Below are 114,913 nucleotides of genomic sequence, written 5' to 3' on the forward strand. Positions count from 1 at the left end.
GTCTTCATCTACGAGCAGTGGTGCACGACCTATCCGGAACTCACCGCCGTACGCGTCTCCGAGACGCCCAAGACCTGGGCCGAGTACCGGCCCTGACCCGCTGCGACGGGCAGCGGGCACGTCCACGACCATGCGATTCAACCTCTGAAGGAGGTGGTGCCCTGTGGAACCGGAGCTTGTCGTCAACGAGATCTTCGGCCCCACCTAGCGCCTTCCAGGGCGAAGGCCGCTCACTCGGCCGCCGGTGCGCGTTCGTGCGGCTGGGCGGGTGCAATCTCTCGTGCCGGTGGTGCGACACCCCGTACACCTGGGACTGGACCGGGGCCAGTGACACGGGGATCAGGTTCGACCCCGGGAAGGAACTGCACCGCATGCCGGTCGGGAGCGTCGCGGAGCGGCTGCTCGACTACGGCGTCGACCTGGTCGTCGTCTCCGGCGGGGAGCCGCTCAACCAGCAGGCCCGGCTCGTGCCGCTGGTGGACCGGCTCGTGCGGCACGGCATCGAGCTGGAGGTCGAGACGAACGGCACGCGGGTGCCGGACCGGCGCCTGGCGGAGGCGGGCGTGCGCTTCAACGTCTCCCCGAAGCTCTCGCACGCCGGCGACCCCGCCGCGCGGCGCATCGTGCCGGCCGCCCTGCGGGCCCTGGCCGGGCTTCCCTCGAGCACCTTCAAGTTCGTCTGCCGCACGGTGGCCGACCTGGACGAGGTGGCCGGGATCACGGCCTCGTACGGCATCACCTCCGTCTGGATCATGCCGGAGGGGCAGAGCCGGGAAGAGGTGGACGACCACATGCGGACTCTCGTGGCCGAGGTCATCGACCGCGGCTGGAACGTGACGACCAGGCTGCACACCCTGGTCTGGGGACAGAAGAGGGGTGTTTGAGGAATGCTCGACAACAGGACCGAGAGCGGGCTGCTGACCGCCGACGCCGGGGCCACCGCCGTACCCGATCCGATCGAGGACCTCGCCAGGCGGCTCCTCACCGAGATCGGCGAGGACCCGGACCGCGAGGGCCTGCGGGACACGCCGGCCCGCTACGCGCGGTGGTGGCGGGAGTTCACCGGCTACGACCCCGGCACCGTCGGCACGCTCTTCGAGACCACGTCGTCAGGGCAGACGGTGACCGTGTCGGACCTGAGGGTGTGGTCGCTGTGCGAGCACCACCTGCTGCCCTTCAACTGCTCGCTGACGATCGCCTACCGGCCCGCCAAGCAGCTGCTCGGGCTCTCCAAGTTCGCCCGCATCGCCCATCAGCACGCCCACCGGCTCCAGGTCCAGGAGCGTCTGGTGGCGGGCATCGCGGAGGACGTCCTGCGCATCACCGAGTCGCCGGACGTCGCCGTCATCGGCCGGGGCGAGCACCTCTGCATGACCATGCGCGGCGTCAGGACCGTCGGTCTGATGACCTCCACCTCGTACCACGGGGTGTTCGCCGAGGAGGGCCCCGCCCGTTCCGAGCTGCTCTCCCTGGTGCGCTGATCCCCGCGCGGCCGGCAACCGGCCCGCGTCACGCCAGTCAGTCCCCGCGACAAGAGAGGGGTACACCTCCGTGTCAGACACCTTTCCCGTGATCGATCTCCGGGACGCCGAACGGGGTCCCGCGGCCCGGGCCGACTTCCTGCACCGTCTGCGACGGGCCGTCCACGACATCGGCTTCTTCCAGCTGGTCGGGCACCGGGTGACCGGTGCGGCCGAGCTGTTGGAGCTGTCCCGGAAGTTCTTCGCGCTGCCCGACGAGGAGCGCCGCGCGCTCGACATCCTCGACTCGCCCCACTTCCGCGGCTACTCGGAGCTCGGCCGGGAGCGCACCCGGGGGATACCGGACCAGCGGCAGCAGCTCGACATCGGCCCCGAGCGGCCCTCCTCCGCCCCGGGGCCGGGCGAGCCCGCCTACCGCTGGCTGGTCGGCCCCAACCAGTGGCCGGCGGGCCTGCCGGCCCTGCGGCCCGCCGTCGTGGACTGGATGGACCGGCTGACCGGGCTCTCCCACCGGCTGCTCCGGCTCATCCTCGAGTCGCTGGAGGCTCCGGCCGACTTCCTGGACGCCGTGGTGGACCCCGACCCGCAGGTCCACTTCAAGCTGCTGCACTACCCCGGTCCCGACCCGTCCGCGGACCCCGGTCCAGCGGACCAGGGCGCGGGCGTCCACAAGGACCTGGGACTGCTCACCCTGCTCGTGCAGGACCGGGTGGGCGGGCTCCAGGTGGCCGTGGAGGACGACCGCTTCGTGGACGTGCCCGTGGTGCCGGACGCGTTCGTGGTGAACCTCGGCGAGCTGCTGGAGGTGGCCACCCGCGGGTACCTGAGGGCCACCGTGCACCGGGTGGTCCGGCCCGCGCCCGGCGTGGACCGGTACTCCATGCCGTTCTTCTACAGCCCCCGCCTCGAAGCGGCGATGCGGCCGCTCCCGACGAGGTACGTCAGCGAGGCGGGCGGCGTGGTCGCCGACCCGGACAACCCGCTGTTCGCCTGTTACGGGGAGAACGTGATGAAGGGGCTGACCCGTGCCTTCCCGGAGCTGATCGCCCGCCACCACCCCGGCCTCCTGGCCGCCGCCGACCGGTGAGGCCCCGGCGTGACCCCGACCGGAAGCACCCCCACCCCCAAGGAGCCGAGCAGTTGAGCAACCGCAGGCCGGCCGTCCTCCTCGTCGACCCCCTGTGGGCCGGGACGGGCTGCAAGAAGGCGGTCCGGGACATGGGCATGGACATCGTGTCCCTCTTCACCCTCGAACCGGACGAGCTCAGGACGGCGTGGCCCGACCACGCCGAGGACGACGACGTCTCCCTGTACGCCACCGGGGCCGCCGAGGCCCTGTCCGCGCTCGCCGGAGTCGACCACGAGATCAGGGCCGTCGTGCCGGCCTCGGAGACCGCGGGGCACGTCGCGGGGGTCGTCGCCCGGGAACTGGGCCTGCCCCACGACGACGTCGGGCCGGCCCGGGCCCGGCACGACAAGTTCCTGATGCGGGAGCACGCGGCGGCGGCGGGCCTGCGCATCCCGGCCTACCGCCTGGTCCGCCACCCCTCCGAGGTCCGTGGGGCCGCCGACGACATCGGCTACCCGGCCATCGTCAAGCAGCGCGTGGGCGCCGGCTCCATCGGCGCGACGCTGCTGCCGGACGCCGCGAGCGCCGCGGACTTCCGGGTCGTGGACAGGAACAACATCTTCGGCCGGACGGTCGACGCGTGGCTGGTCGAGGAGTACGTCCGGGGCCGCGAGTTCGCGGTCAACGCCTTCAGCAGCGGCGGCGACCACCGGGTGATCGACATGTGGGAGTACCGCAGGCCCGACGACCGGGACTACGACTTCCCGCTGTGGGACAACGTCCAGGCGACGCCGGAGGACCCCGACTGGGCGCGGGTCGAGGAGTACGTCCTGCGGGTGCTCACCGCCTTCGGCGTGCGCCACGGACCGAGCCACACCGAGGTGAAGGCCAACGCGGACGGCGTCCACCTGATGGAGGTGGCGGCCCGCCTGCCCGGCGGCCCGGCCACCGACCAGTGGGAGAAGTTCACCGACTTCCGTCCCTTCCACGACACCGTCCGGGCCTACCTGGGGCAGCGCCCCGACGTCATGGACCGGCCCGTCGGGGGACGCGCCGTGTTCGGTGCCGTCGCCCTGCACAACGAGACCGGTCCCGGAACGCTGGTGGCCGTCCACGGCCTCGACGAGCTGAGGAACCACCCGGGGGTCGACAAGGTCCTGGTCTCCTACCGGCCGGGCGACCACGTGCCGTCCACCCGGGACGTCAGGTCCATCCCCGTGGGCGCCTGGATCTCCGGGCCCGACCAGGAGGCGGTCGTGCGCGTGATCAAGGAGGTCAGGGCCATGGTCCGGTTGGAGATCAGGCCCGACCGGTGAGCCGGCGGGCGCGGACCGTCCCTTCCCGGCCGGCCCGCCGGACGCCTCCCCTCCCACGGCACGCCTCCGGTGCGTGCCCGGCGCGTCCCTCCCGCACGAACGCGCCCCTTCCACCCGAACACGTCTCGACCCGTACGAACGCATCTCGACAGCAGCACAGGGAGCAGAACGCAGCATGGACGTGAACAAGATCGACGAGACCATCGGCGAGTTCCTCGCCGAGAACTACTCCCCCGAGCGCGTGGAGCAGTTGGCGGACCGGTTCTCCCGCAAGGGGGTGGTGAAGTTCGACGCGGACGCCCGCATCGTCCCCGAGCAGATCGTGGCCGCCGTCCAGGCCGAGGCCGACCGGCTGATCGAGGCGCACAAGGAGCGCCGCAGCCTGGTGCTGGGCACCACGGGCAACTCCCCCCGCAAGATGAGCGTGGTCAGGAGCGAGGAGATCGAGAAGAGCGAGCTCATCCGGACGATCGCCACGTCCAGGCCGCTCCTCGACTTCCTCGGCCGCATCGCCCGCGAGCCCGTCGTCCCCCAGGTCTCCGGGGACGAGCGGTACCTGATCACGCACCAGGAGTTCAAGGCGGACACGCACGGGTGGCACTGGGACGACTACAGCTTCGGTCTGATCTGGGCCCTGCGGATGCCGCCCGTCTCCTGCGGCGGCATGGTCCAGACCGTGCCGCACACGCACTGGGACAAGGCCAACCCCCGCATCAACGAGATCCTGTGCGAGCGGCAGATCGACACGCACGGCCTGAGGACCGGGGACCTCTACCTGCAGCGCACCGACACCACCATGCACCGGACCGTCCCGCTCACCGAGGACGGCGCGGCCCGCACCATCCTCAACATGACCTGGGCGGGGGAGCGGGATCTCGGCAAGCCGCTCGTCGGCGACGACCGCTGGTGGGAGGACCCGGCGGCGCAGGCCGCCCAGTCGATCGCCTGAGGCCGGCCGTCGGCCCCGGCGGTCGCGGTACGGACCGGGACGCCGGGGCCCCGTTCCCCCGCACACCGGGCACGGCACCCCGTGCACGTGCCCGGCCGCCCCCGGGCCGCGACGGCGACGACCGCGTCTGCTTCCGGCCCCGGACGCGACGTGCTCGCGCCGCCGGCCACCCGAGACAGCAAGGAGTCCGGATCATGTCCGCGGAGCGACGAGCACCGGTGCAGGACCCGCCGCGCGGTCCGCTGCACGGCTACCGGGAGTTGAGGAGGATCCCGGGTTTCTGGCGGATCTTCTCGGTCGGCATGGCCTCGAAGCTGCCGAACTCCATGGTGGAGCTGAGTCTGCTGCTCCTGGTGAGCCGGACGTACTCCTACGGGGTGGCCGGCCTCGCCGTGGCCTTCCTCGCGGTCGGCCAGGGCGTGACCGCCCCGCTGCGCGGCCGCCTCGCCGACCGCCACTCGCCACGGACCGTGCTGCTCTGCTGCCTCGCCGGCTACCTCGTGGCGACCGCCCTGGTGGTCCTGGCGGTCTCCCGTCAGCACTCCGTCGCCGTGGTGCTGACGGCGTCCGCGGCCCTGGGCGCCGCCTCGCCGCCCGTCGCCCCCTGATGCGGACCGTCTGGCACAACGCCGCCGAGCGCGGCATGCTCGGCACCGCGATGGCCCTGGACTCGTCCATGATGGGAGCGGCGCTGATCACCGGCCCCGTACTGGCCGGTTGGCTGAGCCTGTCGTTCTCCGGCGCCGCCCCCTTCGCCGTCATCGCGCTGCTGACCGTCCTCGTGGTGTTCCTGCTGCTCGACACCGGGGTCGCGCCGCGGCCGGCCGGGCAGCCACGGCACTGGCTGGGACCGCTGACCTCCGCGCCCCTGCGCCGCCTGCTGCTCGCGGACGGCCTGTTCGTCCTGGCGGTGACCGGTGTCGACGTGCTGCTGCCGATCTACGCCAAGGAGCACGGCGCGGAGACGTACGCGGGTCTCTACCTGGGTGCCCTGTCCGTCGGCAGCGTGCTGGGCAGCCTCGTTCTGGGCACCGCGCCCCGCTTCCTGAACCGCGCCCGCAAGCTCTCCCTGCTCCTCCTCGCGTTCGCGTTCGGAGGCGGCGTGCTCGCCCTGGCCGCCCGGTTCTCCCCGCTGGCGGTCCTCCTGCTCTGCCCGGTGGCCGGCCTCGTCCTCGGTTCCGTCTTCGGCACGCTGCGCACCCTGGGCGGCGACCTCGCCAAGGAGGGCGAGGTCACCGAGACGATGTCCTGGCTGACCACCCTCGACATGGCGGGCGGCGCGGCGGGGGCCGCGCTCTTCGCGCACCTCGCCGCCGGGGAGGGGAGCCGGACGGCTCTCGCGCTGCTGCCGGCGGTGGTGCTGCTGAGCGCGGTGGCGGCGTGGCCGGTGCGGTCGCCGCGAACGGAACCGGGCGGTCGGTCCTCCCCGTGATCGCGGAGCCCCGGAGCTCTGGCTCCGGGGCTGCCTACCGGACCCCGCGGCCGGGCCACCGCGGCGGCCTCGCCGCGCTGGGGCGGCGGCTCTCCGCGGGCAGCCGCCCGCCGGAGCCGGCGCCGGCCCTGCACCGGAGCTTCTCGTTCCGGGTGAACGATGGGGAGAAGCGCGCTCAAACCGGTTCGGAACCCGGCCGCGGATCCCGGGGAAGGTCACCCACCGGAGCGAGTTCGCCCGGTCAGACGCCGGACCGCGCCCGGACGGCAGCACGGAGCGGGCCCCTCACCCGGCGCCGGGGTACGGGACCCACCGTCTCCACGTGGTCCGCCTGCCCCGAGCCCCGAGCCCCGAGCCATGGTGGCGCGTACGCCTCCGGCGTGGTTTCCGCGTGTCGGGCCGGGGCACGGTCCAGCGCGCCCCGACACCGGTCTCCCCGTGGTCCGGGGCGCTCCGGCGGAGGACCTCGTCCCGGACCGGGCGGTCTTCGGCGGCCCGGTGGGCCCGGCGGAGCGCGGCCGGCCCCCGTCCGCGGGGCACCGGTCGGGTCACCTCTTGAAGCCGTAGTCCAGCAGCTTGGTGGCGTCCGCCGTGCGGTTGGCCTCGGAGGAGGAGGCCAGGACCGTGCCGATGACGGTCCTGCCGTTCCGGGTGGCGGCGAAGACCAGGCAGTACTTCGCCACCGGTCCGGAGCCGGTCTTCACGCCGATGGCCCCGGAGTAGCTGCTGAGCAGCTTGTTGGTGTTGGTCCACGACATGTTGCGGTAGCCGCCGTTCTTCGTCGTGACCCTCTGCGTGGTGGACTTCGTCTTCACGACGGCGCGGAAGGTGGGGTTCTTCAGCGCGTTGCCGGCGAGCTTCGTCAGGTCGCGCGGTGTCGAGTAGTTCGCCCCGTTGCCTATGCCGTCGAAGGAGTCGAAGTGGGTGTTCTTCAGGCCGAGGCGCCGGGCGGTGCCGTTCATCTCGCCGATGAACGACTTCACACGGGCCGCCCGCGTGGAGCCGCTGCCGTAGGTGTCGGCCAGGGCGTACGCGGCGTCGCAGCCGGACGGGAGCATCAGCCCGTACAGCAGCTGGCGCACGGTCACCCTGTCGCCCACGATCAGGCGGGCCGACGAGGCGTTCTTCGAGACGATGTAGTCGCTGTACGCCTTCTGGACCGTGACCTTGGCGTCCAGGTTCAGGTTCTTCTTCGCGAGCACCACCTGAGCCGTCATGATCTTGGCCGTGGAACCCGTGGAGAGCCGGGTGTCCGCAGCCTTGGTGTAGAGGGCCGCCCCGGTCCCGTTGTTCATGACGAAGCCGCCCTTGGCGGTGATCGCGGGCGGCTTCGGGGTGGCGGCCCGCGCCGGCGCGGCGAACGCCCCGCCCGCCAGGATCGTCCCCGCGGTGACACAGGCCACGGTCATGCGACGGGTGTTCTTCATGTCGGTCTTCACGTTGGGTTCTCCGACTGCAGCTGAGGTACGGCTGTCCGAGGCAGCCGCTGCATCATCAGACGCACGAGTCGACCCCATGGATGTACCGCAGGACGATTTCCGTCCCGGCGTCTTCCCAGCGCCTCCCGTCCCGGACGCGGGGACGGCCGGGGACGGCGCGGCGACCGGCCCGGCCGACGCTCCCGCCCCCTTCCCGCCCCGCTTCCGCTCTCGGGCCGACCGGTGCAGCGCGCCCCCGTCCGCCCCGGCCCCGGCCCCGGCGGGCAGTACGTCACGGCCGCGCGGCGCCCGTTCCCGCTTCCCGCCGCCCGGTGCACCACGTGTCCGGGATCGGGGTCAAGGCCCTTCCGCCGGTGGGGTTCCCGGCCGCGCTCCTTGTGGCCGTGCCGGTCTGCTCCCCGTGTTCGGCGCGGTCCGCGGCGAGCCGCGCGACCGCCGGACGCTCGGAGCCCAACTCGCCGGGCCCGCGGGCTTCGGCGTTCCGGCGGCCCCCGCCCCGATCACGAACCGCCTGCCGCGGGTCCCGGCCACGGACCGAGGCCGTGCGCCGTGCACCGTGCACCGGCGCCCTCACCGGCCCCGTAACGTGATCGGGGCACGGACGACCAGGAGGCGTTGAAGGGGATGGAGCTGGTTACCGAAGGACAGCCCGGCGGACCGGAGGCGCTGGCCGAGCAGGCGGTCGTCGCGGCGTGCGCGCTGGCCGACGCCGCGGACCCGGGCGGGTGGAGCGCGGGCGCGGTGGAGGACGCGGCCACGGCCCTGGAGGTTCTGGCCGGCGCGCTCGCCCGGCTCGATCCGCGGTGCGCGGACATCCTCGCCGTGGTCCCCGTCGCGGCGGCCGCCGTCGCCGAGCGCGCGGAGCAGACCCGCACCGGTACCGCGCCACCCGACGGTGACGGCGGTGTGGATGCCGGCGCCGGCACGGGGTTGCGCCGGGCGCTGGCCGCGCACGGCATCACACGGCACCGCGTCCACCGGCTGGGCTCCGCGCTCCTGACCCTCACCCTGGAGCCCTCCGACGCCCAGGCCCTGGCGGCGCTCCTCGCACAGCGGGACGGCGTTCCGCGGCAGGCGCCGCCGGCCGAACCCGGCTGGGGCGAGGGGCCGGCCAAGACCGCGGCCGCCGCCCTCGCCGAGGCCCTCTCACCGCACGGAACGGGCGCGTACGCACGGGTCCTCGACTCCGGTCATGTCAGCGCGGGCCTCTGCCCCCGGGCCGCGCGCAGCGTCATCACCGTACTCGCCGCCCCGGCCGCTCCCCCGGCGCGCAGGCGGCGCCGGGGGGCTCGGGGACGGATTCCGGGGCGTCGGCATGCGGTAGGCGGCACGGCCGGCGGGCTGCCCGCTCCGCGTGTCCGTCGTCGCGCGGTCCTCTCGGGGAGCGGCCGGGCTGTTTCGGTGGGGGGTGGGACCCGGGAGGGGTGAGTGGTGGTGCCGCGCCGGATGTGCGGGGGGGACGTCCGGGCGGGCGGGGTGCGGGCATCGGCGCGGACGCGGGCGACGAGGTTCCGCCCAGTGCGCGGGTGCCGCGCTGCGGCGTCGGGCCCGGTGCCCTCCGCGTCGGCCGCGAGCCGCCGGGACAGCGGTTCCCGCGCCTCGTCGCACTGGTCGGACACCCGCGATCACCGCCGCGGACACACCGCGCTGAGGGGCCGCTCACCCGCCAACCGCGTCCCCGGCCCCACACGGGTCGGTACGGCTGGGCCGGCTGACGGCTGCGGCACGGCCGTCCGCAGCCGGGAAGCCCTGGTCAGGGCGTACGGACCGGAGCGCCCATTTGGTAGCCGTCGTTGAAGGAGAACGCGGCGGTGACGGCGAAGCGGTCCGCGCGCACGAGCGTCTGCCGCCACTCGACCGGGCGCCGGTCGGTGTCGTGGCCGAGCCGGTCGATCGCGAACAGCGCGGTGGAGTCGGGGCAGTCGAGCAGGACGCGCTCCCCGCGTCCGGGGACGACGGCCCGGATGCGTTCCCAGCCGCCGCGGATACGGGTGGCGCAGTGGCGTTCGAGTTCGCCGTAGAGCGAGGTGTGGGTGAAGTCGACGTCCAAGAGCGGGCGGGCCACGGCCGCGGGGAGCCAGACGCGGTCGACGGCGAGCGGTTCCTCGTCGGCGAGGCGGAGGCGTTCGAGGTAGACGAGCGGTGTCGATTCCTCGAGTCCCAGGCGGGCGGCGACGACGCCGTCGGCCCGCTGGTCGAGCACACACGTGACGCTGCGCTGGACGGCTCCGACCTCCTCCACGGAGCGGAAGAGGCTGTACGGCTCGCCGACCTTCTGCTCCAGCGGGCGGGACCGGGTGAACCGGGAGGGCCTGCCGCGCTGCGCGGTGACCAGGCCCTGCGCGCGGAGCTGCCGGAGGGCCTCGCGGACCGTGTGCCGGCTGACGTGGTACTCGGCGACGAGGTCGTGCTCGCCGGGGAAGACTTCGCGGAACTCGCCGTCCTCAAGCCGTCGCAGCAGGTCGGCGCGGAGTTGCGCCCACAGCGGCTCGCCCGCGGACCGGGCGAGGGGGCGGGGGCCGGGGTGCGCGGTCACCGGCTCCCTCCTGGAGTCGGGGGTCGGACGGGTGATGCGGACACGAGGTGAATGTTCGTACATTCGGACGGATGGCGCAAACGGGCCCTGCGGGTTCCCGCCCCGGAGGGTGCGCCCCGGCGCGGGGGACGGCGGCTCGCCGTGACCGCCCTGCGGGCGTCAGGGGTCGGGCGCGCCGCCGCGCCACCGCCTCGGCCGCGCCCGGTCCGTACCGGACCGCCCCGCCGCCCGGGGTACGGCGGGCGGCGGGCGGCGGGCGGCGGGCGGCGGGCGGCGGGCGGCGGGCGGCGGGGAATCCTCAGACGAAGGCGTCGACCAGCATGAACGCGGCCACCGCGAGCAGCAGGGCGGCGAAGGCCCGTTGCAGGGCGACGGCGGAGAGCTTGGCCTTCAGCCGCTTGCCGTCCCAGGCCCCGAGGACGGCCGCGCCCACGAGAGGGCCGAGGACCGCGGGGTCGAGGGAGGCGCCCCCGGCCGCCGCGCGGGCGGTGAGGGAGGCCAGCGAGTTGACGAGGATGACGACGAGGCTGGTGCCCACGGCCGTCCGTATCGGCAGACGGAGCACGGACACCAGGGCGGGTACGGCGAGGAAGCCGCCGCCCACTCCCAGCAGTCCGGTCACCGCGCCCAGGCCGGCGCCGACCGCGGCGGTACGCGGGTACCCGCCCCCGCCGGCGGCCCCCCGCGGGCACCGGCGCCGCCGCCGGCGCCCTCCTCGGCGGAGGCACCGCCTCCCCCGCCCGCGGCCCCGGGCGCCCCGGCGGCCGTACCCGCGCCCCCGGGCCGGCCGGGGCGGGGCGCGGCGGCCCCCGCGGCCGTCCCGGACGCGGGGGTCCCCGCGGGCTCGGTGGCCCGGGGGGCGCGATGTGCCGCGCGGGTTCCGCGCAGCATCGCCGTGGCGGCGAGGGCCGCCAGGGCGGCGAACGCGGCGGTCAGCACGGTCTGCGGGAGGCGGTGCGCGAACGCGGAGGCTCCGACGGCGGGTGCCACGCCGGCGGCGGCGAACAGCGCGCCGGTCCGCCAGCGGACGTCCCCGGTGCCGGCGTGGCGGACCAGGGCGGCGGCGGAGGTCGCGACGACGATGATCAGGCTGGTGGTCCCGGCGTCGGCGGGCGCGACGCCCAGCAGGTACACCTGGGCCGGGACCGCGAGCACTCCCCCGCCGCCGCCGAGCGTACCGAGGGCCAGGCCGATCACGGCTCCGCAGAGCAGGGCGAGGACCAGGACGCTCATGCCGGGACGCCGCCCCGGGCCGGGCCGGCGGGGCGTGCGACCCGGCCGCGCCACGCGGAGAAGCCGCCGCGCAGGTCGGTGGCGTCGAAGCCGCGGGCGCGCAGTACGGACGCGGCCACCGACGAGCGGTTGCCGCTCGCGCAGAGCACGGTCAGCGGCCGGTCGGCCGGCAGTTCGTCCAGCCGGGCGGTCAGCTCGGGCAGCGGCACGAGGCGGGCGCCGGGGATGGTGCCGGTCTCGCGCACCTCGTTCGGGCCGCGCACGTCCACCAGTGCGAAGCCGTCGGCGTCCTCGGCGAGCCGGGCGGCGAGGTCGCCGGCCTCCACGCGGGCGGTGGTGGTCAGGTGCTCGTCGCCGACGGCGTCGACCGGGATGCCCAGGGCGCCGAGGACCTGGTCGAAGCCGATGCGGGCCAGACGGTTGCGGGCCTCGCGCGCGGTGACCGGATCACCGCACAGGACGATGCGGTCGCGGGCGTCGAGCACCTCGCCGGCGAGTTCGGCGAACCGGCCGCCGAGGGGGACGTTGACCGCGCCGGGCAGGTGGGCGGAGGCGAACGGTTCCGGGTCCCGCGTGTCCAGGACGGTGGCGCCGCCCGCCCGTGCCCCGAGGAAGGCGGCCGGAGTCAGGGAGGGGACGGGGGCCTCCTCGTCGAGGACCGGGCGGGCCTGGCGGTTGCGTGCGGACGTGAAAGCGAAGTAGGCGGGTGCGGCGGGCTGGCCCTCGGTCACGAGCGAGACGAACTCGTCCTCGGTCATGTCGGCCAGGGCCGGGTTGCTGCGGCGCTGGTCGCCGATCGTGCAGCTCAGCTCGGTCGAGAGGTTCTTGCCGCAGGCCGAGCCGGCTCCGTGCGCCGGATAGACGCGGGTTTCGTCGGGGAGCGCGAGCAGGCGCTCGCGGGTCGAGCGGTACAGGGCGCGGGCCATGTCCTCGGCGGACCGGCCGCGGGCGCTGAGCAGGTCGGGCCGGCCGACGTCGCCGATGAACAGGGTGTCGCCGGTGAGGACCGCGTGGGGGACGGCGTCGTCGGCGTGTTCGCGTACGACGACGCAGATCGACTCCGGGGTGTGGCCCGGGGTGTGGAGGATCTCCAGGTCGACCTCGCCGAGGCTCAGGTGCTCGCCGTCGTGCAGGGGGTCGGTGTCGAAGTCGAGGACGGCGGCGGAACCGTAGGAGATGCGCGCGCTGGTGCGTTCGGCCAGTTCGAGGTGGCCGGAGAGGAAGTCGGCGTGGACGTGGGTCTCGACGACCCGCTCGATCGTCAGGCCGTGGCGCTCGGCGGTGGAGACGTAGTCGTTGACGTCGCGCCGGGGGTCGACCACGACGGCCCGGCCGGTGGTGCGGTCACCGACGAGGTACGAGGCGTGGGAGAGGCAGCGGAGGTAGAACTGCACGAAGACCAGCGGTTCGGTGCGGCTCGTCATGAGGGACTCCTGGGGGTGGACGGGTATGCGCCCGGTCATCGGCCGGGCGGGGTACGGGCGGTCTGCCGGCGGGGCGGCGCGCCACGGGCACGGCGCGACGGCGGCCGGGGAGGGGCGGCGGGGAGGGCCGCGGGCGTGCCCGCTGCGGTCCGCGCCCTGCGGGTGCGGGTCAGGCGAGTCCGCGCAGCATGAGGTTCCAGTAGAGGAAGGGCAGGCCGCGCCGCTTGAGGTACCACATGTCGGTGCGCTCGCGGACGGTGTCGATCACCGGGATCGACGGGGCGGGCCGCCCGCTGTAGTCGAACTCGGCGAGCAGCACCTTGTCGCGCGCCGTGGTCAGCGGGCACGAGGAGTAGCCGTCGTAGGCGGCCGTGGGCTCCCGGCCGTTCATCGATGCCAGGAGGTTCTCGACGAGCACGGGCGCCTGCTTGCGCACGGCGGCGCCGGTCTTGGAGTTGGGGGTCGACCCGGCGTCGCCGAGGGCCCAGACGTTGGGGTACCTGACGTGCCGCATCGTGTGCTTGTCGACCTCGACGTAGCCGGCCGGGTCGTCCGCGTCGGCCAGCGGACCGCGCTTGATCCAGTCCGGGGCGCTCTGCGGTGGCACGAGGTGCGCCATGTCGTACGGCAGGGTCGTCGTGTTCCCGGAGCCGAGGTCGGTGACGGTCACCTCGCGGGCCTCGGGGCGCACTTCGGTGACCTCGCTGCCGTAGTGGACGTGGATCCCGTACCGGCGGACCACGTCCTCCAGCACGCGGGCGAACTCCGGGACGCCGAAGACGGCGGGGCCCGGGAGGACGAGGTGGACGTCGATCCTGCCGAGCACTCCCTTCTCGCGCCAGTGGTCGGCGGCGAGGTAGGCGATCTTCTGCGGAGCGCCGCCGCACTTGATGGCGCCCGACGGCATGCCGAACACCGCGCTGCCCGAGCGGGTGCTCCGGATGAAGCGCCAGGTCGCGGGGGCCGTGTGGGGCAGGTAGTTGCTGGACAGGCCGTCCTCGCCGAGTCCGGCCTCCAGGCCCGGCACGCGGTCCCAGTCCAGTTGGATCCCGGGGCAGACCACGAGGTGGTCGTAGGAGACGGAGCCGCCGTCGTCCAGGGCCACCTCCTGTGCCTCGGGGTCGACGGCGACCGCGGCGCGGCGGATCCACCGCACGCCCTTGGGGATGACGGACTCCTGCGGGCGGATGCTCTCCTCCAGCGGCGCCCGCCCACCGCCGACCAGCGTCCACAGGGGCTGGTAGTGGTGGCGGGGGCTCGGGTCGAGCACTCCGACGTCCTGTTCGCCGGCGCGGCGGAGCCGGGCCGCCACCGAGACGCCCGCGGTCCCGCCGCCGATGATCACGATCCGGTGGTGCTGCTTGGTCACCAAGGGAACTCTCCAGCTCGATCAAATGTACGTACATTTACGCTAGGCCGCGCGGTGCCGGAAGGGCAAGTCGCCTCCGCGAATCCCTCTCCGCACGTACGCGCATCGCGCCTCCCACGGGCGCGGCCGACCGGCCGGCCGCGGCGGATCCCGGCGCCCTCCGGCTCCCGCACGGGACGCGCCGTGCGCCCGCAGGGCACCCCCGCGTCCCGCGACCGCCGCCTCCGGTCAGGCCCCGCCGCGCACCGTGCCGGGGAGGCGGCCGGGCCGCGGCCCGGCGGCGGGGCCCTTCCGCCTCCGCCCTCCGCCCGGACGGCGCCCCCGGGCCGAAATCCCCTCCTCCGGCGTCCGCCGAAGCGGGTCGGGCTCGCGGGACGGCGACGGGACGTACCGTCGGCAGGCGGCCTGCGCCCTGTCGGCGTCGCGGCCGAGGGGCGTCTCCCGGCTCCTCGGGGTCGGCGCCGGGCTCCGCGGGGCCGGTTTCACCCCCGACGGTCGCGAACGGCTCCGCGGCCCTTTCCGCGTCCCGCCTCGACCCCGCGGCCCGAATGCGTATACGGATTCCTGGAAGTAGGATTCCGGTAGAGAGCCGCCCCGGCCGAATGTTCCGACAGCGGCCGACTGCATCGGACCACCGCCTCCCCCCTTGCAGTTCCCCCCGTCGTTCACGGGCTCGACGAGCGGACGGGGGAAATCCCGGGCAGGAGCCGGCGGCACTCTCGGGCCGTACGGCGAAATCCGCTGTCTCACAGGCCGGTCGGCATGTTCGTTCCGTACGGGATGGGAGGTCATCATGCGCAATCGATCGGCGATCGCGTCCGCGGCAGCGGTACTGGCTCTGACGGGGAGCGTCCCCGCGTATTCGGCGGTCACGGCCGCGCCTTCCGGCAGCATCGGATCCACCGCCGGGACGGCACCCGACCTGGCCCTCCCCGCCGCGTCGATCACCCCCGGCAGTTTCACGGCACAGCAGTCCGGGGGCAACTGGACCATCACCTTCTCACGCACCCTCAACTTCTCCTCTTTCGAGGTGAACAACCAGTTCCCGTTCCAGGCCTGGGCCGAACTGTGGGAGCAGGGCGAATCCGATGACGACTTCCTCGGCCGCACCCGTGTGTCCAACGTCTCGCCCAGTTCCTCGGGTGTGACGATGAACGCGACGTTCAGGCGGACGAGCAGTCAACTGGACACGGAGCTGGGCGGTGAGGAGATCTACGCAAAGGCGGTCCTGAAGAACCTGGAGACCGGCCAGGTCTTCCAGGCGACGACTCGCCGCATCCAGATCTCGCCCTGAGCACACCGGGGCGTCACGTTCCGCGCGCTCCGTTCGCATACGCCGCCGGCCCCCGCCGGACGGCCGGCAGGGGGCCGCCGCCCGACAGGGGCCCGGCCCCGCCGCGAGCGGCCCCGGTGTCCTCGCGGGCGGCGGCCCCGATCACGGACTCACGCTTCCGCAGGGCCCGTACCGCTCCCCCGGGACGGTACGGGCCCTGCACCGCCGACGGAGACCGTCCCGGCGGCCCGGGCCGCCGGGACGGTCTCCGGACGAGGGCGCCGGGGGGACACGCGAAGGAGCACGGCCGGCGCGGTGCGCCGATGCCGGCCGTGTGGCAGCGGGCCTCCGCCGGCCCGCGCGGCCCCCGTCCGGTCGCCTCCAGGCGGTGACGTACCGGGGGGTCCCCGCGGCGTACGCCGGGTCCGCCGGCGGGCTCGACGCCGCGCCCGTGCCGCGGAACCACCCCAGCCCGCCGGCCTCGTCACGGGCGAGCAGGGCGCCTTGCCGACGGCCGGGCCGCCGCCCGGGGCGATGATCGCCGTGTACGCGTCCCGGCCGGTGGCGACCTTGGAGCGGGGGCGTAGGGCCGCGCCGCACCGCCGGTGCCCCGGTACAGCCGCAGCATCCCGGTGACGTCGCGGGCATACGGGTCGGCGCGGCCGTCCCGGTGACGTCCACGCCGCCGGTCAGGGCGTTGCGGACCCGTCGGCCCGGACCCCCCTCCGCGTGGACGGCGAACGGCCCGCATTCGACGCCCGTGCCGCGGTGGAGCCGCGGGACGCCCGCCTTCTCCCGGGCGATCAGGCCGGCGTGGCCGTCGCCCGCGACGTCACCGGCCCCGCGCACGGACGAGGGGACGTCCCGGCCGGTGCCGACCCGCGCCCGCGGTTCGAAGACCGCTTCGGTGCCGTACCGCCTGCCGGAGACGGGGTGGTACCACGGCAGGCCGGAGGGCTCCCGGGCGACGACACCGCCGCCGCGGCCGTCCGTGGCGATCGGGGACAGCCCGGTGATCGCGTCGAAGGCGTCCCAGCCGGACCCGAGCCGCCGGCCCGCGGCCGGCGGCTCCCCTCGTCGAGGGTCTCCCTCGGGCGTCCGGGGTCAGAAGCGGTCCGGGGCGCGCTCCGGGAGCGGGGAGCCGGGAAGGGTGTTCCGCTTCTGGTTCTTCCGCGCCTCCGCGTTCGACTCGGCCGTGGCCCTGCAGGTCACGTCCCTCGCCGGGAGCCTGCCGGTGGTCAGGTAGCCGGTGACCGTGCCGTCCGTGCACGCGTCGCCGTTCGGGTAGACGCCGTGGCCCTCGCCGCCGAGGACGGTGACCATCCTCGAGCGCTTCAGGGCGGCGTGCAGGGCCTGAGCGCTGGGCAGCGGGGTCTGGGAGTCCCATTCGTTCTGGACGACCAGGGAGCCGACCCTGTTGCCGACCCCGGTCACCGGTTCCACGGACTCGTCCCAGAACGCACAGGGCTTGATGCTGGACGCGAAGTCGCCGTAGAGCGGGTAGCGGCCCCTGTCCTCGACGGCGTCCCGCCGGTAGCTCTCGGGGTCGCGGGGCCACGCGGCCGAGTTGTCGCCGCACACCACGGCCCAGAAAGCCGCCGTCATGTTGTCGGACGGGACCTCTGCGGGGTCGGCGGCGGCGTCCGCAGCCCCGGCTCCCCCCGTCCCGGTGAACGGCGCGAGCCTCTTCGCGGAGGCGGGCCCGCCGTCCGCCGCCTTCCTCAGCTCCACGATCCCCTCGCTGGCCAGCCGGGGGCTGAAGACCGCCCGGCGCATACCGCTGCGGACGTCGTCACCGGTGAGCGGGTGCCCCTCCAGCTCGATGGGCTTCTCGTCCGCTCGCGCGACCAGGTCCCAGAAGGTCCGGTCGACCTCCTTCGGGGTGTCGCCGAGGCCGTACTGCTCCGACCTCCGGGCGGCCCACTCGGTCCAGCGGTCGAACGCGGGCTCGGCGCCCTCCGCCCACCACTGGACATCATCCCCGCCAGGCGCGCGCCGGATCGACCGCGCTGTCCAGGACGAACCGGTCGGCCCGGCCGGGGAAGAGCTGGGTGTAGACGGCGCCCAGGTAGGTGCCGTACGAGTAGCCCAGGTACGAGATCCTCCTCTCGCCGAGGACCGCCCGGAGCAGATCCATGTCGCGCGCGGTGTTGCGCGTGGTGATGTGCGGGAGCGTGTCGCCCGCCTTCTCCCTGCACTTGTCGGCGAAGCCGCGCGCCCAGGCGACGTCCTTGTCGAACGTCTCCTTCCGGTACGGCCGCAGCCAGTTCTCCTCCGCCGGCTCCAGGCCGCAGGAGACCGGGCTGCTCCGTCCCACACCGCGCGGGTCGAAGCCGATGAGGTCGTACTTCCGCTGTACGGGCTCGGGGAGGCTCTCCCGCATTCCCAGCGGCATGTGGAGTCCCTGGCCCCCGGGGCCGCCGGGGTTGGAGAGGAGGACGCCGCGCCGCTCACCGGGCACGGCGCTCCTGATCCGCGACACGGCCAGATCGATCCGGTCGCCCCCGGGGGGCCCGGTAGTCCAGCGGGACCTTGATCGTGGCGCATTCGAACTCCGCCGGGAGGTCGGCGTCGCACCGCTTCCACCGCGGCTTCTGCTTCACGTACCGGTCCAGCGGGCCTCCGGCGGCGGCCGGGGCGGCCGTCGACGAGGCGGCGGCCGGGGCGGCGGTGGCCGTCGGGGGGACGAGCGTGGGAGCCAGCGTCGCCGTGACACTCACGGCCAACAGGGGCGCGAGACGTCGTCTGCGCACGATATCGATCCTTCCGGTCGCGTGTTCGGACGGGAAGGATCTTTCAGGAGCCGACCCCCCGTGCGGATCCCCCGCTGGGTCGTACCTCCTCTCCACCTCGGGGATGACACAGGGGTCTTGGGCAGTACCGGAGTGGGAGGAAGCCGACCCGGGTTCCGGCCCGGCCCCGATCCCGCCCCGACCCGGGCTCCTCCCCCGGCCCCGATCCCGTCCCGACCCGGGTTCCGGTCCCGGCCCCTCCCGCGCCGCGGGGCCGGCCGGTCCCTCCCTCCCGTGCCGGCGTCCGCCCCCGCGCCGACCGCACCGCCGCGATCAAAGCGGCGTCCCCGACCGGTGCGCGCCCCCTCCGGGGAAGCGCTGCGCGGCACGGGCCGCGTCCGCTTCGGGTGCGCTCTCCTCAGCCGGGCCGCCTGGCCGTGAGGACCACACCCGGTCCGCTCCGTTCGTCGGCGGGGAGGCGGAGTTCGGCGACCGGGCGCAGTCCGGCCCGCTCGACCAGGTCCACGAGCCGTTCCGGGCGCCACCGGTGTGTCGTCCAACGGACGGGCACCCCTCCGTAGGCCTCGGTCCGCACCACGTCCCCGTCGCCGACGTGTGTCGCGATGACGAGGTGGCCGCCCGGCTTCAGGGCGCGTGCGAACAGGGCGAGGACCTGTGGAAGGACGTCGCGGGGCAGGTTGAACAGCGACCACCACCCGAGCACGCCTCCGAGGGAGGCCTCCGCGAGGTCGAGGTCGGTGGCGGAGGCGACGCCGAAGCGGCATCCCGGATGAAGGCGGCGGGCGTTCTCGATCATGCGGGGGGAGAGGTCCACCCCGGACACGTCCAGTCCGCGTTCGGCGAGGTAGGCGGTCACCGTTCCGGGGCCGCACCCGACGTCGAGGACGGGACCGAGCCCGCCCACGGTGTCGGCGAAGGCGTCGATCGCAGCCTTGAGCCACGGATGGGCGCGGACGTCGCCGACTCCCGTCGTCAGCACCATGTGGGCGTAGTCGTCGGCCACCCGGTCGTAGGACTCGCGGACCGTGTCGAGGTCGGCCGGTCGGTCGATGTGGTGTGCGCGCATCGTCCGACGATAGGCGTGCGCGGCGGTTCCGGGGCCGCGGGCGGTCGGTGCCGAGCCGCCGCCCACGGCCCGGTCGCCCGGTGGGGCCGTGCCCGGCCGCTACCGAAAGCACGCGCCCGGCTCTTCGGGAAGCGCCCGCGGCCCGCCCCGCACGCCGCCGTACGCCGGCCGCCGTACGCGCCGCCCGGCGGGCGGCGGTGATCCGCTCGGTGAGGGCCTGCGGCACGCGGGCCCCGCCCTCGGCGCCGGGGCCCGCCGCGGGTCGGTCCGCCGGCGCCCGTGGAGCGGCCGGGACCCGTCGGGTCGCCCGAGCAGCGACGCGGCGTCACGGAGCCGACCCCGGCGGCGCTTCCGGCGGTGCGCACCGGAGGCGCTACGGTGCGTACCCTCTTCGACCGACGCTCGGCTCCCGAGACGTCGTCACGCTCGACAACCCCTCCGAAAGGCCCTTCTCATGCCGGTCGACCGCAGGTTAGGCCTGACATTCCGTCACATGAAGCCCTCCGGGATCCCCCTGGCGTCCGCAACGCGTCCCGCGCGTCGCGATGTCCTCGTCTGGCTGGTTCCGATGCTGTGGACTTTCGCGTTCGGCCTCTGGGGGCTGTCGCGGCAGGACAGCGTGTGGCGGGACGAGGCCGCCACCTGGCAGGTGGCCCAGCGCTCCGTGGCCGAGATCTGCCACATGCTGAGCAACGTCGACGTCGTGCACGGCTGTTACTACCTCCTGATGCACGTGTTGTTCGAGTGTTTCGGACCCGGCACCACGACCCTGCGACTGCCCTCGGTCCTGGCCACGGGGATCGCCGCGGCCTGCGTGGCGGTCGTCGGCCGTCGACTGGCCGGCCGGTGGGCGGGCCTGGCGGGGGGAATGGCTCTCGGGCTGCTTCCCGCCGTGCAGTTCCACCTCCAGGAGGGCCGCCCCTACGCGATGGTCGCGGCCGGGGCCGGAATGTCCACGCTGCTCCTCGTGACCGCGCTCCAGGGGCGTGCCCGAACGCCGCACTGGATCGCCTACGGCGGCACCGTCCTGCTGACGGGGTTCCTGAACTGGCTCTCGCTCCTGGTCCTCCCGGCGCACTGGGCGACGCTGCTCTGGACCCGGGCCGGGCGCGGGGTCCGGACGCACTGGACGGTGGCCTCCGCCGCCGCCGCGGCATGCGTACTGCCGCTGATCCTCTTCAGCCGAGGCCAGTCCGCGCAGGTGTCGTGGATCCCCCCGCTGACCTGGCACATGGTGATCGGCCCAGCGGTCCTGCTGGCGATCGGCGGCATCGGTGCCCTGTCGGACCGGCCCCGAACGGGCCGGCTGTCGGCGGCAGCCGTCGGGATGCCGTTGCTGGCGGTGCCGCAGATCGGTCTCATCGGCCTGTCCCTGATCCAGCCGCTGTTCCTGGACCGGTACGTCCTTTTCAGCCTGCTGGGGCTGGCGCTCCTGATCGGTGCGGCCGTCGGCTCGGCGGTACGGGCGGCCGAATCCCCCTTCCCGAAGGCGTCGAAGTGGATGCTCCCCGCCGTGGTCGTCGCGGCGGTGGCGGCGCTGCTGCCGCAGTCGCTGGCGAAGCGGTCCCCGGCGAGCAGGGTGGACGACGTCCTCGCGGTGGCGTCGGAAGTGCGACGGCTGAAGGGGCCCGGGGGCGCGGTGCTCTTCATCCCGTCAGCGCGCCGGGACACCAGGTCCGTCTCGCCGGAGGCCTTCGCCGGTCTGCGGGACATAGCCCTGGCGGAGAGCCCGGAGAGGTCCGGGACCCTGAAGGGAGTGGAGGCGGGCCCCGCCCGCATACGTGCCGCGATGCTGGCCCAGCAGCGGATACTGCTGGTGACGGACGCGGCGCGGGTGGCGAAACCGGTGGCGGCCGAGCGGGACGGGACGAAGGCCTCGGTACTGGAGGGGTACTTCACGGCGGTGGCCGACAAGCAGGTGCGGGGCCGGAGGGTGACCGTCTACGAACGGCTTGCGCCGGCCCGCTGACCGGCGGGCCGGGCCCGCCGGCCGCCGGGGTCCGGCGGTGCGGTCAGACGTCCTCGGTGATGATCCGCTCGATGTTCCGCTCGGCGAGCGCCGTGATCGTGACGAACGGGTTGACGCTCGTGTTGCCGGGGATCAGCGCACCGTCGATGACGTACAGGCCCCGGTAGCCGTGCAGCCGCCCGTAGCCGTCCGTGGCCCTGCCCAGCACGGCACCGCCGAGCGGGTGGTAGGTGAGGTGGTCGCCCCAGACCCTGTACCCGCCGAAGAGGTCGGTCCGGTAGACCGTCCCCTCCGTCGCGTTGATCCTGTCGAAGATCGTCCCGGCGGCGTCGGTCGACGGCTGCTTCCACGCCGCCTTCCAGTCGAGGTCGACCCGGCCCGCGGCCGCGTTCCAGGTGAACGCCGCTCGGTGGGGGTTCCTGGTGATCGACAGGTACAGCGAGGCGTAGGTCTCGATGCCCGTGGGAAGCGGCGCGACCTCGGCGAACGCCCCGCCGGCCGCCCAGTTGTCGATGCCGGCGGTGGGCATCGACGACTGGAGGGCGCCCGTCGCGTCCCACACGTGGTTGGCGCGGCCGCACATCACGTTGCCGTTGTCCCCCCAGCCCCTGCCGATCTCGGCGTTGAGCGCGGGCAGCGCACCGGTGGCCTTCAGTCTGGTCAGCAGCTTGCTGGTGCCGACGCTGCCGGCGGCGAAGAAGACCTTGCCGGCGGTGACGGTCTTGGTGGCGGCGACGGCCCCGGTGGTGTCGATCCGGTCGATGAGCACGGTGTAGCCGCCGCCGGCCGCCTCGGTGACCGAAGTGACCCTGTGCAGCGGCGAGATGCCGACCTGGCCGGTGGCCAGGGCCCGTGCGAGATAGGTCTTCTGCAGGCTCTTCTTGCCGTGGTGGTTGCCGAAGAGGACCTCCCCCGCCAGTGCCGACCCGGGGACGGTGCCGGCCTCCTCCCGCTCCATGTAGTCCCAGTCGTAGACGTTGGGCACGAGGACGAACCGGAAGCCGGAGCGCTCGGCGTGCCTGCGGCCGACCCTGGCGTACCGGTAGCAGTCCGCCCTCTCCCACCAGCCCCGGTCCACGTCGCCGGCCCCGAGTTCGGCGTTGGCCCGCGGGTAGTAGACGTCGTACATCTCGTCCGGGTCGACGGTGGGCAGGACGGCCGGGAAGTTCTCCCGTCGGGGGGTGACCGCCATGCCGCCGTTGACGAGCGAGCCGCCGCCGACGCCCCTGCCCTGGTAGACCGTGATGCCGGCGAACTCCTCGGCGTCGAGGATCCCGGTGTAGCGGGGGATCTTCCTGTCGAGCGGGAGGCCGAGGAAGCTGCTCACCGGCAGCCTGCTCCTGTCGCGGAGCCAGAAGGCGCGGAAGTCGGGCGCCGTGGTGCCGGAGAAGATCCTGCCGTCGGGGCCGGGCGTGTCCCACGCCATCCCCATCTCGGCCATGTGGACCTCGACCCCGGCGCGGGCCAGCCGCAGTGCGGCGACGGAGCCGCCGTAGCCGGTGCCGATCACGAGGGCCTGTACGTGCGCCCCGGTCTCGATCGGGGCGGTGGCCGAGGCGGCGACCGCCGGAGCGGGCCGTGCGCGAGCCGCTGCCGTTGGCCCCTCGGGGGGCGTACCGTCCGGGGGGACCCGGCTCCGGCGGGAAGCCGGCGGGGCGCACCCCGAACGGGTCCGTCACGTCGGGTGGGAGTGCCCATGCCGTGTTCCTCGCTTTCGCGCGCACGGGGGTGTGTTCCGTTGTTTCCCGCGCGGGACGGACGACACACCGGCCGGCAGCCCGGGTTGGGCGTGACCGTCGATCGCCGCGGCCGCCGCGCACCGCCGGACGCCCACCGGCGGTGCGCGGCGGCCCCGGGGCACCGGCTCGCCGGGCCGGCCTTCGCGCGGGCGCCTCCGGTGCGTACCGCCCCGGCCGGCCCCCTCCCTGTGCTGCTCGCGCCGCACTCCCCCGGCCGGCCGGTGGGGCCCCGCGCGCCGCGGGCGGCGTTCCGGGGCGGTGCGGCGGGCGGTCGTACGCTGGCCGGGTGCACAGTGTGGAACTGCTGCCCGACGAGACCACCGAGCGGGCCGTCCGCGACGTGTGGGGCCGCCTGCTGCGGGCGGGCCTGCCGAGCCAGGCCGCGCACCGGCATCCGACGAACCGCCCGCACCTCACCCTCGCCGCGGCGGACGCCCTGGTGCCCGGGGCGCGTATACGGCTGGACGAGGCGCTCGCGGTCCTGCCGCTCCCGCTGGTCCTCCGGGGAACCGTGCGGTTCACCGGTCGGATCCACGTACTGGCCTGGGCCGTCCGGAGGGACGACGCCCTGCTGCGCCTGCACGAGGCGGTGTGGCGCGCCCTGCACGACACGTCGGCGGGAGGGCGGCTCAATCCGCTCCACGACCCCGTGCGCTGGACCCCGCACATCACCCTCGGCCGTGGCCGCGGCGCCGTCTGGCCCGTTCCGGACGAGGAGCTGTTCGGCGGTGCGTCCGGTGGGGCACCGGGCGTTCTGACGGGCCGGTGGGTCGGTGCCCGCACCTACGACTCGGCCGCCCGTACGACCGCCCGCCTGGGGCCGCCCGGGTGAGCCCGACATGCCGTGCCTCAATCGGACCGCGCGGGGTAAACGCGGCAGAACAGGCACCTGGTCAGGAGGGATTCCGGTGAGCGGATCGTCACTACGGGCGGTGGGCTGGGCACGCTCCCTGCCGTTGGACAGCGATGTGAAGACGGCACGGGACTGGACCCGGGAGCACCTGCGGAAGCTGGAGTGGACCGCCGCCGCCCCGCAGACGGTGGACGCCGTGCTGCTGGCCGTCTCGGAGCTGGTCACCAACGCCCACGTCCACGCCCGCAGCAGCGCGCAGTTGGTGATGACCTGGGACGAGCGCTGCCTGCACATAGCCGTGCACGACGCCTCGGCGGAGCTGCCCACGCCCCGCCCGCCGAGCACCGAGCGCACCGGCGGGCGGGGCATGTTCCTCGTCGACGCCCTGGCCGACGACTGGGAGGCGCGCCCCTGCCTCGACGGCAAGACCGTCACCGCCTGCTTCCGCCCGCCCGGCGCGGCCCGGGTCGGCTCCTGACCCGCCCGCCCCGCCCGGGCGCCCCCGGGCGGGGCGGGCGGCACCGCAGGCGGGCGGGAACCGCACCGTGCGCACGGCGGTGGCGCCCGAACCCGGCCCGCGGGACCCCGCGCGCCGCCGACGTGCCCGGCCGGGTGCCGGTCGCGTACGCGGCCCGGTCCGGCGCCCCGGTTCCGCGGCGTCCTCCGCGCACCGCCCCCACGGCCACCGGCCGGTTCCCGGTGCCGTTCGGCTCGGCGGGCCGGGACCCGGTGTCCGGGGCCGGTGGGCCGGCACGGGCGCCGGCGGCAGCGGCGGCCCGCCGCATGCCCTCGGGGAGGCCCGCCCGTGCGGTGGCGGCCGACGCCGCACAACCTTCCGCGGTCCCGGTGAGTCCGGCATGGTGCGTGCGCGCCCCGTGGCGGGGCGCGGGAGAGGACACACAGATGCGCATTCCCGTGAGACGCCTCGTGGGCTCGCTGGCGGGGCTCGTGGTGGGCGGTCTGGTGGCGGCGACGCTTCCGGCGCAGACCGCGCAGGCGGCGACCGGCTCCTACCGCTGCCCGGCCGGGTACTTCTGCGGTTTCACCGGCACGTCGGGCGACGGCACCATGTTCAAGACGAACACGAGCATGGCCACCCTGGGCACGTGGGACAACAGGATCCGGTCGTACGTGAACCGCTCGCCGACCTTCGCCTGCCTGTACACCGAGCCGCACTACTCGCTGTCGGGTGACGCCTACGTCTCCTCCGAGGCCCCCGCCGGCCCCGGCGAGTACGCGTGGACGCCCGCCTTCGACCGGCGGATCAGTTCGGTGAGGCTGGTGCGGACCGAACGCGAGTGCACGCAGAGCGCCTACCCGCGCTGGTACGCCGAGACCGCGCCCGGGGCGGCCGGTTTCGGCGACCTGGACGGCGACCGCAGGTCCGACGTGCTGGTACGGGACGCCGTGGGCCGGACGTGGTTCCTGCCCGGCGACGGGACGGGCCGGCTGGTCGGGAGCGGCTGGAACGCCATGACGGCCCTGACCCGGCACGGCGACTTCTCCGGCGACGGCCGCGAGGACCTGCTGGCCCGCGACCGCGACGGGGTCCTGTGGCTGTACCCCGGCCGCGGCGACGGCGCCTTCACCACCCGCAGGTCGGTCGGCTCCGGCTGGAACGCCATGAACCACCTGGTGGGCCCCGGCGACCTGACCGGCGACGGGCGCGCGGACCTGCTGGCCCGGGACACCGGGGGGCGGTTGTGGCTGTACCCCGGCCGCGGCGACGGCGCCTTCACCACCCGCAGGTCGGTCGGCTCCGGCTGGAACGCCATGAACCACCTGGTGGGCCCCGGCGACCTGACCGGCGACGGGCGCGCGGACCTGCTGGCCCGGGACACCGGGGGGCGGTTGTGGCTGTACCCCGGCCGCGGCGACGGCGCCTTCGCGAGCCGGAGGCTGCTGGGCGGCGGGTGGAACGTCATGAAGAACCTCGTCGGGGTCGGCTCGTACGACGGCGACGGCGTCAGCGACCTGCTGACGGTGACCGACGAGGCGTACCGGGGCGGCATGCCGGGCTGGCTGCTCGGCTACCGGGGCACCGGTACGGGCGCCTTCCTGCGCGGTACGGAACTCGACGGCGACTGGTGGGGGTTGAACGGCGTCCACTGACGGTCCCGCGGCGCCCCGTCCCCGCCCCGCGGTACCGGCGCGCCCGGCGGTTCCGCGCACGCCCTGTTCTCCTCCCCGTTCCCGGCCGGGCGAGGCGAGGCGGAGCGACGGGGCCGGCGGGCCGCTCCCGGGCCCGCTCTGCGCCTCCTCATAAGAAAGTCTTCCGGACCGGCTCAGGGCTGCTTGGATTGTCCCGGGTCCCGCGTTCCTGCACCATTCCCGCATCGACGGACGACGGGAGGCGGCAGTGAGAACGATCGGGCTGATCGGGGGGATGAGCTGGGAGTCGACCGCGGAGTACTACCGGCTGCTCAACGAGTTCACGCGCCACCGGCTGGGCGGCCTGCACTCGGCCAGGTGCGTGCTGTACTCGGTGGACTTCGCGGAGATCGAGCGGTTGCAGGTCCGGGGCCGCTGGGCGGAGGCCGGGGAGATCCTGGCCGGGGCCGCTCGATCCCTGGAGAGCGCCGGGGTCGACATGGTGCTGATCTGCACCAACACCATGCACAAGGTCGCCGGCCAGGTGGAGGCGGCGGTCTCCGTCCCCCTGCTGCACCTGGCCGACGCCACCGCGGCCGCCGTACGGGCGGCGGGCGCGCGCAGGGTCGGCCTGCTCGGCACCGCGTTCACCATGGAGCAGGACTTCTACCGCGGTCGTCTCGAAGCGGCCGGACTGGAGGTGTGCGTCCCGGACGCCGAGGGGCGCGCGCTCGTGCACCGGGTGATCTACGAGGAGCTCTGCCTGGGCGTGGTGCGGGAGGAGTCGCGCAGGTCCTGTCAGGGGGTCATCGGGGACCTCGTCGCGGCGGGAGCGGAGGGGGTCGTCCTGGGCTGCACCGAGATCGAACTCCTCGTCGGCCCGGGGGACAGCGCCGTACCGCTCTTCCCCACCGCGCGGCTGCACGCGCAGGCGGCCGTGGACGCCGCCCTGGCCGGGTACCCCTCCTGAAGGCGCGCCGCACGGCTCGCCGGCGAGCCGTGCGGCGCGCGTGAAACGGCCGGGAGCGGCGGGCAGGCGGTCTCCCCGTCCCGCCCGCCTCGGGCGGGGCGGCGGGGCTTCGACGTGGTCGCCGTCCGGCGCCCGGCCTCCCGGGGCGCCGGACCGTTCCTTCGAAGTCCCGCGACGTCGCCGGCCGGGCAGCGTCCGGCGGGGCGCCGGCCGTCCCCCGTTCAGCCCCGGGCACGGTCCCGTTCAGCCCCGGCGCGGGCCTGTTCCGGTTCGCGGGCCCGCGGAAGGTCGCGTTCGCGGCGCATCGGGCCCAGGGCGAGGACGAGCCAGGAGGGTGCGACGACGCACGTCATGATCCACATGGCCAGCCGGTACCCGACGGCGTCGCCGAGTACGCCCCCGAGCAGGGAGCCGAGCGGGATGGTGCTGTGGTTGACCGCCATCACCGTCGCCACGACCCGGCCGAGCATGTGCGGCGGGCAGTACGCCTGCCGGAAGCCGCCCACCACGACGTTGGCCACCGAGACGCCGGTCCCGACGAGGAAGGCGCCCGTCGCGAACAGCAGCAGCCCCGGTCCCGCCGTGGTCATCGGCAGGAGCAGCGCGAACGGCGCGGTGGCGGCCTGCAGGAGGAGCAGCCCGCGCGCGGTGCCGAACCGCCGGCCGACCGCGGGAGCCGCCAGCGCGCCCACGATGCCGCCGGCGCTGCCGCCGGTCAGCAGCAGCCCTACCGCGGCCGGTTCCAGTCCGACGGTGCGGACCAGGAACACGACCTGGACCGCCTGGTATCCCGTCAGTGCCATGTTGACCACGGCGCCCCACACGACCATCGTCCGCAGGTACCGGTCCCGGCCCACGAAGCGCAGCCCCTCGCCGATCCGCCGCCGGAGGGGGGCCCGCTCCTCCTCGGGAGCCCGGTCCGGCTCGACCGCTCCGATCCCCCTCAGGCAGAGGGCGGAGACCAGGAACGTCAGCGCGTCGGCCGCGAGCGCGGCGACCGCGCCGAACGCCTGGGCGAGCAGCCCCGCCGTTCCCGGTCCGGCGACCCGGGCGGCGGCCTCGCCGCCCTGCAGCCTGGCGTTGCCCTCGGCGAGGTCGCGGCCGTCGAGCACGACGGGGACGTACGAGTGGTAGGCGGTGTCGAAGCAGACCGCCGCGGTGCCGCAGACCAGCGCGGCGGCGAGCAGGTGCGGGAAGGTGAGCGCACCGAGCCACGCCGTCAGCGGAACGCTCGCCAGGACCGCGGCGGACAGCGTGTCGCACGCGATCATCAGCGGCCGCTTACGCCTCCGGTCCACCCATGCGCCCACCGGCAGGCCCACCAGCAGCCAGGGCGCCCACACCGCCGCGGCGAGCAGGCCGACGGCGGTGGAGCCGGCGTCCATCTCCTCGACCGCGACCAGCGGCAGGGCCACCGCGGTGACGCCGTTCCCCAGCCCGCTCGCGGTCTCGCCCGTCCAGAGCAGGCGGAAATCCCGCCGGGCGAACACTCCCCGGCGCCTTCGGGGCCGTCCTGGCGTGCCGTTCGTCGGATCCACGCGGGGCATCATGCCGTGGTCTCCCGCGACCCGCATCGCCGTTTCGGGTGCGGGGGACACGGGTGGGGCTCCCGGTGCCGGGGCCTTCTGGAGGAGCCGGGCCGCCTCCGGTCCGGCGGGAGGAGACGCGGGACTCCTCAGCGCGGCCGCCGGGCCCGGGGCGGCGGTGCCGGTGCGCGGGGGGGACGGCCGGTGGTGGGGGTGCCCGGGGCAGGCCTTCCGGCACCCCGGCTCCCGGTCCGGCGGGTACGGGCGGCAGCGCCGGCGCAACCGCCAGCCGTCGACGGCGCGTTCAGTCCCCGAACGGCGCGGCGGCGACCAGCTTCAGGAAGCCGTCGTGCCGGACCATCCGGGCGATGTGCGAGTCCGGCTTGGCGGCCGCCTGCCGGCGCACCACGTCGGTCACGAAGGCGGTGAACCCTTGCCGGGGATGGAGTTCGAGCACGTCGGCGAGGAGCGCGGGGGGCAGTCGGTCCAGGCGCAGCCCCATGACGTCCGCCGCGGCGCCCAGGTGGACCGCGGCCACCTCCGGCCGGGGGTCTTCGGCGGTGGTGACCTCCATGTGCAGGGCGATCGCGTCCCGGACCAGTTCGACGAGGTCGGGGCGGGCTCCGCGGGCGTGGAGTTCCCGCTCGGCGAGCGAGGCCCCGTGCACCTCGAACGGGGCCCGGGGATCGTCGTGCGTCTCGGTGAGCGCCAGGTCGTGCAGGACGGAGGCGATGAACAGCGCCTCCGCGTCGAACCCGCGCCGCTGCCCCTCGAGGAAGGCGGAGCCGAAGCGGTAGGTGCGGTAGCAGTGGGCCACCAGTGCCGGGGGGCTCGCGGCGCACAGCATCCGGTCGGCTGCGCGGGCGAGCGGCGAGTCGGGGAACGGGGGCAGTGGCACGGGGTTCTCCCAGCTGGTCATGGGGTGGGCGTCCGGTCGGGTGGGGAGGCGGGGCCGCCGGGGAAGGCTCCGGCGGTGCCGGCGGCGGGCGGGAAGCGGAAGCGTCGCCGGTATTCGGTCGGAGTGGTGGCGAGCCGGCGGCGGAAGGCCCGGTGCAGGGTCTCCACGGAGCCGAGACCGCTGGCGGTCGCCACTTCGGGCAGACCGCGGTCGGTCTCCTCCAGGAGGCGGCGCGCGGCTTCCACCCGGAGGGCTTCGACGTAGGAGGCGGGCGTGGTGCCGGTGCGCTGCCGGAACAGCCGGGCGAGGTGACGCACGCTGAGGTGCGCCCGTTCGGCGAGCGCCTCGGCCGACAGTTCGTCGGTGAGGTGGTCGGCGATCCACCGGCGCAGCTCCTCGATCCGGTCCCCTCGGGGTGCGTGGATCGAGAGCGGCACGCTGAACTGGCTCTGTCCGCCGGGGCGTTTCACGTACATGACCATCGCCCGGGCGGTGGCGAGCGCCGGGGCCTGGCCGTGGTCCTCGGCGACCATGGCCAGGGCCATGTCCATCCCCGAGGTCATCCCCGCGCACGTCCACACCCGTCCGGCCCGGATGAAGATCGGGTCCGGGTCGACGGCGATCCGCGGGTGGTCGGCGGCGAGCCGCTCGGCGGTGAGCCAGTGGGTGGTGGCGGGCAGCCCGTCGAGGAGTCCCGCCGCGGCCAGCACGTGCGCGCCCGCGCAGACCGAGGCGGTGCGACGGGTCCGGGGGACCGCCGTGCGCAGCCACTCGACGACGGCGGTGTCGACCACCGGCTCGACGCCGCCGTCGGCCGGGCTGATCGCCCCCGGCACGAGCAGCGTGTCCACCCGCCCCCGAACCTCCGCGAGCGCCACGTCGGCCACCAACCGGACCCCGCTGGAGGTGGGCAGCTCGCCGGCTCGGGCCGCCGCGATCTGCACCCGGTACCCGGGGCGGCCCTCCCCGGTGATGCCCGAGGCCACCGAGAAGACCTCGGCCGGACCGGTGACGTCCAGGAGGTCCACACCGGGGAAGGCGACGATGACGACTCTGCGGGGTGCGGGCACGCCCCCATGGTTTCCCGCCCGTCACCGCGGCCGCAATGACCGGTTCCTGTCACATCCGGCCATACGGCCCGCCGCGCCCCGGCGTTCCCGGTCCGGAAGGGGGCGCCCCGGCGGACGCCTCCCGCGGCCCTGGGGGAGCGCCCGGGGAACGGCCGGTGTCCGTTCCGGCGGCCGTGGCGGACGGCGCGGGCCGTGCACCGGCACCCCGGCGGCCCTCGCCGGCGCGACCGGTGCCGCGACCGGGCGGGCCCGCCGATCCGGGGCCGCTCCCGCGCCCCTCCCCTCCCCTCCTCGGATATCCGGTGGCCACGACGGCCGGGAGCGGGAAGGATCCCCGGTCATGACGCTGCTGACCCACTGGCCGCTCGCGGGACTGCGGTTGACCACACCGCGGCTGGAGCTACGGCTGCCGGACCCGGAGGACCTCGCCGCGCTGGCCTCGCTGGCCGCCGACGGCGTGCACGACCCGGCGGTGCAGCCGTTCACCGCGGCGTGGACCGACGCGGCTCCCGAGCAGCGCGCCCGGGGCGTCCTGCAGTACCACTGGCGCTGCTGGGGCGAGTGGCGCCCGGAGGACTGGCGGCTGAACCTGGTGGTCGTGAAGGACGGTGTCGTCGTGGGCACGCAGGGCGTCAGCGCCCGGGACTTCCCGATCCGTCGCGAAGTGGGCACCGGCTCCTGGCTCGGCAGGGCGCACCAAGGCCGGGGACTGGGGACCGAGATGCGCGCGGCCGTCCTCCACCTGGCCTTCGCCGGGCTCGGTGCGCGGTACGCCGTTTCGGGGGCGTACGCGGACAACGCGGCCTCACTGGGGGTGTCGCGCAAGCTCGGCTACCGCGAGGACGGCGTCGAGCGCCATGTCGTACGCGCCGAGCCCGCCGTGCTGCACAGGCTCCGCCTCACCGCCGAGCGGTGGCGGCGGTACCGCTCGGTCCCGGTGGAGGCGGAGGGGCTGCCGGAGTGCCTGCCGTGGTTCGGCCTGACGTGACCGCCTCCCGGGGGCCGTGGAACGAGTCGTCCGGACCGCGGCGGCGCGGACCGCGGTGCGCCGGACCCCGGTGCGGGCCGCCGGCCGCTCCGCAGGTCGCCGCTCCCGCCGCAAGCGCGGACACGGGCGCGTCGGCGGCACCGGGCGGTGGGCTCGCGAACCGGCCGGCGGCGGCGGGGCGTGGGGAGGGGCACCCGTAGGGTGCCCCCATGCCTGCTTCGCTGAGTTCCGCCAAAACCGCCACCGCGCTGCGCACATCGGCGCGCGTCTCCGTCGAACTGCTGCTGGTCCTCGTGGCGGTGTCGGCCGCCCTGTGGCTCCTGGGGCGGATGTGGTCGGTCGTCTGGCCCCTCGTCGTGGGCTTGTTCCTCACCACGCTGACCTGGCCCGCGGCCCGCTTCCTGCGCCGGCACGGGTGGCCCCCGGCGCTGGCCGCCTCGGCGGTCACCGTGGTGTTCCTGCTGGTGGCCGCGGGCATCGTGGCGCTGATCGCGGTTCCGGTGGCGTCGCAGTCCGGTGAGTTGGCCGACGGCGTGACCCAGGGCATCCAGAGGATGCGCGAGTGGGCCGCCGGGCCGCCGTTGAACATCGGCGACGACCAGATCACCGGTGCCCTCGACACGGCCGTCGCCCGCCTGCAGAACAGCGTCGGCAGCATGGTCACCGCGGTGGTCGCGGGGGTGGGCACCGTGGTCGACGGCGTGGTGACCGCCGTCCTGGCGCTCTTCCTGATGTTCTTCTTCCTCAAGGACGGCCCGAGGTTCCTGCCCTGGCTGGCCCGTCAGTTCCCCGGGCGGCTGGCCACGGACGTCCCGGTCGTGGCGGCGCGCATCTGGGAGACGCTCGGCGCGTTCGTGCGCTCCCAGGCGTTCGTCGGGCTGCTCGACGCCGTCCTCATCGGCACCGGCCTGTGGTTCCTCGACGTTCCGCTGGTGCTCCCGCTGGCCGTGCTGACCTTCGTGTCCGCGTTCGTGCCGATCGTGGGCGCCCTCTTCGCCGGCCTGGTCGCGGTGCTCATCGCCCTGGTCTCCAACGGCCTGGCGGACGCGCTGATCGTACTGGCGGTCATCGTCGTGGTGCAGCAGATCGAGGGCAACGTGTTCCAGCCCATGATCCAGAGCCGCGGACTCGGCCTCCACGCCGCGGTGGTCCTCCTGGCGGTCACCCTGGGCGGCAGCCTGGCCGGCATCGTGGGCAGCCTCCTCGCGGTACCGGCGGCCGCGCTGATCGCGGTGGTCTGGAACCACCTGCGCGAGCAGCTCGGCGAGCAGCCGCGGGAGCCGGAGGCGGACGAACCGCGCTCCGGCGCGGCCGTCCCGTCCTGACACCCGCCCCGTCGCCCCGGGCGGGAACGGGCGGCGTCCTGCCGCCGGCCGCGCACCCGCGACCGGCGGCGCGCCGGAAGGCCCCGCGACCCGCCCGCCCCGTGCCCGTCCCCGCGGGGCGGTGCGTCCGGTGCGCCCGCCCGTGGGGCGACCGCCCGCCAGCGCGGGGCCGCCGGCCCTCCGCGCCCCGGCCCTGCGCGCCGATCGCCGTACCGCCGTCGGGCCGGCGTCCTCGGCGCGGCGGCACCGGTCCGCCCCCGCCCGGCGGGGGCGGGGGCGGATCCGCGGGGGTCCGGGCGATGGCGTCAGAAGGCGAAGACGGAGTCGCCGTTCAGCGTCGAGGACATGACGCACGCGTTGGAGAAGGCGTGCTTCCAGGAGACGCGCTTGCCCTCCCACACGCCGTTCACGCCGACGGTGATCGGGTCGTAGTGCATCGGGCAGACCCGGTTCGGGTCGGGGGAGGCCAGAAGCGTGGCGAAGTCGCCGTTCGTGGCGGCCAGTTCGGCGCAGGCCGCCCGGGGGTTCGGGTGCGTGCCCCCGACGGTCGGCGCGCAGTCGAGGGTGGCGCTCCGCACCACGGCCGCCGCGCCCTCGCCCTGGGAGACGGTCAGGACGACCGAGGAGGGGGCCTTCAGCACGGAGGGCTGGGCCTGTGCGACGCCGGAGGCGCCCGCCAGGGTCAGGAGGGCGGCGGCGGAGACGGCGGCGATACGGTGACGCACGATGGACGTCCTTTCGATATGAAGGATATAAGCGACAACTGCCTGCGTAATGCTGGCCGTTCGCCACTGAGTTTGTCGGATGTGAAGGAGATACGCACATTCGACACCGATTTACGGACATCCCGTTCGATTACCGGAGATCGAACGGCCGTTTAGGCAGCTCAGGCCGGGCATGCGGGTCCGCGCACACGGTCCGGCACCCCCCGGACACCCGCAGTAACCGCCTTGTGGCAGGCCGCTGACCTGCCGTCCGTCGCACCCGGTTAACCCATCGTCCACTCAAGGTGACCGAAACACGTCCCTGACGCCGTTCGCCCCGCCCTCCGGCGGGTCCGCCGGAGGACGGGGCGGCGCCGCGGCGGTGGCGCCGGGGCCGGAGGCGGTCGCCGCGCGCCCTCAGGCACCGGGCCCCGGGTCGGGACGGACCGGCTCCCTGGCGCCCGCCCTCGCGGCTTCGAGCTGGGCGGCGAAGGCCACGCCGAGGAAGAGGGCGACGCCGGTCACGTTGGCCCACAGCAGCAGCGCGACGAAGGCGGTGAGCGGGCCGTACACGGCCCCGAAGGAACCGCTCCTGCCGACGTAGAGGGCGAGCAGCCAGGTGGCCGCCACCCAGAGCAGCAGATGGACGCCCGAGCCGAAGACCAGCCACGTGTAGCCGGGCTGGTCGCGGCGGGGCGCCCAGCGGAAGATCACGGCCGACGCCAGCGCCGCGAGCAGGATCCCCACCGGGACGTGCAGCGCCTGCCACCAGTCGAGCAGCGACGGCGGCCAGTGCAGGGCCCGGACCACCGACGCGCCGACGTCCCGGCCCGCGACGACGGCCAGGAAGCCGCCGCCCAGCGGCAGCCCCGCACCCACGGCGAGCAGCGCGCCCCGGCCGTACTTGGCGAGGAGGGGGCGGTCGCGTTCGATGCCGTAGATCCGGTTGCAGCCGCGTTCGATCTGGCTCATGGCGGAGGCCAGGTTGAGGACGGCGAAACCGAGGCCCAGCCACATGGCCGCGGCCCCCGCGACGTCCGCCCCGGCACTGCGCCGGGTGTCGGCCAGCGCCTGCCGCACCAGGTCCGCGCTGGTGCCCGGAACGATCCGGGCCAGCGTCAGTTCGACGGCCTGGCCGAGCCCCTCGGTGTGCATCGTCGTCGCCACCCCGACCAGGGCGATGGCGAACGGCACGATGCCGAGCACCATCTGGTAGGCGAGGGAGCGGGCGAAGCTGAAGCCGTCGGCGTACCGGAAGCGGGCGAAGGAGTCGAGGAGGAGTTCGCGGCCCCCGTAGCGCCGCAGCGCGGTGAACGCCTCGTCCCCGGAGAGTTCCCGCCCGACCATGTCCCGCGTCTGCGGCACATGCACGACCGTGCCCATGTCTTCCCTTCCGCCCGCGCCCCGGCGGTCCCGTGCCGCGTCCCGCGCGGCGGTGCTCCACCGCGCGGACCGGCGGAAGGACGGTCCGCCCGCCCTGCCGGCCCGGTTCCTGCCGTGTGCCCGCGGCGGGGCCGTGTACGCCGCGCCCGCGCCGCGGAGGCGGAGGGCGCGGCGGACCGGTCCGGCGGCGCGGTTCCGGGGCGGGCCTCCCGCCCGGGCGCCGCGAACACCGGGACGGGGCTGTGACCTGATTCACCGTCAGCGGAAAAGCCTGTTCTCCTACCCCGTGTCCCGGGTTTCATGCGTACGGCCTCGGAGAAAGGTTCGAGAGGCTCCCCACAAGTGTGTAGCCTGCATACGCACATGGCGCGGGGCGGCACGCTGCGTACTTCGCAGGCGGCCCCCGCGTCTCACTACTTCAAGGGGTGGGGGCTGCGTGGAGCGGCGTCGGACAGTGCTGGCGGCGGCCGTCGCCGTGGCGGGTGTGACCGGTGTTCTCGTACTGCGGGGGGCGACCGGCGGCGACGCGCCGAGGGGGCCGGTCGACGGCAAGCCCCGGCCCGTCGCGGCCGAGGCGCGGACCGAGCCGATCGCGGTGAGTGCCGACGGCCGCTCGGCGTCCCTGAAGGAGGAGGGGACCAAGCCGTTCAGCATGCTGGGGGTGACCTGGACCGACCCGGCGGTCCGTGTCGCCGGCACGGTGGAGGTCCGCACGCGCGCCGCGGGGTCGGGGCGGTGGTCGCCGTGGCTGCGGCTGGACGGGGACAGCGGCCAGGGCGAGGAGGGGGCCGATCGCGGGGGTACGGAGCCGGCGTGGGTCGGCGCGTCGGACGGTGTCGAGGTGCGTCTGCGCACGGGCGGGACCACGTCCAGGACGCTCCCCTCGGGACTCCGCCTGGACATGGTGGACCCGAAGGCGGGCAGCGTGTCCCGGATGGCTCCGGCGGCGTTCGCCGTCGAGGAGACCGCGGTGCCCGCGCCGACCGGGACGGAGCCCGGCCCGGCGGAGTCGGAACCGGCGCCGGACGCGTCGGCGACCCCCACGGACCAGGCGCCGGTCACGACCCCGCCGGTGAGCGCGGAGCCGACCGCGCCGCCCGCCGCGAGCGCTCCGCCGTCCCCGACGGCCCCGGCCCCGTCCACGCCCCCGACGAGCCCCGGCCTGAGCCCGAGCCCCACGGTGAGCGGGCCCCCGCGCCCCCGTCGACCGCGCCGCGCCCGCCGATCACCTCCCGGACGGGTTGGGGCGCGGACGAGACGATCAGTCCCGAGGCCCCCGGGTACCTCCCGGGCGGAAGAGTCAAGGCCGTGGTGGTCCACCACACCGCCGAGTCCAACACGTACACGTGCGCCGAGGCGCCCGCGGTGGTGCGCGGGATCTACGCGTACCACGTGAAGCAGCTGGGCTGGAAGGACATCGGCTACAACTTCCTCGTCGACAAGTGCGGCACCGTCTACGAGGGCCGCAAGGGCGGGGTGGACCGGCCCGTCCTGGGCGCGCACGCCTACGGATTCAACGCCGAGACGACCGGCGTCTCGGTGCTGGGCACCTACACCGACACCGCTCCCCCGCAGGCCGCGCTGGTCTCGATCGCCCGCATCGCCGCGTGGAAGCTCGGCCAGTACGGCGTCGACCCGGCCGGCACGGCCGTACTCACCGCCGGCGACGGCGGGCGCAGCCACTCCGGCCAGACCTGGGCGAAGGGCGCCCAGCTGTCCTTCCCGGCGATCCACGGCCACCGCGACGGCTACAACACCCAGTGCCCCGGCACCGCCCTCTACGACACGCTGCCCACCCTGCGCTCCTGGGCCGCCGGCCCGGTGGCCGGGCTTGCGGTCAAGTCGGTCACCGGAGCGGGCGCGTCGGGCACGACGTACTACACGAAGTCCTCCGTCACCGTGAACTGGACGGCGACGACCCCGGCCGCACTGGTCGGAAGGTACGAACTGCTCGTCGACGGCAAGGTGGCCGCCACCACCGCCGGCACCGCGGCCTCCGCCACGGCGGCGCTCGCGCCCGGCACCCACAAGGTCCAGGTCCGCGCCGTCCACCGGTCGGGCCGCGCCACGGCGACCGCCGCCGCGACCGTCGTCGCCGAGACCACCGCCCCCGCCTTCACCACCAGGCCGGCGCTCGCCCTGCGCACCGGCACCGTGAACACCGCCGCCGTGCCGGTCACGCTGAGCTGGAAGGCGACCGACGGCGCCTCCCTGCGGGACGTGCGCCTCACCAGCCCGCTGGCCAGGACGTACGCGCCGACGGTGTACTCCGCCCCCCACACGGCCAAGTCCGGCGCCGCCACCACCTGGAGCATGACCGCCCACGACCGGGCCGGCAACACCTCCGCCGCCGCCGTGTCCGGCACCCCGGTGATCCTGCAGGAGACCTCCGCCGTCAGGTCCGGCACCTGGACGGCCAAGTCCTCCACCAGTTACCTGGGCGGCGGGTCCCTGACCAGCTCCGCCAAGAACGCCGGCCTGACCTGGACCTTCACCGGCCGTTCCGCGGCCTGGGTGGTCTCCCGCGCCTCCACCTCCGGCCAGGCGCACGTGTACGTCGACGGCGTCAAGGCCGCCACCGTCGACCTGAAGTCCGCCACCACCAGGTACCGCGACGCCATCTGGACCAGGACCTGGGCCACCAGCGGCAAGCACACCGTGAGGATCGTCGTCGTCGGCACCGCCGGCCGCCCGGCGATCACCACCGACGGCCTCGTCCACCTCAAGTAGCGAGCCGCTCCGGGGAGCCGACGGCGGCGCGCGCCGGGCCGGGGCGCGCCGCCGTCCTCCGGCGGGGCCGGCGGGGCCCGGCACGGTCGGGGCGGACCCCGCCGGCGGACGGGCCCGTCGATCCTCCGGCCGCTCCCGGCACCGGGCGCTCCGGCGCCCCGGCCCCTTCCCCGACCGAACCGGGCGGTGGTGAGGACACCCACGCCACCGCCCGCCCCCCGGGGTCCCGGCACCGGGAGCACCGCCGCCCGAACCTCCGGTCGGAAACCGGCCGTCGGCCGGGAGTGTTCGCCGCTGCCGGTGACCGGCACGGCCGGTACGCGCCAATACCGCCGCCGCCGTCCCGCCGTCCCTCCGGGCCGGGCCGCCCGCCCCGCCGGCGTACCGCACCGGCGTCACCGTGCGGGTATGCGCCCACGACCGTCCGCCACGTTTTCACCGCACGAACTCCACGGGGCGCACGCTTTCGGTCGTCCCCGCGCCGTCGCGCCGGCGCGGGGGCAGACGCCGCGCCCGCCCGTGCCTAGCCTCCCGGGTCATGCGATCACCCTCGATGAGGCGCCTCGGCCTCCCCACCGTCCTCGCCCTCGCCCTCGCCCTGTTCGGCCTGGCCCCGTCCGCGAGCGCGGCCGAACCCGGCCCCGCCGAGCTGACCTTCAGCAGCGACGCCGCCACCACCACGCCGGGCGGCACGGTGAACCTGTCGATGACGCTCACGAACAACAAGACCTACGACCTCTGGTTCGTCTACCAGACCCTCAGCCCCACGTGGCTGACCACGCAGCGCCCGGACCTGAAGTACGCCGTCACCGGTTGCAGCCTCGCCACGGCCAACGGCAGCACCCCCTGCTCCGGCACCGGCCCGAACGACCTCGGCACCAACTACGGCACCCCGATCCCGCCCGGCCAGAGCCGGACCGTGACGCTGACGATGCAGGTCGCCCCCGACTCCGGCTGCAACGGCAACATCGGCTTCTACTCGTACTTCTACGCCGAATTCAGCGACAAGACCAATGTCAGCGGCGGCCCGGTCTACACACCCGAGACCCGCGTCCTGTGCTCCTGACGGCACCGCCGGACGAACAGATGTCCTGAAACCAGCCTACGGCGCCCGGCGAACCGGGCTCCGTCGACGGCAGTCCCACCGGCGGACCCCAGCGGCCCGCCGGTGCGCCGCATCACCGTCTGACCTGGTGTTACCTCTCCACGGCGGACTGCCGACCAGTCCTTGCAGGGACTCTCGGCCCCATGGCCGACCCCCGGAGGTCACCCGCGGTACACCAAATGTTTTCCGCCAGCTTCCCCAACGGGACCATAGAAGCTACACGGGGGCCTCACCATATGATGCGACGGATGCGACGGCCGCCCCGAGGGGAAACCGGCGTCGCGCGAGGGGTGCTTCCGCTCCGCGGAGCAGTGCCCACCGCTGCTCTGGGAGGAAAACCACCGCATGAAGCGGACCATACGCACCGCCCTGCTCACGACGGGCGCCCTCATAGCCACCCTCGGCGTGCCCAACACGGCGGCCCACGCCGGCACCCCGTCTCCCCGCATCGACCTGCGGGTGCTCATAGTGAGCGACGGCGGCCCCGCCACCGACGCCATCGCGGCCGAACTGGACGCCATGGGCACGCCATACACGGAGATCGACCTCACCCGGTCCGACCGGTCCGTCATCGACGCCGCCTACCTCGCGGACACCGCGGACGGCCGGAACCGCGCCAAGTTCCAGGCCGTCGTCCTGCCCAACGACAACCCCTTCCCCGCGAACTCACCCGAGATGGCGGCGCTCGCGGCCTACGAGCGGACCTACGGCATCCCGCAGGTCGACGCGTACACCTACGCCCGCCCCGAAGCCGGCCTCCAGTACCCGGTCCACGGCGGCTACTCCGGCAGCGTCGACGGCGTGCGGGCCGAGGTGACCGCCGCCGGCCGCTCGGGGCCGTTCGGCTACCTCGACGGACCGGTTCCGTTCGAGGACAACTCGCCGAGCGTGAGCGAGAGCTACGCGTACCTGTCCACCCCGGCCGCCGGCGCCGACTTCACCCCGTACGTCGAGGCCTCGATCCCGGGGACGACCAGGCGGGGTTCGCTGGTGGGCGAGTACCGGCACGACGGGCGGCGCGAACTCGTCGTCACCTTCGTCTACAACCGGTACCAGCAGCAGTTCCGGCTGCTGGCCCGCGGCATCGTGCAGTGGATGACCGGCGGTGTGCACCTGGGCGCCTCGCGCAACTACTTCGCCGTACACGTCGACGACGTCCTCGCCGCCGACGACCGCTGGAACTCCGAGCTCAACTGCACGCCCGGCGATGTCGACTGCACGGACCCGAACGCCACCCCCGACCCGATCCGCATGACGCCCGGGGACGTCGACCACGCCACCGCCTGGCAGCGCAGGCACGGCTTCACCCTCGACTTCGCCTACAACGGCGCCGGCAGCGTCGACCACCGCCAGGACAACGGCGGCGCCGACCCGCTCGCCGACAAGCTCATCGCCGACCGCAACGCGTTCCGCTGGATCAACCACACCTACACGCACGCCTTCCTCGGGTGCGAGCAGGACATCACGGTGGTGCCCTGGCGGTGCGCCACCCGCGCGGACGGAAGCACCAAGTGGGTCAGCCGGGAGGACGTCTCCGACGAGATCGCCCACAACCGCGTCTGGGGCCGGCTGGCCGGACTGCCCCTGGAGGACGACGAGCTGGTCACCGGCGAGCACTCCGGGCTGCGGGTGCTGCCCCAGCAGCCGACCGACAACCCCAACCTGGCGCTCGCCCTCGCCGACAACCGCACCGGCTGGCTGGCCTCGGACAACTCCCGCGAGCCCGACCAGCGCAAGGTCGGTCCGGCCCTGACGGTCCCCCGCTACCCGATGAACATCTTCTACAACGCCGGGCGGGCGGCCGAGCAGGTCGACGAGTACAACTGGATCTACACCAGCCGCGCGCAGGGCGGCAGCGGGATCTGCGAGGACAACCCGGCCACCACCACCTGCCTGCCCGCCCCGCTGGACACCGCGACCGGCTACACGGACCACATCGTGCCCCTGGAGCAGCGGATCGCCCTGGGCCACGTCCTCGCCAACGACCCCAAGCCGCACTTCATCCACCAGTCGAACCTGGCCGAGGACCGCATCGCCTACCCCGTGCTGGACGGTGTGCTCACCACCTACCGCGCGCTCTTCGCGGAGAACACCCCGGTGGTCAACCTGCGGATGAAGGACATCGGAAACGAGCTGCGGCGACGCGCCGCGTGGCGTGCCGCCGTGCAGAGCGGCCAGGTCACCGCCTACCGCGTCGGCGGCACGGTCACCGTCCAGGCACCGGGCGGCCTGGCGGTCCCCGCGACGGCGCCGGAGGGCACCACCCGGAACGGCTCCGCCTTCGGCGAGGCCTACGCGGGTGAACGGTCCGGCTGGACCTCCCCGGTGATCACACCGCTCACCCTCACCCTGCCGGCGGACGCCGCCCCGGCCACCGCCCCCTCGGGCGGCCCCGCCCCGGCCACCGCCCCGGCACCGGGCACCCGCGTGCCCGAAGGCGTGACCGAGCCGCTCTCCCCCGCCCCCGGGATCTGACCGGCGCGACGGCACCGAGGTCCCGGCCACCACCTCCCCGTGGCCGGGACCGGCACGACCACCCCCGCATCCCGGCCGTGGAGCACAACCATGCACCTTGCCCGCGGCGCGCAACACTCCGGTGTAACGCGCGTCACCCTGCTCACCGAAGGCACCTACCCGCACAGCCACGGTGGCGTGAGCGTCTGGTGCGACCAGCTCGTCACCGGCATGCCGGACGTCGACTTCGACGTCATCGCCGTCACCGGCACCGGGCGCGAGCCGATCGTGTGGGACCTGCCGGGCAACGTCTCGAGCGTGCTCCCCGTACCCATGTGGGGCGAGGCCCCGCAGGGCCGCCCGCCCCGCGGCCGCTCCCGCCACCGCCTCGCAGAGGCCTACGAGCGGTTCCTGACCGCACTGGTCGACCCGTGCGCCGAAGACGGCTTCGCGCCCGCCCTGTACGCCCTGGCGCGGGCGGCGGCCGACGGGCTGCTCAGCCCCTTCCTCCGCGGCGACGCGGCGACGCGGATCCTGACCACCGTGTGGACGCGGCCGGGGCTGGCGGTCCGCGAGGCGGGGCCGACCCTGCACGACGCGCTCACCGCCACCGCCCTGCTCGAACACGCCCTGCGCCCCCTGTCCGCGCCGCCGCCCGAGCACGGGGTCGCGCACGCCGTCAGCGGCGGCGTCGCCGTGCTGCCGGGGCTGGCGGCCCTCGAACGGCACGGCGTCCCGCTGCTGCTGACCGAGCACGGCGTGTACCTCCGCGAGCGCTACCTCGGCTACCGCACCGCCCCCTACCGCTGGCCGGTCAAGGCGGTGATCCTGGGCTTCTTCCGGCTGCTGGCGGAGGAGAGCTACCGCCGGGCGTCGCTGATCACCCCGGGCAACCGGTACAACCGGCTCTGGGAGGAGCAGGGCGGCGCCGACCCCGCCTCGATCCGCACCGTCTACAACGGCGTCGACCCCGCCGCCTTCCCCCGGCCGGCCCGGAGCCCGAGGCGCTCACCCTCAGCTGGGCCGGGCGCGTCGACCCGATCAAGGACCTGGAGACCCTCGTCCGCGCCTTCGCCCTGGTCCGGGCCGAGCTTCCGGACGTGCGGCTGCGGTTGTTCGGCGGGACGCCCCGGGGCGGCGAGGCCTACCGGGAGCGCTGCGAGGCCCTGGCCGCCGAGCTGGGCCACGCCGACACCGTGACGTTCGAGGGGCGCGTCGACGACATCAGGGACGCCTACGCAGCGGGGAACGTGGTGATGCTGTCCAGCATCAGCGAGGGCTTCCCGTTCACCCTGATCGAAGCCATGTCGTGCGGGCGGGCGACCGTCTCCACCGACGTGGGCGGAGTGCGGGAGGCCGTCGGGGACACCGGCCTGGTGGTGCCGCCGCGCGACCCGGCCGCGATGGCCGCCGCGGCGCTGGAGCTGCTGGGCGATCCCGCGCGGCGCCGTGCGATGGGCGAGGCGGCCCGGCTGCGGGTCATCGAGCAGTTCACCCTCCGCCAGACCATCGACACCTTCCGCTCCGTCTACCGGGAACTGGCGGCCGCGGGGGCCGCCGTGCGGCGGCCGGACGTCCTCGCGCTCGGCCCGCTCCGGACCGCCGCCCGCCCCTCGCCGGACCCGCGGTCCCCGGTCGGTGCGGAGACCGGGAGCGTGGCGCTGTGAGCGGGCCGATGTCCCTGGAACCGGACGGCGCGGAGGGGGACGCACTGGCACTGCGGCTCGCCGAACCGCGCCGGACCCGCTTCCGCCGGGGCGACGAGAGCACCCTCACCCTGCGGCTGCCGAGACAGGTCCCGGACCGGGACGCGGTCGACCGGCTCGCCTCCGAGCTGGCCGACCGCATCGGCCCGGCCGTCCACCCGTACGAGGTGGCCGCGCTGCTGGAGGCGGAGGGGTTCTCCGGCGAGCTGATCCGCGACCGGTACGGCCACCGGAACCTCTTCTCCCTCGCCGCTGCACTGTACGAGGCGGTGCCGCGGACCTTCCCCGAACCGCCCGCCGCTGCCGACCCCTGGCGCCCGGACACGGTGCGGTGCCTGCTGAGGGGGGTGCTGTTCGCGCTGCCCGCCCTGGCCTACCTGCTCACCGGCCCGCTGTGGCACGTCGACCGGCACGCCCCGGTCCTGATCGCGGCGGGTGTCGTCTCCTGGGCGTGGGGGCAGGCGCTGGGCCACCGCGCGCACCTGCGGCTGGTGGCGGGGCCCCGGGAGGCGGCCCGCACGCTGCTCACCGGGGCCGCGGCGGGGGCGGCGGTGGCCACGGGGATCGCGGCGCCGTTCGCCGGGAGCGGCCCGGTGGCCGCGGTGGCGGCCGCCCAGTCGCTGTACCTGGCCTCGGCGGGGGTGCTGCTGGTGCTGGGCCGCGAGCGGCTGCTGCTGGCCGTGCTCAGCCCGTTGGCCGCCGGCGCGGCGGTGCTGCCGTGGTGGGAGCCCGGCCCCGTGCTGCGGGCCGGCCTCCCCTCGCTGGTGCTGCTGGCCTCGCTCGCCGCCGCCACGTGGGTCCTGCGGGCCGGACTCGCCGCTCCGGCAGCCCCCGGGGGTCCGCACCCGCGCCCGGGCGCCTCCCTCCCCTACGGCCTGTTCGGACTGGCCGCGGCGGTGCTCGTCGTCCTGGAAGGCCGGCGGCACCCGTACGCGGTGATCGCCCTGACCCTGAGCATGGGCCCGGCCGAGTGGCTGCTGTACCGCTACCGCGGCTGGTCGGTCGCCGCGCTGCGCCGCAGCACGACGCCCGGGGCGTTCCTCCTCCGCTCGGCCGCCGTCCTCGGCCTGTGCCTCTCCGCCTACCTGGCCGTGCTGCTGCCTCCGGCGCTGCTCACCGGCTCCGACCCGGTAGCGCTGCTGCTGCTCGCGGCGGCCCTGTGGACCGCGCTGCTCCTCCAGGCGTTCGGCGTGGCCTGGCCGCCGGCCGTGCTCTGCGCCCTGGCCGCCGGCGGTGCCGGGGCGGTCACCTGGCTGGACCTGCCGCCGGGCCCGGCGGTGCTCCCCCTCAGCTTCGGCGCGGCCGCGGCCTGCCTCACCGCCTGCGCCGTCCTCCTGCTCGGCCGGCCCTCGCCCCACGCCTGACCGTCCGCACACCCGTCCCCCACACCACCGGCCGCGCCGGACCCCGTTCCGCGGGGACACCGACGCCACAGTCACACCACCACACGAAGGGAACCGAGAGTTGACCTCCGCACCGCTCGCAGCCGTCACCGGAGCCGAAGGGTTCATCGGCTCGCACCTCACCGAGGCGCTCGTCGCCTCGGGCCACCGCGTCAGGGCCATGGCCCAGTACAACTCCTTCTCCTCCTACGGCTGGCTGGAGACCCTGCCCGCCGACGTCCTCGACCACGTGGAGATCGTCCTCGGCGACGTACGCGACCCCGGTTCGGTGCGCGGCCTGCTCGACGGCGCCGACTGCGCCTACCACCTCGCCGCGCTCATCGCGATCCCGTACTCCTACCGGGCCCCGCACAGCTACGTGGACACCAACGTCACCGGCACGCTCAACGTGCTGGAGGCGGTCCGCGCGCTGGGGACGCCGCGGCTGGTGCACACCTCGACCAGCGAGACGTACGGCACCGCGCAGACCGTGCCGATCACCGAGGACCACCCCATCAACACCCAGTCCCCGTACGCCGCCTCGAAGGCCGGCGGGGACCGGCTGGCCGACAGCTACCACGCCAGTTTCGACACGCCGGTGGTGACGCTGCGGCCGTTCAACACCTTCGGGCCGCGCCAGTCGATGCGCGCGGTGATCCCCACCGTCATCGGCCAGGTGGCGGCCGGGGAGCGCACCCTCACCCTCGGCGACCTGCGCCCCACCCGGGACTTCACCTTCGTCGAGGACACCGCGCAGGCGTTCCTCGCGGTGGGCACCGCGCCGGCGGAGCGGGTCGTGGGCCGCACCTTCAACGCCGGGACCGGCGGGGAGATCTCCGTCGGCGACCTGGTGACGCTGATCGGCAAGGTCATGGACGCCCCGCTCGACGTGCGCGAGGACCCCGAGCGGCTGCGGCCCGCGGGCTCGGAGGTGATGCGGCTGGTCGCCGACGCGTCCCGGCTGGCGGCGGCGACCGGCTGGCGCCCCCGCCACACGCTGGAGGAGGGGATCGCGCGGACCGTGGAGTGGTTCGGCGATCCGGCCAACCTGGCCCGCTACAAGACCGGCATCTACAACATCTGACCCGCCCGGCACGCACCCGCAGGAGGTACCCCGTGCACGCAGTGATCCTGGCCGGCGGAAAAGGCGTCCGGCTGCGGCCGTACACCACCGCGCTGCCCAAACCGCTCGTCCCCATCGGCGACCAGCACGCCATCCTGGAGATCGTGCTGCGCCAGCTGTCCGCGGCGGGCTTCACCCGCTGCACCATCGCCATCGGCCACCTCGGCCAGATCATCCGCGCCTACGTGGGCGACGGCTCGCAGTGGGGCATGGACGTCGACTACGCCACCGAGGAGAGCCCGCTGGGCACCATGGGCCCGCTGCTCAACCTCCGCGAGCGCCTGCCGGAGAACTTCCTGGTCATGAACGGCGACGTCCTCACCGACCTCGACTACGCCGACGTGCTGCGCCGGCACGAGGAGACGGGCGCGTCCCTGACCATCGCCACCTACGCCCGCCAGGTGCGCATCGACTTCGGGGTGCTGACCACGCGCGCGAGCAGGGTCGTCGCCTTCACCGAGAAGCCCAGCATCGACTACCGGGTGTCCATGGGCGTCTACGGCGTCTCGCGGGCCACGCTGGACGGCTACACGCCGGGGATGCCGCTGGGCTTCGACGAGCTGGTGCTGGACCTGCTCGCCGCCGAGCGCCCCCCGCACGCCTACGAGTTCGAGGGATACTGGCTGGACATCGGCCGCCCCGACGACTACGACCGGGCCAACGCGGAGTTCACCAGCCGCAAGTCGCTTCTGCTCAAGGGAGCCTGAACACGCATGCGCATCCTGGTTCTCGGGGCCACCGGTTACCTGGGCGGTCACGTCGTCGAGCGGCTGCGGGCCCTGCCGGGCGCGCGGGTGCTCGTCGGCGGCCGTTCGCCCGCCGCCGAGGTCGCCGTCGACCTCGCGTCCGACCGCCCGGAGCGCCTGGCCGAGGCGGTGGCCTCGGCCGCTCCGGACGCCGTCGTCAACTGCGCGGGCGCGACCGGCGGCGACGCCGTCACCCTCGCGGAGGTGAACGCCCGGGGCCCCGCCGTGCTCTGCGCCGCGCTGCGGGAGGCCGCGCCCGCGGCCCGTCTGGTCCACCTGGGCTCGGCCGCCGAGTACGGTCCCGGCACGCCCGGCGGGCGGGTGGCGGAGTCGGCGGCGACCCGGCCGGTCGGCCCGTACGGGGCGACCAAACTGGCGGGCACGGCGGCGGTGACCGCGTCGGGCCTGGACGCGGTGGTGCTGAGGGTGGGGAACCCGGTGGGTCCGGGTGCCCCGGCCAGCGGGCTGCCCGGCCGGGTCGCCGCCCTGCTCGCGGACGCCGGGGACGGCCCGGACGCGGTCCTGAGGCTCGGTGACCTGTCGGCCCACCGCGACTTCGTGGACGTGCGCGACGTGGCGCGGGCGGTGCGGCTCGCGGCCACCGCGCCGGGCCCCCTCCCGCCGGTCCTCAACGTCGGCGGCGGCGACGCGGTCCCGGTGCGCGAACTGGTGCGGACCCTGGCGGACCTGGCCGGCTTCCAGGGGCGGATCGTCGAGGAGGGCGCGAACGGCTCCGCGCGGTCCACCCGGGTGTCGTGGCAGTGCTCCGACATCACCGCCGCCCGCACGGCCCTCGGCTGGCGGCCGTCCCACTCCCTCGACGCGTCGCTGGCGGCGCTGTGGGCGGCCGCGGGATCCGGCGTCCGCAGCCCCGAAGGGGTGCCGGTGCGGTGAGCCTCCTGGTCCCCCTGTACGTCCATCCTGCCGTGGACCCGGCCGCGTGGCACCGGCTCGCCGCCCGCGCGGCCCGCACCTACGCCGTCGTGCTGAACCCCGCGGACGGGCCCGGCCGCGTCCCGGACCCGGCGTTCGCCGCCGCGGCCGACGCGCTGCGCGCGGCGGGGGCCCGGCTGCTCGGCTACGTCGACACGGACTACGGCGCCCGCGACCCCGGGGAGGTCGCCGACGACCTGCGCAGGCACCGGGAGTGGTACGCCGTGGACGGCTGCTTCCTGGACCGGGTGACCGCCGGGGCGCACGGGCTGCCGGCCTGCCGCCGCCTGGTGCGGTCCGTCCGCCGGCTCGGCGCCTCGACCGTCGTCCTCAACCCGGGCGTCCACCCCTCCCCCCGGCTACGTGCGGCTCGCCGACCTGACCGTCACCTTCGAAGGGCACTGGTCCACGTACGTGTCGGCCTTCAGCCGCCCCTCGTGGACCGCGCGGCAGCCGCCCGAGCGGTTCTGCCACCTCGTCTACGGGGTGCCCGAGGTGCTCGTGCCGCTCGCCGTGCGCACCGCGCGCGAGCGGGGCGCGGCCGTGTGCGGGCCCGTGACGGGGGGAACCGCCCAACCCCTGGTCCCGGCTGACCCCCGCGCTGACCGGGGCGGACCGGTGAGGCGGCGCGTCCCGGCCGTCCTGGCCGCCCTGGCCCTGGTGGCCGCCCTCGTCTCCTGCTCCGGCGGCCGCGGCCGCGCGGGACGGCGCGGGCGCGGCCGCCGTGTGGCAGCCGCGCCCCGGACTGGCCTGGCAGTGGCAGCTCGACGGCAGGGTGGACCCGTCCGTCGACGTGCCCGTCTACGACATCGACGGTTTCGAGAACACCGCCTCCGACGTCGCCGGCCTCCACCGGCGCGGCCGGAAGGTGATCTGCTACATCAACGTCGGCGCCTGGGAGGACTTCCGTCCCGACCGGGACGCCTTCCCCCGCTCGGTACTGGGCAGGCCCAACGGCTGGCACGGTGAGCGCTGGCTGGACATCCGCCGGGTGTCGGTCCTCCGCCCCGTCATGGAGCGCCGGTTCGACATGTGCCGGGACAAGGGCTTCGACGCGGTGGAACCGGACCTCGTCGAGGGGTACGGCAGCGACACCGGCTTCCCGCTCACGGCGGGCGACCAGCTCCGGTACAACCGCATGATCGCCGACATCGCGCACGAGCGCGGCCTGGCCGTGGGCCTCAAGAACGACCTGGCCCAGATCCCGCAGCTACTGGCCGACTTCGACTTCGCGGTCAACGAGGAGTGCGCGCAGTACGGCGAGTGCGCGCTGCTCAAGCCGTTCATCGCGGCGGGCAAGGCGGTCTTCCACGTGGAGTACGCGCAGTCCACGGCCGCCTTCTGCCCGGTGGCCCGGGAGTTGCGGCTGTCGTCGATGCTCAAGAAGCCGGAGCTGGGCGCCTGGCGCAGGCCCTGCTGACCGTCCGTCGCGCGGAGCGCCGCCCCTCCCCGCGCCGCCCGGTCCCCGGCCCCCGCCTTCTCCGGTGCCTCCCGGCGGGGCCGGTCCGGCCCTCCGCGTGCGGACGTCCGGGCGGCCGCACGCCCCGGTCCGGCGGGGACGGCCCCGGGCCGGGTGGCGCCGGCGGCGGGGAGGGCCACCGGGTCAGTCGAGGCGGCGGTGCTCCTCCTCGGTCCACTTGGCGGTGTCGCGGGGCTCCACGTAGGGCTCCTCGGACTCGGGGTGGCCGCCGTCGATGGCGCGCTGGCGGGCCATCTCCGCGTCGAATTCGAGACCGAGCAGGATCGCGAGGTTGGTGAGCCACAGCCACACCAGGAAGATGATGACGCCGGCCAGGGTGCCGTAGGTCTTGTTGTAGGAGGCGAAGTTCGCCACGTACAGGGCGAAGCCGGCGGAGGCGACCATCCACAGCAGCAGCGCCAGGAAGCTGCCCGGGGTGATCCACCTGAAACCGCGGCCCTTCGCGTTGGGCGCGGCCCAGTACAGGATCGCGATCATGATCGTGACCAGCAGGACCAGGACCGGCCACTTGGCGATCGACCAGACCGTCATGGCGGTGTCCCCGACGCCCAGCGCGCTGCCGGCCCTCTGGGCGAGGGGCCCGGTGAACACCACGATCAGCGCGCTGACGACCGCCAGCACCATCAGGACCACGGTCAGGGCCAGGCGCAGGGGCAGGACCTTCCAGACGGGGCGGCCCTCGGGCATGTCGTAGACGGCGTTGGAGGTGCGGATGAACGCGGCGATGTAGCCGGAGGCGGACCACACCGCCAGCACCAGGCCCGCGAGGGCCACGATCGACCCGGTGCCGCCGTTGCCCTGCAGCTGCCGCACCGCGTCGGAGATGATGTCCCGGGCCGGGCCGGGGGCGAGCTTCTGCAGGTTGTCCATCACCTGCTGGACGGCGGACCTGCCCGCGATGCCCAGCAGGGACACCAGCACCAGCAGGGCGGGGAAGAGCGAGAGGACCCCGTAGTAGGTCAGGGCGGCGGCCCGGTCGGCGAGTTCGTCGTCCTTGAACTCCTCGACCGTGCGCTTCAGCACCGCCCGCCACGAGCGCTTCGGCATCGCGGACGGCTCGTCCGGCGCGTTGCGCTCCACCTCCGGGGCGGGCCCGGCTCCGCCGGTCCTCCGCCGGGCGCCGGGCCCGCCGTGCGTACGGTCCCGGTGGTGCCCGGAGCCGTGGCGGACCGGGACGTTCCGGTGCTCATCTGGTTCTGGTGTCCATGCCATGCCAGATGGGTAACCCCGCTCGGCGGACCGAAAACAGTTTCCTTTTACACGTACCTTCCGGGCCCTCTTCCCGGGGACCGTGACGGGTCGGAGGGGAACCGGCGTCCGGCGCCGGCGAGCGGTCGGCCCGACGCCGCCGCCCGGGCGGGCCGGCCACCGGGCGCGCCCGCCGTCGTGGGACCGCTCTGCGTCCGATCGGACGGGACGGGTCGTCCCCGTCCCGTGCGGGAGTGGCGGCGCGGGTCCTCGGAAGCGGGCCGGGGACGGCGGGAGCCGGCGTGGTGTCCGGCTTTCTTGGAACGGGCGGTCATCGGGTGTGTTCTTCCTCGATCGGGACGCCCCCCGCCGCGGCGGGGGGCGTCGGTCCGTGGTGCGCGCCGCCGGCGGCCCGGCCGCGGGGCCGGCTTCGCCGGGGAGCGCCGCGGGCGCGTCTCCCGGGCCGGCCTGCCGCGGTCCGTCGCGCGCGGCCCCGTGCGCCCCGCCCCTCCCCCGGTGGGGGGCGGGGCGCACGGAGGACTCACCAGATCCGGACGGACTTGGTCCGGTCGTTCATGGCGTTGCCGACGTAGGTGGTGCTGGAGGTGAAGAGCTGGTCCGGATAGCCGCTCTCCTGCCAGCAGTTGGGGAGCGAGTACAGGTGGACCCGCTGCCAGACGTTGCTGATGGAGGAGATGCGGTTGTGCCAGTCGGCGGGCAGGTTGATGCAGGTGCCGCCGGAGCCCGTGCGGGGCAGGCTGGCCCCTCCGTAGTTCGCGTGCTCGAAGAAGTTGGCTCCGCCCAGGGCCCCCTCCTCGGCGGCCTGGGCCGGCGTGGTACCCGTAAGCATGGCGGTCACCAGGACCGCCGCACCGGTAAGGGAGCGGATGCAGGTGCGCGTGTGTCGCATGTTCGTCCTCGTCGTCCGAACGGGTTTCGTCGTGGCGGCCGCGGGTGGGCGCGGCGCGCGTCCGCCCGTCGGCGGGTCCCACGATTCCAGGTCGGCGGGGGCGTCACCATGGGTAGAACTGCGTAGGGAAGACCGAGGGAACCGTGCCGCGACTGCATTCGAGTGACTACGAGGCGATGCTGGACCTGGCCGTCGGCGTGCTGCGGACGCACGACTCCGACGAGCTGTGGCGCCTGGTCGTCCGGGAATTGCTGCGGGCCCTCGACGCCGCCGTCGTCGTGGACAAGGACGTCGAGTGGCGCCCGGACAGCGGCCCCGTCAGGATCTGGCGCCCGCAGGGGCGCACCCCGCAGCCGCGGTTGTCGACGGCGACGGCGCCCGACGACGGCGCCCTGCACCGCATCCGTGCGGGTTACCCGTTCGCGGGCCACTACATGCGCGTACCGCACGACAGGGCCCCGCGCACCGCGGCGGAGCTGGCGGGCGAGGCCGTCTGGCTGCGCAGCCAGACGGCACGGGTGACGCGCGAGGTCTTCGGGACCCGGCACGCGCTGGGCCTGCCGCTGACGGCGCCCGGCGGCAGCGGACCGGTGCACGGGTTCATCGTCCACCGTGACGGCCGGGACTTCACCGACCTCGAGCGCCGGTACGCCGCGCGGGTCCAGCCGCTCCTCTCGGCTGCCGCGGCCCAGCGCCGCCTGCTGGCCCGCGGCCGGCCGGCGCCGGACCCGGCCGCCGGTGCGGGCGGCGCGGACGCTCCGGCCCCCGGCGCGGGCGTCGGGGGCGCTGCGGCCCCGCCCGCCGAGTACGGGCTGACGCCGCGGGAGCACGCCGTCCTGCTCGCCCTCGCCGAGGGCCTCCCCGCCACGGCGGTCGCCCGCCGCCTGGGCATATCGGCCCGCACCGTGCACAAGCACCTGCAGAACCTCTACCGCAAGCTCGGCGCGGCCGACCGCCTCAGCGCGGTCCTGCGCGCGCAAGAGGCCGGCCTGCTGCGCGTTCCCGGCCCGGCGGCGCACGGCCCGGGGAGCGGCGCGGAGCCCTGCCGGGCGCGGTGAGGTCCGCCGGAGCCGTTCCTCCGGCGCGCGGTGCGGGTGGGGGCGGTGCGGCGGGCGTCCGCGGCGCGGGTGCCCGCCGCACCGGGCGGGTCAGGACGACGCCTCGGCGACCGGGACGGCGCGGGCCGCCCCCGTACGACGCGGTGGCGGCGGACCGGCAGGCCGAGGGCCGGGTTGGCGACGCCCCAGGCGGCGCCCCTGCAGACGAGTTCCTTGTAAAGGGCGGCGAGCCGGCCGGTCAGGGCGGCGCCGACGGCCCGGTCGTCGGCGGTGACGTACTGGATCAGCCCGTCCCCGCGGCCGAGCGAGACGCACTGGTTGTAGTAGCGGATCGACACCGCCGGCACCTTCCTGCCCGTCAGGCGCGCCGCGATGGCGTCGGCGGCCTGCCACGCGGAGGGGACGCCCGAGGCGCACGACATCCGCAGCGGCCTGCCGCCCGGGCCCGTCGCCATGGCCGCGTCGCCGACGGCGTACACGTCCGGGTGCGAGACCGAGCGCATGGATCCGTCGACCGTGATCCGGCCCGTACCGGTGGTCTCCAGGGCGGTGGCCCGCGCGATCGGGTGGGCCGCGAAGCCGGTGGCCCACACGGTGACCGCGGCCGGGACGTCCTCGCCGCCGGCGGTGGTGACGCGGTCGGCTCCGACGCCGGTGACGGTGGTGTGCTCGTGCACGGTGACGCCGAGCCTGCCGAAGACCTTCCGCAGATGGGCGCGGCCCTTGTCGGAGAACCGGTCGCCGAGGCCGCCGCGGGTGACGAGGGCGACGGCGAGGTCCGGCCGGGCCCCGGCGATCTCGGCGGCGGCCTCCAGTCCGGTGAGGCCGCCGCCGACGACGACCACGGGCCGTCCGGCGCCCAGGCCCACCAGGCGTTCGCGCAGCCGGAGCGCCCCGGGCCGGTTCGCGATCTCGTGGGCGTGCTCGGCGGCCCCGGGGACGCCCCGGTCGTCCCAGCCGCTGCCGAGGGCGTAGACGAGGGTGTCGTAGCGCAGTTCCCCGGTGCCGCCGTCCGCGTCGACGACGGCGACGGTCCTGCGGTCGACGTCGACGGCGGTGACCTTCGCGCGCCTCGGCTCGACGCCGGTGCCCGCGAACATCTCCTTGAGGGGCCGGGGCCTCAGGTCCCGGCCGACCGCGAGCTGGTGGAGCCGGACGCGCTCGACGAAGTCGGGCCGGGCGTCGACGAGGGTGATGGAGACGTCGTCGCGGTGCAGCCGCCTGGCGAGGCGGCCGGCGGCGAGGGCCCCGGTGTATCCGGCGCCGAGGACGACGATGCGGTGCTGCATGTTCCTGCTCCTGTCTGCGCGGGTCCACCCGGTGTGCCGCGCGGTTCCGCCCCTTGAACCGGGCGGCCCGCCGTTTCCTGACGGGAGCGGGGTGTGAAACACCTCACACCGGGTCCGGGGCGTCCCGCGCTCCGGTCAGAAGGCGCGGAACACGGGCTCCCCCCGGTCGGCGGCCGCCCACATCGCGGTCGCGCGCCCGAGCTTGTCGGGGTTGACCTGGTTGCGGAGGACGGCGATGCCCTCGGCGGTGACCTCCGGGCACATGACGCCGATGACCCGGCCTCCGACGGCCACCACGACGGCGGGGCCGCCGTTCGCGGTGGTGACGTGGACCTCGACCGGACCGCCGACCAGGGCCCGCTTGGCACGGGTGGGTGTGAACAGGCCCCGCATGAACTTCGCGACCGCGAGGGCGCCCTCGAACGGCTTGACGCGGGCCGGGACCTTCCCGCCGCCGTCGCCGATCGAGACGGCGTCGGCGGTGAGCAGCCTCACCAGCGGCTCGATCTTCCCACCGGTGGCCGCCGCCAGGAACTCCTCCACGATCCGCCGGGCCGCGGCCCCGTCGACCTCCGAGCGGGCCCTGCCGTCCGCGATGTGCTTCCTGGCACGGTGGAGGATCTGCTGGCTGGCGCCCTCGGTGAGGCCGAGGATCCCGGCGATCTCGCGGTGCGGGTAGTCGAAGGCCTCCCGCAGCACGTACACCGCCCGCTCGTGGGGGGAGAGCCGCTCCATGAGGGCGAGGACCGCGTACGAGACCGACTCGCGCTGCTCGGCGGTGTCGGCCGGACCGAGCATCGGGTCCCCGTCGAGCAGCGGTTCGGGGAGCCACTGGCCCACGTAGTTCTCGCGCCGCACGCGGGCCGAGGAGAGCTGGTTGAGGCACAGGTTGGTGAGGACCTTCGTCAACCAGGCCGCGGGAACCTCGATGCGCTCGACGTCGGCGGCCCGCCAGCGCAGGAAGACCTCCTGCACGGCGTCCTCGGCCTCGCTCGCGGAGCCCAGGAGGCGGTAGGCGATGGCCTCCAGACGGGGCCTCGCGGCCTCGAAGTGCTCCACGTCCTTCGTGGTCGGCGGCATGGCCCGGATCCTATCCGGGCGGCGCGGGGAGGTCCCGGGTGCCTCACGGGCCGCGCGTTCGCCGGGTGTTCGCCGGGCGGGGCGGGAGTGCCCAGTGCTCTGACCGGGAAGGTCCGCCGGGGCGGTGGCTCCGTCCCGATAGTCTGCACGGCGTGATCAACTCATACGCGAACTCCGACGACGCCGCAGTCGCGATAGCCGGGGCACGGGCTGGCGCGGACGTGGTCCGCGGTATGTACGGCCGGCGGCTCGACCGCATCGACAAGGGTGCCGGGGACTTCGCCACCGCCGCCGACGTGGAGGCCGAGAAGGCGATCCTCGGCGTCATCCGCGCCGCACGGCCCGATGACGCGGTGCTCGGCGAGGAGGGCGGGCAGCAGGGCGCCGCCGACGCCGCGCGCCAGTGGTTGGTGGATCCCCTGTGCGGCACGCTGAACTACGCCGCCGGCACCATGCTGGCGGCCGTCAACGTGGCGCTGCACGGTGGGGCCGCGGCCGTGGCCGACCCGTTCAGCGGCGAGGTTTTCTTCACCGACGGGGAGACCGCCTGGGTGCGGCGTGACGGGGCCGACGACGCGCTGCTGACGCCGACGCCCGCCACCCGGCTGGTGGACGTCAACCTGGATCCGCCGTTCCCGAGTGCGCCGGGGTTCCGGGCCGTGGATCTGCTGACCCACCCCGGGTTCGTCGAACGTTTCCGGCCGCGCGTCGTTTCCACGGCGCTGGCGCTGACCTGGGTGGCTGCCGGCAGGCGCGCCGCGTACGTCACCGATGGCGGCGACCTCTCCAGGAGCGTGCACTTCGCGGCCGGCATCGCTCTGTGCCGGGCCGCCGGCTGCGTTGTCACCGGCATCGACGGTGCTCCGACGGGTGAGGCAGGCCGTGGGCTCGTGGTCGCCGCCGACGACGAGACCCACGGGCTGCTGATGTCGATGACGCGCAGCTGAACCCGGCGCTGTGACCGCATGGTCTTCGCCGGGCTGGGTCAGGCCCCGGGAGGGGCCCGCCGCCCCAGCGGACGCCCCTCCCGCTGTGGATCCGGGCGCGTTCACGGCGTCGAGCCGGGAGGGCCTGCCGGTGGCGGACGTCACCGTCCATCCGACCGCCCGGATGACCGCCCCGGCGAACCTTCCCGGCCGGAGCGCTGGCGGCCGCCGGCCGAAGGGGAGGACCGGGCCGGCGGCGTCCCGCCGAACCTGTCGAAGACGTACGAGCACAGGAACACCCCGCCGGTGACGAGCAGTCCTCCCCCCGCTTCCCGGAGCGTGGGCGGCCGCCCCTCCCAGGCGAGGTGGGACAGCGCCCCGAAGACCGCTTCCATGCCGACGATCGGCCCCATGAGGGCGGACGGCAGGCGCTTGGAGGCGAAGTTCCAGAACCAGGTGGCGAACCAGGAGCCCAGGGCGGCGAGCGCCACGCACCAGGCCAGGAACGACCAGAAGACGTCCGCGTCCGAGAACGGCGACGTGCCGCCCGCCGAAGCCGCCCGCGGGACGAGGAGGAGCGAACCGCAGAAGGCCCCCAGGCCGATGCCGGCCGTCCACACGGTGTTGTCGACGGTGAACGCGGGGCGTTGCAGCACCATGCGGTTGACGATCACGAAGTACGTCCACGCCGCGCACGAGGCGAAGCCGAGCACGGCGCCGGTGACGACGTCGTTCCCCGGCCCGGCCCGGCCGGTGGGCACTCCGTTCACCAGGAGCAGGCCACAGGCGATGACGGCCACCGGAAGGGCGAGCCGGTGCCACGCGAGGGCCTTCTCGAAGAAGTTGGAGACCAGGGCCACCGTGACGGGGATCAGCCCCGTCATGGTGGACGCCAGGACTCCGCCCCCGGTCTGCGCCGACAGCGCCAGGAGCAGGTAGAAGCCGACGTAGCCGACCGCACCGAGGTGCATGGCGTTGAGCAGGTTGCCGACTCCCAGGGCCCTGGTCTTCCCCGCGTTGACCGCGAGGACGGCCAGGGAGACGGCTCCGAAGACCGTGTACCGCCCCATCACCAGGTAGTAGACGTTCACCGGGGCGACGGCGACCGGGCCGACGAAGGTGAAGCCCCACAGGGCGGTCGCCGCCAGCGCGGCGAGCAGTCCGGCCACCGCGGCCGGCCGCGACCGCCGCCGCTCCTCCCGGGTGGCCGGACCGCCGGCGGTCGAGTCGCCTGCCTGCCGGGTGTGCTGCGCCATGGCGTGCCGCCTTCCAGGAGGGTTCCGTGTCCGGTGCGCGTCGCCGCGCGAGCGGTCCCCCGCCGACCGGCGGACCCCGGCCGGCGGGGAAGCCGCACGCGGCGGGGGGACCGAAGTCGGCGCGGGCGGACCCGCGGTCGTCGGCCGCCCGGGCGACGGACTTCCCGTCGGTCACCGTGCGGGGCGCGAGGCCCCGGTCCTGGACGGGTGAGGGTCTCGCGGTCCACCTGGTTGAGTGTGTCCGGCGGCGCGTCCGGCCACGCATGGCGGAAGCGCGCGGGGCCGGACGCGCCGCGGGAGCCGCACCGGGGCCGTCGGGCTTCCGCCGGCCCCCGTCGGTGCCGGCGGGTTCCGCTTCGCTCCCCTCCGCGCGGCCGTCCGCCCTCGCTCCGGTGACCGGCCGGGCCCCGCGGCCCGAAAGCCGGGCGCGTACCGGCTGGTTCGCCTACGTGTGCTCCTGCGAACTTACGAAGGGGAGTGGGACGGTGAGGCCTGCCGAGGCGCCGGCGGAACGTGCGGAGGCGACGCGCCGTGCGGAGCAGGTGCGAGCGCCCATCGTCGGCGGCGCGCGGTGCCGGGAGGGGGAGGCCCCCGCCGAGGACGCGACTCGACTGCTGGCTGAGGCCGGTGAGGTACTGGACGCCCCGGGAGCGTTGGTCCGGCGGATCAACCGGACCGGCGCCGCCGTGCGGATGGGCCCGGACGGCGCGCCCACCGACGCCCTCGCCTCCGGGACGTCCTGCGGCTGCGTCACTCCGTGGTCGCCGCGGCGCCGGACGCGGCGGCGGGTCAGGGCGAACGGGGGTACGGTCGGCAGCTTCGGTCCGGGTCGGTGATGCTCTCCGCGCCTCCCGTCGCGGAACCGCACGGCCGCGCGGACGCGCTCGCCCGGGAGATCCGCGGGGTCGACGTGCGGATCCGGCGTGCGAACCGGGGGTCGACCTGCCGGACTGAGCGGTCCAGCGGATCCGGCGATGCGGAGCGGGTAGCGGCTTCAAAGGCGTGCACACACCGAGGGCCGGCGGTTCCCCGGACGTGCGGGGGCGCCCCCCGCACGCCCGGGGAACCGCCCGTCCGGAGGGCGGACGGCGGTGGCCGGGGCGGTGGTGCGTCGGGCGGGCGGCAGCCGACGGGCCGGGGAAGGACCCTCGCGGAATCCCGCGCGGAGGCGTGTAACCCGGTGGGCGCGGACCACTCGGAGGACGAGAGGGGCGGGGACACCGGACGAGGAAGGGAGCGGGCCGTGGAGCGCACACCGCCCGAGGGCACCGCGGAGATCCTGTTCATCGGAAACGCCACCCTGCTGATCCGCTACGGGGAACTGACACTGCTGACGGACCCGAACTTCCTCCACCGCGGGCAGCGGGCCCACCTCGGCTACGGACTGGTGTCGCGGCGGCTGACCGAGCCGGCCCTGGACGTCGCGGAACTGCCCCACGCCGACCTCGACGCGGTGGTGTTGTCCCACCTGCACGGCGACCACTTCGACCGGGTGGCCCGGCGCGGGCTGGACCGGGACCTGCCGTTCGTGACCACCCCGCACGCCCGCCGCCTGCTGAAGGGCCTGTACGGCTTCCGCCGCGCCACCGGCCTGCGCACGTGGCAGAGCCGCACCCTGCGGCACGGGGACTCCTCGGTGCGCGTCACTTCGCTGCCCGGCCGTCACGGACCCGGCCCGGCACGGGTGCTGCTGCCACCGGTGATGGGCAGCCTGCTGGAGTTCGGCGACCGTTCGGGAGAGACCCGGCTGGTCCTCTACCTGTCCGGGGACACCCTGTTCCACCGGGGCCTGAGGGAGATAGCCGGGCGGTACCCGGACATCCACCTGGCCGTCCTGCACCTGGGGGGTACGACACTGCCCGGCGGGCTCGTCGTCACCATGGACGCCGGGCAGGGAGCCGACCTGCTCGACCTGCTGCTCCCGCGCCGGGTGCTGCCCGTCCACTACGACGACTACACGGTCTTCCGCTCCCCGCTGGAGGACTTCCTCGCCGAGGCGCGGCGCCGCGGCCACGGCGCCCGCCTGCTGCGGTGCGCTCCGGGCGAGCGGGTGACCGTCGGCGCGGAGGCCGCGGCCTGACCGGTACGCCGGCTTCCAGGCCGGGAGGCCGGCGGCCGTCCGCCGTCGGAGCCGGTACGCCGCGGGGAGGCGGGTTCCCGCCGCCGGTGCCGGCGCCGTCCGGGGACGGGTGGGCAGGCGGCGGGGGCGGGCCGCCGGAACCCGTGCCCGTGCTCCACCGCCCGGACCGCCCGGACCTCCCGGAGCTCCGCCTCCGCACCGCTGCCGTCCGGCCCGTGGGCGCGGTGCTCCCGGCGCCGCGCCCACGGCTTCTCCGCCGGGCACCGGCGCCGTTTCCCTCCGATGGCCGGTACGCCAGAGCGGGCGTCCGACCCGGTGCCGCGACCCCGGTCGAGTGAAGAGGCCCCGGCCGGGTCCGCGATATCGGCCACACCCATTCGGGTGAGGCGAAAGGAGCCTTTCGCCGCGTTCGGCCGCGACCTTGGGCGCGACACCCGCCGCGCGGCGGACCGGTACCGGGGGAAAGACGTAGGCTCCTCCACGAATGTCCCGGGACGCATGTCCCGGGCGGCTTCGGACGGGAACGTCCCCGACCCGCTCGACGGGGCGGCCGGCTCGGCCACCGCTCTGCGCATTGGGAGAGAATCATGAGTACCACGGTCCTGACGGGCGGCGGCGGGCCCGGCGCCGAGGAGTCCTCGTCGCCGTACATCACGGCCACTTTCCGGATCCGCCGTTTCGACCCGGAGCTCTCGGACGAGGCGCGGTGGCAGGACTTCCAGGTCGAGATCGACCCCAGGGAGCGGGTGCTCGACGGTCTCCACAAGATCAAGTGGGACGTGGACGGCTCGCTGACCTTCCGCCGCTCCTGCGCGCACGGCATCTGCGGCTCCGACGCCATGCGGATCAACGGCAGGAACCGGCTGGCCTGCAAGACGCTGATCAAGGACATCGACCCGCACAGGCCCATCACGATCGAGCCGCTGAAGGCGCTGACCGTGCTGAAGGACCTGGTCGTGGACATGGAGCCGTTCTTCCAGGCGTACCGGGACGTGATGCCGTTCCTGATCACGTCGGGGAACGAGCCGACGCGGGAGCGGCTGCAGTCCGCGGAGGACCGGGAGCGCTTCGACGACACGACGAAGTGCATCCTGTGCGCCGCCTGCACCTCCTCCTGCCCGGTGTTCTGGAACGACGGCCAGTACTTCGGCCCGGCCGCGATCGTCAACGCCCACCGCTTCATCTTCGACTCGCGCGACGAGGCGGCGGAGCGGCGGCTGGAGGTCCTCAACGGCCAGGACGGCGTGTGGCGCTGCCGCACCATCTTCAACTGCACCGAGGTGTGCCCGCGCGGCATCGAGATCACCAAGGCGATCCAGGAGGTCAAGCGCGCACTGATCACACGGCGCGTCTGAACCGTGCGCGCGGGTCGCCCGCCGGGCGGGGAGACCCGGTGGCGGCGTGCGGGGACCTCGGCCCCGTACCGGCGCGTCGACCCGGTCGCCGCCCCCGGCGCGACCGCCCGGTGGGGCGGGCGGACCGCCGGTGCCTTCGACCTCCGGTGGAAAGACGGCCGGGACGCTTCGGACGGCCTTTTCCGGGAAACCCGGACGGCGTGAATCGACGGCTGACGCATCGACACGTGCGGACGGTCACGCAAGGAGGCACCATGAGTGACGAGCGGATGGGTGACGACGTCTACCAGCCGACCGGGAGCAACGAGGAGCAGGAGGACGGGGCACCGCTCGACCTGCAGGACGCGTTGCAGGAGCGCACGTACGACGACATGCTCGACGAGGGCTACTCCCCGCCGGAGAAGCCGCTGGGCGTCACCAAGCACGGTACGACGGCGGCGGAGCAGCACGAGGGCGAATCCCTGGACCAGCGCCTGGCCCAGGAGGTGCCGGACGTGGCGCCGCCGGCGGGTGACGGCCTGGGCGACCTGCCGGGAGGCGAGGGCGAGCTGATGGACCCGGAGGCCGGCGGCGAGCGCGCGGGCCGCCTCACCGCACCGGACGAGGGAGCGCGCACGGACACCACCAAGGAGCTCGTCGCGGACGACCACGGGATCGACGCGGGCGCCGCGGGCGCGGAGGAGGCGGCGGTCCACGTCGTGGGGGACGACCTGCCCGCGGACGCGGACCGGAACGGCTCCGGCTGACCGCGCCCCGCCCCCGCGGCCCGTACGCGCGATCGCGCCCGGGTCGCGGGGGGCGGGTGCCTCCGGTCGGGCGCCCGACCGGAGGCCGCCTCCCGGACTCCGGGGAACCCGCGGCTCCCTCCGGCGGATCAGCCGCGGCCCCGCGCCCTCCTCGCGATCAGCCACACGGCGCCGAGGCAGACCCCCGCTGCGGCGAGCACCCGGCCGCGCGGCGCCCGGATGCCGGCGGGGAGGAGGTCCCTCACCCGGTCGAAGGCGCTCAGGGGGACGCCCAGCAGGGCGTTGGCCGGCGGCCTGCGGGGCACCACGGGGTGGGGGTGCGTGGGCGCGGTGCGGCGCGCGGCCTCCCACGCCGACCCCAGCCGGCGCAGGCGCGCGGAGTCGAGGGAGGCCCGCAGCCGGGGCAGCAGCAACTCCTCCTCGTCACGGATGTCCTGCCTGATCAGGGCGAAGGCCTCGGCCGCGAGTTCCTCGTGACGCGGATCGTCCCGCCCGATCCTCTCCATCTCGGCGACCAGGTCGTTGATCCGCTGGTGCTCGTCCTCGACCCTCGCGGTCAGCTCCTCCCCGTCGGGCGCCAGGCGGCGCAGCACCGGCCACAGGACGGTCTCCTCCGCGAAGGCGTGGCTGAAGGTGAGCTGCACGATGTCCTTGAGGGTCCGCCGCCGTTCCTCCCCCGGCCCGCGACCCGACCCGTACGAGGCCATCAGGCGTTCGAGTTCGGCGTGGTCCCGCCGCTGCCGGGCGAGGACGCTCCCCTCCCCACCGAGTTCCTCGACGCTCTGTCGCGCGATCGGCTGTGTCATGACGGTTCTCCTCGGGTCGTCGCGTGGTGGGGGCCGGGTACGGCGTGCGGGCGCCCCTCCCGGGGCGCCGGTGTCCAGCCCCCGGCACGGGGCGCGTGGCGGCCGGCCCCGTACCCCTCCGGCGCCGGAGGCGGGGACGCGGCGGCGCGTGCCGCCCGGCGCCCCCGCACGGCGGGGACGGGGTACGCCGGGGGACCGGCTCCGGGGTGGTGCCCGACGGGCTCCGGCGTACCGGGACGGCCGGCGGGGCCGGGGCTCCTCCCGGCGGCGAGGCGGCCTCCGGCCGTCGAAGCCGGCTGCCGTGTCGCGCCGGGCGGGTGGCGGGCCGCTGGTGCCATGATGAACCGTCCCTCCGGAGCGGCGCGCGCCGCGCAGCGGCGGATCACTCCGGCGGTTACCCCGCCCGGTCGCCTTCAGGCAGGAGGCCGGACGAACCGACGACGGGACGGCCGGGGACGGGGCCGCCGGGCCGCGCCCGGACGACCTGCTCGCCCGTGCGGCACGCGGCAGGGCCGACGACGCCGCCGTGCGTGGCCGGGTCGAGGCGGGGCAGACGGCGGACGGACGGTCGCGACGGATGGACGGCGTTTCCCATGTGCGCGTGCGCAAGGCCCCGAGGGTGCCGGGCGGTGACGGCGAAGGCCCCGGTCGGCGCCCTGCCCGCCGTGGGCCCGGCCACCCCGGGCGCCGACTGCTCCGGACCGCGGTGCCGGACCCGCCACCTGCGGCGCTCCTCCCCCGCCGGTGCCGCCCGCCGCAGGGCCGCCCTCGCCCCGCCGCCGGAAGCGGGCGCCCGGGCCCGGGTCCGGGGGCGGCACCGTGCGGCGCCCCGGTCATCACCGCTCCCCCACCCGGGGGGACGGAGCACGAAAGGTTCTCAGTGAACACGATCACGGTCGGTGTCGAAGAGGAATACCTGCTGCTCGACCCGGCGAACGGGCTGCCGGTCGCGCGTGCGGACGAGGTGCGCGCCGCGGCCGGCCTGGTACCGCTCACGGACGAGAACGAGGTGCAGGCCGAGCTGCTCCAGGCCCAGGTGGAGATCGCCACCCCGGTGTGCACCGGACTCCACGAGGTCGGCGGGCACCTCCTGCGCCTGCGTCTGGCGCTCGCGGCCGCGGCCGAGGACGCGGGCTGCCGGCTCGCCGCCTGCGCGACGGCCCCGCATCGGGCGGTGGCGCCCGTACCGGTCACCGAGCACGCCCGCTACCGCGCCATGCGCGTGCAGGCCCCCCAGCTGGTGGACGAGCAGCTGATCAACGGGATGCACGTGCACGCGGCCGTGCCCTCGCCGGAAGTGGGGGTGGGGGTGCTGAACCGCATCCGGGTGTGGCTCCCCGTCCTGGGCGCCATGTCGGCCAACTCGCCCCTGTGGGACGGCCGGGACACCGGCTTCGCCAGCTGGCGCACCGTCATCTTCGGCCGGTGGCCGGTCAGCGGCCCGCCGCCGCGCTTCGCCGGCCCGTCCGACTACGAGCACCGGGTGGGGAGGCTGCTGGACTCCGGTGTCGTCCGGGACACCGGCCAGCTGTACTGGCAGGCGCGCCTGTCCCAGCGCTACCCCACCGTCGAGGTGCGGTGCCCGGACGTCCAGTTGCGCGCCGACGAGGCGGTGATGCTCGCCGGCATCGTGCGCGGCCTCGTCGCCACCGCCATCGACGACATCGGGAAGGGCGTTCCGGAGCCCGACTGCCCGCCGGAGCTCCTCCAGGCGGCGAACTGGCAGGCCGCCCGGCACGGCCTGAACGGGGCGCTGCTGGACCCGGTCGGCACGCGTCTCAGCGCCGGCGACATGGTGGCCCGCCTCCTGGACCACATCGGGCCCGCCCTCGACGCCGCGGGGGACACGCGGCAGGTCACCTCGCTGGTCCACCGGCTGCTGCAGCAGGGCACGCCCGCCGACCGGCAGCGCCAAGCCCTCGCCCGGGGCGGTATGGCCGAGGTCACCGCGCTGATCACCGCGGAGACCACCTCGTCCTGAGGCCCCGCCGACACGCCGGGGCCGTGCGCCCCGGCACCCGCCGGCCACCGCCGCGGGAGGGAGGAGGGCCGCGTGCCGGGCAGGTGGGCGGCGGGGGGTGGATGCGAGCCGCGTCCTCCGGGAGGCCGCCGCGGCGCGCCGCCTCCCGTGCCACGCCACGCCCCGCTCCGCCCCGGGCACGGCTCCGCGTCGCCACCGCGCCTTCCGTGCAGGGGTTTCCCGTGGCGGTGGCCGCCACGCGGTGCCCCGGTGCGTCCGGGCGCGGGCCGTGGTTCCCGGTCCGCCGGGGGACCGGGCGGGCGCCTTCGGGTTCCCTGGGGGAACGGCCGCCGGGGAGCGGGGCGGGCCGGGCCCCGGGGCAGCCGCGGGCAGCGGCCCTCCCGTACGGACGGGGCCCGGTCCGGTCCGTGGGTACGGCCCGGGCCGTCAGCGCCGCACGGTCACCGGAACGGTGGCGGAGTCCACGAGGCGGCCGTCCTCCGGAGAGTCCCAGAAGGTGGTCAGGAGCCCGGGGCCCTCGCGCGTGGTCCGGAAGCGGACCGTCAGGTCGAAGGTCCCGCGCGTGCCGTTGCCCGAGGAGGCCATCGCGTGCGTCTTCACCGCGGTGCGGCCGGCCGCGTCGGTGAGCCTGAGGCCGAAGCCCGCCTCGAAGGTGTTCGCGGTGCCCCGTACCCTGACCGGGCTGCGGACGGTCTCGCCGATCATCGGCGACTCCACGAGCACGGTGGGCGACAGGTCCTCGAAGTCGGCCCGGCCGACCGGGCGGGCCAGGTCGACGCCCTCGCCGCCGAAGCGGGTGACCGGCCTGCCGTCGAGTGCGAACCGCACCGACTTCACCGCGGGGAAGCGCGTGGCCGTGAAGACGACCTGGGCGAGCCGGGCGCGCATCGACGGGGCGCCGGCCCCGTCGTCGTACCGGCCGGACAGGTCGACGGTGGCGACGCCGTCGCGTACCGCGAGGGACCTGAGCTGCGTGCCCGCCGGGATCGCCGTCGTCCGGCGGTGCCCGCGTTCGAAGGCGCTCGGCCCCGACAGCAGGGCGCGCAGGGCGCCGGCCGCGGTGGCGGGGGCGGTCGCCGAGCGGGGGGCGGGCGACACCCTCCCACCGTGCAGGAAGTAGACGGCGACCCGGACCTGGGCGCCTCCCGCGGGAGGGGTGGCGGGCCGCGTCGGGGACGGGGGCGTCGGCGCGGCCGGGGTGGTGCGGCCGGGGGCCGTGGTGCCGGGGGCCGGCGGCGGGACGGCCGTGGTGGCCGGGGCCGCCGGCGTGGACGGTCCGGTACGCGGCCCCGCCCCGGGTGGGGCCGCCCCTCCGGCACCCGCCGCACACGCGGAGAGCGCGAGCGCGAGGACAAGCGCGGAGGCGAACGGCGCCGTCCTCGCTCGCCGGGCCGGTGCTGGTGTCGTACGGGTGCGGAATGGCACGGCAGCCTCCTCAGGGACACCCCTGCGCGTCTCCACGGGGAAGGATCGGATACCCCGTGTTCCGCGCCTTGTAGCCCTGTCCCGCGCCGTTCCCCGGTGGCGCCCCGGCCATGGGCGCACGGTGCCGTGCCCGGGCGGCGCCACCGGCCGGCGGGTACGGTGCGGGGCCCGGCTGCGCGTGACCGGGGCCCGGCCCCCTCGCGTACGGCCGGATCCCGCCGTACGTGTCGGCGGTGGTGCGGCGGGGCCCCGGCCGTACACCACCGGTGTCGTCCGTCGGGCGGCGGTGCGGCGGGGCGGCCGAGGGGGTGGCGGGACGGCACCGCACCACCCCATGGGGCGGGTGGGCTGCGGTCGGCCCGCCGGGGCGGGTGGGGACGGGCGTGCGGCTGCGGAGGGCCCGGAGGCGGGACGACCGCGGAGGCGCCCGGTCCCGGGCCGAGCACCTCGCGCACCCGACGGGGACGTCCGCACCGGGCGGGCCCGGGTCGATCGGCGCGGGCGGCGGTCGCAACGGGGAGGCTGCCACCCCGGATTCTCGAGGAGGCCGTCCAGGGCCTCCTCGGGGGGCTGCCGCACCGGCCGGGTCGAACCACGTGGTGCGGATCCGCTCGTTGTTCCCTCCGGGTGCCTCGTGGTCGGCGGCGAGCTGAGGCGGAGGGCGGATCCCGCCGTTCAGTGAGCGGCCGACGTTCCGGAGGAGGCCGCGCGCGCACCGGTCGGCGGTGTCGGGGGCGACGCCGTGGCCGGCGGCCCACGGGGTGGGCGTGGCGGGGTGGGCGTAGGGGGCGGTGAGGGTCCCGGTCCGGGCGGGGAAGACGTCGAAGGCGCCCTCGCCGTCGACGGGGAGTGCCCCGCCCAGTCGTTCGAAGAGAGCGTCCGCCACCGGGTGCGAGGGGCAGGTCACGGTCGCGGAGCGGCGCTCGCGCACGGCGGGAAGCGGGATGGCGCGGACGATCGGGGCCCTGGTGGCGAGGGTTCGGCGCACGTCGTCGACGCCGACGCCGGCCGTCAGGTTGACCACGGTCCTGTCGTCCTCCACCTTCGCCCCGACGGCCCCGCGGAGCCCCCGGGGAGGCCGGGTCCCGCCACAGAACCGGAGGTGCTCCGGCGTGCGCCGCCGGAGCGCCGACCGGCGGCCGCGGCCCGGGGGGCCCGGCCGGGATGGGAGAATCGTGAGTATGGATGTCCGCAGTAGGAACAACGTGAGGGTGACCGGCCGCCCGGACGGGCCGACAGTGGTGCTGGCGCACGGGTTCGGCTGCGATCAGAACATGTGGCGGCTGCTGGTGCCGGCGCTGGTCGACCGCTACCGCGTGGTGCTCTTCGACTACGTCGGCTCCGGCGGCTCGGACCTGTCCGCCTGGAGCGAGGAGCGCTACGCGTCGCTGGACGGCTACGCCCAGGACGCGGTGGAGGTCTGCGACGAGCTGGAGCTGGAACGGGCCGTGTTCGTGGGCCACTCGGTCAGCTCCATGGTCGGCGTGCTGGCGGCCCGGGCGGCACCGGAGCGGATCGGGGCGCTGGTGATGGTGACCCCGTCCCCCTGCTACATCGACGACGAGGAGTACCGCGGCGGATTCACCGCGGAGGACATCGACGAACTGCTGGCGTCGCTGGAGTCGAACTACCTGGGCTGGTCCTCCGTGATGGCCCCGATCATCATGGGCAACCCGGAACGGCCGGAACTCGGACGGGAGCTGACCAACAGCTTCTGCGCGACCGACCCCGACATCGCGCGGGTCTTCGCCCGCACCACCTTCCTGTCCGACAGCCGCCGGGACCTGGAGGAGGTGCGCGTGCCGACGCTGGTGCTGGAGTGCGCCCAGGACGTCATCGCTCCCCCGAGGTCGGCGCCTTCGTGCACGCCGCGATCCCCTCCTCCCGCCTGGTGACCCTGGACGCCACCGGTCACTGCCCCCAGCTGAGCGCGCCGGAGGCCACCGCGGAGGCGATCCTGGACTTCCTGGGGTCGTTGCGGTGATGTGCCGCACGGGCGGAAGTCCCGAACCGTCGGGGACCGGGGGCGCCGGGACGGACGCCGTGTTCACCGCGCTGCTGGAGGACAGCGCCGAGGAGCTCTACGAGTCGGCGCCCTGCGGGTACCTGTCGACGCTGATGGACGGCACCATCGCCAAGATCAACAGCACGCTGCTGGGCTGGCTCGGCCTGCAGCGCGAGAGGGTCGTGGGCCACATGCGCTTCACCGACCTCCTCACCGTCGGCGGCAAGCTGTACCACGAGACGCACTTCGCTCCGCTGCTGCGGATGCAGGGCGAGATCAGCGGCATCGCCCTGGAGATGAAGATCGCCCGCGGCGGCCGGCTGCCGGTGCTGGTCTCCTCGGTGATCAAGTACAGCGGCGACGGCGATCCCCTGCTGATCCGCACCACCGTCTTCGACGCCTCGGACCGCCGCAGCTACGAGGAGGAGCTCCTGCGGCGCAGGCAGGAGGCCGAGAAGGCCCGGATCGAGGCGGAGCAGGCGCGCGCCGAGGCGGAACGGGCGCACCGGCAGGCCGAGGCCGACCGGGCCCAGTTGGCCGACGCCCTGGCCGTGCTGCAGCAGTCGCTGCTGCCAGCGTCGCTGCCGGCCGTGCCCGGCCTGGAGACGGCCGTGCACTACCACGCCGCCTCCGCCCACCGCCTGGGCGGCGACTTCTACGACCTGTTCGCCATCGACGGCGCCCGATGGGGGTTCTTCCTCGGGGACGTCTGCGGCAAGGGCCCCCGGGCCGCGGCGGTGACCTCCCTGACCCGCTACACCCTGCGCGCCGCCGCCCTCCACGAGTCCGAACCGGACGCCGTGCTGACCACGCTGAACACCGTTCTGCACGACCGGTACACCGCCACCGGCGACCCCCGCTACTGCACGGTCGTCTACGGCGTCCTCAAGCCCGGTGCCGACGGCGGCCACACCACCGTCCGCCTCGCCTCCGGCGGCCACCCGCCGGCCCTGGTCATGAGGGCCGACGGGCGGGTCGATTTCCTGTCCACCCCGGGCGGCATGCTCGTCGGCGTCCTGCCCGTCGCCCCCTTCGTCACCGCCGAGACCACCCTCGCGCCCGGCGACACCCTCCTGCTCTACACCGACGGCCTGACCGAGGCGCGCACCGGGCCCACCCGCGACAGCCTGTACGGCGAGGAGGCCCTGCACGCGTTCGCCGCCGCCCGCGCCCCCTCCGCCCCCCCGGGAGGTGATCGGTGCGCTGATCGCCCTGCTGGACGGTTTCGGCGAAGGCCTCGACGACGACACCGCCCTGCTCGCCCTCGGCGTCCCCGCCGTCCTCCCGCCCACCCGCCCGGCAACGAACCACCATCGATGAGCCCGCTGACGATCACCGAACGAAACACCGCCGCCGGCCCCGTCCTGGAGGTCTTCGGCGACCTGGACTACGCCCACGCCGCCGCCCTGCGCCGACGGGCCGAGAGCCTCCCCCTGCGACCGGGCGAACGCCTGGTCGTCGATCTGGCGAACCTGGAGTTCTGCGACTCCACCGGCATCACCGCGCTCCTCGCCGCCCGGCAGCACGCCCTGGCCGCCGGGGCGGACATCGCCCTGGCCTCCGTACCCGCCAACACCTTGCGCATCCTGACCATCGTCGGCCTCGACCGGGTCTTCGCCCTCCGCCCCGACACCACCGACGCCTGACGTCCGGCCTCCCCCGCTCCGACCGGCCGGTCGCCGTTCCCCCGGACGCTCCCCGGGACCGCGGCGGACCGCGGCGCACCGTACGGCGGCGGCGGGGAGCGGGGAGCGGGGATGACCGCAACGGTCGCCCCGGAGGTGCGGACCGCGCAGAGGCGGATCGTCAGCACGATCGACGAGCCCGCACACGCCTGCCCGGGGGTATGCCGCTGTGTTCAGCCGTGCTCGGGCTCCACCGGGAGCCACAGTTCGGCGTCGGCCTCGGTCTTCTTCCGTGACAGGTGGGCGCGCAGGACCTCGGGGCCGGCGCGGGTGCGGTACGGGTTCGACGGGGCCACTCGGTGGACACGTCCCGCCACAGCTCCCGGATGGCCTGCGGCGCCGGCCCGGAGGTGGTGAAGACCGCCCGGGTGCCGGCCGGGACGACCAAGGCGGTCCTGCCCACCCCGACCCCGTGGTCCCGGGCCGTGCCCGGGTCGCCGAACGAGTCGGGAAACACGTCCGCCGATGCGCGGACGCTCAACGCCTTCCCGGCCGGCAACTGCGCGACGGCGGACACCGTTTCCCCCTTGCCGCACACCACAGGGCCGCTCCGTGCAGCGGCCGGGGAACGTCACCCCGAGGGGGGAGCAAGCTACCGCGGATACCGGGGTGTTGCCCGAGGGCCGATTGCGGACCGGCCCCGCCGCCGCCGACCCGCCGGTCGCCCACCAAGGCCGACGGAGGCTCGGCGCACCGCCTGACACGGACGTTCCCCGGCTCCCCTCTCCTCCGGGAACGTCGTGCTCCTCGCTCTGGTGGCGCTCGCCCTCCACGTGGCGGGGGCCGGGTCCGGCGGGACCGGCCGGACCCGCGGGCGCTGACGGCGCGGTTCCCCGGGGGCGCGGTGACGGCAACCGGCCGCCACCGCGCTCCCGGCTTCCGAGGTCGGAAGGCCCAACTCCCGGTCTCGGAAGGCGAAGAGGGGGTACACGGCGGACATGGCACCGAAGAAGGCCGTTCCCCCGGCTCCCCGGGCCGTGTGTCGACCGCGCCGGATCCAGCCGGTGTACGCGGCCGGGGCCGCCCCGTGGGGGGCGGCCCCGGAAGCGGCGGAGCGGCCCGGGAGCCCGCGGGTGCGGCTGCCCGTGGTCCTCCCGGCCGTCTTCGCCGTTCTGCTGTCCGTCGCGCTCACGCGTCCGCGGCGGCACCACGGCGCCCCTGCTCTCACCCTGCCCGCGAACACACAGGAGTCACGATGACATGGATGTGGGAAAACGCTTCCGACGCCGCGGCGGGCCCGCCCTGGACGCACCTGGCGGTGATGGTCCTGGCCGTGCTCGTCCTCGCCTACAACCTGGCCAGGGGCGGACGCTGATCCGCTCCGCCGGCGCTCCTCCCGGGCGGAGGGGCGCCGTTTCGCACCGGTCCTCCCGGACGGCGGCGCACGGGCCGGACCCGGCCGGGCGCGCCCCGGCGGTGCCCGGTGGTCACCCGCGCGCGGCCCGGTCCCCCGCCGCCCGTCCGGCGCCCCGGCGCGCCGCGACGACCGCGCCCAGCACCAAGCCCGTACCGAGGACGGCCAGCCCGCGCAGCCAGACCGCCGCCTCGATCCGGGTGGCCAGCAGGACGCACGAGGCGGCGCCGAGCACGGGCAGGGCCGTCGGGGCCCGGAAGTGGTCCGGTGCGACGGGGTCGCGGCGCAGGGCGAGGGCCGCGGTGTTGACGGCGAAGAAGACCACGAGGAGCAGCAGGACCAGCGTGGACGCGAGGGTGGCGACGCCGCCGGTGAGGGCGAGCAGGGCCGACAGGGCGGTCGTCGCGGCGATCGCGACCCAAGGGGTCCGGCGCCCCGGCAGCACCCTGGCCAGGACGGCGGGCAGCAGGCCGTCGCGGGCCATGCCGTACGCCAGCCGCGAGGACATGATCCCGGTGAGCAGCGCGCCGTTGGCGACCGCCACGAGCGCGACGGCGCCGAACAGCCGCTCCGGTACGCCGCCCGCCGCCCTGACCACTTCGAGGAGGGGACCGTCGGACCGGGCGAGGGTGCCCGTCGGGACGGCGGCGGACGCGGCGGCGCCCACCAGTGCGTACACCGCGCCGGCCGTGAGGAGCGCGGCGAACAGGGCACGCGGGTAGGAGCGCCGGGGGTCGCGGGTCTCCTCGGCGACGTTCACGGAGGTCTCGAAGCCGACGAACGAGTAGTAGGCCAGTACCGCACCGCTCAGGAGGGCCGCCGCGGCGCCGCTGTCGGCCGTCCCCAGCCGGGTGAGCCGGCCGACGTCCCCCTCGCCCCGCAGCAGGAGCCAGGCCCCGAGCACGACGACGACTGCCAGGCCGCCGACCTCGACGAGGGTGGCGGCGACGTTCGCGCGGGTGGACTCCCGGACGCCGCGGGCGTTGAGCAGGGCCAGCGCCGCCAGGAACAGCACGGCGGCCGGGCCGGCGGGAACCCGGACGAAGACCGCGAGGTAGTCCCCCGCGAACCCCCTGGCGAGCGCGGCCACCGACACGACGCCGGCGGCGAGCATGCAGAACCCGGTGAGGAAGCCGGCGAACGGCCCGTAGGCGCGGGTCACGTAGTGCGCGGAACCGCCGGAGCGCGGATACTTCGTCGCGAGTTCGGCGTACGAGGCCGCCGTGAGGAGGGCCAGGGCGAGCGCGACGGTCAGCGGTGCCCACACCGCTCCCCCGAGTCGGCGGCGATCCGGCCGATGAGGACGTACACCCCCGCGCCCAGGACGTCGCCGAGGACGAAGAAGTAGAGCAGGCGGGTGGTCAGGGCGCGCTTGAGGGGCTGGTGGTTTCCGGTCGGCATGGTGGTCCGTCTTCCCCCCGGCCCGCCGCGACACGCGCGACGGGCGGGGACCGCGTCCCCGCGGCCCGCGGGGTGGGGAGAGCGGCGCCGCGGGGTGCACGGCCCGCGGGTCGGGTGCCGGGCACGGTCCGCGCGGCGGGAGGGGCAGGCGCCCGTCAGGCGGCGCGCCGGGTGAACCGGTGCCACCAGCGCGGGCGCCGGGGGTGGACGGCGCGGCCGAGCCTCCGGCCGAGCAGCAGGTAGCCCAGCAGCGCACCGGTGCTGTTGAGGATCACGTCGTCGACGTCGAAGGCACGCCCGGTGATCAGCGCCCCCTGCACCAGTTCCACCAGCGTCATCACGGCGGCGGTGATCGCCACGACCCGCAGCAGGCCGCGGGTGCGGGGCGCCAGCACGGGAAGCAGCAGCCCGAACGGCACGCCCAGCGCGATGTTCCCGCCGAGTTGCCTGACCGTGTCGCGGAAGGCGGGCTGCGCGAGGTAGTGGCGGATGGAGTCACCGGGACGCAGGTTGCTGTGCGTCAGCCGTTCGGAGGCGGCGGACGGCTCCAGAGTCAACCGGGCCAGGACCACCGCGAACCCCACCATGAACACGAAGGCCACCAGCGTGGCCACGATGCGGGCGCCTCGCGGCCACGCGGGCCCCGCCCCGGGATCCGCGGGCCGCGCCCCCGGGTCGGCGGGTCCCGTCCCGGGGGCGGGACCCGCCCCCTCCTCCGCCCGCTCGGCCGTCTTCCGCCGGATCGTCCACGCCATCACCAGCTCCCTCCAGGGTCAGCCTGCACGGAGTCGCGGCTACCCCGGGCACGGAGCGGCACACGGCCCGTGGCGGTGCCGGCGGGCGCCGGGGCCGTCGGGGCGCGCGTTCGCGGCGGGCCGGCCCCGGACCGCGGCCTTCCCCGGCGGCCTCCCCGCCGGGGGCCGGGCTGCGGACGGGGGCGCCCCGTCCCTGGCCCCCGGTCCGGAGCCGGCCGCGGGGACGGCGCGGAGCCCGGTGTACGACGGGGTGGCGGCTCCGGAGGGCCTCGGCGCCGGCCGGCGGCGGGGCCCTGCCCGTCCGCGGCGCCCGGGGCCGCGGACGGCTCCTCGGGGCGAGGCCGCGGCGGCCCCGGAAGACCGGGGCGCGAAAGACGGGGCGCCGGGCGCGGCCGGGCCGCCGGGGCCGGGGGTCGGCGACCGGCGGTCCCGAAACGGTCCGGCGGGGCTCGCGGGGCGCCCGGGCATGCGGAGGAGTCCCCGGTACGGTGCGCGCCGTGGGGAGGAGCGCGCCGTACCGGCTGCCGGGGCGGCAGGGCGGGTCGCCGACCGGTTGGGTGGGCCGGAGGGCGGTGTGCACGACTCGTTCCGCATGCCCGTGCGAATACCGGCGGACCGGGACACGGTCGGAACCGCCCCTGCCGGCTCCCCCGTCCGATCGGCCGCCTGACCGGAATCTAGGGGGCCGGGACGCCGCCGGCCATCCGGGCGGCCGGTGACCCGGATACGCAATTAACCGCGCCCGGGCCGGGGCTCCGGGCACCGCCGACGGCCGGCGGGGGACCGCGCGGCGCCACGGCCTCCCCTGCCGCCCCGACCGTCGGCGGCTGCCGTCACAGCAGGCTCAGCTCCCACAGGCGCCACACCCCGGTGCCGTCCGCCAGGTACTGGCCCCCGCCCACGTGGGGTCGGGTCACCACGTAGTCCTTCTGCTGCCACAGGGGCACCAGGGGGACCGACTTCGCGATGGTCCTCTGGATCCTCCGGAACTGCTCCCTGGTCAGGCCCCGGTCGGTCTGCTTCTGCGTCATCCGGATCGCCGTGTCGACCTCGGGGGAGGAGAAGCCGTTGCCCAGGATGCTGTCCGGGCCGAGCAGCGGCTGGGTGAACGTCTCGGGGTCCGGGAAGTCGGGTGCCCATCCGGTGATGAAGGCGTCGAAATCCCCCCGGGCGTAGCGCCGCTGGTACGTGGGCCAGTCGTCCTCCTCGACGAGGGTGACCTCGAAGGCCCCGCCGGCTTCCAGTTGGCGTTCGAGCTCCTTCGCCTCAAGGGCGGCGGTCCCGCTCTGGTGCCCCAGGGCGAAGCGCGCCGGCGTCGCGATCCCGGCGGACTCCAGGAGCTGCTTCGCGTGCTCGGGGTCCACCTCGGGATAGGCGTCGAAGAAGGCCGTGCTGTGACCGGTGATGCCCTGGGGGATCAGCGAGTACAGCGGCGTCACGGTGTGCCCGTACACCTTGCCGGCCAGGTGCCCGCGGTCGACGAGGGTCGCGACGGCCCGGCGGGCGGCCACGTGGGCCAGGGGGTTCGTCTTGCGGCGCAGGTTGATGGCGAGGTAGTGGGTCTCGGCGCTCTGCCCGATGGAGAGGCGCATTCCGGGGGTGTTCTCGTCGAGCTTCGCCAGGGTCGCCGCGGGCAGCCCCCGGTAGGCCACGTCGACCGTCCCGTTCTGCCAGGCCTTCTCGACCTCCTGGGCCTGCTGGTAGTACCGGATCCGGATGGGCAGCCCCTTGCCGTGGGGGACCGCCCCCTTGTAGTCGGGGTTGGGCTTCAGGTCGATCCTGTCATCGGTCCGGGAGGAGATCAGGTAGGGGCCGGATCCGGTCACCTCCTTGGCCGTGCGCAGTTCGTCGAGCGGGTACACGGCCGGGTCCACGATGGACCCCGCCCCCGTGGCGATCTTCGACGGCCACGTCGCGTCGGCCGTCTTGAGGTGGAAGATCACCGCGGTGCCGCGCGCCTCCACCGACTTGAGGTTCGAGAAGAGCGGGCTCGGCCCGAGCGGGTCGTCGATCCGCAGGATCCTGTCGAACGAGTGCTTCACCGCCGCCGCGGTCACCCTGCTCCCGTTGGAGAACCTCAGGCCCTCGCGGAGCAGGCACCGGTAGGTCGTGAGGCCGGGGTCGGTGAACTCGCACCCCTCGGCCGCGTCCGGTTGGGGCAGCGGCGAGCCGGGCTCGAAGGTGAGCAGGCTCTGGTAGACGTTGTTGTACAGCGCCCACGAGCCGTTGTCGTAGGCCCCCGCGGGGTCGAGGTGCGTCAGGGCGTTCACGGTCCCGATGACGATGGGGGCGCTCTCCCCGCCCTCGTCCGCCAGTGGACGGCAGCCGCTGATCAGGAGCAGTGCCAGGCATCCTGCCGTCGTCCGTAGGCGCTTCGCCTTCATAGGTGCCGTTCTGCTTTCTCTGTCGGTACGGCTTCTGTCGGTACGGCGTGTTCGGGAACCGGCACCGAACGGCCGGTCCCGTGTCCGGGCGAGGGGGCCGGGGTGGGACCGGCCTCCGCCCGGGGCGCGTGCGACGCGCTTCCCACGGGTACCGTCTCCGCCGACCCCGCCGCTCCGATGCGGCGGTTCGTCGGCGGAGAGACCCTACGGGCCGGTCTGCCCGTCCTCCATCCGGATGTGGCCGGATACGGATACGCCAACAATCCCCCTCGACGACTGGCATCGCGTCACCCGGACCCGCCGCCGGAACCGGTGCGCGACCAGGCCGTTACCGCCGGTTCACCTGCCGGGAGGCGGACCGCCCGCCGCACCCGCGGTCCGGACGCCTCCCCGCCGGCGGGGGGTCCGGTCCGGCTCCGGCAGCGGCGGACCGTGGCCGAAACCCGGGTGGCGAGTCTTCGCATCGTACGCCCCGGGCGGGCGCGCACTCCGGGGAACGCCGGAATCCGCCGCCGGCGGAGGGGCGGGCCGAGCAAGGCTCCTTTCGGGGGCCGCACGCGGTTCTTTGCGTATACGTGCTTCGCCACCCCTGATTGCGCGCGTCACAAACGGGAGCGGATCGTTGGTATGCCGAAGACGGAGCGTCCGGTACCTGAACGGCCGGTGAAATCGGATACTCCCGGCCGCCGGACCCGAGTACGGGTACCGGCTCGAACGGACTGGAGCCCATGCCATGGTCATCGAACGCGTCCTGGGAGGGACCGCGCAGTGCGCCCGGCCTGATCAAGCCCTGCGCGGCCTGGCCGCCTGCACCATGCCGGCCTCGCCGGAGGCCGTGCCCGCCCTCCGGCGGTTCTCCCGGGCCGTCGTGCGCCGGTGGCACCTGGCCGACCACGCCGAGGAGGCCCTGGCGGTGATCGTCACGGAGCTGGTCACCAACACGGTCCTGCACAGCGGCAGCCAGTGGGTCTCCCTGTCGGTCGACGTCCGCGGCGACACCCTGACCGTCGAGGTGCTGGACGGCGGCTCCTGGAAGGAGCGGACCGCTCCGAGGCGGGAACCGCTGGACGACCGGGCGACCTGCGGGCGGGGCCTCCGCCTCGTCGACGCCTACGCGACGCGGACGGTGGTGCGGCGCGTGGAGGCCGGGACCGCGGTGACCGCCGTCATCGCGCTCGGCGCGGCGCGGGGGCAGGCCGACCCGGCGGATGCCCTGCCCCCGGCCCTCTGGTCCCGGTCCCTCGGCCTGGACGTACTGGTTTAAGCGCCCCCTCCGGCACTCCCCCGCCCCGGCGCGGGCGCACCGGGCCGTCCCGGGCCGTCCGGAGGCGTCGGCCGGCCCGGGGCGGCCGGTCGCCCCGCGGTCCTCCCCCCTCCCCCGCCCCGAGTGGGACGCCCCCTTCTGATACGTTGCCGCGACGGCGTCGACGGGACATCCTGGGAGACCGGGAGGACGTCGAGCCCCGGCGAACCGGGCTCCTCCGAGGGCACCGGCCGGTTCCCGGGCGATTCCTCGGGCCGGGGCGGCGTACGGGACGCGGCCCTCGCCTCCGGTCGCCGGTGCGCCGCGGCGCACCCGGGACCGGGAACTCAGAGTCATGGGACGGTCGCGTGGTCACCACACACGAGTCCGCCGGGGAACCCGCGCTGCGCTGGCCCCTGGCGGGCGCCGGATCGGGGCCGGTGCTGGTCTTCGTGGAGGGCGCCGCCGGCATGGGCAAGAGCCACCTCCTCCGCGAGGTCGGCGCCTCGCCGGAGGCCGCGGGGATGACCCACCTGGCGTGGAGGTGCGGTGATCCCGCTGCCCGCCCCGAGCCCGCACGGCAGGAGGAACCGCTGCTCCTCCTGGTGGACGACGCGCACCGGGCGGACGCCGAGGAGCGGCAGCGGCTCCGCCGCGTGCTGGAAGCGCCGTGGCCGGGTCTGACGGCCGTGGTGTCCTACCGTCCGGAGGAGCTGGAGGCGCCCGGTCTCCCGCTCGGGGCCTCGCCGGTCGGCTACCCGTCCGAACTCACCGTGGTGCGGCACCGGCTGGAGCCGTGGGACACGGCCAGGGTCCGCCGCGCCGCGGTGGAGGCCCTCGGCGACCACCTCCCGGCCGAGTTCGCGGCAAGGCTGCGGGAACGTTCCGGCGGGGTGCCGCAGGTGGTGGTCGACCTGCTGGCGCTCATGCGGGAGCGCATGCGGGCGGAGTACGCCTCCGTCGACCTGGACGGGCTCGGCGTACCGGTCCGGCTGGCGGAGCTGGCGCTGGGCCGGACGCTGCTCCTCTCCCCGGAGGACCGGCCGATCGTCTGGGCGGCGGCCGTGCTGGACGAGTCGGCGGGCGGGGACGAACTGGTCGCCGTGGCGGGCCTCGGCCCGGCGCGGGGCAGGAGCGCCCTGCTGGCCGCCCTGGCCTGCGCGGCGCTGTCCGAGCGGGAGGAGGGGCGCTACGGCCTGCCCGTCCCCCTCGCGGCGCTCGCCGTGCACGCCTCCGTGCCCGGCCCGGTACGCCAGGAACTGCACCGGCGGGCGGCCCGGGTGGTGGCCCGCCGGCAGCCGGTGCCCTGGGCCGTGCTGGCCCGGCACCACAGGGCCGGCGGTCACGTCCGCGGGTGGCTGCGGGCCGTGGAGAACGCCGCCCGGGAGGCCGCCGGGTCGGGCCGCCACCAGGAGGCGATCGGCCTGCTGGAGCCGACCCTCGCCTCGCCGGCGGTACCGCCGCAGGCCCGTGCCCGGCTGGCGCCCCTGCTGGCGCGCAGCGCCGTCGTCGGACTGCGCTCGGACCAGACCGTCGAGGTCCTGAGGCACATCGTGGGCGACCTCTCGCTCCCCCGGCCGTCCGCGGTGAACTGCGGCTGGATCTGGGGCTGCTGCTGAACAACCAGCTGGGGAGGATGCAGCAGGGAATGCGGGAGCTGGAGCTCGCCGCCGCCGAACTGCGCGAGGTGCGTCCGGACCTGGCGGCACGGGCGATGGCGGCGCTGTCCCTCCCGCAGTGGCCGGGGCCCTCGGCCGAGGCGCACCGGAGGTGGCTCCTCGCCGCCACGCAGCTCGCGGAGGAGAGCGAGGACGCCGTCGTCCACGCCGCCGTCCTCACCAACCGCCTGTCCTTCTCCCTGAGCCTCGGCGAGAAGGACGCCTGGGGCCTGGTGGACGAACTGCCCGTGGACAGTCCGGATCCGAACTGCCGCCTGCACGCGGCGCGCGGGCTGTGCAACGCCGCGGACTCCGCGGCGTGGCTCGGCTACTACCCGCGGGCGGAGGAGATGCTGGCGGCGGGCCTCGACCTGTCCGCGCGGAACGGCGCCCCCTACACCGAGCACACCGCTCTGGGGACGCGGCTGCTGCTGGAGTGGTACACGGGCCGGTGGGGCGGGCTGGCCGAGCGGTGCGAGAGGTTCGCCGGGGCCACGTCCGACATGCCCCTCCTCGCTTCCGACGCCCGTATGGTCCGCGGTCTCCTCGCCTTCGCCCAGGGCGACTGGGGAACGGCGCTGTCCTGGCTGTCCGGCGACGACGCGACGGCGCCGCAGGACACGCCGGCCCCGCTGGCCGCGGCCACGTCGGGCGCGCTGATCCGTCTCGCGCTGGTGCGCCAGGAGGTGGCCGAGGCGGCGGAGGCGGCCCGTGCGGCATGGTCGGGCGTCACCGCCAAGGGGGTCTGGGTGTGGGCGGCGGAGCTCGTCCCCTGGGCCGTGGAGGCGCTGGCGCGCGCGGGCGAGGAGGGGACGGCGCGGCACATGCTGCACACGTTCGCCCGGGGTGTCGAGGACCGCGACGCGCCCGTCGCCCGGGCCGCCCTCGCCTGGGGCCGGGCCGCGCTGGCGGAGGTGGAGGGCCGGCGCCGGGAGGCCGTACGCCTGTACCGCGCGGCGGCGGACGCGTACGGCGCCCTCCCCCGCCCCTACGCCCAGGCGCTGAACGCGGAGAACGCGGCGCGCTGCCTCCTGGAGGCGGAAACGCTCGACGCCCCGGAGGAGGCCGGGGAAGGCCCGCCCCGGGACACCGGGACCGGGCGGCCCCCCGCGGAGGAGGGGGCCGCCGGGGACGGCGACGGGGCCGGCGGCGCCACGGCACGGGCGGTGGCCGAACTGCGGGAGTGCACCGAGCGGTTCAGCGACCTGGGGGCGGTCTGGGACGCGGCCCGCTGCCGGGCGGTCCTGCGCGCCTACCAGCCGGTCAAGGACAAGCGGCGGCCCGGCCGCCCCTCCCAGGCGGACCAGCTCTCGCCGCGCGAACGGGAGGTGGCCGAACTCGCGGCGTCCGGACTGACGAACCGGGAGATCGCCACGACGCTGCACCTGTCCCCCCGGACGGTGGAACAGCACATCGCCCGCGCCATGCGGAAGACCGGCGCGTTGTCCCGGCAGGACCTCCCCCGCCGCCTCGCGTGACCGGCCCGCTCGGCCCCGGGGCTCCCCGGTGAGCCGGCCGGCCGGCGGCGCCCCGGGGTCGGCCCCGCGCGCGGGGTGCGCGCCGTCCCGGGCGTCCGGCCCCGCCGGCCGCGCGGCAGGCGGTCCCGTCGCGCCGGCGCGGCCGCGGGACCGGCAGGAGCCGCGGAGAGCGGCAGGGCCGGGGCCCGGGAGGCCGGATCCCCTGGGGCCCGGGACCGGGTGCGCGGCTGCGGGCGGCCGGAGGGAGACGGGGCTGCTCCCGGGGTCTCTTGCCGTCCGAGCGGCGCGGTCCCCCCGCGTGGGCTGGGCCGCGTCCCGTCGCGGGACGGACCCGCACCCGCGCGTGAGGAAGCTCGTGCGGCATCCGTCCACCACATCACCCTGACGCCCGGCGAACTGGAGCCGCTCACCGGCTGGCTGCCGGAGCGGAGCTGGTACGCAGGCGGTACGGGGGCACCGGAACCGGTCAAGTCCGGCGGGTTCCGCCTGGACGATCCCGAGGGTGCGGTCGGGATCGAGTTCATGACCGTGACGGACGCCGCCGCGCGGGAGCCGGTGACGTACCCCGTGCCGATGGGCTACCGCGGCGCGCCCCTGGAGGGCGTCCCCGGCGAGGCGCTGATCGGCACCTCGGAGCACGGGGTGCCCGGCACCCGGTGGATCTGCGACGGCGTCCACGACCCGGTGGTGGCGGCGCGGTCGCGCGCCCCCCTGCGCGGTGAGGCGGAGCCGCAGCACCAGAGCGAGAGCGACGCCCCGACCCGACCGTCACGGTGCTCGGGACCGGTCCCGCCGACGGGTCCGACGTCCGGCTCAACCGCGTCCCGAACCCCTCGGACGAAGGGCGGGGGTCCTCCGGACGCCTCGTCGCCGGGTGGACCCGGCCGGACGGGACGGCCGTCCGGGGGGGGTGCGCGGCCGTCGTGCCGGGTTGGGGGGCCGCGGTCGGGCCGCCCGTGCGCGGTCACTTGCCGCCACCGCGTCCGGCCCCGGCGTCCGGCCCGGGTACGGGCCCGTGGCGGCCGCGCCGCCGGGCCGGGGGCGGCGCCGACGGGGGACACGCCGGCCGCCGGTGCCGACGCCCCGAGGCTGGGTCGGTGTGGCCGGACGGGCCCGTCCGGCCGCGTTCCCGGACGGTGCCGCGCCCCCTGCCCGGCCGGGCGCGCGACGGCGGCGGGCGGATGCGGAGGCTGCGGCGGGCGCCCCTCGCTCCGGGGCGGGCCCGTGTGGGAGTGGTGACCGAAAATCCATCCTTGTCGGGGACATGTCCATTCCGAAGAATGCGCACGACCGTCCGTGCACGGAAGGACCCCCACATGAAGAAGTCCCTCGCCGGTGCCCTGCTCGCGCTGGCACTCCCCGGTCTCGGCGCCGCCCCCGCGTCCGCCGCCCCGGCTCCGGCCCCGGCTTCCGCTCCCGCCCCGGTGCGGGCGCCCGAGGCCGCCGCCGTCGGCTTCGCCGGCACCGTGGCCCTGAACAACTGCTCAGGCTCGGTCGTGCGGCTGCCCCAGTCGCGCCCCGACGACCGCGCGCTGGTGCTGTCCAACGGCCACTGCCTGGAGTCCGGCATGCCGGCTGCCGGCGTCGTGGTCGTCGACCGGCCCTCGACCCGCGGCTTCGACCTCCTGAACTCCGCCGGCACCCGCGTCGCCACCCTGCGGGCGAGCAGGATCGCGTACGCGACGATGACCGACACCGACGTCGCGCTGTACGAACTGACCAGCACCTACCGGCAGATCGAGAAACGCCACCGCGTCAAGGCCCTCGAACTGGACACCTCCCGCCCGGCGCGGGGGACCTCCATCAAGGTGGTCTCCGGCTACTGGAAGCGGATCTACGGCTGTTCCACGGACGGCTTCGCGCACCGCCTCAAGGAAGGCGGCTGGACCTGGAAGGACTCCATCCGGTACACCGCCGCCTGCGACACGATAGGCGGGACCTCCGGGGCGCCCGTGGTCGACACGGCGACCGGCAAGGTGGTCGCCGTCAACAACACCCGGAACGAATCGGGCGGCCGCTGCACCCTCAACAACCCCTGCGAGGTGGACGAGAACGGCACCGTGGCCGTCCGCCGGGGCATCGGCTACGCCCAGCAGACGTACACCATCGCCCCCTGCGTCGGCACCGGCAACGAAGTGGACCTCGACCGCCCCGGCTGCACGCTGCCCAAGCCGTAGCCGATCGGGCCGTGCCGCCGCGGCCGGACGCGGTCCCCGCGGGTCGTACGGGTACCGTCCGGGACCCGTGCGCCGCGGACCCGGGCCCGGCCGCCGCCGGACCGGGTCCGCCCCGGGCCGGCCGCGGGCCTCACCCCTGGGCGGTACGGGCGGCGGCCTGCGTCCGGACGCTCTCCCCCAGCCGCACCGCCTGCGCCACGAGCCGCGCGTTGTCCTCGGCGGGCGAGTGGTCGGCGTCCAGCAGGGTGTCCTCCAGGCCGATGCGCGTCTCCAGGCCGCGCCGGAGCGCGAGGCGCAGGACGGGCCACGCGGCGTCGCCGTCGGAGTGGAGCTGGACCGGTACGGCGCCGGTCCGCGCGTCGAGGAGGTCGAGGATCCTCAGGGCGTCCGCGACCGCCCGCCCGACCGGCCGGTCGATGACCTCCACCAGGATCCGGGTGTAGTCGTCCGCCCGGCACCCCTCGGTGAACGCCCTGGCGTCGTCCTCGGACCAGATGCCGACCTCGACCCCTACGCCGAGGTCCAGCAGGAGCCGCACGGTCTCGCCGAACGCGGGCTCGCCGATGTTCACCGAGGCGAAGTCGGGCGGCTCGGTCAGGTCCCGCCAGCGGGCCAGCTCGTCCAGTCGGCGCCGCGGGTCCCCCTCCGTCATCCAGATCCCCGTGGAGACCCCGACCGGGACGGTGCAACTCCGCCTGACCGCCTTCAACGCCGCGTCGACGGCGCCGAGGTGGAGGGTCTCACGGCCGTGGGCGTCACGGGGGTGCATGTGGATGCTGTCGGCCCCGGCCGCCTGGGCGGCGCCCGCCTGTGCGGCCAGGGCTCGGGGGGTCACGGGGACGCCCGGGTGGTCGTTCGCCGCCCGGCCGCCGTTCAGACACGCCTGGATCATTCCTGTGATGATGCCACTTCCGGTCGGCGGCCGGTCGCGCGCCGCCGGGCGGGCGCCGGGCACCGGAGGGGGTTCCCGCCGGACCGGCGCCTTCCGCCCCTCCCCCACCGGGGGCGCGACCGGGGCGCCGCCGGTCCCCCGCGCGGGACGCCACGGGCGGCAGGGGCCCCTCCGGGCCGGCGCCACCGCCGCGGGCGGCGTCCGGGCGCAGGCCGCCGCCCCCCGTACGCCGTACGGTGGCGGCGGCAGTGCCCGGCGACCGGTTTCCGCCTCGGGAAAACGGGAGGCATGGGGGAGGGACTTGCGGGTAGGCGCGCCACGTCGGCCCGTACGGGGCCGAAGAGAATCCGTAGATGAAGGAGGGGACGATGACGGTGGCGACGACCGGCACGAACACGAGGGCCATCGGCGGTATCGCCACGCTGCCGGAGGTGCCGGACCCCCGGAACGTCCCGCCGAAGGACGCGCGGGCCCTGACCAGGATCTTCCTGGAGCAGCTCGCGGTCCTGGAAGAGGGCACGCACGAGTACCAGTACGCGCGCAACACGCTCATCGAGATGAACATGTCCCTCGTGCGGTACGCGGCGGGCCGGTTCCGCAGCCGCAGTGACGAGATGGACGACATCGTGCAGGTGGGGATGATCGGCCTCATCAAGGCGATCGACCGGTTCGAGCTGTCCCGCGAGGTGGAGTTCACCACGTTCGCCGTCCCGTACATCGTCGGCGAGATCAAGCGGTTCTTCCGCGACACCTCGTGGGCGGTCCACGTGCCGCGCCGCCTGCAGGAGGCGCGCGTCGAGCTCGCACGGGCCACCGAGGAGCTGCGCACCCGGCTGGGGCGCACCCCCACCGTCAAGGAGCTCGCCGAGCTGATGAACCTGAGCGAGGAGGAGGTCATCGAGGCCCGTCTCGCGTCGAACGGCTACAACTCCTCCTCCCTGGACGCCGCGATCGGCGGCGACGAGAGCGGCGAGACCGCGCTGGCCGACTTCATCGGCTCCGAGGACCCCGCCATGGAGCTGGTGGAGGACTTCCAGGCCCTCGCGCCGCTGATCGCCCAACTCGACCAGCGCGACCGGCGGATCCTCCACCTGCGGTTCGTGGAGGAGCTGACCCAGGCCCAGATCGGCGAGCAGCTCGGCTGCTCGCAGATGCACGTGTCGCGCCTGCTGTCGCGCACCCTCAAGCGTCTGCGCGAGGGGATGCTGACCACGCGCTGACCGCGCGGGCCGCAGGCCCGCTACAGGAACCTCCGGATCGGAGTGACAGCCGCCTCCCGCACCCGCTGGAAGGCGGCTCGTCGCTTCCAGCGGGAGAGGTCGATGGCCACGCTGCGGGCGAGATCCTCGTCGAAGTGCCCGTCGAGGGTGGCGGTGAACTCCTCGTCGAGCACGGCGAGCATGATCTCCTCGTCGTGGTCCATGGAGCGGCGGTTGAAGTTCGTCGAGCCGATCAGCGACGCCACCCGGTCCACGGTGATGATCTTGGCGTGCATCATCGTGGGCTGGTACTGGCGGATCTCCACCCCGGCTTCCAGCAGCTCGGTGTAGTGGGCCTGCCCGGCGAGCTGGCAGGCGCGCTGGTCGGTGTACGCCCCCGGCAGCAGGATCTCCACCCGCACCCCCCGGCGCGCGGTGGCGCGGAGCAGGTCGACGAAGTACGCGTCGGGCGCGAAGTAGGCGGTGGCCAGGCGGAAGCGCTCCTCGGCCGAGGTGAGCATGACCCGGATGAGGGTCTGCATGTCCTGCCAGCCGATGCTCGCCGACCCCCGGACCACCTGCACGATCGAGGTGCCGTGCTGGGCCTGCTCGGTGAAGCGGTCGCGCTCGTCGTACAGGTCGTCGTGGCACTCGGCCCAGTTCTGGGCGAACGCCGCGGCGACGCCGTCCACGGCCGGCCCGCGCACCTGTACGTGCGTGTCGCGCCACTCGCCGGGGTTGCGGGCGTCGCCACACCACTCCCGGGCGATGCCGACGCCGCCGGTGTAGGCGATCCGCTCGTCGACGACGAGCGCCTTGCGGTGGCACCGGTGGTTCTGCTTGAACGGCGAGAGCCACACCGGTTTGCGGAACCAGGCGATCTGCACGCCGGCCGCGTCCATGTCGTCGAGCAGGTCCGCCTCTATCTGCCGGGCGCCGAACCCGTCGAGCAGGAGCCGTACGCGGACCCCGGCGCGGGCGCGCCCGGCGAGCGCCTCGGCGAACTCCGTGGCGATCTCCCCCCGCCAGTACACGAACGTCATCATGTCGACGGTGTGCCGGGCGGTGCGGATGGCGTCCAGCATGGCGGGGAAGATCTCGTCGCCGTTGCGCAGGGCGACGAGTTCGTTCCCCTCCGTGGCGGCCACGCCGATCAGCCGCTCCAGTCGCCGTCTGAGCCGCTGCTTGCGCTCGTCGCTGTCGGCGGCGGCGCCGGATGCGGCGGTCATACGGCGGCTCCCGGCGCGTGGACGGGTGCGCCGGCCCGGGACGGGGGCGCGTGGACGGCGCCCTCGACGCCGAAGTGGTCGGACATCAGTTCCCTACCTCCCTGGACGGCGCCCACCGGCGGCGGGCGGGCCGGCGGCGGGTGCCGGGCCTCCGGACGGGGCCCGTCCGGGGCGGTGGCCGGGGCGCTCCTTCCCGCCGGTACCCGGCCGCCGTAACGGCACCCGGCCCGCCCGCGGTCACGTCTCGTCGGCCGGGGGCCAAGGGTACGCACCCGGCCGGCGCACCTCATACCCGGCATCGCCCCCCGGCACTCCGGCACGGGCCGCTGCGGTCCCGCGCCACCGTCGGCCCGCGGAACGGGCGCCGTCTGCCGGGGCGGGCGCGGCCCCTCGGGACGTACGTCGTACGCCTACCGTCCCGCCCGTCCCGATGCGCGGTCGCCGCGGTGCCCGATCTTCGCGCCGGACCGGGCCGGGCCGCTCCGGGCCGTGGCCTCGCGGCGGTTCGGCCTCGGGGCCGCGGCGGGGGAGCGCCAAGCGCTCAGGAGCGGGGCTCGGTACGCGGGACGCCGGGCGCGCGGGGTGCCCCGGGGGCCGGGCGCGCGGGGGCGCCCCCGGACCGGCGGGATACGCGGACGGGCGGATCACCGAGCGGGACCCGGCCCTCCTCCCCGATCGCCACGGCGTCCGCGGCCCCCGCCGGTCCGGGGGCGCCCGGACCGGCGGGGCCCCGCCCGCGCACCCGGGGCTGTTCCCGGCGGGCGGCGCGCGGACGGTCAGGGTCGGGGGTTGGTGCGCTGCCACCGGGGGCGCGCGTCCTCACCGCGGCGCCCGGCGACCGAGGCGCACCGGTGGCACAGGCGCTGGACCCGGTCGGCCGCACCCCCGGACTCGGGCATCGCGTCGGTCCAGTGGACGTGGGGGAAGCGGACCAACAGCGAGCGGCTGAGGGAGAGCCCGCACACGGTTTCGTTCCGGCCGGGTTCCCAAGCGTGGGCCTCCCCCGCGGGCAGCCTGCGCCTGCGTCCTTCCTCCTCCTCGGTCCACTGCCCGGAGGCGGCGACCGCGTACTGCTTGCCTCGTGTTGCCATACCCCCCGACTACCCGGGGAGCGCCGGTCATGCGGCCGGAGCGCCGCTCCGGCGCCGGGACCGGTGGGGAAGGGCGTCCCGACGGCGTGGGGGCGGGCCGCCCGCCCGGCGGCGGGTCCCGCGCCCTCCGGGTCGGCGGCCGCCCCCGGAGCGCACCGTCCCGGTCCCGACGGTGAGGCGGGCAGCGGGCCGTGCACCGCCGCCGGGGGCACGGGCGGGCGCCGGGCGCCGCCCCGCCCGGCGCCCTTCGGCCCGTGGTGCCGGGCGGGACCCGGACGAGTGGGGCGCGGGCGAGCCGTGTGGTCAGCGGTACTCGTGGTGGCGGGGAAGGAACGCCTCCTTCCCCGCGGTCGGCGCCTGCACCGATCCGGTCTCCTCCTCGGCGCCCCCGACGTGCCGGGAGCAGTCCACGTACTCGTCGGTCGCCTCCCGGTTCGGCCGGTCGACGTCCTCGACGATGTTGCAGTCGCGGAACCACCCGCCCGGGTCGGCCTCCGGCGTACCGCCGTCGGCCGCCTGAGCGGTTCCGACGGCGCAGGCGGCGAGGGCCAGAGCGGCGAGCGTGCGGGCGAGGGCGTTCCCGGTCTTCACGGTTCTCCTGCCTTCCGGGTCGTTCCGTGTCGGTGCGCCGGCGGAGGGGGTGCGTACGTGTGCGGTCGACGGCCCGGCGGGGGTGCGGACACGGCCGCCGCCGCGGGCACCGTGTCCGCGACGGCGGCCGTGTCCGTGGTGGCGGGGCCGGGTCCGCGGTCCTCGTCGAGCGGCGCGCGGGGCACCGGCCGCGGGCACCGTGCGCCGGTGGGAGCGCACTGCGGCTCCCGCTCATTGTCGCCCCGCCCGCGGCCGGTGCCTGCGCAGCCGCTCGGGAAACCATTCTTCTGGACCATCGCGACGTCTCCCCCCGCCCCGTGCGGTCGAGGCGGGAACCGCCGGCGGGCCGCGCCTCCCGGCCGGGCCCTCCGGTCGCGCCGCCCGGGGACCCGGCCGGCCCGGGGGCCGAGGAGACCGGGAGGGGGCGCGGCCGACGCGCCGCTCCCGCGGGCATCGCCCGCCCGCGGCCGGTCCACCGCCTCCCGTCGGGCCGGCGGACCGCGTACCGCCGCGTCCGGGTCCGGGTCCGGGTCCTGCGGTTCGGGAAGGCACAGGGCCGGACGAGGTACACAGATCATCTGACATCGTGTCAAACAATCCGGTTATCCCCTTGTGTGCTTACGTTTCCGGTGAATCGTTCCCCTTCCTCACCTGGGAGACAGAGCATGCGTCAGTCCGTACGTATCTGGGGTGCCGGAATCGCCACGGCGGCCGTGGCCGGTTCGGTCGGCGCGGCGGTGGCCGTCGCCTCGCCCGCCACCGCTCAGCACAGGCTGGCCACCGCGACCGCGCCGGCCTTCTCGGCGAAGGCGTCGGTGAAGAACGTACGGGCCTGGCAGCAGTTCCGGATCCGCGGCGTCGCGCGGAACGTCCCCCCGGGCTCCCGGGTGACGCTCCAGCAGAGGACGGGTGGGCGCGGCTGGGCGACCCTCCCCGCGTCCATGAGGACCGACTCCCGCTCGATGTACACCATGCGCGTCGTGCTCGGCATGAAGGGCCACAACGAACTGCGCCTGGTCGACGCCCGCAGGCAGGCCGTCTCCCCCGTCATGGACGTCTGGGTGCGCTGAGCTCGGCCCTCCGCCCGGCACACACGACGGACGCCTCCACCGGTTCACCGGGGAGGCGTCCGCGCGTCCCGGCCCCGCGCCCCGGGCCGTCGTCCGCGGTCCGCGGCTAGCCGCGTGCCAGCTCGTCCGCCGTGCGCACCACCGCCTCGCGGGACACCTCCAGGGCCTCGTGGGACGCCTCGCGCGCCCGGCGCAGCCTGGCCCGGCCGTAGCGGAGGAGCATGGAGGCGCCGGAGGCGTAGGCCAGGGCCAGCACCCCTGCGGCGGCCCCCGGCGACCACGCCCGGGCCAGCCGCTCCTGGAGGGCGGAGTGCGCGGTCAGCGCCGCGAGCAGACCGCACGCTCCCCCCGCCGCGATGGCCGACAGGCCGTCACGGGTCCCCGTCACGGCCTCCCCCACGGTGCCCCCCAACTCCTCGCGTACGCTCATCGCTTCCCCGACCACCACGGCGACCACGTTCTCGGCTGAATCCGGCATGCCCCCCGTCTACCCGTCGGGTGCGCCCCCATACAGGCGGCGGGGCGGCGGCCCGGGGCGCCGTCGTGCCGTCGTGCCGTGACGGAGCGGGACAGGGCCCCGGAGCACACGGCTCCGGGGCCCTGGTGGTCGTACGACCGGCGGCTCAGGCGGGGGTGATGTTCTCCGCCTGCGGACCCTTCTGGCCCTGGGTGATGTCGAAGGTCACCGCCTGGCCCTCCTGGAGCTCGCGGTAGCCGGTGGCGTTGATGTTGGAGTAGTGCGCGAAGACGTCCGGACCGCCGCCGTCCTGCGCGATGAAGCCGAAGCCCTTTTCGGAGTTGAACCACTTCACGGTTCCGCTGGCCATGCTCATGCCTCTCAGTCGATGTCGGGCCCGCACCGCGCGAGCCCGGAGGTGATCGCCCTGGTTCTCAGGCACTGCACAGCAAGAAGCCCACGCCTCAGCGTGGGCAGGAACTGCGAACCACGACATCTGACCACGACGCTACACCGCGAAAACGCTCATCACCAGAGAGCAACTCCCTTCCTCTCGCGGTCGCGTCGCCGGCGGACCGGTACCGGCGGACGCGTCGCCGGTGGCGTCCGCCGCACCGCGACGGACGCTTCGAGCGGTGCGAGCCGGGGAGTCCGGGAGGGGCGGGGCGGGGGGCTTCCACGGTGTGGTGGGGGCCGGAGGCCAGGTCAGAGGTGGACACGCCGGGCGGGCGGGGCAGCCCGGAAGAGCCCCTTCACAGGGCGCCCGAGACGTCTTCGCATCGCCGCGGGCATCCGCCCGCCCACGACCCGAACGGGCGCTCCCCTCCTCCACACGGCCCACTCCCCGCGGACGGCGCCCGCGGACGGTCCGGGGCCGAAGCCCTCCGAAGCCCTCCGAAGCCCTCCGCGGGCCGCAGGAGGGGCGCCCCTGACGCCCGCGACGCGGCGGACCCGGCACCGACCGCCCCGCGGGAGCCGCGGACGACTGGCCGGGAAGGCTCCACGACAGTGGAGGGAAGTCCGTGCGGTCGTGACGGAGGGGCGCACGGTTCCGTCCGTACGGGGGGAGCGGCGGATGCGTCGCGGCGGGGCGCTCCCGGGAGACGGCCGCCGGGGCGTGCGGATCCCGCCGGCCGCGGGGGGCCGGCGGCCGGCGGGGTGTCCGCCACGCACGGCGCGGCTCGTTCAAGCCACCCGGCCTCCAACGGTTTTCGCGGCGGAAGACGGGTTACGCGCACCCCATGAGCGAAACGGACGAGAACAAGAGCAAGGGCACGGCCACGGGCACCGGCGCGAAGTCGGCCGGCGGGAAGGCCGGGGGCGCGGCCGCCGGGGCGGTCCGCCGCGCGACCCGGTCCGCCGGCGACCGCTCCGGGGAGGCCCGCGAGGAGACGGCGAGCACCCTCACGGGCTCCGCTCAGGCGCTGACCTCCAAGGTCGGCGTCGTGTGGCGCAAGGCGGCGGTACCGGCGCTGGGCGTCCTGAGGGCCAACGCGGTCACCGCGGGCGGCGTCGCGGCGGCGGCGACGGCCGTGGCGGTCGGGGCCTACGCCGGCGGACGCAGGTCCGTCCTGCGCGCCCACGGTCCCGTCACCCGGCTGACGGGCGGTCGGTTCTGAGGGGTGCCGGCGCGGCGCGCCGGCACCCTCCCCCATCGAGAGCCCCCGGCCCGGCGCCGGGGGCTCTCGGCGTGCCGTGGGCGCCCGCCGCGGGGAGCGCGTACCGGTCCGGGCGCGCTCCCGCCTGCGACCGGGGGCGGGAGGGACCGTCCTCCCCTGCGGCCTCCAGCGTCCCGGCGCCGCACCGGACCGGTGCCGACGTCAGGGGTACGGGCAGGACGCGGCCCTGCGCCGATCCGGGTCGGTGCGACGGACGACGGTCGTCACGCGGGGCTGCGGAGCAGGCGTCGGCACCGGTGCCGGCGCCGTCGATCGCGGGGGCGCCGGTACCGCGGGGGCCGTCGCACGCGGCGGCCCCGGCGGGCCGGGCGCCGGAGGGGCCTACTGCGGGTTCCGCCCGGAGACGTCCCCTCCGGGATCGTCGGGCAGGGCGATGCGCACGGTGATCCGCTTGCCGATCGGCTCGCGCCGGACCTCGAAGCCCTGGGCGACCGCCATGACGATCTCCAGCCCGTGCTGCCCGACCCTGCCCGGATCGGCGGCACGGGCCACGGGCAGCACCGGATCGCTGTCCCACACCGTCGCCTCCACCGCGTCCCCCGCCACCCGCAGTTCCAGGAGCGCGGGCCCGGGTGCGTACTTGCAGGCGTTGGTGACCAGCTCGCTCACCACCAACTGCGTCAGGTGCATCGCACGCGACGAAACGGGCAGGCCGTGCTCGCCCTGGACCCGGGTGAGGAACTCCGCCGCGGCGTCGCGCCCCTGCGCGATGCAGGCGGTGCCGCCCTCCAGGGCGACGATCGTCTCCACCGGGTGCGTCGCCGGCGCCGTACGTTCCTGGGCACCGTGTGCCGATTTCACCATGTCCGTCCTCACTCCCCCGTTGACGAACCCCCGTCTACCCGGTGTTCGCCTCCTCACACCCCTTCGTTCCCCGGCACGGCGGACCGGTCCGGTCCCGCGACCCCGGGCCTCAGTCGAGGAGGCCCAACCGGACCGCCCGCACCCCCGCCGCGAAGCGGCTGTCGGCGCCGAGCTTGGCCACCAGCGAGGTCAGCAGGCGGCGCAGGGTGCGCTCCGAGCAGCCCAGCCTGCGGGCGATCGCCTCGTCCTTCGCCCCGGCGGCGAGCAGGGCCAGCACTTCGCGCTCCCTCGGCGAGTAGTCCTCCGGCGCGCCACCGGTTCCGGGGCACCTCGCGGAGACCGCCGAGTGGCCGGTGGCCCAGTGGTGATCGAACACCTGGACGAAGGAATCGGCGAGCCGTGCGCTGTGCAGGATGACGTCGCCCGAGGGTCCGCCCCGCCCGTCCGCGGACCCGAGGGCCATGACGGTCACGGACCGGTCGAAGACGTTCAGGTGGAGGGGGCGGTGGGGACCACGCGCACCCGGGCGCCGTGGTCCACCAGGGCGGAGACGTACCGCGTGACGCCGGTGCGCCGCATGGCCCGGGCTGCCACCAGCAGGCGCAGGTCGATCCCCCGTTCCAGCAGCCGCAGGTCGCTCTCGAGACTCTCCTCCAGCACCTCCCGGGCGGGGAAGCCCGTGCGCATGCCGAGGAGCTGCTCCCGGCACAGCGTGTCCAGGTCTTCCATCCGCTTGCGCAGCCTGGTGCGGTCGTCGAAGAACTCCGCCTCCACGATCTCCCGTCCGAAGGGCGTCATGACCGGGATCAGCCTCAGGACGTCGTCTACGGCTTCCAGGCCCCGGTGGAGCTCCTCCCGGTACCGGTCGATTCGCGACCGGTGCTCGTCGAGCAGCTCGTGCAGGGCCCGCTGGGGCGACCGCACCTGCCGGCACGCCTCGTCGAGCAGCCTCCGCTCGGTGAGCCAGCGGCGTACGTCCCCGGGCAGCGCTCCGGGGTCCCCGGGCGGCGGCCCCTGCGCACCGGCCCCGGAGGCGGGTGGCCCGGAGGACGGCTCCGTCCGCCGGGTGAGCGTCTCGTAGGCGGCCCGGGCCGCGGCCAGGATCCTGCGGTGCTCGTCGGCCGGCTCTCTCCGGTACGCGTCCGACGCGCACTCCGGCACTGCGGGTGGCCCTTCGGGAGGCTGGTGGGGGGGCTTCGGTCGCATGGGCACGACCATAGGTCCGCCGACCGCGCTTTGACCACGGACGGACACCTCCCCGCCTCCTCCGTGTCCGCCGGCGGTCACGCCTGATTCGGCCGTGGCGAACGGATCACCGCGTCGATATGTTTTCGCCGCACCAGGAATTCGCCTCGGACCCGCCGGGCGGCGACCCCGCCCCGCGTCCGTGGCCGCGGTGTGCACCGGCCGTCCCGCCGCGAGGAACGGGAGGACCGGTGCGGGCGGATCCTCGACACGCCCGCAGCCGCACCGCACCGCGGTCGCGCGGCGCCCGTCGTCGCGTCGCACCGTTCCACCCCCGCGTGCCGCCATCCCCAACCGATCGGGTCACCCCGGGTGCCCCTGTGGCCCGGCGGCACGCCCCCCACACCGGCCGGGACAGCGGTCCCGCCGGAAAAACGATGAGGTGTTCGCTTCCCCATGCGTAGAACCCACATAGGCGCGCTCGTCCTGGCCCTCCCCCTGGGCCTCGTCCCCGCCGTCGGCACCGCCGCCTCCGCGGCCGAGCCGGCGCCCGCCCCGCTGGTGAAGGTGGCGGAGGCTCCCGCCGCCACGGAGATCAAGGGCCGCTACATCGTGACCCTCAAGGCCGGCGCCGACCCCGCCGGTCTCGCCAAGGCCAAGTCGGTCAAGACCCGGCACGTGTTCGAGGAGGTCCTCAACGGCTTCGCCGCGGACCTGAGCGCCGGCCAGCTGGAGGCGCTGCGGCGCGACTCGCGCGTCCTGTCCATCGAGGAGGACCAGAAGGTCGGCGCCGCGGCCACGCAGACCAACGCCCCCTGGGGCCTGGACCGCATAGACCAGCGCAGCGGGCGCAACGGCACGTACACCTACGCCCGCAACGGCGCGGGCGTGACCGCGTACATCATCGACACGGGCATCGCCACCGCCCACACCGACTTCGGCGGCCGCGCCCGCAACGTCTTCGACGCCTTCGGCGGCAACGGCCAGGACTGCAACGGCCACGGCACCCACGTCGCCGGCACCGTCGGCGGCGCCACGTACGGCGTGGCCAAGGGCGTGCAGCTGCGCGGCGTGCGCGTGCTCGACTGCCAGGGCTCCGGTTCGTTCTCCGGCATCATCGCGGGCTTCGACTGGGTCCGGCAGAACGCCGTCAAGCCGGCCGTGGCCAACGCCTCCCTGGGCGGCGGCTACTCCGAGGCCCTGAACAACGCCGCGGCCGCCCTGGCCAACTCCGGCGTCCACCTGGCCGTCGCGGCGGGCAACGAGAACCAGGACGCCTGCAGGGTCTCCCCGGCCAGCGCCTCGAGCGTCATCTCGGTCGCCGCGTCGGACTCCTCGGACCGCAAGGCGAGCTTCAGCAACTACGGCACCTGCACCGACCTGTACGCCCCCGGAGTGGACATCACCTCCGCCCGCCCCGGTGGCGGCTCCACGACGATGAGCGGCACCTCGATGGCCTCCCCGCACGTCGCCGGTGTGGCGGCCCTGTACAAGTCGGCCTACGGCGACGCCTCCAGCGCCACCGTCAACAACTGGCTGGTCAGCAACAGCACCGCCAACGTGATCAGCGGCAACTACAGCGGCACCCCCAACCGCCTGCTGTTCAAGTCCTCCCTCTGAGTCACCCGTCCGGCGCCGCCCCCTCACACGGGGCGGCGCCGGGAGACGGGGCCCGGCCGGGCGTGTCCCCGGCCGGGCCCCTTCGGCGTGCCGCCCGGCCGGAAGCCCCACGGCCCGGAAGGCCGTCCGCGGCGGGCCGCCGGCGTACCGGCCCGGCGCGGTCGGCGCCTCTCCGCCGGGTGCGGCCCGCTACGGACGGGACGGACGCGCCGCGCGCCGACGCCGCGCCCAGAGCGTCTTCTGGACGAACAGGGTCAGCGTGCCGGCGACGACGATGCCGAGCAGGTTGAGCAGCAACTGCTCGGTCGACCCCCGGGTCTGGCCGAACTCCCCGTACGCCAGCGCGACCGCCGCGTTCGCCGCCGCCGGGACGGTCGTCACCGAGATCGCCACGCCGACCAGTGCGCCCGACTTCGCCGACGTCAGCGACAGCGTCCCCGCGACGCCCGCCAGCACGGCGACGACGAAGGAGAACCGGTCCGGGGCGTAGATGAAGCCCGTGTTCGGCCGCTCGCCACCCAGCCGCTCCGCGGAGAACAGCCCGGCGGCGTCCATGAGGAGGGTGAACAGCACCGTGATCACCATGGCCGCGGCGAAACCGACGAAGAGGGCCGCCATCGACCGCCACGCCAGCCGCGGGGTGCGTTGCACCAGTGCCGTGCAGACCCCGGCGAGCGGCCCGAACTCCGGTCCGACCGCCATCGCGCCCACGATCAGGATCGCGTTGTCCAGCACCACACCGCACGCGGCGATCATCGTTGCCAGCGCCAGGAACGCGATGTAGGTGACGGAGAGCGTGGACTCCTCGTGCGTCGCTTCGGCCAGGTGCTCCCACAGCACCGCGTCCGCGGCCTCGCCCGGAGTCTCCCTCTCCGCCTCGTCGGCCCGTTTCGACAGGAGCAGGTCGACGTTCTCGACCGCGATGGCGCCGTCCTCGCCGAGCCCCCTCGCCCGCAGTTCGGCGATCAGCCCGTCGCCGGCCTCGCGCGCCACGTCGAACATGACCACGTCGCCCGCGGGACTGCGGGCCGCACCCGGCAGCACCGCGAGGTGCGCGCAGCCGACCGTCCCCTCCACGAGCCGTACGACGTCGTCGGTCCGGTCGGCCGGCACGATGACCCGTAGATGCAGCACAGCGTCTCCTCCGTGTCTCCGCGGCGGCGCCGCCGCGTCCGGCGGCCGCCGTCCCCGCGCGCCACATCGTACGGGCGCGGGAACGGCGGCCCCGGGCCGCGCGGGGACCGCCGGAACGGCTCCGCCCGGCGCGGCGCGACCCGGTGCGCGGTCCCGGGACGGGGCGCGGTCCCCGTACCCGAGGGGCGGGGCGGCCTGCGGCGGTGCCCGGCCGGGGGCCGCCGCACGGCCTCCGTGCACGAGGGGGGCGGGGCCGCGTTCAGGTGCGACGCCGTGTGCTTCCCGTCCGCGGTTCCCCGTGCGCGGGGGGCGGGGCGGCCCGGGGCCGGGGAGGACGCCGAACCGCCTCCGCCTCCCGCTCCGACACCGCCGGTGGGGCCGCGCGTCCCGCAGGCCCGGGTGTGCCCCCGGTGGGCCGAGGGCCACTCCGTAAGGGTCGAAACCCACGCCGCTCCTATACTTCAGCTCATGCGACCCCACCCTGTCCTCCCCCGCGCCCCGTGGGCCCCGCGGTGAGCGGGATCTCCGGAACCGGAACCGCCGGCAAGGCCGACGGTCCCCCGGCCCCGACGGCCCCGCGGCGGCGGCGCGTACTCGCCGACCTGACCCCGTTGCGCACCAGCGCGGACTACCGCCGCCTGTGGGTGGGCAACACGATCTCCTGGACCGGCCAGGGGATGACCACCCTCGCGATCTCCCTCCACGTGTACGAACTGACGGGGTCGAGCTTCTCCGTGGGCCTCGTCGGCCTGTTCTCGCTCGTCCCCCTCGTCGCGTTCGGCCTGTACGGGGGCGCCGTGGCGGACGCGGTCGACCGCCGGCGCCTCGGCCTGGCCAGTGCGGCCGGGCTGGCCGGGCTCTCCGTGGTCCTGGCCGCCGGCACCCTCGCCGGCTTCCACCGGGTGTGGTTCCTCTACGCGGTGGTGGCGCTGCAGGCGGTCTGCGCCGCCGTCAACGCCCCCGCCCGCAGCGCGATGATCCCCCGCCTCCTGCCGAAGGAGCAGCTCCCGGCGGCCAACGCCCTGTCGTCGATGACCACGACCTCCGGGGCCCTCGTCGGCCCCATGCTGGGCGGACTGGTCGTCGGGGCGTGGGGGTACGAGGCGGCCTACCTGATCGACGCCGTCGCCTTCGGCGCCGCCCTCTACGCGATGTGGCGGCTGCCCGCGATGCCGCCGCTGCGCGCCGGGGGGCGAAGCGGCCCTCCGTCCTGGAGGGGTTGCGGTTCCTGGCCACCCGCCCGAACGTGCGCATGACGTTCTACACCGACTTCTGCGCGATGATCCTCGCCCATCCGCGGGCGCTGTTCCCGGCGCTGGCGGTGCTGTCGTACGGGGGCGACGCCCGGACGACCGGCCTGCTCGTCGCCGCGCCCGCCGTCGGCGCCCTCCTCGGCGGCGTCTTCTCCGGCTGGCTGGGCCGGATCCACCGCCACGGCCTGGCCATCACCCTGGCCGTCGCCGCGTGGGGGGCCGCGGTCGCCGTGTTCGGCCTGACCCGCCACCTGTGGCTGGGCCTGGTCTTCCTCGCCGTCGCCGGCTGCGCGGACACCGTCTCGATGGTCTTCCGGTCCACCGTGCTCCAGACGGCCGTCCCCGACGAGATGCGCGGCCGCCTCCAGGGCGTCTTCATCATCGTGGTCGCGGGCGGCCCCCGGGCCGGCGACTTCCTGGCCGGAACCGCCGGCGACCTCTTCTCGCCGACCGCCGCCGTGGTCGCCGGGGGCGCTGCGTGCGTGGTGGCCGTGGGGCTCCTCACCCTCGCCCGTCCCGGCTTCCTCCGCTACGACGCCCGCGACCCCCGGGCGTGACCCGCCCGGTCCGAGGGCCGGAGGGACCCCCGGGCGGCGGAGGCGGCCGTCTCCCGGTCCCGGGCCGCGTACCCGTACCGATCGGGGCGCCGGGGGTGCGGTCCGAGCCCGCGCGCCGGCCTCCCCGACCGGTGCCGGCCACCCGGCCCCGCCGGCGGCGCGTTCCGGTGGCGGGGCCGCCCCCTCCGGTCGCCCGGGCCCGGCGCGCGCGGCGGGCGGGCGGCCGGGTACGGCCGGTGGACGCCGGGCGCGGTCGCGGGCCGGGGCGGGCACGTCACACGGTGAGGGCCGGTGACCGGTCGAGGTGGGCGGTCGCCGTCCGCCAGGCGGCCGTCACCGCCGCGTGCGCCCGGGCGGTGTTCGCGGCGCGGTCGCCGGCCGGGGTCAGCGGTGCGCCCACGTGGACGTGGAGGGCGGGGCGGCGGAGCGGCGCGGTGAGGACGCCCGCCACCTGCCCGGCCGCGCCGCCGGACATGACCCGCCGGGCCCCCGCCTGCCCCACGGGGACGACCGGCGCGCCGGTCCGCTCCACCAGGCGGGACAGGCCGCTGCGGAAGGGGCCCGGTGCGGTCTCGGCGCCCTCCCCGTACGCGTGGATCCCCCCTTCGGGGTAGATGAGAACGGACCTGCCCCGGGCGAGGGCGTCCTCCGCCAGGTCGAGTGCGCGCGCCGCGCGGCGGCCGCCCCGGTGCACGGGGATGTGCCCCTCGCGGGCGAGGGCGTGTCCGAGCAGGGGGACCCCCCACAGTCCCGCCGCCGCCATGACGACCGGCCGGACGCCGAGGCGGCGCAGTGCGGCGAGCACGACGGCGGGGTCGGCGAGCGAGGTGTGGTTGGGGGCGATGACGCTGCCCGGCGGGAACTCCGCGTCCCGGTCGGCGGTCACCGACAGGCGCCCGAAAACGGGTACCAGGGCGTGGGCGAGGCGGCTGAGCATGCGGGTCTCCCGGTTGCGGCGGTGTCGGTCGCCATCGTCGGCGACCGGGTCGGGGCGGGGACTGAGTACCGGTACTCAATTCGATCACGTGTGCGCGTCCGGGCGGGATCCGCTTCGCGCGGTGGGCGGGAGCGGGAGGGTGGGCCCGCGTCTCCGGGCGGGGTGCGGCCGCGCCCCGGTGGGGCGGACCCGCGTGCCGCCCGGGTGCTCCGGGTCGGGAGCGCGCTCGTGCGTCGCCCGGGTGGGGGGGCGTACCGGTGGGGCGCCGGGGGCACACGTCTGCGGTGAGCTCGGGTGACTTCTTCTTCGCGCTGTTCGGGGCCGGTGCGCTCGCGGCCGCCGTGCTGCCGCGGCTCGTGGCCGGGCGGCCGCTGTCCATGCCGCTCGTCTTCCTGCTGTGCGGAATGGCCCTCCAGGCGTCGCCGCTGCCGCTGCCCGAGATCGATCCGGTGGGCGACCGGGTGTGGGTCGAGCACCTCACCGAGGTGTGCGTCATCGTCTCGCTCATGGGCGCCGGGCTCGCCCTGAACCGGCCCGTCGGGTGGCGGCAGTGGCAGGCGTCGTGGCGACTGCTGGGCGTGACGATGCCGCTGACCGTCGCGGCCACCGCGCTGCTCGCCTGGTGGCTGACGGGCTGGCCGCCCGCCGCCGCGCTGCTGCTCGCCGCCGTCCTCTCCCCCACCGACCCGGTGCTCGCCTCCGAGGTGAGGGTCGGCGCGCCCACCGAGTCCGAACACGACGAGGACGAGGTGCGGTTCGCCCTGACCAGCGAGGCCGGGGTCAACGACGGCCTCGCCTTTCCCGTCGTCATGGCGGCGGTCGCGCTGGCGGCGGCCGCCGGTACGGGGCTGTCCGGCGCGTGGATCGGGCGGTGGCTGGTGGTCGACGTGGTCTACAAGTGCGCCGTCGGCGTCCTGGCGGGGCTGGCCGTGGGCAAGCTGCTCGGCTGGCTGTTCTTCCGCGCCGGGTGGGAGTCGATGCGGCTGTCCGAGCACCGCGACGGGTTCGTCGCCCTGGGCGCCACCTTCCTCGCGTACGGGGTCACGGAACTCGCCCACGGGTACGGCTTCCTCGCCGTGTTCGTCACCGCGTGCCGGATCCGGGCCGCCGAACGCGCCCACGGATACCACACCGTGCTGCACGACTTCGTCGAGCAGATCGAACGGCTCATGACCGCCGGGCTGCTCTTCCTGCTCGGCGCCTTCGTCGCGCAGGGCGCCCTCGCCGAGCTGACCTGGCGGGGGTGCCCTCGTCGGTCTGCTGCTGCTCTTCGCCGTCCGTCCGCTGACCGGGTGGGTGGCGCAGTTCGGCACCGCCGCCGGCCCCCGGGAGCGCGTCGTGGCCGCCTTCTTCGGCATCCGGGGCATCGGGTCGCTGTTCTACCTCGCGTACGCCCTCGGCGTGGAGGGATTCCACGTCGCGGCGGGAGAGCTCTGGGCCGTCGTGACCTTCACCGTCCTCACCTCCGTCGTCGTGCACGGGGTCAGCGCCTCGCCCGCCATCTCGCGCCTGGACCGGATGCGGTTGCTCAGGGCCCGGCGCAGGCACCGCGGCAGGCGGCCCGGGGACGACGAGGTCGCGCACGAGCGGCTCTGACGCCCTTCTCGGCACGGCCCGCGGCGGGACGGGCCGTACCGGCGGCTACTCGAAGCGGGAGGGGTCGCCGGCGCCCCGGCGGACGATCTCCGGCGCGCCGCCGGAGAAGTCGACGACGGTGGTCGGCGCGGTACCGCAGTCGCCCGAGTCGAGGACGGCGTCGACGACGTGGTCGAGCCGGTCCTTGATCTCCCAGCCCTGCGTCATCGGCTCCTCCTCCCCGGGCAGCAGCAGCGTGCTCGACACCAGCGGCTCGCCCAGTTCGGCGAGGAGGGCCTGGGTCGTCGTGTGGTCGGGGATGCGCACCCCGACGGTCTTCTTCCTCGGATGCTGCATCTGGCGCGGCACCTCCCTCGTCGCGGGGAGGATGAAGGTGTAACGCCCCGGTGTCGCGGACCTCAGCGTCCGGAACACGTCGTTGTCGATGTGCACGAACTGGCCGAGCTGGGCGAAGTTCCGGCACACGAGGGTGAAGTGGTGGCGGTCGTCCAGGTCGCGGATGCCGCGGATCCGCGCCAGCCCCTCGCGGTTCCCCAGCTTGCAGCCCAGGGCGTAGCAGGAGTCCGTGGGGTACGCGACGAGGCCGCCTGAGCGGATCATCTCGGCCACACCGCCGATGACGCGGCGCTGCGGGTCGTCGGGGTGCACATCGAAGTACTTCGCCATCCGGCGAGCTTAACGCGCCGCCCCGGCAAGGCCCGGGTACCGGGCTCAGGTCCGCCGGGGTCCCCGCCCGGAGGGGGGACCCCGGCCCGACGGCCCGGCGTCAGCGCACGCGGCCGTAGAGGACCCTCTTGGTCCAGATCCGCTCCAGCTTCACCACCGAACCGGCCTTCGGGGCGTGCCAGACCCGGTTGTTCCCCGCGTAGACGCCGACGTGGTAGACGCGGCCGCCGGAGTGGAAGAAGACCAGGTCGCCCTTGTGGAGGGCGGAGGCCGAGATGTGGCGTGTGCGGTTGTACTGCTGCTGCGCGGTGCGCGGCAGGGTCTTGCCGGCCTGCTTGTACGCGTACAGCGTGAGGCCGGAGCAGTCGAACCGGGAGGGGCCCGCGGCCCCGTACTTGTAGGGGGAACCCTTCTTCGAGGCCGCCACGTTGAGGGCCTTCGTGGCGTACGCGGGGCCCGCGGCCCGCGCGTCGGGGGCGGCGCCCGGTGCCAGCAGCGTGCCGGCGAGGGCGGTGAGGGTCAGGGCCGAGACGGCACCGGTTCGGGACAGTACGGACGGAACGTGATTCTGCGCGGTCATGCGCAACCCTTCGTCATCCGCCTGCGAAGGATGGCCTGTCGGGTTCGGGCAGGCGAAGTTGCCCGGCCGCTGACGCGGCTTCACCCCGAGGGGCGGCGGTCGTGCGCACGCCCCGGTACTGCTGGGTCCTCCACTCCTGCCGATCCACTTCACGTCGACCAGATCCGGACGGCGGCAGGACTCGGCGTCCGCCCGGACCGCCTCGCCACGGCGGCGAGGGCTTGTCGTCGTCTGGGATCTTGACCCATGACGGAGGGAATCTTCGAATGGAATCGGCGTTTTGTGAGACTCCTCACCGTTGGCCGAATCCGCGGGTGACGGGCGGACGAAGGGTTACGCGGGCGTGTCCGGGAGGGGGTGTGGCAGGCGTCCCCGGGTGGTACCGGCCGCCGCGCGTTACGCTGTCCCGGTGACTCTTCTCGTGATGCGCCGGCACGTGGACTACGTGCGCGTCACGACCATGAGCTGTCCGCGCCAGGACTGACCTCCCCCCTCTCCCCTCGGTCCTGCAGCGGGCGCCTCCCCGGGCGTTCCGGCCGGCGTTCTCCGCACGTCGCGTTCCGCCCCCTTCCCGGGTGGCAGGGCCTCGTGACACGCGAAACGGACGACCACGCCATGCCTGCCTCGACCGCCACCGGCCACCGCGACCTCCCCGTCATCGACCTGTCCGCGGCGGGCGATCCGCGGGCCCGCGGGGCGTTCCACCGCGACCTGCTCGCCGCGGCACGCGACGTGGGGTTCCTCCATCTGACCGGGCACGGTGTCGAGGAGCGGGAGACCGCCCGGATCATGGAGCTGACCCGGGCGTTCTTCGCCCTGCCGGAGGAGGACCGGCTGGCGCTCGGCAACCTGAACTCGCCGCACTTCCGCGGGTACACCCGGATCGGCCGCGAGCTGACCGGCGGCCGGTCCGACTGGCGCGACCAGTTGGACGTCGGCGCCGAGCGGCCCGCCGTCGAGGTGGGCCCCAACGATCCGGCGTACCTGTGGCTGGAGGGGCCCAACCAGTGGCCCGCCGCGCTGCCGGAGCTCCGCACGGCCGTCCTCGCCTGGCAGGACCGGCTCGCCGTGGTCGCGCACCGGCTGCTGCGGGAACTGCTCACCGCGCTCGGGGCGCCCCCCGACCACTTCGACGGCGCGTTCGCCGACCGCCCCCACCTGCACACCAAGCTCGTCCGCTACCCCGGCTCGGCGCCCGCGGGAGACGGCCAGGGCGTGGGCGCGCACAAGGACTACGGCTTCCTGACGCTGCTCCTCCAGGACGGGGTGGGGGGCCTGCAGGTGCGGTCCGGCGACGGCTACCTGGACGTGCCGCCGCTGCCGGGGGCGTTCGTCGTCAACCTGGGCGAGCTGCTGGAGATCGCGACCGACGGGTACCTGTCGGCGACCGACCACCGGGTGGTCAGCCCTCCCGGCGCGGTGGAGCGGTTCTCCGTCCCGTTCTTCTACAACCCCCGGCTGGACGCGGTGATCGAGGCCGTGCCCGGCCCGTATCTGGAGCACGCGCCCGGCGTCTCCCGGGACCGCGCCAACCCCCTGCACGCGGAGTACGGCCGCAACGAGCTGAAGGGGTGGCTGCGGGCCCACCCGGAGGTCGCCCGGCGCCACCACCCCGGGCTCGCCGCGGGGTGACCGCCCGGGGACGGCTCCGCCCCCTCCACCCGGGCGGCGCGGGGCCCGGCCGTCCGGGCCGTCCGCGGACGGGGCTTCCGGGTCCGCTCGGGGCCGGAACGGTGACTCGCGCGGTGCGGGGGTCGTTGACCCGTCCGGTAGGCGCAAATGCGACGAAAGAGGGATCAATGGATCAGAGTGGCGGTTCCTGGGCGTACATCGGTTCGTTCACCTCGGGGGGCGGGCGCGGCATCACCGTCGCCGCCGTGGACCCGGCGAGCGGGGCGCTGACGCCGGTCGGGGCGGTCGACGCGCCCGCCGACCCGTCGTGGCTCGCGCTCGACCGGGGCACCGGGGTGCTGTACGCGGTGAGCGAGACGGAGTCCGGCGAGGTCGCGGCCTTCCGGGCCGAGGGCCCGCACCTGACCCCGCTCGGCCGGCCGGTCGCGGTGGGCGGCTCCCGGCCCACCCATCTGAGCGTCGCCGGGCGCCGGCTGCTGACCGCCAACTACGGGTCCGGGAGCGTCAGCAGCCTGCCCCTGGAGGCGGACGGCGGCATCGCCGGTCCGGCCTCCGTCCTGGTCCACCGGGGTTCCGGCCCGGACCCGGACCGGCAGGAGGGGCCGCACGCGCACCAGGTGCTGCCCGACCCGAGCGGCCGGTGGGTGCTCACCACGGATCTGGGGACCGACTCGGTGCGGGTCTGCGCGCTCGACGCGCGGGACGGGTCGCTCCACGTGCGCGGGGAGGTGGGGCTGCGCCCCGGGTCCGGGCCGCGTCACCTGGCGTTCCACCCGGACGGCGCGGTCGTGTACGTCCTGCACGAGCTGGAGCCGCAGGTGACCGTCTGCCGCTGGGAGGCGGAGTCCGGGCGGCTGGAACCGCTGTCGGAGGTGCCCGTCGACGGCGACGGCGGGCCCGGGGGCGCGCGGGCCTGCCCGTCAGTACCCGCGGTCTCGGCGGACGGGCGGTTCCTCCGGGCGGCGGTGCGGGGCGCCGACGCGCTCGCCACGCTGTCCCTGGAGGACGGGGCGGAGAAGCCGCGGCCGGTGTGGAGCGCGGAGTGCGGCGGGAGCTGGCCGCGCGATCTCGTCGCGGACCCCTCGGGGCGCAGGCTGTACGTCGCGAACGAGTGGTCCGGCGACGTGACGTGGTTCGACGTGGACCCGCTGGACGGGCGGCCGCGGCGCGGCGGCTCGGTGGAGGTCCCCGCCGCCGCGTGCGTCGTCTTCTCCTGAACCGGCCCCGGCGGGAGGTCCCCGGCCGCCGCGCGCTCGCCGGGGGCGTACCCGAAGGCCGCGGCGGGACGGCGGCGGCCGGCGGGGGCGCGGCACCGGCGGGACGGTCCCCGTCGCGACGCGGTCCGTGCGGGGTGCGGGAATGCCGCCGCCCCGTGTGATCGTTGGTGTTCGTCAGCAGCATCCACCGACGACGTAAGGATCGACCGCCCGTGAGCAAGGTCCCCTCTCTGACCCTGAACAACGGTGTCGCCATGCCGCAGCTCGGCCTCGGCGTCTGGCAGGTGCCGGACGCCGAGGTGGCGGAGGTGGTGGGCACCGCCTTCGAAGCCGGCTACCGGAGCGTCGACACCGCCGCCGTGTACCAGAACGAGCACGGCACCGGCCAGGCCGTCGCCGCGTCCGGAATCCCCCGCGAGGAGCTGTTCGTCACCACGAAGCTGTGGAACAGCGAGCAGGGGTACGACTCGACGCTCCGCGCCTTCGACGCCTCGCTGGAGCGGCTCGGCCTCGACTACGTCGACCTGTACCTGGTCCACTGGCCGGTGCCGGCCCGGGACGCGTACGTCGCCACCTACAAGGCGTTCGAGAAGATCCTCGCGGACGGCCGCGCCCGTTCCATCGGCGTGTCCAACTTCCTGCCCGAGCACCTGGAGCGGCTGATGGACGCCACGTCCGTCGTGCCCGCGGTGAACCAGATCGAGCTGCACCCCCGGCTCGCCCAGGCGGAGGCCCGCGCCTTCCACGCCCGGCACGGCATCGCGACCGAGGCGTGGTCGCCGCTGGGCCAGGGCCGCGGCCTGCTGGAGACGCCGGCCGTCGCGGCCGTCGCCCACAAGCACGGCCGCACCCCGGCGCAGGTCGTGCTGCGCTGGCACCTCCAGCTCGGCAACGTGGTGATCCCCAAGTCGGTGACGCCGTCGCGGATCCGGGAGAACATCGAGATCTTCGGCTTCGAACTCGACGCGGAGGACATGGCGGCGTTCGCGGCGCTCGACGAGGGCCGCCGGCTCGGACCGGACCCGGCCGTCTTCGAGGCCTGACGGGCGGGGCGCGGCCGCGTGCGCGGCCGCGCCCCGCTTCGGTGCGGGGGTGCGGCGGGGCCGGTTCAGGCCTTGCGGTTCATGGGGCCCCAGGAGCCGCGCTGGCGCGCCACCTCCTCCTCCGCCTCGTGGAGCACCGCCAGGTCGATCCAGCAGACCGGTTCCACGTCGTCGAGCAGCGGCTCGTTGTCCGGCCCCCTGGCCACCTCGTGGCCGCGCAGGGCCCAGGGGCGCACGTCGCCGCCCCGCTCCTCCCGCAGGTGGCAGTAGTCGTAGAGGCGGCGGGCCACCCAGAGCCGTACGGAGCGGTCCTCCCACCAGCTCTCGACCTGGAGCGGGTTGGCCGACAGGCCCGGCATGGGGATCCCGGTCAGGTGGTCCACGCTGCGGGTGCCCTCCATGTCCCGGGCGGGGCCGCGCGACCAGCGGACGAAGAGGGTGCCGTGCCGCTCCACGAGGTCGGCCAGCTCCGCCAGGCTGCCGACGGTCGGCAGCTCCGTGGCGCCGTCGGGCGCCGTCGTGCGGGTCGGTGCCGCTGCGGACTCGTCCATGTGGTTCACCCTTCTCGTCGTGCGGGACCGAACGCCGCGTACCCACCCGTAACAGAATGACTCCACGGGACGCCCCGCGCAGGTCGGGGCGGCCTTCCGGCCGCCGGACGGGCGGGTGACGGCGCCGCCCGCCGGTCCCCCGGGGGGGCGGCGGGCGGGGGGTCAGCTGCCGTCGACCGGGAGCCAGCCGGAGTAGGCCTCCGGCTGGTAGTACTTGCCGGTGTCGCCGTCGTAGCGCAGGGCCCGCAGGCGCACGCTGCCGGACTCGTCGTAGTCCTTGTCGCACTTGACCCAGCGGTTGTAGCCGGACTTGTTGCGGCACGCCTCGGGGCCCCGCCCGTAGTTGGTGTAGACGCCGCCGATCGCGGACATGCCGTCGGACGCGGTGTCCAGGACCCAGACGACGTCGCCGTCGTGCTGGAAGCAGACCTTGGAGCCGTAGGTGGAGACGCACCAGCTGTCCGGTGGCAGGGAGGAGGACGACATCGGGGTCCTGGTGCCGGTCGTGGCCCCGCCCCCGTCCGTGCCGGAGGTGACGGTCCACTCCGGGACGTCGGGGGCCGCGTCCTCGGCGGTGGCGGGGGCGGCGGCGAGCAGGAGGGTGGCGACGGCCGCGACGGCGCCCGTCGCGGTTCGCCGGGGGACGTGGGGGGTGCGGGAGGTCCGGGACGGGGTCATACGCATGTGAAGATTCCTAGCGTGTCATGAGCGTCTCAAGGAAGTGAAGTGATCCTAGCGTCAAGATCACTCTCCGCGCACGGGGGCGTTCCGGCCGCGGGGGCGGCCGCGGGGGCGATTCCTCGGGCGGCGGCGGGTGCGGGAGCACCGCCCGCCCCGCCGGGCGCCCCGGGTTCGGGCCCTCCGCGGGCCGGGTCCGGACCGCCGGGCGGTCCGGTGCGCCCCCACCGCCCGGCGGCGGGGGCGCTTTCACCCAACCTCCTTGTGCCGGACGCCTGGTGGCCTCCTCCGGACGAGTCGCGTCCCGGTAGGTTGGTGATCATGGACGGGTGTGCGAATGAGGAGATGGCCGCCGTCCCCGGGGGCCGGGTGGCGCCGGCGGACCGCCTGACGGGGCGCGGCCGGCCGGTGGACGTGGCGCCGTACCTGCTGGGGACCGTCCCGGTCACGCGGGAGTGGTACGCGCGGGTCACCGGGGAGCGACCCGGTGACGGGGGCGCGGGGACGGGGCGGCTGCCCGCGGAGGGCGTCTCGTGGTGGGACGCGGTCCGGTTCTGCGACGTGCTGTCCCGCCGGGAGGGCCTCGCCCCGGCGTACCGGGTCGACGGCGACCGCGTCGAGTGGGACGCCTCCGCCGACGGGTACCGGCTGCCGACCGAGGCCGAGTGGGAGCACGCCTGCCGGGCCGGTACCGGCGGGCAGCGGTACGGGCCGCTCGACGAGGTCGCCTGGCACCGCGGCAACTCCGGCGGGCGGCCGCGCCCGGTCGGCGGCAGGCGGCCCAACGACTGGGGCCTGTACGACATGCTCGGCAACGTGTGGGAGTGGTGCTGGGACGCGTACGACGCCGGGGCGTACGGCGCGTACCGGGTGCTGCGCGGCGGCGGCTGGTTCGACGAGCACTGGAACTGCCGCGCGCCGGTCAGGCGCCGCGGCCACCCGACGTACCGGGGCGGCGACGTGGGCTTCCGGGTCGCCCGCTCGCACCCCGCGCCGGCGCACGGGGCCGCCTGACGGCGTGCGGCGCCGGGCGGGCCGCCGGACCCGCCCGGCGGCCGTGCGGCGCCGGCCTACGCCCCGGCGGCGGGCCGGTAGGTGCACACCTGCGCACCGGTTCCGCCGGTGACCGCGGAGACCAGTTCCAGCGTGTGCATCCGGCCGCGACCGGGGAAGAGGGACTTCCCTCCGCCGAGGATCACCGGCATGACCACCAGCCGGAGTTCGTCGAACAGGCCCTCGTCCAGCAGCGTCCGCACCAGCGTGGGGCTGCCCATGACGAGCAGGTCGCCGCCCGGCGCCCGGTGCAGTTCGCGGATGCGGGCGACGGCCTCGCCCCCCGGGATGCGCGAGGTGTTCTCCCACGTCAGGTCGGAGTCGCCGAGCGTCCCGGTCACGACGTACTTGCGCAGCGCGTTCATCCGGTCGGCGAAGGGGTCCCCGGCCCGGTCCGGCCAGGCGCCGGCCATCGTCCGCCACGTGCGGCGCCCCAGCAGCAGGGCCTCGGCCTTCCCCAGCGCGTCGTCGAACGCGCCGCCCACGACCTCCGGGTCGAAGAAGGGGTGGGACCAACCGCCGTGGGCGAAGCCGCCGTCGGTGTCCTCCTGAGGACCCCCGGGGCCTGCACCACGCCGTCGAGGCTGACGAACTCGCTGATCACGATACGCATGGGACTCGCTCCTCCTGCTCACCACGGGCTACGGGAGGGAAGACCGCCGGGCCGCGGGGAATTCACCGCTCCCGCCCCACCGTCCTCGGTGACACGGCTCACACGGCCGTCGCCGGGAATCCGGTCCGGGCCGCCCGCCGCTCGGGGACGGGGCGGCCGGACCTCCTCGTCGTACCGTTCGCCCGGTGCGGACGGCTCTTCCCCGGCACGTCCTCTTCCCCGTCCCGGGCCACCGGACGACGGCGGTGCGGGCTCCCGGCCGGACGGGACCCGCCGCCCCGCCCGGGGCCAGCGCTCCTCGACGGCCCGGTCTACGACCGCGCGGGCGGCGCGGGGCGCCGGTCCCCGGCCGGCAGCCCGTCTCGGCGGCGCCCTGCCGGGGCCCGTCCGGCGGAGGCCGGCGGCGCCGACGAGGGTGCCGTCCGGCCGGATGCCGTGGATCCGCCCGGCGCCGGGCGCGGCCTCCTGCGCGTACGCCCCCGGGGGAACGCCCGGTTCGGCTCCGGGCCGGTCACCGCGTCGGGCAGGCCGCCGAACCGGCCGACGGACTCCCGGTACCGGTCGACGCGGGCGGGGAACCCCCCGACCCGGCGCGGCTCCGGCGGACGCGGTCCGGCACCGCCGTCGCCGGGAGGCCGCGCACGTCGTCACCTTCCGCGAGACCGGCGGCACTTCGGCGCACGGACCGTCTCACGGGCGGGCCGCCGGCGCACCGGCCGGACGGCGGAAGGGACCGCGCGGTACGCGGTCCCTTCCCCTCGACCACCCGCGCCCCGGCGGCCGGAGCCTCAGGAATCGCCCGGCCTGATGCGGCCGCGCCAGGCGCCGGTCTCCCCGCCGCGGGTCTCGATGTACTCCTTGAAGCGGCGCATGTCGCCCTTGACCCGGCGGTCGATGGTGCCGGTCATGTCGGCGGCCTTCTCGGCGAGGCCAGTCGGCTCGACGTCCATCACCAGCTCCACCCGCGTGTGGGTCTCGTCCACCGGCTGGAAGCTGACGACGCCCTTCTGCTGGGTGTCGCCGCTCACCGTCCGCCAGGCGATGCGCTCGTCGGGGAGCTGGTCGATGATCTCGGTGTCGAACTCCCGTCGGACACCGCCGATCTTCGTCGTCCAGTGGTTGTGCCGGTCGTCGAGCTGTGTGACCTCCTCGACCCCCTCCATGAACTTCGGGAACTCCTCGAACTGGGTCCACTGGTTGTACGCGGTGCGGACCGGCACCTCGACCTCGACGGTCTCCTTCACCTTGCTCATCAGTCGCTCCTTGCTCTCGTGGCGGTGGTGCGGCGGGTACCCGCCGCACTCGGCACGCGTGGGCGGGTACCCGCCCTCACCGGGTCATGCACGTGTGCCGTGCCGGACCGGGTCCGGCCGCACCGGCCGCAGGCCGTCCGGCACGGCGCGGGCCGGGTACCCCCGTTCGGCGGCGGGCCCGTTACGGGTCCGGCCCGCGGGGTACCTCTGCGCGGACCGGACGGATCCACGCTCAGGGGTGACGTATGGAGATCGGGTACAAACTCGCGGCGGAGGCGTTCGCGCCGGGCGAGTTGGTGAGGCAGGCCGTCCTGGCCGAGGAGGCCGGGTTCGACTTCGTCGAGATCAGCGACCACTTCCACCCGTGGCTGGACAACCAGGGGCACTCCCCGTTCGCCTGGACCGTGCTCGGCACGATCGCGGCGAGGACGAGCCGGATCGGGCTGGCCACCGGGGTGACGTGCCCGACGATGCGGTACCACCCGGCGGTCGTCGCACAGGCCGCCGCGACGCTGGCGCTGCTGTCGGAGGGGCGGTTCGTGCTCGGCGTGGGATCGGGCGAGCGGCTGAACGAGCACGTCGTCGGCGAGGGCTATCCGGCGGTCGCCGCGCGGCACGAGATGCTCCGCGAGGCACTGGAGATCATCCGGCTGCTGTGGAGCGGCGGCTACCGCTCGTACGAGGGGAAGCACCTGCGGCTGGAGGACGCCCGCGTCTTCGACCTGCCCCCGGAGCCGCCGCCCATCGCCGTGGCGGCGAGCGGCCCCGACTCGACGCGGGTGGCCGCCGAACTCGGCGACGCCCTGTTCGCCACGGAGGCCGACCCGGACGTCGTCCGGCGGTACCGGGAGGCGGGGGGCGACGGGCCCCGCTACGCGGAGGTCCCCATGGCGTGGGCCCCCGACGAGCGGACCGCCGCGCGTGCGGCGCTGGAGACGTCCCGGTGGGCGGTGACCGGCTGGAAGGTGATGAGCGAGCTGCCCAACCCGGTGAACTTCGCCGCCGCCACGGCCACCGTCCGCGAGGAGGACGTCCTGGCCGCCTTCGCCTGCGGCGACGACCCGGAGCGGTACGTGGGGATGGCGCGGAGGTACGCCGACGCCGGGTTCGACCGGCTGGTCATGCAGAACGTGGGCCCCGACCCGGACGGCTTCGTCGACTTCTACCGCCGCGAGCTGGACTCCCGGCTGCGCGGGCTGGAGCCCGGCGGCGCGTAGGGCGGCGTGCCGGGGCCGGAGCCGAGGGCCGCTCGCCGGGCGTCCGTGGCCGGAGGGGTGCGGCCGGGGGACGGGCCGGGGGCCGCGGCCCCCGGCCGGCCCCGGCCCGTGCCGCGGAGGTTCGGTCAGGTGACGGCGTGGACCTCCTGGGTCGCCAGTTCGTAGCGGGCGCCGACGACGGCGAGGCGGCCCGTGGCGGTCCGCGCCGCCAGGTCCGGTCCGGCGGCGAGGCGGGAGCGGACCAGCCGGACGTTCGCGGTGATCGTCGCGTCGACGCGGGCCGGCCCGGTCTGGACGTGGTCGATGGCGGGGCGGATCTGCTCGGCGACGTACGAGATGTGTGCGGGTAGGTCCTCGCCGGTCTCGTCCGCGTGGACGGCGGCGGCGACCGCGCCGCACGACTGGTGGCCCAGCACCGTCACCGGCGGGACGTCGAGCTCCAGGATGCCGTAGGCGATGCTCCCCAGGACGGCCTCGTCGAGGACGCAGCCGGCCGAGCGGACGGTCATCGGGTCGCCGAGGCCCTGGTCGAAGACCAGCTCGGGCGGGACGCGCGAGTCGACGCAGCCGAGGACGACGGCGAACGGGTGCTGTCCGGACACGGCCGGGAGGCGGTCGTCGTCGGACTCGTGGGGGTGGGTCTGGTGGCGGGTGGACCAGCGGTGGTTGCCGTGCCGCAGTGCGCGGAGCGCGGCCGCCGGGGTGCCCGGCCGTCCGGTCCCGCGTCCGGCGGCGACGGCCGGGGCGGCGGGCAGGGCGATGCCCGCGCCGAGGACCGCTCCGCCGGCCAGCACGGCGCGCAGGAGGGTGCGGCGGTCGTGGCGACCGGGGCGGTCCGCGGGGTGGGGGATATGTGTTCGGGTGTCGGCGTCACGCCCGGCGCGGTAGGCCGTGCCCCTCCGGTCACATCCGTCTCTTGGCCTTTCATCGGCCACGTCTTGAACCAACTGTGAAGGGCGTCGGCCGGGGCCCCCGGGCGCGGGGTGCCCCCGGTGCTAGGCGAGGGAGGCGACGAGGAGGGAGGCGTCGTCCCGGAAGAGGGCGCGGCCCGGGGCGACGTGTTCGGCACGCGCCGGGCCGTCGGGGACGAGGCGGGCGGCGGCGGCCAGGAGGGACGGGAGGTCGGGCGCGGCCGTCGTCAGGCCCTCCGCCGCCATGTGGCGTACGCCGTCCGCGCCGTGGCCGGGGATGGGGCGGTAGGCGACGACGGGCAGGCCGGCGGCCAGGGCCTGGACGGAGGTCTGGCCGGCGGCGTTGTCGACCAGGAGGCGGGCCGAGGCCATCAGGGCGGGCAGGTCGTCGGTCCAGCCGAGCGCGGCGGCGCCCGGGACGCGGGCGGTGCGGCGGCGCAGGCGCTCGTCGCGTCCGCACAGGACGACCGGGCGCAGGCCCTGCCGGGCCAGGGCCCCGGCGGTGCGCGGCAGCTCGGAGCCGACGCCCCAGGCGCCCGCGGAGAGCAGGACGGTGGGCCGGTGCGGGTCGGGCGGCGGGCCTGGCGCCGTCCGGGCGGCCGTGTGGAAGGCGGGCGGTACGACCGGACCGGGTGCGGCGGTGCGGCGGCCGGTGCCGGCGCGGGCGGCTCCGGCGGCGCCGGGGCTGACGCACAGGTACAGGTCGTTGCCCGGGTGGAGCCAGCCGCGGTGGACGGCGAAGTCGGTGACGTACACGGCGCTGGGGACGGCCAGGGTGCCCCGTTCCCGCATGCGGCCGGTGATCTGCGCGGCGAGGTGGAAGGTGGAGACGACGACGTCGGGGCGGAGGCGGGCGGTCAGGGACCGCAGGGGGCGCTCGGCGAGCGCGGCCAGCGGCGAGGTGTCCGCGCGGGGGGCGGCGGGGCCGTCCGGGCGGGGCGGGGCGAGGAAGGTGCGGTAGATCGCCGTGTAGAGCGGGGGGACACGGCGCACGGCCGTGCGGTAGAAGGCCCGCAGGGCGGGCCCGGCGCCGGGGGGCAGCAGGGCCAGGACGTCGTGGACGTGGGCGTCGTGGCCGTGCGCGCGGAGCCGGCGGGCGAGTTCGGCGGCGACGGCGTCGTGGCCCGCCCCCATGCTCGCGCTCAGGACCAGGCAGCGCCGCGTCATGTGGTCGCCCTCCGGTGGCGGGGTCCGGGTCCCTCCCATCGTGGACGCGGACCGCGGCCCGGGCGTCCCGGGCGGGCCTGTTCGGGTGGTTCACGGGCCCGGCGCACCATCGCGGCGGGGCGGTCCGGGCAGGAAGCTGGAGTCCGGGGGTGCAGGCGCGAGTCCGGAGGTCTGGCATGGCGGGAACGGCGCGGCCGGTCGTGCTCATCACGGGTGCGTCCTCGGGGATCGGGGAGGCGGTGGCCGAGCGGTTCGCCGTGGACGCCGAGCGGCGCTGGCGGCTGCTGCTGGCCGGCCGGGACGGGGCGCGGCTCGGCGAGGTGGCGCGCCGCACGGGCGGTGTGGGGCTGCCGGGCGACCTGGGCGCGCTGGCGGGCGTGGAGGGGCTCGCCGCCCGGGCCCTGGAGCGGGAGGGACGGGTGGACGTGCTGGTCGCGGCGGCCGGGATCGGCTGGGCGGGGCCGCTCGCGCGGACGCCGCCCGAGGTCGTGGAGCGACTGGTGGCGGTGAACCTGACGGGCGTGGTGCAGCTGGTGCGGCTGCTGCTGCCGGGGATGGTGGAGCGCGGCGCGGGGCGGCTGGTGCTGATCAGTTCGATGGCGGGGTGGGCCGGCGTGGCGAACGAGGCGGTGTACGCGGCGACGAAGGGCGGGCTGCTGGCGTTCGCGGAGAGCCTGCGCTACGAGCTGGCGGGCACGCGGGTGGGGGTGACGGCGGTGCTGCCCGGTGCGGTGGACACGCCGTTCTTCGCGCACCGCGGCGTCCCGTACCACCGCGGGCGGCCTCGGCCGGTGCCGGCGCGAAGGCTGGCGGACCTGGTGTGGCGGGCGGTGGTGCGCGGGCGGGACGAGGTGTTCGCACCGACGTGGCTGGCCGGGCCGGCCCGGATCAGGGGCGGCGCCCCCGGGTTCTTCCGCGCGATGGCCAAGCGGTTCGGCTGAGCGCCGCGCGATGCTCGCCCTCTCGGTCTGCCTGGCGCTGCTGGCGGCGGTGGGCAACGCCGCGGCCTCGGTGCTCCAGCGGCGCGCCGCGGCCGACGCGGGCGCGGCGGGCACGGCCGTGCGCGGCTGGTGGCCGGGGCTGGTGCGGCGGCGGGTGTGGGTGTGGGGGGCGGCGATGCTGGGCCTGTCGGGGGTGTTGCAGGCGCTGGCCCTGGCGACGGGGCCGCTGGCGGTCGTGCAGCCGGTGATGAGCACGGAACTGCTGTTCACGCTCGTCTTGGGCGGGCTGGTGTTCCGGCGGAACCCCGACCGGCGCACGTGGTGGGCGTTCGGGGTGATGGCGGCCGGGCTGGCCGCGTTCCTGGCCCTGGCGGAGCCGTCGGGCGGGCGGGCGACCGTACCGGCGGCGGACTGGCTGCGGGCGGGGGTGGTGATCGGGGCGGCCGCGGCGGGGCTGGTGGCCGTGGCGCTGCGGCTGCCGCCGGCTCCGCGGGCCGCCGTGCTGGGGACGGCGACGGCGATGGGGTTCTCCGCCACGGCGGCGCTGCTGAAGGACGCGCTGGGCCGGGCGCAGGAGGGGGTCGGCGCGGTGTTCGGGGGGTGGCAGCCGTACGCGGCGCTCGCGGTGGGACTGGCGAGCTTCCTGCTGCTGCAGGTGACGTTCCGGGCGGGGACGCTGGCGGCGTCGCAGCCGGCGCTGACGCTGGGGGACGCGTTGCTGAGCGTGGTGCTGGGGGTGTGGTTGTTCGACGAACGGGTGGTCGTGGGTGCGCGGGGGGTCTTCGAGGCGGTCGCCGTGGCGGCCCTGGTGGCGGCGTGCGTGGAGCTGGCGAGGTCGCCGCTGGTGACGGGCGGCGACGGGGAGGGTACGTGGTGAGCGCGCCGGCCGCGGGCGCGCGGCGCGCGGCGGCCCGGCGGGCGGGGGCGGTCGCGGCGGCGCTGGCGGGCTGGCACGTCCTACCCGCGGCGACGTGGCTGCCGGGGCTGCGCGGGGCGCTGTGGCCGGCCTTGGACGGGCGGGGCGACCCGGGGCGGGTGGCGCTGACCTTCGACGACGGGCCGGACCCCGCCACGACGCCGCTGTTCCTGCGGGCGCTGGAGCGGCTGTCGGTCCGGGCGACGTTCTTCGTGCTCGGCGAGCGGCTGGAGCGGGCGCCGGGGCTGGGGCGGCTGATCGTGGCGGAGGGTCACGAGCTGGCCGTCCACGGCTGGGGCCACGACCCGCCCTGGGTGCCGAGGCCGGTGCGGGACGTGCGGGAGGTGGCGCGGGCGGCGGCGCTGGTCGCGGACGTGGCGGGGCGCGGGCCGCTGTGGTACCGGCCGCCGTACGGGGTGCTGACCGGGGGCCGCTGGGCGGCGGCGCGCGCGGCGGGGCTCCGCCCGGTGCTGTGGTCGGCGTGGGGGCGCGACTGGACGGCGGACGCGTCGCCGGCGAGTGTGCGGGCGGAGGTGGCGCGCGGGGTGCGGGGCGGCGCGACGGTGCTGCTGCACGACTCGGACGCGGTGTGCGCGCCCGGCTCCTGGCGGGCGGCGCTGGGGGCGCTGCCGGGGCTGGTCGCCGACTGCCGGGCGAGGGGGCTGGTGGTCGGCCGGCTCGCCGATCACGGCGTCGGGACGCCCCGTGGGGGCCGCGCGGGGGCGTGCGGGCCGGCGGGCGGCTAGGACCGGCCGTAGGGCGCCCGGGGCGGGCCGGCGCACCAGGAGTGCGGCGCGGGGTGAGGGTGCCACCGGCGGTCCCACTCGGCGCGGCGGGCCGGGCGGCGGGGGTCCCGGACAGTGTGCTCGCCGCCGTGCGCGAGGGCTCCGAGGAGGGCGGTGACGGCGGCGAGCTCCGCGTTGGTGGGGGAACCGTGGACTATCCGCAGATGGTGGTGCATCGGTCCATCGTCCACCGGGGGCGCCGTCCCCGCATCCGCTCCCCGGCGGGCGGCGCGCGGTTCCCCGGGCGGTCCGGCATCGGGGTGGCGGCCGAACGGGTGGGAAACCGGGGGGCTCCGGCGTCCCGCCGCCCTTCCCCCGCACGGGCGGGGCGCCGTCCGGCCGGTTCCCGGCCCCCCGTGTGGCCCCCTCGGCGCGCGCGACGGCCCCGGCTCGCACATTCTCTGAGGGAACGCGAGCAATACGCGACGAAAGGGCTCGACATCATGGCCACGTTGTGCAGACCCGCGGTGTCCGTCCCCGAGCACGTGATCACCATGGAGGAGACGCTCGAGCTGGCGCGGACGATCCACGCGGACCACCCCCAGCTCCCGCTCGCCCTCCGGCTGATGGAGAACACCGGGGTCCGCAAGCGGCACATCCTCCGGCCCATCGAGGAGACGTTGAAGCACCCCGGCTTCGAACAGCGCAACACCGTCTACGAGGCGGAGGCGAAGGCGCGGGTGCCCGCTGTGATACACCGTGCGCTGGAGGACGCGGAGCTGCGTCCCGCGGACATCGACGTGATCATCTACGTGTCGTGCACGGGCTTCATGATGCCGTCGCTCACGGCCTGGCTGATCAACACCATGGGCTTCCGCAGCGACACCCGCCAGGTGCCCATCGCGCAGCTGGGCTGCGCGGCGGGCGGCGCGGCGATCAACCGGGCGCACGACTTCTGCAGCGCGTACCCGGACGCGAACGCGCTGATCGTGGCGTGCGAGTTCTGCTCGCTCTGCTACCAGCCCACCGACCTCGGCGTCGGGAACCTGCTGTCCAACGGGCTGTTCGGCGACGGGATCGCCGCCGCCGTCATGCGCGGCAGGGGCGGCACGGGCGTCTCGCTGGAGCGCAACGGTTCCTACCTGGTGCCGGAGACGGTCGACTGGATCGCGTACGACGTACGGGAGACCGGGTTCCACTTCAAGCTGGACAAGCGGGTTCCGGGCACCATGGAGCCGCTGGCCCCGGCGCTCAAGGAACTGGCGGGACAGCACGGGTGGGACGCCTCCGACCTGGACTTCTACATCATCCACGCCGGCGGGCCGCGCATCCTGGACGACCTGAGCAGGTTCCTCGAGGTGCCTGCGGAGGCGTTCCGCTTCAGCCGCGCCACGCTCACCGAGTACGGCAACATCGCCAGCGCCGTCGTGCTGGACGCGCTGCGCCGGATGTTCGACGAGGGCGGGGCGCCGGAGTCCGCGCGGGGCCTGCTCGCCGGCTTCGGGCCGGGCATCACCGCGGAGATGTCCCTGGGCCGCTGGACGACGTCGGCCTCCCCCCGCGTCCCCGCCGGCGTCTCGGCACGGGGGAGCGTGGCGACCGCCGCCACGCCGAGGGCGTTCGTCGACGCGTACACGGACACCGAGGAGCCCGGCCGTGCTGGATGACACCACGACGACCGCCGAGGCGGCCCCGCAGGGC

General features: G+C 75.5%; 85 protein-coding genes and 17 pseudogenes (2 of these 102 only partly in view). 58 read left to right on the forward strand and 44 right to left on the reverse strand.

Annotated features, from left to right (window positions below; all coding sequences use genetic code 11):
• From LUW75_RS00260 to LUW75_RS00295, 8 genes are all read left to right on the forward strand, one after another.
• On the forward strand, positions 1–96 hold the 3' portion of the coding sequence (locus tag LUW75_RS00260) for a 6-pyruvoyl trahydropterin synthase family protein (RefSeq protein WP_250333806.1). It extends 267 nt beyond the left edge of the window; the window shows 96 of its 363 coding nt (coding positions 268–363); its start codon lies beyond the left edge, outside the window; it ends in the stop codon at positions 94–96.
• Positions 97–254: 158 nt separating this feature from the next.
• Positions 255–884, forward strand: coding sequence for a 7-carboxy-7-deazaguanine synthase QueE (locus LUW75_RS00265; protein WP_349816380.1), 630 nt, complete (start codon positions 255–257; stop codon positions 882–884).
• A 3-nt stretch (positions 885–887) separates the two neighbouring features.
• Positions 888–1,481 (forward strand): GTP cyclohydrolase I, encoded by a 594-nt coding sequence (gene folE, locus LUW75_RS00270; protein ID WP_250333807.1) that lies wholly within the window; start codon positions 888–890, stop codon positions 1,479–1,481.
• Positions 1,482–1,569: 88 nt separating this feature from the next.
• The gene (locus LUW75_RS00275; protein ID WP_250333808.1) at positions 1,570–2,568 is read left to right on the forward strand and encodes an isopenicillin N synthase family dioxygenase; all 999 of its coding nucleotides are present in this window, start codon (positions 1,570–1,572) and stop codon (positions 2,566–2,568) included.
• Positions 2,569–2,621: 53 nt separating this feature from the next.
• Complete coding sequence (locus LUW75_RS00280; protein ID WP_250333809.1) at positions 2,622–3,866, forward strand: ATP-grasp domain-containing protein; 1,245 nt, start codon at positions 2,622–2,624, stop codon at positions 3,864–3,866.
• Positions 3,867–4,041: 175 nt separating this feature from the next.
• Positions 4,042–4,815 carry a HalD/BesD family halogenase gene (locus tag LUW75_RS00285; protein WP_250333810.1) on the forward strand — a complete coding sequence of 258 codons (774 nt, stop codon included), beginning with the start codon at positions 4,042–4,044 and terminating at the stop codon, positions 4,813–4,815.
• A 194-nt stretch (positions 4,816–5,009) separates the two neighbouring features.
• A complete protein-coding gene (locus LUW75_RS00290; RefSeq protein ID WP_250333811.1) occupies positions 5,010–5,423 on the forward strand; it encodes an MFS transporter in 414 nt (137 codons plus the stop codon).
• A complete protein-coding gene (locus tag LUW75_RS00295; RefSeq protein ID WP_250333812.1) occupies positions 5,423–6,247 on the forward strand; it encodes an MFS transporter in 825 nt (274 codons plus the stop codon). Before LUW75_RS00290 ends, LUW75_RS00295 begins: the two co-directional genes overlap by 1 nt.
• Positions 6,248–6,795: 548 nt before the next feature.
• On the opposite strand, the gene LUW75_RS00300 is transcribed toward LUW75_RS00295, so the two are convergent.
• Positions 6,796–7,674: a D-alanyl-D-alanine carboxypeptidase family protein gene (locus tag LUW75_RS00300; RefSeq protein ID WP_250337497.1), complete on the reverse strand. Its 879-nt coding sequence runs from the start codon at positions 7,672–7,674 to the stop codon at positions 6,796–6,798.
• Positions 7,675–8,310: 636 nt separating this feature from the next.
• Between LUW75_RS00300 and LUW75_RS00305 the strand changes: the two genes are divergently transcribed.
• Complete coding sequence (locus LUW75_RS00305; protein ID WP_250333813.1) at positions 8,311–9,114, forward strand: hypothetical protein; 804 nt, start codon at positions 8,311–8,313, stop codon at positions 9,112–9,114.
• A gap of 325 nt (positions 9,115–9,439) precedes the next feature.
• Here the strand turns inward: LUW75_RS00305 and LUW75_RS00310 are convergent, their stop codons facing one another.
• The 4 genes and pseudogenes from LUW75_RS00310 to LUW75_RS00330 all read right to left on the reverse strand — a co-directional run bounded on the left by LUW75_RS00310 (position 9,440) and on the right by LUW75_RS00330 (position 14,251).
• The gene (locus tag LUW75_RS00310) at positions 9,440–10,222 is read right to left on the reverse strand and encodes a GntR family transcriptional regulator (RefSeq protein ID WP_250333814.1); all 783 of its coding nucleotides are present in this window, start codon (positions 10,220–10,222) and stop codon (positions 9,440–9,442) included.
• A 298-nt stretch (positions 10,223–10,520) separates the two neighbouring features.
• A pseudogene (locus LUW75_RS00320) lies at positions 10,521–11,455 on the reverse strand (TSUP family transporter).
• Complete coding sequence (locus LUW75_RS00325) at positions 11,452–12,879, reverse strand: MBL fold metallo-hydrolase (RefSeq protein WP_250333816.1); 1,428 nt, start codon at positions 12,877–12,879, stop codon at positions 11,452–11,454. The pseudogene LUW75_RS00320 and the gene LUW75_RS00325 overlap by 4 nt, the downstream one beginning before the upstream one ends.
• 169 nt (positions 12,880–13,048) lie before the next feature.
• Entirely contained in the window at positions 13,049–14,251 is a 1,203-nt protein-coding gene (locus LUW75_RS00330; protein WP_250333817.1) for an NAD(P)/FAD-dependent oxidoreductase, read from the reverse strand.
• A gap of 790 nt (positions 14,252–15,041) precedes the next feature.
• Here LUW75_RS00330 and LUW75_RS00335 point away from each other — a divergent pair.
• Positions 15,042–15,542 (forward strand): hypothetical protein, encoded by a 501-nt coding sequence (locus LUW75_RS00335; RefSeq protein ID WP_250333818.1) that lies wholly within the window; start codon positions 15,042–15,044, stop codon positions 15,540–15,542.
• Between the two features lie 1,083 nt (positions 15,543–16,625).
• Here LUW75_RS00335 and LUW75_RS00340 read toward each other — a convergent pair.
• Both LUW75_RS00340 and LUW75_RS00345 read right to left on the reverse strand, forming a co-directional pair.
• A pseudogene (locus tag LUW75_RS00340) lies at positions 16,626–18,250 on the reverse strand (alpha/beta hydrolase).
• Positions 18,251–18,671: 421 nt separating this feature from the next.
• Positions 18,672–19,340: a class I SAM-dependent DNA methyltransferase gene (locus LUW75_RS00345; RefSeq protein WP_250333819.1), complete on the reverse strand. Its 669-nt coding sequence runs from the start codon at positions 19,338–19,340 to the stop codon at positions 18,672–18,674.
• 568 nt (positions 19,341–19,908) lie between these two features.
• On the opposite strand from LUW75_RS00345, the gene LUW75_RS00350 reads away from it, so the two are divergent.
• Positions 19,909–21,309 carry a glycosyltransferase family 39 protein gene (locus tag LUW75_RS00350; protein WP_250333820.1) on the forward strand — a complete coding sequence of 467 codons (1,401 nt, stop codon included), beginning with the start codon at positions 19,909–19,911 and terminating at the stop codon, positions 21,307–21,309.
• Between the two features lie 43 nt (positions 21,310–21,352).
• Here LUW75_RS00350 and LUW75_RS00355 read toward each other — a convergent pair.
• Positions 21,353–22,861, reverse strand: a pseudogene (locus LUW75_RS00355) (GMC oxidoreductase); the annotation flags it as partial.
• A gap of 473 nt (positions 22,862–23,334) precedes the next feature.
• On the opposite strand from LUW75_RS00355, the gene LUW75_RS00360 reads away from it, so the two are divergent.
• The 4 genes from LUW75_RS00360 to LUW75_RS00375 all read left to right on the forward strand — a co-directional run bounded on the left by LUW75_RS00360 (position 23,335) and on the right by LUW75_RS00375 (position 26,962).
• Positions 23,335–23,880 carry a 2'-5' RNA ligase family protein gene (locus LUW75_RS00360; protein ID WP_250333821.1) on the forward strand — a complete coding sequence of 182 codons (546 nt, stop codon included), beginning with the start codon at positions 23,335–23,337 and terminating at the stop codon, positions 23,878–23,880.
• A gap of 76 nt (positions 23,881–23,956) precedes the next feature.
• Positions 23,957–24,379: an ATP-binding protein gene (locus LUW75_RS00365; protein WP_250333822.1), complete on the forward strand. Its 423-nt coding sequence runs from the start codon at positions 23,957–23,959 to the stop codon at positions 24,377–24,379.
• Positions 24,380–24,804: 425 nt separating this feature from the next.
• Positions 24,805–26,013: an FG-GAP-like repeat-containing protein gene (locus tag LUW75_RS00370; RefSeq protein WP_250333823.1), complete on the forward strand. Its 1,209-nt coding sequence runs from the start codon at positions 24,805–24,807 to the stop codon at positions 26,011–26,013.
• 247 nt (positions 26,014–26,260) lie between these two features.
• Positions 26,261–26,962, forward strand: a complete 702-nt coding sequence (locus LUW75_RS00375) for an aspartate/glutamate racemase family protein (RefSeq protein WP_250333824.1) — start codon at positions 26,261–26,263, stop codon at positions 26,960–26,962.
• Between the two features lie 221 nt (positions 26,963–27,183).
• Here LUW75_RS00375 and LUW75_RS00380 read toward each other — a convergent pair whose 3' ends face one another.
• From LUW75_RS00380 to LUW75_RS00390, 3 genes are all read right to left on the reverse strand, one after another.
• On the reverse strand, positions 27,184–28,500 hold the full coding sequence (locus LUW75_RS00380; protein ID WP_250333825.1) for an MFS transporter: 1,317 nt from the start codon (positions 28,498–28,500) through the stop codon (positions 27,184–27,186).
• 292 nt (positions 28,501–28,792) lie between these two features.
• A complete protein-coding gene (locus LUW75_RS00385; protein ID WP_250333826.1) occupies positions 28,793–29,407 on the reverse strand; it encodes an HD domain-containing protein in 615 nt (204 codons plus the stop codon).
• On the reverse strand, positions 29,404–30,456 hold the full coding sequence (locus LUW75_RS00390; protein WP_250333827.1) for a GlxA family transcriptional regulator: 1,053 nt from the start codon (positions 30,454–30,456) through the stop codon (positions 29,404–29,406). The genes LUW75_RS00385 and LUW75_RS00390 overlap by 4 nt, the downstream gene beginning before the upstream one ends.
• Before the next feature lie 340 nt (positions 30,457–30,796).
• On the opposite strand from LUW75_RS00390, the gene LUW75_RS00395 reads away from it, so the two are divergent.
• Both LUW75_RS00395 and LUW75_RS00400 read left to right on the forward strand, forming a co-directional pair.
• Positions 30,797–31,444, forward strand: a complete 648-nt coding sequence (locus tag LUW75_RS00395; RefSeq protein ID WP_250333828.1) for a GNAT family N-acetyltransferase — start codon at positions 30,797–30,799, stop codon at positions 31,442–31,444.
• Positions 31,445–31,653: 209 nt separating this feature from the next.
• The gene (locus tag LUW75_RS00400; RefSeq protein WP_250333829.1) at positions 31,654–32,769 is read left to right on the forward strand and encodes an AI-2E family transporter; all 1,116 of its coding nucleotides are present in this window, start codon (positions 31,654–31,656) and stop codon (positions 32,767–32,769) included.
• 305 nt (positions 32,770–33,074) lie between these two features.
• On the opposite strand, the gene LUW75_RS00405 is transcribed toward LUW75_RS00400, so the two are convergent.
• Both LUW75_RS00405 and LUW75_RS00410 read right to left on the reverse strand, forming a co-directional pair.
• Entirely contained in the window at positions 33,075–33,494 is a 420-nt protein-coding gene (locus LUW75_RS00405; protein WP_250333830.1) for a subtilase-type protease inhibitor, read from the reverse strand.
• Between the two features lie 396 nt (positions 33,495–33,890).
• Positions 33,891–34,856: a YihY/virulence factor BrkB family protein gene (locus LUW75_RS00410; protein WP_250333831.1), complete on the reverse strand. Its 966-nt coding sequence runs from the start codon at positions 34,854–34,856 to the stop codon at positions 33,891–33,893.
• A gap of 484 nt (positions 34,857–35,340) precedes the next feature.
• On the opposite strand from LUW75_RS00410, the pseudogene LUW75_RS00415 reads away from it, so the two are divergent.
• The 10 genes and pseudogenes from LUW75_RS00415 to LUW75_RS00460 all read left to right on the forward strand — a co-directional run bounded on the left by LUW75_RS00415 (position 35,341) and on the right by LUW75_RS00460 (position 48,455).
• Positions 35,341–37,586 (forward strand): annotated as a pseudogene (locus tag LUW75_RS00415) (peptidoglycan recognition protein family protein).
• A gap of 538 nt (positions 37,587–38,124) precedes the next feature.
• On the forward strand, positions 38,125–38,652 hold the full coding sequence (locus LUW75_RS00420; RefSeq protein WP_250333832.1) for a hypothetical protein: 528 nt from the start codon (positions 38,125–38,127) through the stop codon (positions 38,650–38,652).
• 384 nt (positions 38,653–39,036) lie between these two features.
• Positions 39,037–41,166, forward strand: a complete 2,130-nt coding sequence (locus tag LUW75_RS00425; protein WP_250333833.1) for a hypothetical protein — start codon at positions 39,037–39,039, stop codon at positions 41,164–41,166.
• Positions 41,167–41,256: 90 nt separating this feature from the next.
• Positions 41,257–42,812: pseudogene (pelF, locus tag LUW75_RS00430) on the forward strand (GT4 family glycosyltransferase PelF).
• Positions 42,809–44,215, forward strand: coding sequence for a hypothetical protein (locus LUW75_RS00435; RefSeq protein WP_250333834.1), 1,407 nt, complete (start codon positions 42,809–42,811; stop codon positions 44,213–44,215). The pseudogene pelF and the gene LUW75_RS00435 overlap by 4 nt, the downstream one beginning before the upstream one ends.
• A gap of 100 nt (positions 44,216–44,315) precedes the next feature.
• Positions 44,316–45,317, forward strand: a complete 1,002-nt coding sequence (locus LUW75_RS00440; RefSeq protein WP_250333835.1) for a GDP-mannose 4,6-dehydratase — start codon at positions 44,316–44,318, stop codon at positions 45,315–45,317.
• Between the two features lie 32 nt (positions 45,318–45,349).
• The gene (locus LUW75_RS00445) at positions 45,350–46,063 is read left to right on the forward strand and encodes a nucleotidyltransferase family protein (protein WP_250333836.1); all 714 of its coding nucleotides are present in this window, start codon (positions 45,350–45,352) and stop codon (positions 46,061–46,063) included.
• Between the two features lie 6 nt (positions 46,064–46,069).
• A complete protein-coding gene (locus LUW75_RS00450; RefSeq protein ID WP_250333837.1) occupies positions 46,070–46,996 on the forward strand; it encodes an NAD-dependent epimerase/dehydratase family protein in 927 nt (308 codons plus the stop codon).
• A pseudogene (locus LUW75_RS00455) lies at positions 46,993–47,657 on the forward strand (spherulation-specific family 4 protein). The gene LUW75_RS00450 and the pseudogene LUW75_RS00455 overlap by 4 nt, the downstream one beginning before the upstream one ends.
• Before the next feature lie 102 nt (positions 47,658–47,759).
• The gene (locus LUW75_RS00460) at positions 47,760–48,455 is read left to right on the forward strand and encodes an endo alpha-1,4 polygalactosaminidase (RefSeq protein WP_462933673.1); all 696 of its coding nucleotides are present in this window, start codon (positions 47,760–47,762) and stop codon (positions 48,453–48,455) included.
• A gap of 183 nt (positions 48,456–48,638) precedes the next feature.
• On the opposite strand, the gene LUW75_RS00465 is transcribed toward LUW75_RS00460, so the two are convergent.
• Complete coding sequence (locus LUW75_RS00465; RefSeq protein WP_250333838.1) at positions 48,639–49,727, reverse strand: YihY/virulence factor BrkB family protein; 1,089 nt, start codon at positions 49,725–49,727, stop codon at positions 48,639–48,641.
• A 517-nt stretch (positions 49,728–50,244) separates the two neighbouring features.
• Complete coding sequence (locus tag LUW75_RS00470) at positions 50,245–50,613, reverse strand: hypothetical protein (RefSeq protein WP_250333839.1); 369 nt, start codon at positions 50,611–50,613, stop codon at positions 50,245–50,247.
• Positions 50,614–51,047: 434 nt separating this feature from the next.
• Between LUW75_RS00470 and LUW75_RS24835 the strand changes: the two are divergent.
• A pseudogene (locus tag LUW75_RS24835) lies at positions 51,048–51,527 on the forward strand (helix-turn-helix transcriptional regulator); the annotation flags it as partial.
• 14 nt (positions 51,528–51,541) lie between these two features.
• Here LUW75_RS24835 and LUW75_RS00480 read toward each other — a convergent pair.
• Both LUW75_RS00480 and sigJ read right to left on the reverse strand, forming a co-directional pair.
• Positions 51,542–52,960, reverse strand: coding sequence for an NAD(P)/FAD-dependent oxidoreductase (locus tag LUW75_RS00480; RefSeq protein ID WP_462933674.1), 1,419 nt, complete (start codon positions 52,958–52,960; stop codon positions 51,542–51,544).
• Positions 52,961–53,095: 135 nt separating this feature from the next.
• Positions 53,096–54,040, reverse strand: a complete 945-nt coding sequence (sigJ, locus tag LUW75_RS00485; protein ID WP_250333841.1) for an RNA polymerase sigma factor SigJ — start codon at positions 54,038–54,040, stop codon at positions 53,096–53,098.
• A 152-nt stretch (positions 54,041–54,192) separates the two neighbouring features.
• On the opposite strand from sigJ, the gene LUW75_RS00490 reads away from it, so the two are divergent.
• The gene (locus LUW75_RS00490) at positions 54,193–54,987 is read left to right on the forward strand and encodes an inositol monophosphatase family protein (protein ID WP_250333842.1); all 795 of its coding nucleotides are present in this window, start codon (positions 54,193–54,195) and stop codon (positions 54,985–54,987) included.
• Between the two features lie 140 nt (positions 54,988–55,127).
• Here the strand turns inward: LUW75_RS00490 and LUW75_RS00495 are convergent, their stop codons facing one another.
• Positions 55,128–56,222, reverse strand: a complete 1,095-nt coding sequence (locus LUW75_RS00495) for a DMT family transporter (RefSeq protein ID WP_250333843.1) — start codon at positions 56,220–56,222, stop codon at positions 55,128–55,130.
• A gap of 485 nt (positions 56,223–56,707) precedes the next feature.
• Between LUW75_RS00495 and LUW75_RS24445 the strand changes: the two are divergent.
• The 4 genes and pseudogenes from LUW75_RS24445 to LUW75_RS00510 form a co-directional block, all read left to right on the forward strand.
• A pseudogene (locus LUW75_RS24445) lies at positions 56,708–57,153 on the forward strand (DIP1984 family protein); the annotation flags it as partial.
• A 312-nt stretch (positions 57,154–57,465) separates the two neighbouring features.
• Positions 57,466–58,302: an MBL fold metallo-hydrolase gene (locus LUW75_RS00500; RefSeq protein ID WP_250333844.1), complete on the forward strand. Its 837-nt coding sequence runs from the start codon at positions 57,466–57,468 to the stop codon at positions 58,300–58,302.
• Between the two features lie 587 nt (positions 58,303–58,889).
• Positions 58,890–59,657, forward strand: a complete 768-nt coding sequence (locus tag LUW75_RS00505; RefSeq protein WP_250333845.1) for a succinate dehydrogenase iron-sulfur subunit — start codon at positions 58,890–58,892, stop codon at positions 59,655–59,657.
• 254 nt (positions 59,658–59,911) lie between these two features.
• On the forward strand, positions 59,912–60,403 hold the full coding sequence (locus LUW75_RS00510; RefSeq protein WP_250333846.1) for a DUF5709 domain-containing protein: 492 nt from the start codon (positions 59,912–59,914) through the stop codon (positions 60,401–60,403).
• A 128-nt stretch (positions 60,404–60,531) separates the two neighbouring features.
• Here the strand turns inward: LUW75_RS00510 and LUW75_RS00515 are convergent, their stop codons facing one another.
• Positions 60,532–61,209: a hemerythrin domain-containing protein gene (locus tag LUW75_RS00515; RefSeq protein ID WP_250333847.1), complete on the reverse strand. Its 678-nt coding sequence runs from the start codon at positions 61,207–61,209 to the stop codon at positions 60,532–60,534.
• Positions 61,210–62,089: 880 nt separating this feature from the next.
• Between LUW75_RS00515 and LUW75_RS00520 the strand changes: the two genes are divergently transcribed.
• A complete protein-coding gene (locus LUW75_RS00520; RefSeq protein ID WP_250333848.1) occupies positions 62,090–63,190 on the forward strand; it encodes a carboxylate-amine ligase in 1,101 nt (366 codons plus the stop codon).
• A gap of 426 nt (positions 63,191–63,616) precedes the next feature.
• Here the strand turns inward: LUW75_RS00520 and LUW75_RS24220 are convergent, their stop codons facing one another.
• A complete protein-coding gene (locus tag LUW75_RS24220; protein ID WP_284453789.1) occupies positions 63,617–64,951 on the reverse strand; it encodes a Gmad2 immunoglobulin-like domain-containing protein in 1,335 nt (444 codons plus the stop codon).
• A gap of 845 nt (positions 64,952–65,796) precedes the next feature.
• Between LUW75_RS24220 and LUW75_RS00530 the strand changes: the two are divergent.
• The 3 pseudogenes from LUW75_RS00530 to LUW75_RS00540 form a co-directional block, all read left to right on the forward strand.
• Positions 65,797–66,599 (forward strand): annotated as a pseudogene (locus LUW75_RS00530) (alpha/beta fold hydrolase).
• Positions 66,599–67,940 (forward strand): annotated as a pseudogene (locus tag LUW75_RS00535) (PP2C family protein-serine/threonine phosphatase). Before LUW75_RS00530 ends, LUW75_RS00535 begins: the two co-directional pseudogenes overlap by 1 nt.
• Before the next feature lie 50 nt (positions 67,941–67,990).
• A pseudogene (locus LUW75_RS00540) lies at positions 67,991–68,266 on the forward strand (STAS domain-containing protein); the annotation flags it as partial.
• Positions 68,267–68,478: 212 nt separating this feature from the next.
• Here the strand turns inward: LUW75_RS00540 and LUW75_RS00545 are convergent.
• From LUW75_RS00545 to LUW75_RS00560, 4 genes and pseudogenes are all read right to left on the reverse strand, one after another.
• Positions 68,479–68,711: pseudogene (locus LUW75_RS00545) on the reverse strand (GyrI-like domain-containing protein); the annotation flags it as partial.
• A 1,021-nt stretch (positions 68,712–69,732) separates the two neighbouring features.
• A pseudogene (locus tag LUW75_RS00550) lies at positions 69,733–71,060 on the reverse strand (APC family permease).
• A 155-nt stretch (positions 71,061–71,215) separates the two neighbouring features.
• Positions 71,216–71,815, reverse strand: coding sequence for a VanZ family protein (locus LUW75_RS00555; RefSeq protein WP_462933675.1), 600 nt, complete (start codon positions 71,813–71,815; stop codon positions 71,216–71,218).
• 833 nt (positions 71,816–72,648) lie between these two features.
• A complete protein-coding gene (locus LUW75_RS00560) occupies positions 72,649–74,199 on the reverse strand; it encodes an ABC transporter substrate-binding protein (RefSeq protein WP_250333852.1) in 1,551 nt (516 codons plus the stop codon).
• A gap of 733 nt (positions 74,200–74,932) precedes the next feature.
• On the opposite strand from LUW75_RS00560, the gene LUW75_RS00565 reads away from it, so the two are divergent.
• The 5 genes and pseudogenes from LUW75_RS00565 to LUW75_RS00580 all read left to right on the forward strand — a co-directional run bounded on the left by LUW75_RS00565 (position 74,933) and on the right by LUW75_RS00580 (position 80,755).
• Complete coding sequence (locus LUW75_RS00565; RefSeq protein WP_250333853.1) at positions 74,933–75,463, forward strand: ATP-binding protein; 531 nt, start codon at positions 74,933–74,935, stop codon at positions 75,461–75,463.
• A gap of 347 nt (positions 75,464–75,810) precedes the next feature.
• Complete coding sequence (locus LUW75_RS24840) at positions 75,811–77,061, forward strand: P-loop NTPase family protein (RefSeq protein WP_462933676.1); 1,251 nt, start codon at positions 75,811–75,813, stop codon at positions 77,059–77,061.
• 29 nt (positions 77,062–77,090) lie between these two features.
• Entirely contained in the window at positions 77,091–78,578 is a 1,488-nt protein-coding gene (locus LUW75_RS24845) for a LuxR C-terminal-related transcriptional regulator (protein ID WP_462933677.1), read from the forward strand.
• A 303-nt stretch (positions 78,579–78,881) separates the two neighbouring features.
• A pseudogene (locus LUW75_RS00575) lies at positions 78,882–79,507 on the forward strand (maltokinase N-terminal cap-like domain-containing protein); the annotation flags it as partial.
• Positions 79,508–79,894: 387 nt separating this feature from the next.
• Positions 79,895–80,755 (forward strand): S1 family peptidase, encoded by an 861-nt coding sequence (locus tag LUW75_RS00580; RefSeq protein ID WP_250337499.1) that lies wholly within the window; start codon positions 79,895–79,897, stop codon positions 80,753–80,755.
• Positions 80,756–80,885: 130 nt separating this feature from the next.
• Here the strand turns inward: LUW75_RS00580 and LUW75_RS00585 are convergent, their stop codons facing one another.
• On the reverse strand, positions 80,886–81,647 hold the full coding sequence (locus LUW75_RS00585) for a 3-keto-5-aminohexanoate cleavage protein (RefSeq protein WP_250333854.1): 762 nt from the start codon (positions 81,645–81,647) through the stop codon (positions 80,886–80,888).
• Between the two features lie 368 nt (positions 81,648–82,015).
• Here LUW75_RS00585 and LUW75_RS00590 point away from each other — a divergent pair, with 368 nt between their 5' ends.
• A complete protein-coding gene (locus LUW75_RS00590; protein ID WP_250337500.1) occupies positions 82,016–82,867 on the forward strand; it encodes an RNA polymerase sigma factor SigF in 852 nt (283 codons plus the stop codon).
• A 20-nt stretch (positions 82,868–82,887) separates the two neighbouring features.
• Here LUW75_RS00590 and LUW75_RS00595 read toward each other — a convergent pair whose 3' ends face one another.
• From LUW75_RS00595 to LUW75_RS00605, 3 genes are all read right to left on the reverse strand, one after another.
• A complete protein-coding gene (locus LUW75_RS00595; RefSeq protein WP_250333855.1) occupies positions 82,888–84,075 on the reverse strand; it encodes a phospholipase D-like domain-containing protein in 1,188 nt (395 codons plus the stop codon).
• A 776-nt stretch (positions 84,076–84,851) separates the two neighbouring features.
• Positions 84,852–85,166 (reverse strand): hypothetical protein, encoded by a 315-nt coding sequence (locus LUW75_RS00600; RefSeq protein ID WP_250333856.1) that lies wholly within the window; start codon positions 85,164–85,166, stop codon positions 84,852–84,854.
• Positions 85,167–85,469: 303 nt separating this feature from the next.
• Complete coding sequence (locus LUW75_RS00605) at positions 85,470–85,757, reverse strand: hypothetical protein (RefSeq protein ID WP_250333857.1); 288 nt, start codon at positions 85,755–85,757, stop codon at positions 85,470–85,472.
• A 665-nt stretch (positions 85,758–86,422) separates the two neighbouring features.
• Here LUW75_RS00605 and LUW75_RS00610 point away from each other — a divergent pair.
• Positions 86,423–86,827: a hypothetical protein gene (locus tag LUW75_RS00610; RefSeq protein ID WP_250333858.1), complete on the forward strand. Its 405-nt coding sequence runs from the start codon at positions 86,423–86,425 to the stop codon at positions 86,825–86,827.
• A gap of 106 nt (positions 86,828–86,933) precedes the next feature.
• On the opposite strand, the gene LUW75_RS00615 is transcribed toward LUW75_RS00610, so the two are convergent.
• Together LUW75_RS00615 and LUW75_RS00620 are read right to left on the reverse strand one after the other, a co-directional pair.
• A complete protein-coding gene (locus LUW75_RS00615) occupies positions 86,934–87,305 on the reverse strand; it encodes a hypothetical protein (RefSeq protein ID WP_250333859.1) in 372 nt (123 codons plus the stop codon).
• 145 nt (positions 87,306–87,450) lie between these two features.
• Positions 87,451–87,654, reverse strand: a complete 204-nt coding sequence (locus LUW75_RS00620; protein WP_019330262.1) for a cold-shock protein — start codon at positions 87,652–87,654, stop codon at positions 87,451–87,453.
• 871 nt (positions 87,655–88,525) lie between these two features.
• On the opposite strand from LUW75_RS00620, the gene LUW75_RS00625 reads away from it, so the two are divergent.
• Positions 88,526–88,903 carry a hypothetical protein gene (locus tag LUW75_RS00625; protein ID WP_250333860.1) on the forward strand — a complete coding sequence of 126 codons (378 nt, stop codon included), beginning with the start codon at positions 88,526–88,528 and terminating at the stop codon, positions 88,901–88,903.
• Positions 88,904–89,284: 381 nt separating this feature from the next.
• Here LUW75_RS00625 and LUW75_RS00630 read toward each other — a convergent pair whose 3' ends face one another.
• The 3 genes from LUW75_RS00630 to LUW75_RS00640 all read right to left on the reverse strand — a co-directional run bounded on the left by LUW75_RS00630 (position 89,285) and on the right by LUW75_RS00640 (position 90,973).
• A complete protein-coding gene (locus LUW75_RS00630) occupies positions 89,285–89,767 on the reverse strand; it encodes an ATP-binding protein (protein WP_250333861.1) in 483 nt (160 codons plus the stop codon).
• Between the two features lie 109 nt (positions 89,768–89,876).
• On the reverse strand, positions 89,877–90,230 hold the full coding sequence (locus LUW75_RS00635; RefSeq protein WP_250333862.1) for a helix-turn-helix domain-containing protein: 354 nt from the start codon (positions 90,228–90,230) through the stop codon (positions 89,877–89,879).
• Between the two features lie 26 nt (positions 90,231–90,256).
• A complete protein-coding gene (locus LUW75_RS00640; protein WP_250333863.1) occupies positions 90,257–90,973 on the reverse strand; it encodes a hypothetical protein in 717 nt (238 codons plus the stop codon).
• Between the two features lie 435 nt (positions 90,974–91,408).
• On the opposite strand from LUW75_RS00640, the gene LUW75_RS00645 reads away from it, so the two are divergent.
• Positions 91,409–92,572, forward strand: coding sequence for a S8 family peptidase (locus LUW75_RS00645; RefSeq protein ID WP_250333864.1), 1,164 nt, complete (start codon positions 91,409–91,411; stop codon positions 92,570–92,572).
• 189 nt (positions 92,573–92,761) lie between these two features.
• Here the strand turns inward: LUW75_RS00645 and LUW75_RS00650 are convergent, their stop codons facing one another.
• The gene (locus LUW75_RS00650; protein ID WP_250333865.1) at positions 92,762–93,706 is read right to left on the reverse strand and encodes a DUF389 domain-containing protein; all 945 of its coding nucleotides are present in this window, start codon (positions 93,704–93,706) and stop codon (positions 92,762–92,764) included.
• A 521-nt stretch (positions 93,707–94,227) separates the two neighbouring features.
• Here LUW75_RS00650 and LUW75_RS00655 point away from each other — a divergent pair.
• Positions 94,228–95,516 (forward strand): annotated as a pseudogene (locus LUW75_RS00655) (MFS transporter).
• A gap of 274 nt (positions 95,517–95,790) precedes the next feature.
• Here the strand turns inward: LUW75_RS00655 and LUW75_RS00660 are convergent.
• A complete protein-coding gene (locus LUW75_RS00660; RefSeq protein WP_250333866.1) occupies positions 95,791–96,453 on the reverse strand; it encodes a lysophospholipid acyltransferase family protein in 663 nt (220 codons plus the stop codon).
• A 284-nt stretch (positions 96,454–96,737) separates the two neighbouring features.
• Here LUW75_RS00660 and LUW75_RS00665 point away from each other — a divergent pair.
• Positions 96,738–98,049: pseudogene (locus LUW75_RS00665) on the forward strand (cation:proton antiporter).
• Between the two features lie 45 nt (positions 98,050–98,094).
• Here LUW75_RS00665 and LUW75_RS00670 read toward each other — a convergent pair.
• On the reverse strand, positions 98,095–98,715 hold the full coding sequence (locus LUW75_RS00670) for an L-threonylcarbamoyladenylate synthase (RefSeq protein ID WP_250333867.1): 621 nt from the start codon (positions 98,713–98,715) through the stop codon (positions 98,095–98,097).
• A gap of 100 nt (positions 98,716–98,815) precedes the next feature.
• Entirely contained in the window at positions 98,816–99,295 is a 480-nt protein-coding gene (locus LUW75_RS00675) for a C40 family peptidase (RefSeq protein ID WP_250333868.1), read from the reverse strand.
• A gap of 615 nt (positions 99,296–99,910) precedes the next feature.
• Here LUW75_RS00675 and LUW75_RS00680 point away from each other — a divergent pair.
• The 3 genes from LUW75_RS00680 to LUW75_RS00690 all read left to right on the forward strand — a co-directional run bounded on the left by LUW75_RS00680 (position 99,911) and on the right by LUW75_RS00690 (position 103,187).
• The gene (locus LUW75_RS00680) at positions 99,911–100,927 is read left to right on the forward strand and encodes an isopenicillin N synthase family dioxygenase (protein WP_250333869.1); all 1,017 of its coding nucleotides are present in this window, start codon (positions 99,911–99,913) and stop codon (positions 100,925–100,927) included.
• Positions 100,928–101,094: 167 nt separating this feature from the next.
• Entirely contained in the window at positions 101,095–102,144 is a 1,050-nt protein-coding gene (locus tag LUW75_RS00685) for a lactonase family protein (RefSeq protein ID WP_250333870.1), read from the forward strand.
• A 212-nt stretch (positions 102,145–102,356) separates the two neighbouring features.
• Positions 102,357–103,187 (forward strand): aldo/keto reductase, encoded by an 831-nt coding sequence (locus LUW75_RS00690; protein ID WP_284453790.1) that lies wholly within the window; start codon positions 102,357–102,359, stop codon positions 103,185–103,187.
• A 65-nt stretch (positions 103,188–103,252) separates the two neighbouring features.
• On the opposite strand, the gene LUW75_RS00695 is transcribed toward LUW75_RS00690, so the two are convergent.
• Positions 103,253–103,738 carry a DUF6098 family protein gene (locus LUW75_RS00695; protein WP_250333871.1) on the reverse strand — a complete coding sequence of 162 codons (486 nt, stop codon included), beginning with the start codon at positions 103,736–103,738 and terminating at the stop codon, positions 103,253–103,255.
• 162 nt (positions 103,739–103,900) lie between these two features.
• Positions 103,901–104,422, reverse strand: coding sequence for a hypothetical protein (locus LUW75_RS00700; protein ID WP_250333872.1), 522 nt, complete (start codon positions 104,420–104,422; stop codon positions 103,901–103,903).
• Positions 104,423–104,737: 315 nt separating this feature from the next.
• Between LUW75_RS00700 and LUW75_RS00705 the strand changes: the two genes are divergently transcribed.
• On the forward strand, positions 104,738–105,430 hold the full coding sequence (locus LUW75_RS00705; protein ID WP_250333873.1) for a formylglycine-generating enzyme family protein: 693 nt from the start codon (positions 104,738–104,740) through the stop codon (positions 105,428–105,430).
• A gap of 56 nt (positions 105,431–105,486) precedes the next feature.
• On the opposite strand, the pseudogene LUW75_RS00710 reads toward LUW75_RS00705, so the two are convergent.
• A pseudogene (locus LUW75_RS00710) lies at positions 105,487–106,082 on the reverse strand (dihydrofolate reductase family protein).
• Positions 106,083–106,870: 788 nt separating this feature from the next.
• Positions 106,871–107,335, reverse strand: a complete 465-nt coding sequence (locus tag LUW75_RS00715; protein ID WP_250333874.1) for an SRPBCC family protein — start codon at positions 107,333–107,335, stop codon at positions 106,871–106,873.
• Between the two features lie 245 nt (positions 107,336–107,580).
• Here LUW75_RS00715 and LUW75_RS00720 point away from each other — a divergent pair, with 245 nt between their 5' ends.
• Entirely contained in the window at positions 107,581–108,552 is a 972-nt protein-coding gene (locus tag LUW75_RS00720; RefSeq protein WP_250333875.1) for a TIGR03557 family F420-dependent LLM class oxidoreductase, read from the forward strand.
• A gap of 125 nt (positions 108,553–108,677) precedes the next feature.
• Here the strand turns inward: LUW75_RS00720 and LUW75_RS00725 are convergent, their stop codons facing one another.
• Both LUW75_RS00725 and LUW75_RS00730 read right to left on the reverse strand, forming a co-directional pair.
• A complete protein-coding gene (locus LUW75_RS00725) occupies positions 108,678–109,346 on the reverse strand; it encodes a carbonic anhydrase (RefSeq protein WP_462933678.1) in 669 nt (222 codons plus the stop codon).
• Positions 109,347–109,547: 201 nt separating this feature from the next.
• Positions 109,548–110,630 carry an MGDG synthase family glycosyltransferase gene (locus LUW75_RS00730; RefSeq protein WP_250333876.1) on the reverse strand — a complete coding sequence of 361 codons (1,083 nt, stop codon included), beginning with the start codon at positions 110,628–110,630 and terminating at the stop codon, positions 109,548–109,550.
• Positions 110,631–110,806: 176 nt separating this feature from the next.
• Between LUW75_RS00730 and LUW75_RS00735 the strand changes: the two genes are divergently transcribed.
• The 3 genes from LUW75_RS00735 to LUW75_RS00745 are packed head-to-tail and all read left to right on the forward strand — an operon-like array spanning position 110,807 to position 113,233.
• A complete protein-coding gene (locus tag LUW75_RS00735) occupies positions 110,807–111,571 on the forward strand; it encodes an SDR family NAD(P)-dependent oxidoreductase (protein ID WP_250333877.1) in 765 nt (254 codons plus the stop codon).
• A 10-nt stretch (positions 111,572–111,581) separates the two neighbouring features.
• Positions 111,582–112,448, forward strand: a complete 867-nt coding sequence (locus tag LUW75_RS00740; RefSeq protein ID WP_250333878.1) for a DMT family transporter — start codon at positions 111,582–111,584, stop codon at positions 112,446–112,448.
• On the forward strand, positions 112,442–113,233 hold the full coding sequence (locus tag LUW75_RS00745; RefSeq protein ID WP_250333879.1) for a polysaccharide deacetylase family protein: 792 nt from the start codon (positions 112,442–112,444) through the stop codon (positions 113,231–113,233). Before LUW75_RS00740 ends, LUW75_RS00745 begins: the two co-directional genes overlap by 7 nt.
• Here the strand turns inward: LUW75_RS00745 and LUW75_RS00750 are convergent.
• Positions 113,230–113,448, reverse strand: a complete 219-nt coding sequence (locus LUW75_RS00750; protein ID WP_250333880.1) for an acyl-CoA carboxylase subunit epsilon — start codon at positions 113,446–113,448, stop codon at positions 113,230–113,232. The two genes, LUW75_RS00745 and LUW75_RS00750, sit on opposite strands and share 4 nt — an antisense overlap.
• 267 nt (positions 113,449–113,715) lie before the next feature.
• On the opposite strand from LUW75_RS00750, the gene LUW75_RS00755 reads away from it, so the two are divergent.
• Together LUW75_RS00755 and LUW75_RS00760 are read left to right on the forward strand one after the other, a co-directional pair.
• On the forward strand, positions 113,716–114,879 hold the full coding sequence (locus LUW75_RS00755; protein WP_250333881.1) for a type III polyketide synthase: 1,164 nt from the start codon (positions 113,716–113,718) through the stop codon (positions 114,877–114,879).
• A protein-coding gene (locus tag LUW75_RS00760; RefSeq protein ID WP_250333882.1) for a cytochrome P450 crosses the window boundary here: on the forward strand, positions 114,869–114,913 show its 5' portion. It continues 1,203 nt past the right edge of the window; 45 of the gene's 1,248 nt are visible here — the first part of the coding sequence; it begins with the start codon at positions 114,869–114,871; its stop codon lies beyond the right edge, outside the window. Before LUW75_RS00755 ends, LUW75_RS00760 begins: the two co-directional genes overlap by 11 nt.

It is taken from the genome of Streptomyces sp. MRC013 (assembly GCF_023614235.1).
Classification (GTDB): Bacteria; Actinomycetota; Actinomycetes; order Streptomycetales; family Streptomycetaceae; genus Streptomyces.

Bases quoted from the DNA above. Each gene is read 5' to 3' on its own strand.
- folE (WP_250333807.1), top strand. From the start codon at position 888: ATGCTCGACAACAGGACCGAGAGCGGGCTGCTGACCGCCGACGCCGGG.
- LUW75_RS00285 (WP_250333810.1), top strand. From the start codon at position 4,042: ATGGACGTGAACAAGATCGACGAGACCATCGGCGAGTTCCTCGCCGAG.
- LUW75_RS00290 (WP_250333811.1), top strand. From the start codon at position 5,010: ATGTCCGCGGAGCGACGAGCACCGGTGCAGGACCCGCCGCGCGGTCCG.
- LUW75_RS00295 (WP_250333812.1), top strand. From the start codon at position 5,423: ATGCGGACCGTCTGGCACAACGCCGCCGAGCGCGGCATGCTCGGCACC.
- LUW75_RS00300 (WP_250337497.1), bottom strand. From the start codon at position 7,674: ATGAAGAACACCCGTCGCATGACCGTGGCCTGTGTCACCGCGGGGACG.
- LUW75_RS00305 (WP_250333813.1), top strand. From the start codon at position 8,311: ATGGAGCTGGTTACCGAAGGACAGCCCGGCGGACCGGAGGCGCTGGCC.
- LUW75_RS00325 (WP_250333816.1), bottom strand. From the start codon at position 12,879: ATGACGAGCCGCACCGAACCGCTGGTCTTCGTGCAGTTCTACCTCCGC.
- LUW75_RS00335 (WP_250333818.1), top strand. From the start codon at position 15,042: ATGCGCAATCGATCGGCGATCGCGTCCGCGGCAGCGGTACTGGCTCTG.
- LUW75_RS00345 (WP_250333819.1), bottom strand. From the start codon at position 19,340: ATGCGCGCACACCACATCGACCGACCGGCCGACCTCGACACGGTCCGC.
- LUW75_RS00350 (WP_250333820.1), top strand. From the start codon at position 19,909: ATGCTGTGGACTTTCGCGTTCGGCCTCTGGGGGCTGTCGCGGCAGGAC.
- LUW75_RS00370 (WP_250333823.1), top strand. From the start codon at position 24,805: ATGCGCATTCCCGTGAGACGCCTCGTGGGCTCGCTGGCGGGGCTCGTG.
- LUW75_RS00385 (WP_250333826.1), bottom strand. From the start codon at position 29,407: ATGACCAGCTGGGAGAACCCCGTGCCACTGCCCCCGTTCCCCGACTCG.
- LUW75_RS00395 (WP_250333828.1), top strand. From the start codon at position 30,797: ATGACGCTGCTGACCCACTGGCCGCTCGCGGGACTGCGGTTGACCACA.
- LUW75_RS00400 (WP_250333829.1), top strand. From the start codon at position 31,654: ATGCCTGCTTCGCTGAGTTCCGCCAAAACCGCCACCGCGCTGCGCACA.
- LUW75_RS00410 (WP_250333831.1), bottom strand. From the start codon at position 34,856: ATGGGCACGGTCGTGCATGTGCCGCAGACGCGGGACATGGTCGGGCGG.
- LUW75_RS00420 (WP_250333832.1), top strand. From the start codon at position 38,125: ATGCGATCACCCTCGATGAGGCGCCTCGGCCTCCCCACCGTCCTCGCC.
- LUW75_RS00425 (WP_250333833.1), top strand. From the start codon at position 39,037: ATGAAGCGGACCATACGCACCGCCCTGCTCACGACGGGCGCCCTCATA.
- LUW75_RS00450 (WP_250333837.1), top strand. From the start codon at position 46,070: ATGCGCATCCTGGTTCTCGGGGCCACCGGTTACCTGGGCGGTCACGTC.
- LUW75_RS00465 (WP_250333838.1), bottom strand. From the start codon at position 49,727: ATGGCATGGACACCAGAACCAGATGAGCACCGGAACGTCCCGGTCCGC.
- LUW75_RS00470 (WP_250333839.1), bottom strand. From the start codon at position 50,613: ATGCGACACACGCGCACCTGCATCCGCTCCCTTACCGGTGCGGCGGTC.
- LUW75_RS00480 (WP_462933674.1), bottom strand. From the start codon at position 52,960: ATGCAGCACCGCATCGTCGTCCTCGGCGCCGGATACACCGGGGCCCTC.
- sigJ (WP_250333841.1), bottom strand. From the start codon at position 54,040: ATGCCGCCGACCACGAAGGACGTGGAGCACTTCGAGGCCGCGAGGCCC.
- LUW75_RS00495 (WP_250333843.1), bottom strand. From the start codon at position 56,222: ATGGCGCAGCACACCCGGCAGGCAGGCGACTCGACCGCCGGCGGTCCG.
- LUW75_RS00505 (WP_250333845.1), top strand. From the start codon at position 58,890: ATGAGTACCACGGTCCTGACGGGCGGCGGCGGGCCCGGCGCCGAGGAG.
- LUW75_RS00510 (WP_250333846.1), top strand. From the start codon at position 59,912: ATGAGTGACGAGCGGATGGGTGACGACGTCTACCAGCCGACCGGGAGC.
- LUW75_RS00515 (WP_250333847.1), bottom strand. From the start codon at position 61,209: ATGACACAGCCGATCGCGCGACAGAGCGTCGAGGAACTCGGTGGGGAG.
- LUW75_RS24220 (WP_284453789.1), bottom strand. From the start codon at position 64,951: ATGGGGTGGTGCGGTGCCGTCCCGCCACCCCCTCGGCCGCCCCGCCGC.
- LUW75_RS00555 (WP_462933675.1), bottom strand. From the start codon at position 71,815: ATGGCGTGGACGATCCGGCGGAAGACGGCCGAGCGGGCGGAGGAGGGG.
- LUW75_RS00560 (WP_250333852.1), bottom strand. From the start codon at position 74,199: ATGAAGGCGAAGCGCCTACGGACGACGGCAGGATGCCTGGCACTGCTC.
- LUW75_RS00565 (WP_250333853.1), top strand. From the start codon at position 74,933: ATGGTCATCGAACGCGTCCTGGGAGGGACCGCGCAGTGCGCCCGGCCT.
- LUW75_RS24845 (WP_462933677.1), top strand. From the start codon at position 77,091: ATGCGGGAGCTGGAGCTCGCCGCCGCCGAACTGCGCGAGGTGCGTCCG.
- LUW75_RS00580 (WP_250337499.1), top strand. From the start codon at position 79,895: ATGAAGAAGTCCCTCGCCGGTGCCCTGCTCGCGCTGGCACTCCCCGGT.
- LUW75_RS00585 (WP_250333854.1), bottom strand. From the start codon at position 81,647: ATGATCCAGGCGTGTCTGAACGGCGGCCGGGCGGCGAACGACCACCCG.
- LUW75_RS00590 (WP_250337500.1), top strand. From the start codon at position 82,016: ATGACGGTGGCGACGACCGGCACGAACACGAGGGCCATCGGCGGTATC.
- LUW75_RS00595 (WP_250333855.1), bottom strand. From the start codon at position 84,075: ATGACCGCCGCATCCGGCGCCGCCGCCGACAGCGACGAGCGCAAGCAG.
- LUW75_RS00600 (WP_250333856.1), bottom strand. From the start codon at position 85,166: ATGGCAACACGAGGCAAGCAGTACGCGGTCGCCGCCTCCGGGCAGTGG.
- LUW75_RS00610 (WP_250333858.1), top strand. From the start codon at position 86,423: ATGCGTCAGTCCGTACGTATCTGGGGTGCCGGAATCGCCACGGCGGCC.
- LUW75_RS00615 (WP_250333859.1), bottom strand. From the start codon at position 87,305: ATGCCGGATTCAGCCGAGAACGTGGTCGCCGTGGTGGTCGGGGAAGCG.
- LUW75_RS00620 (WP_019330262.1), bottom strand. From the start codon at position 87,654: ATGGCCAGCGGAACCGTGAAGTGGTTCAACTCCGAAAAGGGCTTCGGC.
- LUW75_RS00625 (WP_250333860.1), top strand. From the start codon at position 88,526: ATGAGCGAAACGGACGAGAACAAGAGCAAGGGCACGGCCACGGGCACC.
- LUW75_RS00630 (WP_250333861.1), bottom strand. From the start codon at position 89,767: ATGGTGAAATCGGCACACGGTGCCCAGGAACGTACGGCGCCGGCGACG.
- LUW75_RS00635 (WP_250333862.1), bottom strand. From the start codon at position 90,230: ATGGCCCTCGGGTCCGCGGACGGGCGGGGCGGACCCTCGGGCGACGTC.
- LUW75_RS00640 (WP_250333863.1), bottom strand. From the start codon at position 90,973: ATGCGACCGAAGCCCCCCCACCAGCCTCCCGAAGGGCCACCCGCAGTG.
- LUW75_RS00645 (WP_250333864.1), top strand. From the start codon at position 91,409: ATGCGTAGAACCCACATAGGCGCGCTCGTCCTGGCCCTCCCCCTGGGC.
- LUW75_RS00660 (WP_250333866.1), bottom strand. From the start codon at position 96,453: ATGCTCAGCCGCCTCGCCCACGCCCTGGTACCCGTTTTCGGGCGCCTG.
- LUW75_RS00670 (WP_250333867.1), bottom strand. From the start codon at position 98,715: ATGGCGAAGTACTTCGATGTGCACCCCGACGACCCGCAGCGCCGCGTC.
- LUW75_RS00675 (WP_250333868.1), bottom strand. From the start codon at position 99,295: ATGACCGCGCAGAATCACGTTCCGTCCGTACTGTCCCGAACCGGTGCC.
- LUW75_RS00680 (WP_250333869.1), top strand. From the start codon at position 99,911: ATGCCTGCCTCGACCGCCACCGGCCACCGCGACCTCCCCGTCATCGAC.
- LUW75_RS00685 (WP_250333870.1), top strand. From the start codon at position 101,095: ATGGATCAGAGTGGCGGTTCCTGGGCGTACATCGGTTCGTTCACCTCG.
- LUW75_RS00695 (WP_250333871.1), bottom strand. From the start codon at position 103,738: ATGGACGAGTCCGCAGCGGCACCGACCCGCACGACGGCGCCCGACGGC.
- LUW75_RS00700 (WP_250333872.1), bottom strand. From the start codon at position 104,422: ATGCGTATGACCCCGTCCCGGACCTCCCGCACCCCCCACGTCCCCCGG.
- LUW75_RS00705 (WP_250333873.1), top strand. From the start codon at position 104,738: ATGGACGGGTGTGCGAATGAGGAGATGGCCGCCGTCCCCGGGGGCCGG.
- LUW75_RS00715 (WP_250333874.1), bottom strand. From the start codon at position 107,335: ATGAGCAAGGTGAAGGAGACCGTCGAGGTCGAGGTGCCGGTCCGCACC.
- LUW75_RS00720 (WP_250333875.1), top strand. From the start codon at position 107,581: ATGGAGATCGGGTACAAACTCGCGGCGGAGGCGTTCGCGCCGGGCGAG.
- LUW75_RS00730 (WP_250333876.1), bottom strand. From the start codon at position 110,630: ATGACGCGGCGCTGCCTGGTCCTGAGCGCGAGCATGGGGGCGGGCCAC.
- LUW75_RS00735 (WP_250333877.1), top strand. From the start codon at position 110,807: ATGGCGGGAACGGCGCGGCCGGTCGTGCTCATCACGGGTGCGTCCTCG.
- LUW75_RS00740 (WP_250333878.1), top strand. From the start codon at position 111,582: ATGCTCGCCCTCTCGGTCTGCCTGGCGCTGCTGGCGGCGGTGGGCAAC.
- LUW75_RS00750 (WP_250333880.1), bottom strand. From the start codon at position 113,448: ATGCACCACCATCTGCGGATAGTCCACGGTTCCCCCACCAACGCGGAG.
- LUW75_RS00755 (WP_250333881.1), top strand. From the start codon at position 113,716: ATGGCCACGTTGTGCAGACCCGCGGTGTCCGTCCCCGAGCACGTGATC.